The sequence below is a fragment of the Rossellomorea sp. ABR4_004 genome, assembly GCF_056159585.1.
The window spans coordinates 2,129,435-2,244,777 of sequence record NZ_JBSWVM010000001.1 but is presented as its reverse complement, the minus strand read 5'-3'; the positions used below and the strand labels follow the sequence as shown (position 1 = coordinate 2,244,777).

The 115,343-nt window shown below is 43.4% G+C and carries 118 protein-coding genes and 1 riboswitch (1 of these 119 cut by a window edge); of the genes, 89 read left to right on the top strand and 29 right to left on the bottom strand.

Annotated elements, in window-relative coordinates; translation table 11 throughout:
- A protein-coding gene (locus ACXAF2_RS11320; RefSeq protein WP_475138763.1) for a DNA alkylation repair protein crosses the window boundary here: on the top strand, positions 1–118 show its 3' portion. Its footprint begins 581 nt before the window's first position; the window shows 118 of its 699 coding nt (coding positions 582–699); the start codon falls outside the window, past its left edge; it ends in the stop codon at positions 116–118.
- A 122-nt stretch (positions 119–240) separates the two neighbouring features.
- The gene (locus ACXAF2_RS11315) at positions 241–1,419 is read left to right on the top strand and encodes a MalY/PatB family protein (protein WP_475138762.1); all 1,179 of its coding nucleotides are present in this window, start codon (positions 241–243) and stop codon (positions 1,417–1,419) included.
- Between the two features lie 45 nt (positions 1,420–1,464).
- Here the strand turns inward: ACXAF2_RS11315 and ACXAF2_RS11310 are convergent, their stop codons facing one another.
- On the bottom strand, positions 1,465–3,108 hold the full coding sequence (locus tag ACXAF2_RS11310) for an L-lactate permease (protein WP_475138760.1): 1,644 nt from the start codon (positions 3,106–3,108) through the stop codon (positions 1,465–1,467).
- A gap of 352 nt (positions 3,109–3,460) precedes the next feature.
- Between ACXAF2_RS11310 and ACXAF2_RS11305 the strand changes: the two genes are divergently transcribed.
- The 5 genes from ACXAF2_RS11305 to ACXAF2_RS11285 all read left to right on the top strand — a co-directional run bounded on the left by ACXAF2_RS11305 (position 3,461) and on the right by ACXAF2_RS11285 (position 10,486).
- Positions 3,461–4,651 (top strand): glycine C-acetyltransferase, encoded by a 1,191-nt coding sequence (locus ACXAF2_RS11305; protein ID WP_475138759.1) that lies wholly within the window; start codon positions 3,461–3,463, stop codon positions 4,649–4,651.
- A 106-nt stretch (positions 4,652–4,757) separates the two neighbouring features.
- Positions 4,758–5,699, top strand: coding sequence for an L-threonine 3-dehydrogenase (locus ACXAF2_RS11300; RefSeq protein ID WP_475138758.1), 942 nt, complete (start codon positions 4,758–4,760; stop codon positions 5,697–5,699).
- A gap of 437 nt (positions 5,700–6,136) precedes the next feature.
- Positions 6,137–7,687 carry a hypothetical protein gene (locus tag ACXAF2_RS11295; RefSeq protein WP_475138756.1) on the top strand — a complete coding sequence of 517 codons (1,551 nt, stop codon included), beginning with the start codon at positions 6,137–6,139 and terminating at the stop codon, positions 7,685–7,687.
- Between the two features lie 35 nt (positions 7,688–7,722).
- The gene (locus ACXAF2_RS11290) at positions 7,723–8,985 is read left to right on the top strand and encodes an ATP-binding protein (RefSeq protein ID WP_475138754.1); all 1,263 of its coding nucleotides are present in this window, start codon (positions 7,723–7,725) and stop codon (positions 8,983–8,985) included.
- Between the two features lie 163 nt (positions 8,986–9,148).
- On the top strand, positions 9,149–10,486 hold the full coding sequence (locus ACXAF2_RS11285; RefSeq protein ID WP_475138753.1) for a cytochrome P450: 1,338 nt from the start codon (positions 9,149–9,151) through the stop codon (positions 10,484–10,486).
- A 320-nt stretch (positions 10,487–10,806) separates the two neighbouring features.
- On the opposite strand, the gene ACXAF2_RS11280 is transcribed toward ACXAF2_RS11285, so the two are convergent.
- Positions 10,807–12,168 carry a YjiH family protein gene (locus ACXAF2_RS11280; protein ID WP_475138751.1) on the bottom strand — a complete coding sequence of 454 codons (1,362 nt, stop codon included), beginning with the start codon at positions 12,166–12,168 and terminating at the stop codon, positions 10,807–10,809.
- 409 nt (positions 12,169–12,577) lie between these two features.
- Here ACXAF2_RS11280 and sda point away from each other — a divergent pair, with 409 nt between their 5' ends.
- Positions 12,578–12,709, top strand: coding sequence for a sporulation histidine kinase inhibitor Sda (gene sda, locus ACXAF2_RS11275; RefSeq protein WP_149154865.1), 132 nt, complete (start codon positions 12,578–12,580; stop codon positions 12,707–12,709).
- 142 nt (positions 12,710–12,851) lie between these two features.
- Here the strand turns inward: sda and ACXAF2_RS11270 are convergent, their stop codons facing one another.
- Both ACXAF2_RS11270 and ACXAF2_RS11265 read right to left on the bottom strand, forming a co-directional pair.
- Positions 12,852–14,165, bottom strand: a complete 1,314-nt coding sequence (locus ACXAF2_RS11270) for a short-chain fatty acid transporter (protein WP_475138750.1) — start codon at positions 14,163–14,165, stop codon at positions 12,852–12,854.
- Between the two features lie 134 nt (positions 14,166–14,299).
- Positions 14,300–15,817 carry a BCCT family transporter gene (locus ACXAF2_RS11265; protein ID WP_475138748.1) on the bottom strand — a complete coding sequence of 506 codons (1,518 nt, stop codon included), beginning with the start codon at positions 15,815–15,817 and terminating at the stop codon, positions 14,300–14,302.
- 160 nt (positions 15,818–15,977) lie between these two features.
- On the opposite strand from ACXAF2_RS11265, the gene ACXAF2_RS11260 reads away from it, so the two are divergent.
- Positions 15,978–16,850: a Cof-type HAD-IIB family hydrolase gene (locus ACXAF2_RS11260; protein ID WP_475138746.1), complete on the top strand. Its 873-nt coding sequence runs from the start codon at positions 15,978–15,980 to the stop codon at positions 16,848–16,850.
- A gap of 55 nt (positions 16,851–16,905) precedes the next feature.
- Positions 16,906–18,003: a PQQ-dependent sugar dehydrogenase gene (locus tag ACXAF2_RS11255; protein ID WP_475138745.1), complete on the top strand. Its 1,098-nt coding sequence runs from the start codon at positions 16,906–16,908 to the stop codon at positions 18,001–18,003.
- Between the two features lie 76 nt (positions 18,004–18,079).
- Here ACXAF2_RS11255 and ACXAF2_RS11250 read toward each other — a convergent pair whose 3' ends face one another.
- Positions 18,080–18,178 carry a putative holin-like toxin gene (locus ACXAF2_RS11250; protein ID WP_220154059.1) on the bottom strand — a complete coding sequence of 33 codons (99 nt, stop codon included), beginning with the start codon at positions 18,176–18,178 and terminating at the stop codon, positions 18,080–18,082.
- 113 nt (positions 18,179–18,291) lie between these two features.
- Positions 18,292–19,248, bottom strand: coding sequence for a nucleoside hydrolase (locus ACXAF2_RS11245; RefSeq protein ID WP_475138743.1), 957 nt, complete (start codon positions 19,246–19,248; stop codon positions 18,292–18,294).
- A gap of 293 nt (positions 19,249–19,541) precedes the next feature.
- On the opposite strand from ACXAF2_RS11245, the gene ACXAF2_RS11240 reads away from it, so the two are divergent.
- Positions 19,542–19,886, top strand: coding sequence for a hypothetical protein (locus tag ACXAF2_RS11240; RefSeq protein ID WP_475138742.1), 345 nt, complete (start codon positions 19,542–19,544; stop codon positions 19,884–19,886).
- Between the two features lie 65 nt (positions 19,887–19,951).
- On the opposite strand, the gene ACXAF2_RS11235 is transcribed toward ACXAF2_RS11240, so the two are convergent.
- The 8 genes from ACXAF2_RS11235 to ACXAF2_RS11200 all read right to left on the bottom strand — a co-directional run bounded on the left by ACXAF2_RS11235 (position 19,952) and on the right by ACXAF2_RS11200 (position 26,721).
- Complete coding sequence (locus tag ACXAF2_RS11235) at positions 19,952–20,746, bottom strand: SDR family NAD(P)-dependent oxidoreductase (RefSeq protein ID WP_475138740.1); 795 nt, start codon at positions 20,744–20,746, stop codon at positions 19,952–19,954.
- 276 nt (positions 20,747–21,022) lie between these two features.
- Entirely contained in the window at positions 21,023–21,670 is a 648-nt protein-coding gene (locus tag ACXAF2_RS11230) for a TetR/AcrR family transcriptional regulator (RefSeq protein WP_475138739.1), read from the bottom strand.
- Between the two features lie 34 nt (positions 21,671–21,704).
- On the bottom strand, positions 21,705–22,721 hold the full coding sequence (locus tag ACXAF2_RS11225) for an ABC transporter permease (protein WP_475138737.1): 1,017 nt from the start codon (positions 22,719–22,721) through the stop codon (positions 21,705–21,707).
- Positions 22,711–23,439 carry an ABC transporter ATP-binding protein gene (locus ACXAF2_RS11220; protein ID WP_475138735.1) on the bottom strand — a complete coding sequence of 243 codons (729 nt, stop codon included), beginning with the start codon at positions 23,437–23,439 and terminating at the stop codon, positions 22,711–22,713. Before ACXAF2_RS11220 ends, ACXAF2_RS11225 begins: the two co-directional genes overlap by 11 nt.
- Positions 23,440–24,162: 723 nt before the next feature.
- Positions 24,163–24,846 carry a bacillithiol biosynthesis deacetylase BshB2 gene (bshB2, locus tag ACXAF2_RS11215; RefSeq protein ID WP_427599896.1) on the bottom strand — a complete coding sequence of 228 codons (684 nt, stop codon included), beginning with the start codon at positions 24,844–24,846 and terminating at the stop codon, positions 24,163–24,165.
- Positions 24,847–24,879: 33 nt separating this feature from the next.
- A complete protein-coding gene (locus tag ACXAF2_RS11210; protein WP_148970650.1) occupies positions 24,880–25,227 on the bottom strand; it encodes a YojF family protein in 348 nt (115 codons plus the stop codon).
- Between the two features lie 178 nt (positions 25,228–25,405).
- Complete coding sequence (gene pdxK / locus ACXAF2_RS11205; protein ID WP_475138733.1) at positions 25,406–26,215, bottom strand: pyridoxine/pyridoxal/pyridoxamine kinase; 810 nt, start codon at positions 26,213–26,215, stop codon at positions 25,406–25,408.
- A gap of 155 nt (positions 26,216–26,370) precedes the next feature.
- Positions 26,371–26,721, bottom strand: a complete 351-nt coding sequence (locus ACXAF2_RS11200; protein WP_475138731.1) for a YflT domain-containing protein — start codon at positions 26,719–26,721, stop codon at positions 26,371–26,373.
- 146 nt (positions 26,722–26,867) lie between these two features.
- Between ACXAF2_RS11200 and ACXAF2_RS11195 the strand changes: the two genes are divergently transcribed.
- The 4 genes from ACXAF2_RS11195 (at position 26,868) to ACXAF2_RS11180 (ending at position 29,392) form a co-directional block, all read left to right on the top strand.
- On the top strand, positions 26,868–27,635 hold the full coding sequence (locus ACXAF2_RS11195; protein ID WP_475138730.1) for a DUF4230 domain-containing protein: 768 nt from the start codon (positions 26,868–26,870) through the stop codon (positions 27,633–27,635).
- 15 nt (positions 27,636–27,650) lie between these two features.
- The gene (locus ACXAF2_RS11190) at positions 27,651–28,322 is read left to right on the top strand and encodes a uracil-DNA glycosylase (RefSeq protein WP_475138728.1); all 672 of its coding nucleotides are present in this window, start codon (positions 27,651–27,653) and stop codon (positions 28,320–28,322) included.
- A 371-nt stretch (positions 28,323–28,693) separates the two neighbouring features.
- A complete protein-coding gene (locus ACXAF2_RS11185) occupies positions 28,694–28,987 on the top strand; it encodes a YwdI family protein (RefSeq protein WP_475138726.1) in 294 nt (97 codons plus the stop codon).
- 33 nt (positions 28,988–29,020) lie between these two features.
- Positions 29,021–29,392 (top strand): DUF423 domain-containing protein, encoded by a 372-nt coding sequence (locus ACXAF2_RS11180; protein WP_113969283.1) that lies wholly within the window; start codon positions 29,021–29,023, stop codon positions 29,390–29,392.
- A gap of 50 nt (positions 29,393–29,442) precedes the next feature.
- Here ACXAF2_RS11180 and gerQ read toward each other — a convergent pair whose 3' ends face one another.
- Positions 29,443–29,874: a spore coat protein GerQ gene (gene gerQ / locus ACXAF2_RS11175; protein ID WP_475139179.1), complete on the bottom strand. Its 432-nt coding sequence runs from the start codon at positions 29,872–29,874 to the stop codon at positions 29,443–29,445.
- A 903-nt stretch (positions 29,875–30,777) separates the two neighbouring features.
- Positions 30,778–31,524 carry a hydrogen peroxide-dependent heme synthase gene (gene hemQ, locus ACXAF2_RS11170; protein ID WP_148970657.1) on the bottom strand — a complete coding sequence of 249 codons (747 nt, stop codon included), beginning with the start codon at positions 31,522–31,524 and terminating at the stop codon, positions 30,778–30,780.
- 308 nt (positions 31,525–31,832) lie between these two features.
- Between hemQ and pta the strand changes: the two genes are divergently transcribed.
- Entirely contained in the window at positions 31,833–32,804 is a 972-nt protein-coding gene (gene pta / locus ACXAF2_RS11165; protein ID WP_475138724.1) for a phosphate acetyltransferase, read from the top strand.
- A 291-nt stretch (positions 32,805–33,095) separates the two neighbouring features.
- Complete coding sequence (lipL, locus tag ACXAF2_RS11160) at positions 33,096–33,938, top strand: octanoyl-[GcvH]:protein N-octanoyltransferase (RefSeq protein WP_475138722.1); 843 nt, start codon at positions 33,096–33,098, stop codon at positions 33,936–33,938.
- Between the two features lie 226 nt (positions 33,939–34,164).
- On the opposite strand, the gene ACXAF2_RS11155 is transcribed toward lipL, so the two are convergent.
- A complete protein-coding gene (locus tag ACXAF2_RS11155) occupies positions 34,165–34,977 on the bottom strand; it encodes an RsfA family transcriptional regulator (RefSeq protein ID WP_475139178.1) in 813 nt (270 codons plus the stop codon).
- Positions 34,978–35,223: 246 nt separating this feature from the next.
- Between ACXAF2_RS11155 and ACXAF2_RS11150 the strand changes: the two genes are divergently transcribed.
- From ACXAF2_RS11150 to ACXAF2_RS11140, 3 genes are all read left to right on the top strand, one after another.
- Positions 35,224–35,448 (top strand): YuzB family protein, encoded by a 225-nt coding sequence (locus tag ACXAF2_RS11150; protein ID WP_034765044.1) that lies wholly within the window; start codon positions 35,224–35,226, stop codon positions 35,446–35,448.
- A 283-nt stretch (positions 35,449–35,731) separates the two neighbouring features.
- A complete protein-coding gene (locus ACXAF2_RS11145) occupies positions 35,732–37,033 on the top strand; it encodes an HD domain-containing protein (RefSeq protein ID WP_475138720.1) in 1,302 nt (433 codons plus the stop codon).
- A gap of 58 nt (positions 37,034–37,091) precedes the next feature.
- Positions 37,092–37,601, top strand: a complete 510-nt coding sequence (locus tag ACXAF2_RS11140; RefSeq protein ID WP_475138719.1) for a YwgA family protein — start codon at positions 37,092–37,094, stop codon at positions 37,599–37,601.
- Positions 37,602–37,696: 95 nt separating this feature from the next.
- Here the strand turns inward: ACXAF2_RS11140 and ACXAF2_RS11135 are convergent, their stop codons facing one another.
- From ACXAF2_RS11135 to ACXAF2_RS11125, 3 genes are all read right to left on the bottom strand, one after another.
- Positions 37,697–37,885 carry a DUF4083 domain-containing protein gene (locus ACXAF2_RS11135; protein ID WP_475138717.1) on the bottom strand — a complete coding sequence of 63 codons (189 nt, stop codon included), beginning with the start codon at positions 37,883–37,885 and terminating at the stop codon, positions 37,697–37,699.
- 49 nt (positions 37,886–37,934) lie between these two features.
- Positions 37,935–38,147: a hypothetical protein gene (locus ACXAF2_RS11130; protein WP_475138716.1), complete on the bottom strand. Its 213-nt coding sequence runs from the start codon at positions 38,145–38,147 to the stop codon at positions 37,935–37,937.
- A gap of 73 nt (positions 38,148–38,220) precedes the next feature.
- Complete coding sequence (locus ACXAF2_RS11125; protein WP_475138714.1) at positions 38,221–38,406, bottom strand: 2-hydroxymuconate tautomerase; 186 nt, start codon at positions 38,404–38,406, stop codon at positions 38,221–38,223.
- Positions 38,407–38,696: 290 nt separating this feature from the next.
- Here ACXAF2_RS11125 and ACXAF2_RS11120 point away from each other — a divergent pair, with 290 nt between their 5' ends.
- Together ACXAF2_RS11120 and ACXAF2_RS11115 are read left to right on the top strand one after the other, a co-directional pair.
- Complete coding sequence (locus ACXAF2_RS11120; RefSeq protein ID WP_113969431.1) at positions 38,697–39,302, top strand: site-2 protease family protein; 606 nt, start codon at positions 38,697–38,699, stop codon at positions 39,300–39,302.
- Positions 39,303–39,331: 29 nt separating this feature from the next.
- The gene (locus ACXAF2_RS11115; protein ID WP_475138713.1) at positions 39,332–39,835 is read left to right on the top strand and encodes a YwhD family protein; all 504 of its coding nucleotides are present in this window, start codon (positions 39,332–39,334) and stop codon (positions 39,833–39,835) included.
- A gap of 396 nt (positions 39,836–40,231) precedes the next feature.
- On the opposite strand, the gene ACXAF2_RS11110 is transcribed toward ACXAF2_RS11115, so the two are convergent.
- Positions 40,232–42,301, bottom strand: coding sequence for a transglycosylase domain-containing protein (locus ACXAF2_RS11110; RefSeq protein WP_475138712.1), 2,070 nt, complete (start codon positions 42,299–42,301; stop codon positions 40,232–40,234).
- Positions 42,302–42,719: 418 nt separating this feature from the next.
- Here ACXAF2_RS11110 and speE point away from each other — a divergent pair, with 418 nt between their 5' ends.
- From speE to ACXAF2_RS11085, 5 genes are all read left to right on the top strand, one after another.
- On the top strand, positions 42,720–43,550 hold the full coding sequence (gene speE, locus ACXAF2_RS11105) for a spermidine synthase (protein ID WP_148996313.1): 831 nt from the start codon (positions 42,720–42,722) through the stop codon (positions 43,548–43,550).
- Between the two features lie 124 nt (positions 43,551–43,674).
- Positions 43,675–44,547 carry an agmatinase gene (gene speB, locus ACXAF2_RS11100; RefSeq protein WP_044340586.1) on the top strand — a complete coding sequence of 291 codons (873 nt, stop codon included), beginning with the start codon at positions 43,675–43,677 and terminating at the stop codon, positions 44,545–44,547.
- A gap of 210 nt (positions 44,548–44,757) precedes the next feature.
- On the top strand, positions 44,758–45,195 hold the full coding sequence (locus ACXAF2_RS11095) for a YwiB family protein (protein ID WP_282138385.1): 438 nt from the start codon (positions 44,758–44,760) through the stop codon (positions 45,193–45,195).
- Between the two features lie 4 nt (positions 45,196–45,199).
- A complete protein-coding gene (gene argS, locus ACXAF2_RS11090) occupies positions 45,200–46,870 on the top strand; it encodes an arginine--tRNA ligase (protein ID WP_475138710.1) in 1,671 nt (556 codons plus the stop codon).
- A 103-nt stretch (positions 46,871–46,973) separates the two neighbouring features.
- Positions 46,974–47,153 (top strand): XapX domain-containing protein, encoded by a 180-nt coding sequence (locus tag ACXAF2_RS11085; RefSeq protein WP_475138709.1) that lies wholly within the window; start codon positions 46,974–46,976, stop codon positions 47,151–47,153.
- A 115-nt stretch (positions 47,154–47,268) separates the two neighbouring features.
- Here the strand turns inward: ACXAF2_RS11085 and uvsE are convergent, their stop codons facing one another.
- Positions 47,269–48,222: a UV DNA damage repair endonuclease UvsE gene (gene uvsE / locus ACXAF2_RS11080; protein ID WP_475138708.1), complete on the bottom strand. Its 954-nt coding sequence runs from the start codon at positions 48,220–48,222 to the stop codon at positions 47,269–47,271.
- 11 nt (positions 48,223–48,233) lie between these two features.
- Positions 48,234–49,439: a cardiolipin synthase gene (gene cls, locus ACXAF2_RS11075; protein WP_475138706.1), complete on the bottom strand. Its 1,206-nt coding sequence runs from the start codon at positions 49,437–49,439 to the stop codon at positions 48,234–48,236.
- A 305-nt stretch (positions 49,440–49,744) separates the two neighbouring features.
- On the opposite strand from cls, the gene ACXAF2_RS11070 reads away from it, so the two are divergent.
- From ACXAF2_RS11070 to ACXAF2_RS11025, 10 genes are all read left to right on the top strand, one after another.
- Complete coding sequence (locus tag ACXAF2_RS11070; RefSeq protein ID WP_475138705.1) at positions 49,745–51,862, top strand: 4Fe-4S dicluster domain-containing protein; 2,118 nt, start codon at positions 49,745–49,747, stop codon at positions 51,860–51,862.
- Between the two features lie 344 nt (positions 51,863–52,206).
- Positions 52,207–53,394 carry an acetyl-CoA C-acetyltransferase gene (locus ACXAF2_RS11065; protein ID WP_475138704.1) on the top strand — a complete coding sequence of 396 codons (1,188 nt, stop codon included), beginning with the start codon at positions 52,207–52,209 and terminating at the stop codon, positions 53,392–53,394.
- Positions 53,395–53,584: 190 nt separating this feature from the next.
- Positions 53,585–54,436: a 3-hydroxybutyryl-CoA dehydrogenase gene (locus tag ACXAF2_RS11060; RefSeq protein ID WP_475138702.1), complete on the top strand. Its 852-nt coding sequence runs from the start codon at positions 53,585–53,587 to the stop codon at positions 54,434–54,436.
- Between the two features lie 29 nt (positions 54,437–54,465).
- Positions 54,466–55,602 (top strand): acyl-CoA dehydrogenase, encoded by a 1,137-nt coding sequence (locus ACXAF2_RS11055; protein WP_475138701.1) that lies wholly within the window; start codon positions 54,466–54,468, stop codon positions 55,600–55,602.
- A gap of 176 nt (positions 55,603–55,778) precedes the next feature.
- Positions 55,779–56,918 carry an acyl-CoA dehydrogenase gene (locus ACXAF2_RS11050; RefSeq protein WP_475138700.1) on the top strand — a complete coding sequence of 380 codons (1,140 nt, stop codon included), beginning with the start codon at positions 55,779–55,781 and terminating at the stop codon, positions 56,916–56,918.
- A gap of 258 nt (positions 56,919–57,176) precedes the next feature.
- Positions 57,177–57,830 (top strand): TetR/AcrR family transcriptional regulator, encoded by a 654-nt coding sequence (locus tag ACXAF2_RS11045; RefSeq protein WP_475138698.1) that lies wholly within the window; start codon positions 57,177–57,179, stop codon positions 57,828–57,830.
- Positions 57,827–61,093 carry a fused isobutyryl-CoA mutase/GTPase IcmF gene (gene icmF, locus ACXAF2_RS11040; RefSeq protein WP_475138697.1) on the top strand — a complete coding sequence of 1,089 codons (3,267 nt, stop codon included), beginning with the start codon at positions 57,827–57,829 and terminating at the stop codon, positions 61,091–61,093. The genes ACXAF2_RS11045 and icmF overlap by 4 nt, the downstream gene beginning before the upstream one ends.
- Positions 61,094–61,359: 266 nt before the next feature.
- On the top strand, positions 61,360–61,542 hold the full coding sequence (locus ACXAF2_RS11035; protein WP_475138696.1) for a hypothetical protein: 183 nt from the start codon (positions 61,360–61,362) through the stop codon (positions 61,540–61,542).
- Positions 61,543–61,702: 160 nt separating this feature from the next.
- Complete coding sequence (gene rpoE / locus ACXAF2_RS11030; RefSeq protein WP_475138694.1) at positions 61,703–62,269, top strand: DNA-directed RNA polymerase subunit delta; 567 nt, start codon at positions 61,703–61,705, stop codon at positions 62,267–62,269.
- A gap of 490 nt (positions 62,270–62,759) precedes the next feature.
- Positions 62,760–64,364, top strand: a complete 1,605-nt coding sequence (locus tag ACXAF2_RS11025) for a CTP synthase (RefSeq protein ID WP_475138693.1) — start codon at positions 62,760–62,762, stop codon at positions 64,362–64,364.
- 329 nt (positions 64,365–64,693) lie between these two features.
- On the opposite strand, the gene ACXAF2_RS11020 is transcribed toward ACXAF2_RS11025, so the two are convergent.
- On the bottom strand, positions 64,694–65,218 hold the full coding sequence (locus ACXAF2_RS11020; RefSeq protein ID WP_475138692.1) for a DUF2529 domain-containing protein: 525 nt from the start codon (positions 65,216–65,218) through the stop codon (positions 64,694–64,696).
- Positions 65,219–65,422: 204 nt separating this feature from the next.
- Between ACXAF2_RS11020 and ACXAF2_RS11015 the strand changes: the two genes are divergently transcribed.
- The 35 genes from ACXAF2_RS11015 (at position 65,423) to spoIID (ending at position 98,010) form a co-directional block, all read left to right on the top strand.
- Positions 65,423–65,785: a response regulator gene (locus tag ACXAF2_RS11015; RefSeq protein ID WP_148971206.1), complete on the top strand. Its 363-nt coding sequence runs from the start codon at positions 65,423–65,425 to the stop codon at positions 65,783–65,785.
- 180 nt (positions 65,786–65,965) lie between these two features.
- Positions 65,966–66,826 carry a class II fructose-bisphosphate aldolase gene (locus ACXAF2_RS11010; RefSeq protein ID WP_475138690.1) on the top strand — a complete coding sequence of 287 codons (861 nt, stop codon included), beginning with the start codon at positions 65,966–65,968 and terminating at the stop codon, positions 66,824–66,826.
- Between the two features lie 175 nt (positions 66,827–67,001).
- Complete coding sequence (fsa, locus tag ACXAF2_RS11005; protein ID WP_475138689.1) at positions 67,002–67,643, top strand: fructose-6-phosphate aldolase; 642 nt, start codon at positions 67,002–67,004, stop codon at positions 67,641–67,643.
- A gap of 193 nt (positions 67,644–67,836) precedes the next feature.
- Complete coding sequence (locus ACXAF2_RS11000; RefSeq protein WP_427599863.1) at positions 67,837–69,120, top strand: UDP-N-acetylglucosamine 1-carboxyvinyltransferase; 1,284 nt, start codon at positions 67,837–67,839, stop codon at positions 69,118–69,120.
- Positions 69,121–69,650: 530 nt separating this feature from the next.
- Complete coding sequence (gene glpX, locus ACXAF2_RS10995; RefSeq protein WP_034765120.1) at positions 69,651–70,613, top strand: class II fructose-bisphosphatase; 963 nt, start codon at positions 69,651–69,653, stop codon at positions 70,611–70,613.
- Between the two features lie 541 nt (positions 70,614–71,154).
- Positions 71,155–72,417 (top strand): transcription termination factor Rho, encoded by a 1,263-nt coding sequence (gene rho / locus ACXAF2_RS10990; protein ID WP_475138686.1) that lies wholly within the window; start codon positions 71,155–71,157, stop codon positions 72,415–72,417.
- 221 nt (positions 72,418–72,638) lie between these two features.
- Entirely contained in the window at positions 72,639–72,851 is a 213-nt protein-coding gene (gene rpmE / locus ACXAF2_RS10985; RefSeq protein ID WP_034765123.1) for a 50S ribosomal protein L31, read from the top strand.
- Between the two features lie 312 nt (positions 72,852–73,163).
- Entirely contained in the window at positions 73,164–73,775 is a 612-nt protein-coding gene (locus ACXAF2_RS10980; protein ID WP_475138684.1) for a thymidine kinase, read from the top strand.
- 126 nt (positions 73,776–73,901) lie between these two features.
- A complete protein-coding gene (locus ACXAF2_RS10975; RefSeq protein ID WP_475138682.1) occupies positions 73,902–74,354 on the top strand; it encodes a hypothetical protein in 453 nt (150 codons plus the stop codon).
- Positions 74,355–74,505: 151 nt separating this feature from the next.
- A complete protein-coding gene (gene prfA / locus ACXAF2_RS10970; protein ID WP_148996332.1) occupies positions 74,506–75,576 on the top strand; it encodes a peptide chain release factor 1 in 1,071 nt (356 codons plus the stop codon).
- Positions 75,576–76,448 (top strand): peptide chain release factor N(5)-glutamine methyltransferase, encoded by an 873-nt coding sequence (gene prmC, locus ACXAF2_RS10965; protein WP_475138681.1) that lies wholly within the window; start codon positions 75,576–75,578, stop codon positions 76,446–76,448. Before prfA ends, prmC begins: the two co-directional genes overlap by 1 nt.
- 440 nt (positions 76,449–76,888) lie before the next feature.
- Positions 76,889–77,758: a stage II sporulation protein R gene (gene spoIIR / locus ACXAF2_RS10960; RefSeq protein WP_475138680.1), complete on the top strand. Its 870-nt coding sequence runs from the start codon at positions 76,889–76,891 to the stop codon at positions 77,756–77,758.
- A 151-nt stretch (positions 77,759–77,909) separates the two neighbouring features.
- A complete protein-coding gene (locus ACXAF2_RS10955) occupies positions 77,910–78,350 on the top strand; it encodes a GNAT family N-acetyltransferase (protein ID WP_187443715.1) in 441 nt (146 codons plus the stop codon).
- 352 nt (positions 78,351–78,702) lie between these two features.
- Entirely contained in the window at positions 78,703–79,743 is a 1,041-nt protein-coding gene (locus ACXAF2_RS10950; protein WP_475138678.1) for an L-threonylcarbamoyladenylate synthase, read from the top strand.
- A 146-nt stretch (positions 79,744–79,889) separates the two neighbouring features.
- Positions 79,890–80,444 (top strand): manganese efflux pump MntP, encoded by a 555-nt coding sequence (locus tag ACXAF2_RS10945; protein ID WP_475138677.1) that lies wholly within the window; start codon positions 79,890–79,892, stop codon positions 80,442–80,444.
- Positions 80,445–80,583: 139 nt separating this feature from the next.
- On the top strand, positions 80,584–81,021 hold the full coding sequence (locus ACXAF2_RS10940; protein ID WP_475138675.1) for a low molecular weight protein arginine phosphatase: 438 nt from the start codon (positions 80,584–80,586) through the stop codon (positions 81,019–81,021).
- A gap of 18 nt (positions 81,022–81,039) precedes the next feature.
- Positions 81,040–82,329, top strand: a complete 1,290-nt coding sequence (locus tag ACXAF2_RS10935) for a methyl-accepting chemotaxis protein (protein WP_475138674.1) — start codon at positions 81,040–81,042, stop codon at positions 82,327–82,329.
- A gap of 153 nt (positions 82,330–82,482) precedes the next feature.
- Entirely contained in the window at positions 82,483–82,926 is a 444-nt protein-coding gene (gene rpiB / locus ACXAF2_RS10930; protein ID WP_475138672.1) for a ribose 5-phosphate isomerase B, read from the top strand.
- Between the two features lie 12 nt (positions 82,927–82,938).
- Positions 82,939–83,481 carry a TIGR01440 family protein gene (locus ACXAF2_RS10925; protein WP_475138671.1) on the top strand — a complete coding sequence of 181 codons (543 nt, stop codon included), beginning with the start codon at positions 82,939–82,941 and terminating at the stop codon, positions 83,479–83,481.
- A 409-nt stretch (positions 83,482–83,890) separates the two neighbouring features.
- Positions 83,891–85,132, top strand: a complete 1,242-nt coding sequence (locus tag ACXAF2_RS10920; protein ID WP_475138669.1) for a serine hydroxymethyltransferase — start codon at positions 83,891–83,893, stop codon at positions 85,130–85,132.
- A 372-nt stretch (positions 85,133–85,504) separates the two neighbouring features.
- Positions 85,505–86,134: a uracil phosphoribosyltransferase gene (gene upp / locus ACXAF2_RS10915; protein ID WP_034765147.1), complete on the top strand. Its 630-nt coding sequence runs from the start codon at positions 85,505–85,507 to the stop codon at positions 86,132–86,134.
- 548 nt (positions 86,135–86,682) lie between these two features.
- The gene (locus tag ACXAF2_RS10910; protein WP_113969237.1) at positions 86,683–86,904 is read left to right on the top strand and encodes an AtpZ/AtpI family protein; all 222 of its coding nucleotides are present in this window, start codon (positions 86,683–86,685) and stop codon (positions 86,902–86,904) included.
- A 3-nt stretch (positions 86,905–86,907) separates the two neighbouring features.
- On the top strand, positions 86,908–87,282 hold the full coding sequence (locus ACXAF2_RS10905) for an ATP synthase subunit I (RefSeq protein ID WP_475138668.1): 375 nt from the start codon (positions 86,908–86,910) through the stop codon (positions 87,280–87,282).
- A 22-nt stretch (positions 87,283–87,304) separates the two neighbouring features.
- Positions 87,305–88,018: a F0F1 ATP synthase subunit A gene (atpB, locus tag ACXAF2_RS10900; protein WP_475138666.1), complete on the top strand. Its 714-nt coding sequence runs from the start codon at positions 87,305–87,307 to the stop codon at positions 88,016–88,018.
- 72 nt (positions 88,019–88,090) lie between these two features.
- On the top strand, positions 88,091–88,303 hold the full coding sequence (gene atpE / locus ACXAF2_RS10895) for a F0F1 ATP synthase subunit C (RefSeq protein WP_044339990.1): 213 nt from the start codon (positions 88,091–88,093) through the stop codon (positions 88,301–88,303).
- A gap of 164 nt (positions 88,304–88,467) precedes the next feature.
- Positions 88,468–88,986: a F0F1 ATP synthase subunit B gene (locus tag ACXAF2_RS10890; RefSeq protein WP_475138664.1), complete on the top strand. Its 519-nt coding sequence runs from the start codon at positions 88,468–88,470 to the stop codon at positions 88,984–88,986.
- Entirely contained in the window at positions 88,983–89,519 is a 537-nt protein-coding gene (locus tag ACXAF2_RS10885; protein ID WP_475138663.1) for a F0F1 ATP synthase subunit delta, read from the top strand. The genes ACXAF2_RS10890 and ACXAF2_RS10885 overlap by 4 nt, the downstream gene beginning before the upstream one ends.
- A 27-nt stretch (positions 89,520–89,546) precedes the next feature.
- Positions 89,547–91,055, top strand: a complete 1,509-nt coding sequence (gene atpA / locus ACXAF2_RS10880) for a F0F1 ATP synthase subunit alpha (RefSeq protein ID WP_475138661.1) — start codon at positions 89,547–89,549, stop codon at positions 91,053–91,055.
- A 105-nt stretch (positions 91,056–91,160) separates the two neighbouring features.
- Positions 91,161–92,021, top strand: a complete 861-nt coding sequence (locus tag ACXAF2_RS10875) for a F0F1 ATP synthase subunit gamma (protein ID WP_148971185.1) — start codon at positions 91,161–91,163, stop codon at positions 92,019–92,021.
- A gap of 72 nt (positions 92,022–92,093) precedes the next feature.
- Positions 92,094–93,497: a F0F1 ATP synthase subunit beta gene (gene atpD, locus ACXAF2_RS10870; protein ID WP_113969230.1), complete on the top strand. Its 1,404-nt coding sequence runs from the start codon at positions 92,094–92,096 to the stop codon at positions 93,495–93,497.
- Positions 93,498–93,519: 22 nt separating this feature from the next.
- Entirely contained in the window at positions 93,520–93,924 is a 405-nt protein-coding gene (locus ACXAF2_RS10865; protein ID WP_044339984.1) for a F0F1 ATP synthase subunit epsilon, read from the top strand.
- A gap of 244 nt (positions 93,925–94,168) precedes the next feature.
- Positions 94,169–94,405, top strand: coding sequence for a DUF1146 family protein (locus tag ACXAF2_RS10860; RefSeq protein WP_475138659.1), 237 nt, complete (start codon positions 94,169–94,171; stop codon positions 94,403–94,405).
- A 222-nt stretch (positions 94,406–94,627) separates the two neighbouring features.
- Positions 94,628–95,377 (top strand): YwmB family TATA-box binding protein, encoded by a 750-nt coding sequence (locus ACXAF2_RS10855; RefSeq protein WP_475138657.1) that lies wholly within the window; start codon positions 94,628–94,630, stop codon positions 95,375–95,377.
- A 32-nt stretch (positions 95,378–95,409) separates the two neighbouring features.
- Positions 95,410–96,714 carry a UDP-N-acetylglucosamine 1-carboxyvinyltransferase gene (gene murA / locus ACXAF2_RS10850; RefSeq protein WP_475138655.1) on the top strand — a complete coding sequence of 435 codons (1,305 nt, stop codon included), beginning with the start codon at positions 95,410–95,412 and terminating at the stop codon, positions 96,712–96,714.
- A gap of 282 nt (positions 96,715–96,996) precedes the next feature.
- Positions 96,997–98,010: a stage II sporulation protein D gene (gene spoIID / locus ACXAF2_RS10845; protein WP_475138653.1), complete on the top strand. Its 1,014-nt coding sequence runs from the start codon at positions 96,997–96,999 to the stop codon at positions 98,008–98,010.
- 38 nt (positions 98,011–98,048) lie between these two features.
- Here spoIID and ACXAF2_RS10840 read toward each other — a convergent pair whose 3' ends face one another.
- Positions 98,049–98,486, bottom strand: coding sequence for a VanZ family protein (locus ACXAF2_RS10840; RefSeq protein WP_475138651.1), 438 nt, complete (start codon positions 98,484–98,486; stop codon positions 98,049–98,051).
- A 431-nt stretch (positions 98,487–98,917) separates the two neighbouring features.
- On the opposite strand from ACXAF2_RS10840, the gene ACXAF2_RS10835 reads away from it, so the two are divergent.
- From ACXAF2_RS10835 to ACXAF2_RS10775, 13 genes are all read left to right on the top strand, one after another.
- Positions 98,918–99,847 (top strand): peptidoglycan DD-metalloendopeptidase family protein, encoded by a 930-nt coding sequence (locus ACXAF2_RS10835; protein ID WP_475138649.1) that lies wholly within the window; start codon positions 98,918–98,920, stop codon positions 99,845–99,847.
- A 331-nt stretch (positions 99,848–100,178) separates the two neighbouring features.
- Positions 100,179–100,400: a hypothetical protein gene (locus ACXAF2_RS10830; protein WP_475138647.1), complete on the top strand. Its 222-nt coding sequence runs from the start codon at positions 100,179–100,181 to the stop codon at positions 100,398–100,400.
- 24 nt (positions 100,401–100,424) lie between these two features.
- Positions 100,425–100,727 carry a DUF4212 domain-containing protein gene (locus ACXAF2_RS10825; protein ID WP_475138645.1) on the top strand — a complete coding sequence of 101 codons (303 nt, stop codon included), beginning with the start codon at positions 100,425–100,427 and terminating at the stop codon, positions 100,725–100,727.
- 43 nt (positions 100,728–100,770) lie between these two features.
- Positions 100,771–102,438: a sodium:solute symporter family protein gene (locus ACXAF2_RS10820; RefSeq protein WP_475138643.1), complete on the top strand. Its 1,668-nt coding sequence runs from the start codon at positions 100,771–100,773 to the stop codon at positions 102,436–102,438.
- Positions 102,419–104,314: a DUF294 nucleotidyltransferase-like domain-containing protein gene (locus tag ACXAF2_RS10815; protein WP_475138641.1), complete on the top strand. Its 1,896-nt coding sequence runs from the start codon at positions 102,419–102,421 to the stop codon at positions 104,312–104,314. Before ACXAF2_RS10820 ends, ACXAF2_RS10815 begins: the two co-directional genes overlap by 20 nt.
- Positions 104,315–104,327: 13 nt before the next feature.
- Positions 104,328–104,981, top strand: coding sequence for a 3'-5' exonuclease (locus ACXAF2_RS10810; RefSeq protein ID WP_475139176.1), 654 nt, complete (start codon positions 104,328–104,330; stop codon positions 104,979–104,981).
- Between the two features lie 388 nt (positions 104,982–105,369).
- The gene (spoIIID, locus tag ACXAF2_RS10805) at positions 105,370–105,630 is read left to right on the top strand and encodes a sporulation transcriptional regulator SpoIIID (protein WP_032086905.1); all 261 of its coding nucleotides are present in this window, start codon (positions 105,370–105,372) and stop codon (positions 105,628–105,630) included.
- Between the two features lie 517 nt (positions 105,631–106,147).
- On the top strand, positions 106,148–107,158 hold the full coding sequence (gene mreB, locus ACXAF2_RS10800) for a rod shape-determining protein MreB (protein WP_475138639.1): 1,011 nt from the start codon (positions 106,148–106,150) through the stop codon (positions 107,156–107,158).
- A gap of 66 nt (positions 107,159–107,224) precedes the next feature.
- Positions 107,225–108,064: a flagellar hook-basal body protein gene (locus ACXAF2_RS10795; RefSeq protein WP_475138638.1), complete on the top strand. Its 840-nt coding sequence runs from the start codon at positions 107,225–107,227 to the stop codon at positions 108,062–108,064.
- Between the two features lie 60 nt (positions 108,065–108,124).
- On the top strand, positions 108,125–108,967 hold the full coding sequence (locus tag ACXAF2_RS10790; RefSeq protein ID WP_475138636.1) for a flagellar hook-basal body protein: 843 nt from the start codon (positions 108,125–108,127) through the stop codon (positions 108,965–108,967).
- 15 nt (positions 108,968–108,982) lie between these two features.
- Positions 108,983–109,261: a DNA-directed RNA polymerase subunit beta gene (locus ACXAF2_RS10785; RefSeq protein WP_475138635.1), complete on the top strand. Its 279-nt coding sequence runs from the start codon at positions 108,983–108,985 to the stop codon at positions 109,259–109,261.
- A 318-nt stretch (positions 109,262–109,579) separates the two neighbouring features.
- Complete coding sequence (gene fabZ, locus ACXAF2_RS10780; RefSeq protein ID WP_034765205.1) at positions 109,580–110,011, top strand: 3-hydroxyacyl-ACP dehydratase FabZ; 432 nt, start codon at positions 109,580–109,582, stop codon at positions 110,009–110,011.
- Positions 110,012–110,213: 202 nt separating this feature from the next.
- Entirely contained in the window at positions 110,214–110,510 is a 297-nt protein-coding gene (locus ACXAF2_RS10775; protein WP_475138633.1) for a hypothetical protein, read from the top strand.
- Positions 110,511–110,672: 162 nt separating this feature from the next.
- On the opposite strand, the gene ACXAF2_RS10770 is transcribed toward ACXAF2_RS10775, so the two are convergent.
- Both ACXAF2_RS10770 and ACXAF2_RS10765 read right to left on the bottom strand, forming a co-directional pair.
- Positions 110,673–111,281 carry a class D sortase gene (locus tag ACXAF2_RS10770; protein WP_475138632.1) on the bottom strand — a complete coding sequence of 203 codons (609 nt, stop codon included), beginning with the start codon at positions 111,279–111,281 and terminating at the stop codon, positions 110,673–110,675.
- A complete protein-coding gene (locus ACXAF2_RS10765; RefSeq protein WP_475138630.1) occupies positions 111,274–111,600 on the bottom strand; it encodes a helix-turn-helix domain-containing protein in 327 nt (108 codons plus the stop codon). Before ACXAF2_RS10765 ends, ACXAF2_RS10770 begins: the two co-directional genes overlap by 8 nt.
- Before the next feature lie 229 nt (positions 111,601–111,829).
- On the opposite strand from ACXAF2_RS10765, the gene ACXAF2_RS10760 reads away from it, so the two are divergent.
- Both ACXAF2_RS10760 and ACXAF2_RS10755 read left to right on the top strand, forming a co-directional pair.
- Positions 111,830–112,528: an LPXTG cell wall anchor domain-containing protein gene (locus ACXAF2_RS10760; RefSeq protein WP_475138629.1), complete on the top strand. Its 699-nt coding sequence runs from the start codon at positions 111,830–111,832 to the stop codon at positions 112,526–112,528.
- Positions 112,529–112,931: 403 nt separating this feature from the next.
- Positions 112,932–113,100: riboswitch (cyclic di-GMP riboswitch) on the top strand.
- 33 nt (positions 113,101–113,133) lie between these two features.
- A complete protein-coding gene (locus ACXAF2_RS10755) occupies positions 113,134–113,271 on the top strand; it encodes an anti-repressor SinI family protein (protein ID WP_262372011.1) in 138 nt (45 codons plus the stop codon).
- Between the two features lie 34 nt (positions 113,272–113,305).
- Here ACXAF2_RS10755 and ACXAF2_RS10750 read toward each other — a convergent pair whose 3' ends face one another.
- Together ACXAF2_RS10750 and ACXAF2_RS10745 are read right to left on the bottom strand one after the other, a co-directional pair.
- Complete coding sequence (locus ACXAF2_RS10750; protein WP_475138627.1) at positions 113,306–113,626, bottom strand: helix-turn-helix domain-containing protein; 321 nt, start codon at positions 113,624–113,626, stop codon at positions 113,306–113,308.
- 96 nt (positions 113,627–113,722) lie between these two features.
- Complete coding sequence (locus tag ACXAF2_RS10745) at positions 113,723–114,163, bottom strand: YwpF-like family protein (protein ID WP_475138626.1); 441 nt, start codon at positions 114,161–114,163, stop codon at positions 113,723–113,725.
- Between the two features lie 268 nt (positions 114,164–114,431).
- Between ACXAF2_RS10745 and ACXAF2_RS10740 the strand changes: the two genes are divergently transcribed.
- Together ACXAF2_RS10740 and ACXAF2_RS10735 are read left to right on the top strand one after the other, a co-directional pair.
- A complete protein-coding gene (locus ACXAF2_RS10740; protein WP_475138624.1) occupies positions 114,432–114,809 on the top strand; it encodes a single-stranded DNA-binding protein in 378 nt (125 codons plus the stop codon).
- 25 nt (positions 114,810–114,834) lie between these two features.
- Positions 114,835–115,008: a hypothetical protein gene (locus tag ACXAF2_RS10735; RefSeq protein WP_187443452.1), complete on the top strand. Its 174-nt coding sequence runs from the start codon at positions 114,835–114,837 to the stop codon at positions 115,006–115,008.
- The last annotated feature ends 335 nt before the right edge of the window (positions 115,009–115,343 follow it).

Genomic DNA, 115,343 nt, shown 5'->3' with positions numbered 1-115,343 from the left:
GGACCCGGAAGCGGTACAGCAATTCATCGAATCAGAAAAGCTGGCACCGTTAAGTAAGCGGGAAGGAATGAAACACATCCATAGAAGGGCTAAGGCAGGGAAAAACGTTGAAAAGTAGTGAGTGTATGAAGCAGCTGGCTAAATGAAGTCAGGGGGATTCCTATTTTACAATTAGGTATTCACCCCGACCTCAATCTAGTATAAAGTAAGGACAGATATATGTGAGAGGGGTAGTAGGATATGAATTGGAATGATTGCATCGAGAGAACAAACACTCACTCTGTGAAATGGTCGTTTCCTGCCGAGGATGTAATACCTATGTGCATTGCAGATATGGACTTTCAAGTGTCTCCTGCCATTGTCGAAGCCATGAATCGCAAGGCACAGCATGGCATATACGGTTATACGACATTTAGTGATCGATACTTTGAGTCTGTCATTTCATGGTGGAAGAGGCGCTTCCAGATGGAAATAGAGAAAGAATGGATCAGCTTTAGCCCTGGAATCATTCCGGGTATCAATGTATTATTGTCTGTATTAACGGAGCCTGGAGACGGTGTAATCATTCAAGATCCCGTTTATTATCCTTTTTACAGTACGATTGAGAATCATGGCTGCTCGGTTATGAAAAATACGTTGCTTTATGAGGATGGAGTATACTCGATTGATTTTGACGACTTAGAAGAAAAGGCGCGTCATCCCAGAACGAAACTTCTTATTCTCTGCAGTCCTCATAATCCTGTTGGACGGGTATGGACGCGTGAGGAATTAATGAAAATTGGTTCGATCGCTAAGCGGCATGACCTCTGGATCATTTCAGATGAAATGCATGGAGACCTGGTATATAAAGGCTATGAACACGTTCCACTGTTTAAAGGGGATGAAAGCTTAGTAGAGCGCAGTATTCTATGTGCGGCTCCAAGTAAAACCTTTAATATCGCGGGGCTTCAAACCTCCATCCTGCTCATACCGAACAAAGACCTGAGAGATAAGTATAATGAAAAGCTTACAGGCTATGGACTGATGAGGCCGAATGTGTTTGGGATTGAAGGAACGATTGCGGCTTATGAGGAAGGCGAACCATGGCTTAATGAGCTATTAATGGTGCTTGAAGAGAATAAACAGTATGTACTGAATTATCTAGAGCAACACCTTCCAGAGCTGAAAGGCATTACCCCACAGGCTACACACCTCATATGGATGGATTGCACGGAATTAGGCATGACGGGTGAAGAGTTGTGTGCGTTTTTCTTAGAAAAGGCCAGAGTGAAATTTGATGAAGGCTTTAAATTTGGTCAGAGCGGGCGCACCTTTGTCAGAATGAATATCGCCTGTCCGAGAGAGCGAATCGACTTGGCATTAAGAAGGATCCACGAGGCGATTCTGGAGTACAGGGTCAACCGTAACGTCACGAAATAGAGCAGAGGATGAACACATAACATGACATGTGTTCATCCTTTTTCTTTAAAAGAAATAAAGAACGAGGGCTCCGATACTTCCTGATAACAGAACATATAGTAACATCGGGACCACGGTTATCCGGATGATCTGACCTTCTTCTCCGCTAAGCTGAACAACAGATGCAGCAGCTACTACATTCAGGACGCATACCATGTTACCAGCGTTGGCTCCAAGCACCTGTAAGGATAAAACAGTTTGCTGGTCTGCCCCGATTTGATCGGCGACACTAAATTGAAAGAGAGAAAACATCATGTTACTAAACGTGGCGCTCCCGGAGATAAAGGATCCAAGTGCTCCGATGAGGGGAGCGACAAAGGGCCATCCTTCACCCGCTAACCCTGACACTAAAGTGGCAAGTTCCATTGGCATACTCACTAAATCACTTTTGTTCACACCTGAATTAATGAAAATCCGTACCATGGGAACGGCGGCCATTAATGAAATGATACTTCCTTTAATCGTAAATAGAGATTGTCGTAAAGTCTCTTCGATTTGATGCCTGTTCATTTTATGAATAAGGAATGTCAGTGCCATGACCAATACAAAGATAGTACCCGGAAGGTAAAGAGGCTCAAACTGAGTGGAAATGCCTGTTCCTAAAATATTGCTCCATCCTACTTTCACGCTTCTAAGCCACCCCTTAATAGGCAGAAGATCCAATCTCGTTAAAACCAACAGGACAGCGACAAGCAAGTAAGGAAGCCAAGCTAACCAAATTGGCATTTTCCTATCAGGGACGAATTCGGTCTTAGGTTCATCCTGTGTTTCAAAGTCCCAAGTCTCATCAGGTAATAAGAAACCTTTCTTCGCTGCAGGGATGACAATCATCAACCCGACTAATCCACCAATGATTGAAGGAAACTCCGGACCTAAGAAGGTGGCTACAAGTAATGCAGGTATTGTAAACGATAGACCTGCAAAGAGAGAGAACTTCCATAGAACCAGCCCTTCTTTCCAAGAACGATTTTGACCGAAAAAACGGGTCAGCATCACAACAAGCAAGAGAGGAATCATGCTGCCGATGAATATGTCGATACTCACAGCCCGACTGGCAACGCCGCTTAAATAATCGATCATTGGTTGAGCCCCTATCGCTTGTTCCACCTGACCTGCAAGAGTTCCTTCCTGTCTCAATCCTTGATCTATTCCTACCATAACAGGAGTACCGACCGCACCGAATGATACGGCACTGCTATCCGCAATAAGAGCGAGAGAAACGGCTGCGAGGGGCGGAAACCCTAACGCGACAAGTAATGGTGCTGCCAGGGCAGCAGGCGTCCCGAAACCGGCTGCACCTTCAATAAAAGAGCCGAATAACCAAGCGATTATGATGATCTGTACACGACGGTCCGGGGAAATCATAGAAAATCCATTGCGGATCGTTTCCATGGCACCGCTGTTCTGCAAGGTATTTAAAAGCAGGATCGCTCCAAAAACAATCCAAAGTATCGTGAAAGCAATGATCATTCCCTCAACCGTGGCAGCACCGATCTGTATAAAAGGGATCTTCCAGAATACAAGACTTAAAATGACTGTCATTAAGAAGCTGATAGGCATCGCAACAGAAGCGGGTAACCGCATAATAACAAGAAAAATAAGAACGGCTAATACGGGAGTCAATGAGGTTAAGAGTTCAATAACAGACATTTCCATCACCTGCTTATTGTTTATATGTTTATTTTATAATAAGTTTGTGAAATATTTCACATTATTTGTGGATAGTTTATGACAAACTAAGATTGAACAGAAGCGATGACTTTTTATTCATCCTTTCCACTGGTTTTTAATCGGTCTGGAAAAAAGTATGAAGTATTTTTAGTATAAGGGGAACACTAAATGATAGGATGAATTCGAAGATAATTTTTGTCCATCACAAAAAAACATGTTAAACTAAGAATCAGAATAATCATTAGCAATTATAAAGAGTCAACTGATAAATGGTGTGTTTTTGGAGTGGACATTTGTTTTTAAAACGTTTACATAACAGGAGGATACGTATATGACTAGTAAAACATTAGATCATTTTTTACAGGAAAATCTTGAAGACCTTAAATCACGCGGTTTATATAATGAGATCGATCCATTACAAGGTGCGAACGGACCGGTGATTACGATCAATGATAAGAAGCTTGTGAACCTTTCTTCTAACAATTATCTTGGACTCGCAACGGATGAACGCCTGAAAAAAGTAGCGATCGAAGCAGTGAAAGAATATGGTGTAGGGGCTGGAGCCGTTCGTACAATCAATGGTACCCTTGATCTTCACGTGAAGCTTGAAGAGAAGCTTGCGAAGTTTAAAGGTACAGAAGCTGCCATTGCTTATCAGTCAGGATTCAACTGTAATATGGCTGCGATTTCCGCGGTTATGGACAAGAACGACGCCATCCTTTCTGATGAATTGAACCATGCATCAATTATTGATGGCTGTCGTCTTTCGAAAGCAAAGATTATCCGTTTTGGTCACTCAGATATGGAAGATCTTCGCGCGAAAGCAAAAGAAGCAAAGGAATCGGGTCAATACAACAAAATCATGATCATCACCGACGGCGTATTTTCAATGGATGGGGATGTATGTAAACTTCCTGAAATCGTTGAAATTGCTGAGGAATTTGATATCATGACGTATGTAGATGACGCCCACGGTTCCGGGGTCCTAGGAAAAGGTGCAGGAACGGTTAAACACTTTGGCCTGTCAGACAAAGTGGACTTCCAAATGGGTACGCTATCGAAAGCAATCGGTGTAGTTGGTGGATACGTAGCAGGAACTCAGAACCTGATCGACTGGTTAAAGGTCCGCTCACGTCCATTCCTATTCTCTACATCCTTGACTCCTGCGGATGTAACGGCTTGTACAGAAGCACTTGATCTGATCATGAACTCTACAGAGCTTCAAGATAATATGTGGGAAAACAGTCGTTATCTGAAAGAAGAGCTGTCGAAGCTTGGCTTTGACATCGGAAACAGTGAGACGCCTATCACTCCGGTTATCATCGGTGAAGAGCAAGCGACCCAGGACTTCAGTAAACGCCTATATGAAGAGGGTGTATATGCCAAATCCATCGTGTTCCCAACCGTACCAAGAGGAACAGGCCGAGTGAGAAACATGCCTTCAGCAGCGCATACGAAAGACATGCTGGATCAAGCGATTAAAGCATATGAAAAAGTCGGTAAAGAAATGGGAATTATCTAATCCCCCTTTATAAATAACGTGATAGGGTCTGGCTATAAAAGTCAGCCCTATCTGTATGAATAATGAAATCATTCTATCACCATAGGAAAATGCAGGAGGAAAGACGATGAAAAAGATTTTAGTAACGGGTGCCTTGGGGCAAATCGGTTCTGAGCTCACCAATAAACTTCGTACTGTGTACGGTTCTGATAACGTCATTGCGACAGATATCCGGGAAACAGACAGCCCGGTCGTAACGGATGGCCCTTTTGAGCAATTAGACGTGACCGATGCCGCAAAAATGTTTGACATTGCCAAGACGAATAAGGTGGATACCATTATCCACCTCGCAGCTCTATTATCTGCAACGGCGGAAGCAAAACCGCTTCTTGCCTGGAATTTAAACATGGGTGGATTGGTAAATGCCCTGGAAGCAGCAAGAGAATTGGATTGTCAGTTCTTCACACCAAGTTCAATTGGAGCGTTCGGTCCATCAACGCCAAAGGATTCAACTCCACAAGATACCATCATGCGCCCTACTACCATGTACGGAGTCAATAAAGTGTCGGGAGAACTTCTGTCTGATTATTACTTCACTAAATTTGGAGTGGATACAAGAGGACTTCGATTCCCAGGTCTGATTTCCTATGAAACCCTGCCAGGTGGCGGGACGACTGATTATGCAGTTGAAATATATTATGAAGCTATCAAGAATAACCAGTATACTTCATACATCGGTGAAGGAACCTATATGGATATGATGTATATGCCGGATGCACTTAATGCGATCATCGATCTTATGGAAGCGGACGGCTCAAAGCTTGAGCACCGTAATTCCTTCAATGTATCTGCCATGAGCGTAGCACCTGAGGATATTGCAAAAGCAATCCGCGTACACCAACCGGACTTTAACCTGGATTATAGCGTAGACCCAGTTCGCCAAACCATTGCCGAAAGCTGGCCGAACGCCATCGATTCCAGCGCAGCCATGAACGAATGGGGCTTCAAAGCAGAATACGACCTGGCCAAAATGACAGCTGATATGCTAGAAAAATTAAAAACGAAGTAAGCAGAAAGATCCCTGAGAAGCGATAGTTTCTTAGGGGTCTTTTTTATTCCTTAATCTATTTTATTTGGGTTTTTTTCGCAAAGTTTGAGGTTATCTTAGATAAGAAAGTAGTAGTTGATTTCCGCTACAGGATGCTCGCTTTCCGCTCCAATCAACTTTCTCAGTATGAGTTTTTTAATGAAATCACTAATTTTTTGAAAATAATATTATTAAAAAGAGCAGTGGTCCATTTCATATTAAACAACAATCTTTGCGAAAAGAGCCATTTCAAACGACAAAATATGACAATAATGGATAGCAAATTGGAAGGGAAATGTTATACTGAAACAGAATGAATAAATGAAACCAAGCTCCTTTTTGTGGAAAAAAATGGTGATAACCTATATAAATTATGCTAAAATTCAGAAGTCTAAGGATTTTACATAAGGGGGATTCAGATGAGAGAAAAATTGAAAGTATTTGGGATACCTATAGGAATCATGCTTCTATTCATCGCTGCCTTGTTCTTTCACCAGCTGTTGTTAGTGAAAGAATTACCTCAGCCAAACTGGAGCCGTTCACTCCCATTAGACTACACGTCAAACGAGAGACCACAGGTGTTTCAAAACAATGGGGAACTATACATATCAAGTAAAGGGAAAATCCATGCCTTTACAATCAATGATGAAATGAAAGTAGCAGATGAAAGAGTCATTGATACCACTATAACCAGAGGCTATCCATTTTGGACCGATGGCAATGAATTCATCTACTATAAAGATGGAAATCTAGTTTCTACCCAGGACAAGAAGGATCAAATCCTTTCCAAAGAGATCACGGGTCTCGGAGCAAGCGCAAACAACATCTATTATTGGAGTAACGAACAACTCCATGAATATAATGTGAAAGAAGGATCTTCCAGGGAAGTATATACTTTCCCGTCTGAAATTTCCGAGATTCACGCAGGAGACAACGGAAGTGCCATCATTCAGGTTAAACAAGATGATACTCATGATTTCGTCTACTATATGAATGAAAGCAGTGAAGTAAGTGAGAAGCCTTTTTTACTAGTAAATACAGCCCCGAATAAAAAGGTGGAAGGTTTAACGTTTAAAGTAACAGACGGGCAACTCATCTTACTATACAATGAGAAATCACGCACACAAGGCACACTTTCCTACAGTACATACAAGGTGCAGGTTCCATTACAGGAATTGGGCTCATCGATTTTAACGGGGAGCAAGATTGAATTCGTAAATAAAGGGACCGGCGAAAAGCTGGAGAGTGCCGGTGGGGTACAGTTTGTAAACGTTGATGGGAAAGAATCCGTGGTGTTCACCTCAGAAGGACAGCGTATTGGTGATAACAGTGCGATGAGCCTGTATGCAGCTCCTTTTCAAGATCAGGAGGTTCTGGAGGGTTCTCCTCTTAGTACGACCAAGCATGTCACATATTCACCCGTGCAATTAACAGACGAAGCACTGGTTTGGTTTAATTATGATGGTGGTACATATGAACTATACGGGGCATCTCAGAACGATCAAGTCGTTTCAGAAAGTACAAACTGGTCGAAAAGATCAGTGAAAGAGGCACTTAACAACGGCGTTCTCATGATGTTCAGCAGTTTGGTGACGGTGTTGACATCCTTTTACTGGGTGCTTCCATCACTCTTTCTATTAATCTTACTGTATATATTCAGACCAAACGCGTTTGAAAAAGACGGGATCAGCTGGGCTGAATATGCATCGATCATCATTTTTATGCTGATGCCGATCAGCTACACAAGCAATGCAATGAACGCATATTTTTACCAAGTGGCACCGGAGTATTTGGTGTTTACTGGAAGCGGCTACGTACTATTATTGTTGATTAGTGTGATCACCTGGGTGATTTGGAAAATAGGGCGGGACCCTGATTGGGGCTCATTTGCAGGTGCCTTTTACTTCATGGGAATCTATATTTTGTTCTATATTACTTCAATCGGTCCATATATATTTAACTTATTTTAAGAATAAAAGTATGAGTGGGACGGGTGACTTGGATGATGGAGAAAATGAATCATATGATTAAACATACCTTTTATAACAAAATAATGATCCTCATGGCTCTATTTGTCTTACAGTTCATCTTTTTACTCTTGATTGCCAGGCCATGGAACGTAATCGCTGCCCTTTTGGTTACCATTGCAGGGGTAACGGTCCTGGTACGCTTATTCATTAAAGGGAAAATCTTTCTGGCAGAGCATCGAAAATTGCTGGAAGAAGAAAATCAGCTGTCCACCCTTCTCCATTCCCTGCCTGATTTTGTGTGCTTTAAGGACGGGCAGGGCCGCTGGTTAAAGGTCAATCAATTTGGCAGAAAACTGTATAACCTTGAACGAATTGATTATGTAGGGAAGACGGACAGGGAATTAGGGGAGCTGGTTCCCTTTTTTAAAGACGCCTTCGACTATTGTGTGGACTCGGATGAACAATCTTGGAAAGCAGAAAAGGTAACGAGATGTGAAGAAGGATTCTACCTTCCGAACGGTGAATACAAGACCTTTGATGTCATAAAAGTCCCGTTATTTCATTCGAATCATACAAGAAAGGGACTAGTCATCATCGGCAGGGATATTTCTCAGCAGAAAATAGCTGAAGAAATGCTATTAAGAAAAGAGAAATTATCTGTGGTCGGGGAGCTTGCGGCAGGAATCGCCCATGAGATCCGGAATCCATTGACGAGCATCAAAGGCTTCATACAGCTGCTGGAGGAGAATGAGCATGTATCCGACCATTATCTTACCGTCATGTCTACAGAGATGGATCGAATCAATCAAATCGTCGGGGAATTACTCATTTTATCAAAGCCACAAATGAGGGAATACCAGCTCTTTGATATGAGCGAGGTGCTTCATTATGTGGTCAAGGTGATGGGACATGAAGCGATCCTCAAAGGGATTACCTTAAATGTTCAAGTGCCATCATCCCCTATTCAAGTATTGGGAGATAAAAATCAATGCGTACAGGTCTTTATTAATATTATAAAAAACGCGATCGAATCGATGGACGAAGGAGAAATCCGCGTCGACTGGAATGTTCTGAGTGATACGATCGTGGTTACCATCCAGGATCATGGGGTGGGGATTCCCCCGGATCGTTTAAAGAGACTCGGTGAGCCATTCTTTACCCTGAAAGAAAAGGGGATGGGACTCGGATTAACCATCAGTCAGAAGATCATTGAGGACCATAAAGGGTCTATTCACATTGAATCAGAAGTAAACATGGGAACAAAAGTTGAAGTTACCCTACCGGTAAAACATAAGTGAAGTTCAGGGCTGCCTCATTGCGATGCAGCCTTTACCTGTGTATAAGGCAGAATACTTGGAACGGTTATTAAAAAGGGTTAATGAACATGAAAGTACAAGAATAAGATGAAAGGAGCGTAAATACAGACTTCCCTTCATAGAAGCCGTAAAGGAGATGTAAGTCATGTCAAAACCAACCGTCCTCCATTCCTTTCATCCATTAGGCCAGTTAGAGCAATTCCGCAATGATCCACTCCTGTTTTTAGAAAAGATGGCAGGGAAAGACGAAGAGAAAGTTCAATTTCGTTTTGCCAATCGAACCATTCATTTACTCATGAGCCCTGCATTGGTGAAAGAAGTACTTGTCACTCAGTCAGCTTCCTTTCATAAATCAAAGCAATTCAGAGAACTATCCCTGTTGATTGGAGATGGACTTGTGACGAGCGAGTCGCCGCTACATACTAAACAGAGAAAAACAATTCAACCTTATTTCACACCACGTCATATTCATCAGTATATGAGTGAAATGATTGAGTCTGCTTCCTCTATAATGGAGGACTGGGAGTTAAACTATTCCCGGGACATCTCCAAGGATATGATGGAGGTTACCCTGGGGGTCATTACGAAAACCATGTTTAATATGGATGTTAGAGAAGGTCATCAGAAAGTTGGTGTTCACCTTGAAACCATTATGGAGACCGCTACAAAACGGATCCGATCATTTCTTAAGCCTCCACTATCTTGGCCGACTGCTGAGGTGAAGCAATATAAGGCCTCCATTAAAGAATTAAAGGGGGTCGTGGAGGAGATCATCCATCAAAAAGAGTATCATCAGGATGAGAAAGAGGATTTGCTTCATGCCTTACTTCATGCCCGGGATGAGGAAGGCAATAGTATGTCCAGAAGCCAGCTGATGGACGAGGTGATGACCATCTTAGTAGCTGGCCATGAAACGACAGCGAATCTCCTTTCCTGGTTCTTCTATGCACTCGATTGCGATAAGGAAGTAAAAAGAAAAGTTTATGAAGAAGTCGATAGAGTAGTAGGGACGAAAGAATTATGTAGTGGGGATCTTTCACACCTCCATTATACGCGGCAAGCTCTTCAAGAAACGCTTCGCTTGTATCCACCCATTTGGATGTTTGGGAGAATCGCAGTAAAAGACGTTATGATTGGGGATCACCTTATTAAAGAAGGTGAGAATATCCTTGTGTCACCTTATCTGATGCATCGGAATGAAAAGTATTTCCCTGATCCTTTAACATTTGACCCTGAGAGGTTTCCAGAGGCCCATACGAAAAAGATTGAGCCCTATGCCTACTTTCCATTTGGAGGAGGACCAAGAGTCTGTATAGGCAATCATTTTGCCTTACAAGAAGCATTGATCATTGCTGCTTTATACATGCAGCGCTTCACGTTCGAGATGCCGGGTAGTCAGAAGGTGGAATGTCACCCTTTAATTACGTTAAGACCCAAAGGCGGATTAAAGATGAAGATTAGAAAAAGGGATGAAGGCTTGTAAGTAAAGCCTGTTTTGTAAAAAGGTTGATGTTTAATAAAGGTTTAATAACACAATAAAGGGTATGTTGGTAGTTTGATTATTATCCAATCATCCATATAAGCAGTATGTAGGTAAAAGCACAGAGTGGATTGTAGCGGAAGGTAATTGACTCCAGCGGGAAATAGAGGAAAGGTCGAGACCCCACAGGGCAAAGCCCGAGGAGGCTCGACTTCCTCCCCGCGGAAAGCAATTGCCTGGAGCGGTAAGGAACGGTCAACGTTTTGTTCACTGTTCAAAGAAATAAAAAACCCAGGTTCGAATTCGAACCTGGGTTTCTTTTATCAAAAAATCATATGAGCAATTGCAACAATCACAAGTAAAGTCAAGAATGTACGCTGTAAGAAGATGATCACTAAGTCTTTGAAATCAACCGGGATCTTAGAACCTAGTAACAGTCCACCGACTTCAGACATGTAGATCAATTGTGTTACAGATAAACAAGCAATCACAAAGCGTGTCAGCTCACTTTCAATTCCAGATCCAAAGATGGCTGGAAGGAACATATCGGCAAAACCGACAAGGATCGAACGTGACGCTTCTGTTGCCTCTGGGATTTGAAGAAGTTCCAGTAAAGGAATTAGCGGCATACCGATATATTCGAAGAACTTTGTATTCTCGGCTACGATCAGCGCTGTTGTACCGATCGCCATAACGATGGGTGCAACCCCCATCCACATATCCAACACATTTTTCATTCCATCAGCGAAAAATTTAGAAGTACTATTGTTATTCTTCGCTTGAACAAGAGCTTGCTCATACCCATAACCTACGCGGCTATAGCCTTCTGGAATGACTTCCATCGTGTTCTTGCCTTCTTGATCATTATAGTAAGTGTCAGGCTTACGGGATAATGGCGGGATTCGTGGAAGCACGATCGCTGCGATAATTCCTGAAATAGCTACTGTTATATAGAAAGGAATGAAGTATTTTCCGAGACCAACCTCAGAAATGACGACCAAACTGAAGGTAATGGATACAACAGAGAATGTCGTACCGATGATCGCTGCTTCCTTCTTTGTATAGTATCCTTCTTCATATTGTTTACTTGTCAGCAGCACCCCGATCGTTCCGTCTCCTAACCAGGAAGCTAAACAATCGATGGAAGAACGCCCGGGTAAACCGAATACGGGACGCATCACTTTCGTTAAGAGAGCACCGAATAATTCAAGTAGACCGAAATTTAATAATAAAGGTAGAAAAAGTCCGGCAAATAAAAATACAGAGAATAGAATGGCGAGAAGTCCATCCGGATTTAATAAAAGTCCACCCGTTGCGTCTGACCAGACCCATTCAGGACCTAATTTAAATAGAGTCATGATAGCAAACACTGCACCCAAAACTCTGACAAAAACCCAAACAGGTCTCACATCGAACAGGCTTGTGAAAAACGGGGATTTTTCAATAAAAGCCGGTCTTATGAACTTAGTGATAAAAGTCCCTAATACGGTAAGGATGATTAACCCTGTCATGATTGCAGGTACATAGCTTCCAATCCAGTCCTGTAGTAGTCCTGAAAGAATGGCGATTGGTATCGTGATCCCGTCTTCCTGTGGAATCGGAACCATAAAAAGAAAAATTCCCAATAGGGAAGGAATGATAAATCGTAAATGGCTTGTTAATGTAAAGCGATGTTGTCGATTCATAAATTCACCTCAGATGTAGTAGTAACGGAAAATGAAACATTATTCATTCTAATGCATACATATAAATTTGTCCATAAGAAGTTCCCACAAGGGAGATTATGCATTACCTAGCTGTTTTTCCCAAACGGTGTGAAAGTGAAACATAAAATGTTGAATGATCATTCTAGTAAATGTATGTATACAAAAAGAAAGCGCTATCTTTCAATACCTCTCTATTTTACTAAAATTTTTAAAAATTTCAATTATAAGCTGAAAAACATTTTGATTTCTTACATTTCAAGTGAAAAAGTCTGACGTTCAGGGGGGATTATTACCTAAAAAATGTATTAATTATTTTGATAATAGGGTTTAAGTAGTATGAAAGAGGGTATAAAGAATTCATACCTTGGTGAGTCAGGAGTTGTAATCGATGACATCTTTAACGATACTTACGGAAGAGCAATTGGCTAATGTCTATCAATTAGCACAGGAAGAAGGATTGGAAGAAGAATTTATTGAGATGTTAGAAGGGGAGCTTGAAAGAAGGGAAGTCGCTCGATAGGCCAAAATAGAAAACAATGAAACGCCATACATAACGGCTGATCTCCTCCCGGGAGGTCAGCCTATTTTTATGGTCATAAGACAAAAGTGCCTTAGAGATTCTAAAGGAAAAGTCGAAATACTCTAAGGCACTTTTAGTTTTTTTATAAGAATAGTAATCCGAGGGAAATAACGACTCCACTAATGACAAGGATAATGACGCAGTATCCCATAATATCCTTCGCCTTTAATCCTGCAATCGCTAAAGCAGGCAATGCCCAGAACGGCTGGATCAGATTTGTCCAGGCGTCTCCCCAAGCAACAGCCATAGCGGTCTTAGCTACAGAAGCATCCAATGTTTGAGCGGCATCAAGCATGATAGGAGCTTGGACGGCCCATTGTCCTCCCCCGGAAGGAACAAAGAAGTTCACAATCCCGGCGCTGAGGAAGGCGAAGAAGTAAAAGGTCACGTCATTTGAAATCGATACAAAAGCCTCAGACATGACGACAGCAAGACCAGATGCCGTCATCATTCCCATGATTCCTGCGTAGAAAGGGAATTGAATGACAATCCCGCTCGCTCCCTTGATCGCTTCCTGAACAGCCGTAAGAAAGCGCTTTGGCGTCCCGTGAAAGAGAATGCCCAGGAATAAGAATAAAAAGTTGACGATATCTAAATTGAGGGCGAAACCGTTTTGAACAAAATATGAAAATAGGAACGCAATCCCGAGAACGGCAACAATAATGGATAAAATCATGCTGTTTTCGAGACGCTCAGCAGGTGTTAATGCCTCTTTTTCAAGAGTGGCGGCAGTTTCATTAAAGATTTCAGGATCTACGGTTACAGTTTCTTCTTTTGACGGCATCAGCATCCTGTTAATGACCGGAAGAACAATAAATAGAGCCAACACAATAAGGACATTGAAGGTAGCGAAGATCGTCTCGCTTGTCGGGATGACACCGATCATGTCCTGGAACGGGTGATCGGCTGTTGCAATGGATAATGGAATGGAACCCGAGAACCCTGCATGCCAGACGATAAATCCGGAATAAGCACTGGCGATCAGCAACCGGTAATCGACACCTTTCACCCTTTTTGCCAATTCTTTCGCAAATAATGCCCCGATTACAAGCCCGAATCCCCAGTTGATCCAGCTGGCAATCATCGAAACGACAGTAACAATGACAATTGCGGAACCAGGCGACTTCGCAAATGAGGCGAGGAAACCAAGGAACCGTTTAAACAGTGGGCTGCTTGCCAGTACATACCCCGTAACAAGAACCAGGACCATTTGCATGGAAAAGGCAAGGAGGCTCCAGAATCCGTTACCCCAATATTGAACCATCTCGAGGCTTGAACTATCAGTGAAGATAAGACCAAATCCAAATACGGCCAGTGTTAAAATGACAACGAATAAAAATGGATCAGGCAGATAGCGTTGCATGATTTTGTTCGATAATGATATAAGTGCTTTCATCTTTTCATCCCCCTTAATTAATACACCCCCTTTCTATTCTTCTATAATGATATGTGAAAACCCTTTCATTTGGATAAAAAGATGTTCCAAACTAAAAACGCCTGACTCATTTATAAGAGATCAGGCGCTTTGGTTTATTTCCTTACAGTTCGGGAAGTTCCCTTCTTTTCTTTACGTAGAAGTCTAAATAACGTCACACACATCAAGACTAGGATGACAGTGAAGGGCAATGCGGAGACAAGGGAGGCCGTCTGTAAGCCCTCCAGTCCACTGGACACCAGCAAAACGGCGGCAATGGCAGCAATGAGTACTCCCCAGACGATTTTCACTATCATCGGAGGATTCAAGCTTCCCTCGGTTGTCATACTGCTTAATATATAGGTCGCTGAATCAGCAGATGTAATTAAAAAGGTGAAGATCAATAAGATGGAGATGACTGAAAGGACCATGGAAAATGGAAGTTCTCCATAGGTCGAAAATAATGCACTTGTGACATCCTTGTTGACCCCTTCAGCAATGGAAGTACCATTAAATAAATCGAGGTGAAGAGCTGTACCACCAAAGACAGCAATCCACATTAGGGCAATCAGTGGAGGAACCACCAGGACCCCTATGATAAATTCCCTTATCGTTCTCCCTCTTGATACCCTGGCGATAAAAGCACCTACGAATGGAGACCAGGCGATGGCCCATGCCCAATAGAAAATCGTCCAATCCTGTACCCATGTCCCTCCTTGATATGGAGTCAGACGTAAGCTGTAGCGGATGAAATTAGAAATATAGTCACCGATTCCAAGGGTGAACGTGTTTAATATAAAGACTGTCGGCCCGACGATGAATACAAATAGCATCAAAAATAGAGCCAAGGATAAATTCACATTACTGAGCCATTTAATCCCTTTATCGAGGCCAGTTGTGGAAGATGCTAAATAAAGGATAAGCAGAATGAACACAATCAAGAGTTGTGAAAGTGTGTTGTTACCCACTCCGAATACGGAACTTAATCCTCCGTTTATTTGGAGAATCCCTAACCCCAGTGAAGTCGCTACACCCATGACGGTTGCGATGACAGCCAGGATATCAATCGTATTCTTCACCCCTTTCGTCCTTTTACCTTGGCCGATCATAGGAGTCAGGGAAGTGGAAACCAGACCATTCTCCCCTTTTCTAAATTGAAAGTAGGCAATGATCAATCCGACAATCGTAAAGACAGACCATTGACTGACACCCCAGTGGAAAAAGGAATAACCCATTGCAAGGCGGGCAGCTTCCTCCGTTTGCGGCTCTACACCTGGAATGGGGGTTTCAAAGAAATGACTCATCGGTTCAGCAATCCCCCAGAACACAAGACCGATTCCAAACCCGGCTGAGAATAACATGCCGATCCAGGTGAAGAAAGGATACTGCGGTCGTTCATCGTCCTTTCCCAACCGAATCTTCCCGTATTTACTTACCATAAGAAATAAGAGAAATAATACAAAGAAAAACACTGCAGCGAGATAAAACCATCCAAACGAATAGGTCGTGAACCCAAATGCTGCATTCGCTCCGTTAGCAAAAAGTTTCGGAAAAGCAGCCCCAAACACAACCAAAATGGACACAATAATAGCTGAAATCCAAAACACTTTGTTCAAATATGTACGATTACCCATGAATACCCCTCCTGACATAGTAGACGAACGTCTTCTATATTTTCATACCCTAAATCTATAGGGTTATTCATGAGCAGGAGGTGGTTCAGTACAACTAGGGAAATGTTTCATGATACAATGGGTGAAATTATGAACATTAACAACAGGAAGGTGTCTACTTATGATTACATGTATCGCAACGGATATGGATGGAACGCTTTTGAATGAAAAACAGGAAATCAGCGAAGCCAACAAACAAGCTATCCTGGATGCACAACAGCAAGGAATAGAAGTTATTGTTGCAACAGGGAGATCATATGAAGAAGCCCGCTATGTCATACAGGAGGCCGGTATCTCATGTGATATCGTTTGTGCCAATGGAGCAGAGGTTCGAAATAAAAAGGGTGAAATGGTCTATCAGGCAGGCATTGAATCCTCACAAGCGAAAAAAATTGCCGCTGTCTTAAACGAAACCGGTATTTACTTTGAAATTTACACCGATCAGGGAACATACACTGAAAATTATGAGATGGGCGTCGAGTTGATCGTCGATATTTTCACGACAGCCAACCCTGAAGTGTCAGAAGAACAGGTGAGAAAAGCAGCCAAAGAACGATTTGATAAAGGTCATATCAAATTAGTAAAAGATTACGGGGTACTGTTCGAGGATGCTTCCCAGCTGGTTTACAAATTCCTTGTTTTCTCTTTTGATGAAAAGCAATTAACAGAAGCGAATGAAAAATTAAGTAAAATATCAGGCATTGCCATTAGCTCGTCGGGTAAAGAAAACATTGAAGTGAATAGCCTTGAAGCACAAAAAGGAGTGGCTCTGCAGAAGCTACTGAACGACAAAGGTCTTTCAGCGGAGAATGCCATGGCATTGGGTGATAACCTTAATGACCTATCCATGATGAAAGCTGTGGGAAGACCCGTTGCCATGGGAAATGCCCTGGATCAGATAAAAGAATTCTGTCCGTTCATCACGGCAACAAACCGTGAAGACGGTGTGGCAAAAGCGATTCAGGAAGCTCTTCAACAGACAGCAAACTCATGAGAACGTCTTCTGTTGTCCATACTGGTTAAAAAAGTAAATAAGGGAGCTTGAAAAAATGAGAAACCGAAATAGAAGCAGTTGGTTCTTATTCGTCATTGGTCTTAGCTTACTACTTAGTGCCTGCTCAATGGGACAGCCAGATGAACAACAGGAAGAAAGTGAATCCGTCAGTAAACCGAGTGTCGAAAGCAGCGTGATCGCACAAAATCTCTCCATTCCCTGGTCAATTCAAAAGCTTGATGATGTATTCTACATCACCCAAAGGACAGGGGATATCATTGAAATTAAGGATGGCAGGAAATCCGTTGTGAAAACCAATCTGGCTATGCCATTATCCAAACGGCCAGAAGCGGGATTACTGGGATTTGTGCTTCATCCTGATTTTAAAACCAATCAGCAGGCGTATGCCTACTACACGTATGATGACTCAGGGGACCCGTATAACCGTGTCGTAGTATTGAAACGAACGGAAAATCAATGGAGCGAGGAGAAAGTATTGCTGGACCGAATCCCAAGCGGTCAATACCACCACGGCGGAAGACTTGAAATCGGTCCGGATAACAAACTTTACATCACGGCAGGGGATGCCACTCAACAGGATAAGGCTCAGGACCTCTCCTTTCTTGGAGGGAAAATTCTTCGGATGAACTTGGATGGCGGAATACCAAAAGACAACCCATTTAAGGATTCTTACGTTTACAGTTACGGTCATCGTAATCCTCAGGGACTTGCATGGAACAAAGCTGGAGAGCTATATGAAACAGAGCACGGACCGAACGGATATGATGAAGTGAATCGTATTGAAGCCGGCAGCAATTATGGATGGCCAACGATAACCGGGGATGAAAAAGAAGAGTCTTTGGTCTCTCCTCTCGCTCACTCCGGGGAACCTTCATGGGCCCCGTCAGGAGCGGATTTTTGGAATGAAGATTTAGTGTTTGCTTCTCTCGCAGGTCAAAGTGTGAAGCGATTCGACCCTGAAACCGGCAAAGTATCGGACTTGCTGACAGGATTTGGTCGTATTCGGGACGTGCTTGTGGAAGGTGACACCCTTTACTTTGTATCGAATAATACGGATGGACGCGGGATCCCCAGGGAGAATGATGATAAATTGTATCAGGTGGATCTGAATTCATTGACGATTGAAGAATAAGATTGGGATACCTTCCTTAGCTCTGAACTGGGGGAGGTATTTGGTTGCAAAAAAAATAACACGCTAAAGAGCGTGTTTATGAATTCTTATTCTCATCATTGTCTTTATATTTCAGAATAGCGATCACAAACATCCCAAAGCTGAGCATCAGAGATAATACTTCAAATGTATTCATGGATACATCGCCTCCTTACTCTAATGCTTCCCTGATCCAGGATTGTCCTATACGCTCTAAAAAATAAAAAAACATGAAACCAATGGAGTAGTCGGTTTCATGTTTTTTGTTTTTCATCTTGTTAAAATATCCAACACATTTGTCAGAAATACATCCTCATCGATGGCAACAGCAATCCGTGAACAGCCCGTCCCCAAGCAGTCTGTACTTCCCGACCTGAAATCAGCGATGCTTAATCCGTTGGCATAACTTTCTTCATGCTGAATTCGGACCTTCCTTTTCTCATAGGTGAACAGCCCATCGATGGCTGAGGCAGCCATGACGGCAGAGAGGTCATGTTGTGGAGTACCGGGGATGCCCGGCTCCAGTTGCTGATACGCTTCGTAATAAAAGTCCAGGATGGGTTTGATGATCTGATCCAATGGGGTCTTGGCCCTGGAATGGATGACATTCACTTGAGCAGGTGTTATAAGGGCCAACCTTGTGACATTCAGCGGGATCACTGTCAGGTTCGGAGCGTATCTGCACACAATGTCCGCTGCCACTGCATCCCCATAAAAGTTTGCCTCTGCTACTTCTGTTACATTGCCCGGAACAAGAAATGCCCCTCCCATGATATAGGTTTCCTTCACCAGGGACATGACGTCTGGGCTCAAGAGCCAGGCGATGGCAAGGGACGTACACCTCCCCACACCAACAATCGTGAGTTCCCCGGGATTCTTCTTGATCAGTTGAAACAGCTTGCTGAAATTGGTTCTGTTCCCGTATCGTTCTTCGGGGATCGGCGGTGAGAGGGGACCAAGCCCTTCCACCCCGTGAATATCCGGGAAATACTCGGGTTCCTCCCCGTTAAGTGGTCGAGTGCTCCCGGCAATGACCGGTATTCCTTTTTGGCCAGCTAATGTTAGTAGATAGGTTGCATTCCGATAGCTTTTGTTCCGGTCTGTATTGCCGAATCCACTGACAATACCCACGACTTCGATGTTCGGGTCTTTCAAAGCATAGATTAGCGCAATCGCATCATCTATACCAGTATCTGAAAATAGAATGATTTTTTTAATAGAAAACACCTCCTACTATCATATATGTAGGAGGTGGGAAGATTGCTTGTTGTAATCACTAGATTCATTGATTTATTTGCTGGAGTCTGGTAAAAAGAACAATACTTAGCGATAGAAAAGTGAAAAGTGATCCAATGCTGATGGTTCTTCAAAATACGATCTATTAAACCGCATATCACAGAATGAATGACCGTACTAATATAACCACTTATTAGCTCAATTTGTGATTTTAAAAGGGTATTAAGGGTATTTTATATAATATAGAATACAATGGTTCTCTCTATGAAAGGGGAAGTGATGACGTGAGTGGTAAATGGATGGTCGCATTTCTTCTGGTGGCTGGATTACTGAATGGATGTGCAGCAGACGATCAAAAGAACGATCAAGATTCTACTGAAGTAAATTCGGATGTACCTGCTGGAGAAACCGAGCAGCCAGCAAACAAGATAGATGTTCTCGCCAACGATGAAAAGATTATAGAGATGTTAAAGAAGACCGGAGTCATTTCAGAGGACGCCTCACATGAAGAGATTGAAAAAGCCCTTCAAAAATATCTCCAAGATAAAAACAGTGACCAGCTGAACAATGAAAAAGAAAAGAAAAAATATATTGAGGAGATCAAAAAGAAAATTCAAGAAGGCAGCTAGAAACTTAGAATGGGTTAACCGGGGCAAGGGTGAAAATCCTTGCCCGTTCTTTGTTCAACCATGGATCAGCGCATGACGCTTCCCCCTGAAATCTTGACCGATTCCCCGACAATGTTTTCGGCAGCATCACTTAATAAATAGACAATGGTGTTCGCGACCTCAATAGGGGAGGTCAACCTTCCTGAAGGAATGCTATCCTTTGCGATCTCCAATTGCTCCTCATACCTTCTGCCTTCACGTTCGCCTTTTGATTTTATTGCGCTTCTTCCCATATCGGTATCTACATAACCCGGGCAAATGGCATTCACCCGTATGTTATTTTCAATTGCTTCATGGGCAAAGGCTTGTGTAAATCCGGTCACTGCAAACTTAGAAGCACTATACGCGCTATTCCCGTGTGTCCCTCTCAAGCCTGACAGGGAAGAGATATTGACGATGGAACCCCTATTCTGATCCTTCATTTGGTTATAGACGGCCTGTGAGAGCTGAACCAGTGAGAAGTAGTTTACCTCCATGATATTTCTCAGGTCTTCCTCGGATAGAACCTCGACCATATCACCGCCGCCTATACCGGCTGAGTTCACGAGACCTGTGATGGGGCCATGCTGGTTTCTTGCCGCCGATAGAAGCTTTTCACGATCAACAGTGTTGGTAAGGTCGGCTCTATATAGGAAGACCTTGTCTGAGTCCCGGCATTCATTTTTCAGTTGCTTCAGCTTTTCTTCATTTCTTCCAGTAATCGTCACCTTTGCGCCTGCCTGAACGGCCACTTTCGCCGTTTCAAATCCGATGCCCCCAGTCGCGCCTGTGATGAGGATATGCTGGTCTTTTAATGTGCTTTCATGGAAAAGGAAACTCATTTTTTTTACCTCCTTGTGTTGTATAGTAGGATTTACCCGTTTGGGGGAAGAGGAAAACAGGTGAAGGTGTGGTGGACTGTCGGTTTTGAAAATAAATGGTGGAGAATTGAAAATAAAAGTGGATATTTGAAAATAAGTAGGGTGAAATTGAAAATAAAACCTTCACTAGAGGAGCATGACGGATCAAAATCTGCTTCCAGCATCCATTTTCAGTCCCAATGGTCACTTTACAGCCGAAAAAAGAACCCCAAATCCCTCATTTGGAGTTCTACATGTTTATCCCTTACCAATCCCATTCACAATCATCTTCACCGTCATATCAATCTCCTTCTCATCATCCCAATCGGCTTCAGGAAGGAAAAGGTACCGGACAAGCAGCAATCCGAAGATACTCGTTGCCGAAAATCGCACGACAGTGTATGAAGGCAGGTCGATGATCTGCCCCTTTTCTTTATAATGATCGACTAGCCTCACGAATTTCTCGACCACTTTTTCAGCGATATGCTCTTTGAATTGTTCCTTCAGCTCAGGATGAAATGGGATTTCCTGTATCAAAATCTTAAATGCCGTCATGTTCTCTTTCAAAAATTCCTGCCGATTCAAAATCATCGCTTTCAGGAAATCTTCATACCGATCATACTTCGCATCGAGCACTTTATTGAGATCCCGGATCACAAATGGAGCGATCAGCTTGGCCATCGTAGGAGATACAATCGAAAGAAGCAGGTCCTTCTTCGTTTTGTAATGCCGGAAGATGGTTCCTTCTGCGACCCCTGCTTTCTTTGCAATTTGACTGGTAGAGGTGGAAGCGTAGCCTTTTTCTGCAAACATTTCAATGGCTGCCTCCACGATTTTTTGTTGCTTATCAGTCAGTGTTTCTTCCTGATCAAATAGCTGTTTAAATATATTCTTTTCCTCAGTCATGCTTTAAACCCCTAACTTGTCGTTCATTACTTACCTATATTTTACGGTATTTTCTGAGGGCTGCAACATTGAGAACGATAAAGAGTAGAGAAAATCCAATCAATACCGATAAGTTAAAGAGCAAATCCTCAAAAGCAAATCCCCGAATCATCACATCTCTTAAAGCATCTGCAGCATAATAGAGAGGAGTGATTGGACCGATCCAGCTCAGCCATTCAGAAATCGTATCTAAATTGAATAATCCTGAAAAGAATATCTGCGGTACGACCACAATCGGAATGAACTGCATCATCTGTAATTCATTCTTGGCAAAAGCCGATAGCAATATTCCAAGCGTCAAGGCCGTGAATGATAATGAAACAATGATGATCAAAACATTGAAAAAGCTTCCTTCCATCATCATATCCAAAACATAGATGGCATACCAGGAAATCAAGGATGCTTGAAGGAGAGTGACGATACCGAAACCAAGGACATAGCTGACAACCATTTCCCAAATCTTGATCGGGGAAGCAAGCAACCTCTCAAGTGTACCTGTCGTTCTCTCTCTCAGGAAAGATACCCCGCTGATCAAAAAGACAAAGAAGAAGACGAAAAAGCCCAGAAGTACTGGTCCAAAGGAGTCAAACATCTCCATGTCCCCGCTTCCGTACACGTACTCAATCTGATCTGATAGTTTTTGAGAGCCGGAGGGGAACAACGTTTGAATTTTTTTCATCACAGCCCCGTTGACAGTGGGGTCACTTCCTTCAATGACAATCGAAGGGGAAGTAGGATCTTCGAATGAAATATAGCCATCCAGTTCACCATTTTTAATGTCTTTCAAGGCCTTATCGGGACTCGCATAAGATTGAAAATCCTTCGTATCGAATGTCCCTTCCAGTTGCTGTGGAAGATCGACAATCGCCACCTTTGCGTCGTAATCATCCGAGTTAAATACGAGAGACAGCATACTGAGTATCAATAAGGGAGCTAAAAACATCAAAGCCAATGTTCGTTTATCCCTGAGGAGCTGTTGAAGAATCCGAATGACAAAACCTCTAATCCGCAATGGAAACACCTCCATTTTTCAAAAATACCTCTTCAATCGAAGTCACCCCATACGTTTCTTTAATGGCATCAGGCGTATCGCTTGAAATGATTTCTCCATGCTGCAGGAGGCCAAGACGGTCACATCTTTCTGCTTCATCCATCACATGGGTTGTAATGATAAGGGTTCTGCCTTCTTCCTTAAGACGATGAAAGCTATCCCATATTTCCTTTCTTAAAACGGGATCAATCCCAACAGTCGGTTCATCTAAAAATAAGACTTCAGGGTCATGCAGAAGGGCAATGGCAAGGGAAAGCCTCCTTTTCATTCCTCCTGAGTATTGATGAACAGGCTTATTGAGGTGATCAAGTAAATCTACGGTCGTCATTACTTTTTCAATTTGTTCGTTTCGTTTCGGTTTCTTTAATCCATAGAGAGAAGCCATGAAAGATAAATTTTCCTTCGCTGTCAGCTCATCATATAGGGCGTCTGATTGAGCCATATATCCGATGGTTGGGTACAGATCTTTTGCTTTCAGCTTGTTCCCTTTGAAGGTGACACTCCCTGTCGATGGGGTTTCGAGCCCGATCATAAGCTTGATCAATGTCGTTTTGCCAGAGCCAGAGGGGCCTAATAATCCATAGATATCGCCTTTTGGGATGTTGAGAGAAACGTTTTTCAACACTTCCTGAGGGCCGAATGACTTGGACAGCCCGTTCAATTGGATGATGGAATTCATTGAATCACACCTTTCTGAAGATAATGAGTGATTACTCACTCTTAGTATAAAGTATGCTGAGTGAACTGTAAAGTGAGTAATCACTCATTAATTATCTATATTTATTCTATTCACAAAACGATCCCTTAGAAGAGCACGATGAAAAAGGCTCTATTCACAAAGATTGTTGTTTTCTAGCATAGAATCTGCAAGGGCTCTGTCAACCAGGTTTATGCTGGATGGTGAGGAAACTGCTCCGCTTGCAGCTAGCGTTCGGCCGAGCCTCCTCAGCTTCGCTTCAAGGGTCTCGGCACGCCCGTACTTCCGCAGGAGTCTGCGCAGTTCCCCCTCACCATCTTAAACAGTATTTTCATGACAGAGCTTCAAGGTGTGTAAGAAAAAAAGTAACTAGAAAAAAATAATTCTTCTTCCTTAAAAGGAAAATCAATCTCTACTTACCTTAAATGAGATTGTTTGCAAAAATTCTTTTTTTTATTGTTTTTCGTTAAGGATACATGCTTAAAAAGTTGATTGGAGCGGAAGGATGCTCGACTCCTGCGGGAATAGCTGGACAGGTGAGACCCCGGAGGCGCAGCTGAGGAGGCTCACCGCCAGCCCCGCGGAAAGCGAGCATCCTGGAGCGGAAATCAACTATTACTTTCTCCTCTACAATAGCAACAAACTATACGAAAAGAGCACGATAAAAAAAGAGCCTGAGCAAAGCCCAAACTCTTTTCACAATCATTATTCTACTGTGTCATTTTCCCATTGATAGCTCCAGAATCGCTCAACAGTCACCCACTTTAATGCTTCTGGGTCATTTTGCTGAATGCCTTTTTCTAAATCCTTGAGCATCCATGCTGTTTGGGAGATATGTGCCTTCATGGCATCGATTTTTTGATCTTTAACTGGTGTGATATCAACGAGGATATCCGGCTGTCCCAACGCTTCCTCACAATTCTTGGAGAAGGCAAGGCAGTGGAGCTTCGGTCTTGATGCTTTAGGAAGGCGTCGAACGGCACGTACGACGGCTCTTGCTGTTGCTTCGTGATCCGGGTGAACAGAGTAGTCCGGATAGAAGGTGATGATGAGTGAGGGGTTCAATTCTTCAATTAACTCAGTCACCATGTTGGACAGCTTTTCATCATTTTCAAATTCAAGGGTTTTATCCCGGTATCCCATCATGCGTAAATCCTGTATTCCCATCACATCGGCCGCTTTTTGCAGTTCTTTTTTACGAATCAGTGGAAGCGACTCTCTTGTTGCGAAGGGTGGGTTCCCTAAGTTTCTTCCCATTTCCCCTAATGTGAGGCAGGCATAGGTAACAGGCGTTCCATTATTCACGTGGGTGGAAATGGTTCCTGACACACCGAATGCTTCATCATCGGGGTGGGGAAAGATGACAAGTACTTGTCTTTCTTTTTCCATTTTGACCTCTCCTTTTATATAGATTCAAGTGGTTTAGTTGAAAGGTGTAGGGCTGATTTCAAGGGCTACGGCCAGTTTCCCGTCCCCGCCGTGACCTGCAAGTAACAAGCGTCCTTGTTCATCGAATTCATAATGAGTCAGTCCTTCAGCATAAATCCAGCCGATTTCAATTTTCAATCCGACACGGTAAGGTCCGTCCCCGATGATTTTCCCGTGCTCATAGTTGACTTTCGCGTTGCGGATATAGGCTCCTGCAGAAAAGAAGCCCTCATTGAAGTGGGATGCATAGGCTCCGTTGGTGGTTTCTAAATGTATATAAACGTCCTGACGGGCAAGCTGGGTAATGATCCCTTGCACATCAGCAATCTTGATCGGTTCCATTCTTTTTCCTCCTTAAATACAGAAAAGACTCTTAACCATTATGTACTATCTTACTAAAATTCATGAATGAATGCGAAAAGTATGATTGGGGGAGGGACGTGCTTTTTGGAAGGTCCGTCCCTCAAAAAAAAAGTGCCAGGCACGAGATCATTCTTTCGTGCCTGGCACCAGCCGGTAATTATTTTTCAAATCGATTGTAAGCCCCATGCATGACAGGACCAACGTATTCGTTCAGTTTGAATCCGTGTTTGATGGCTGCCGTTACGAAGGTTTTCGCGTTTTGTACAGCTTCTTTCACGTCTTGTCCATTTGCAAGGTTTGATGTGATGGCTGCTGCGAATGTACAACCGGCACCGTGGTTATAAGTCGTTGCTACTTTCTCTTCTTCAAGTAGGGTGAATTCGTTTCCGTCATAGAATAGATCAAGAGCTTTGTCATGTTGCAATTGCTTTCCGCCCTTGATGACAACATTCTTCGCTCCAAGGTCGTGGATTTTTTTTGCGGCTTCCTTCATTTCATCAATGGTTTTGATTGGACCTGACCCGGCAAGCTGACCTGCTTCGAACAGGTTAGGAGTCACTACTGTAGCGCGCTTAAGCAAATGCTCTCTCATGGCATCCGTTGTTTCAGGGTTTAATACTTCATCTTCGCCCTTACATACCATGACAGGATCGATGACGACTTTATCCAAACCGAATGCATCGATTTTTTCCGCTGCAAGCTCAATGATCTCGACTGTACCGAGCATGCCTGTTTTCATTGCATCGATCCCGACAGAAAGAACCGTTTCCAGTTGTGCTTCCAATGTATCAATGGATAATGGATGAACCTGGTGGTGCCAAAGGTTATTCGGATCCATCGTCACAACCGTTGTAAGAGCCGTCATGCCATACACGCCATGCTCCTGGAATGTTTTAAGATCTGCTTGGATTCCGGCTCCACCGCTTGTATCGGAACCGGCGATCGTCAGGGTTTTTTTCAATGTCATAGTTGCATTCCTCCTAAGAAAGTAACTCATGTAAAAGTCTGACTAAAGAATATAATAACGGACGGGTAAATACAAATTCTTTTGGCTGTTTACAAAAAAAGACGCCGGGAATGATTTCCTCGACGTCTTTTTTGGATTGGATGGATCATTAGAACTTAGAATGGTTTCGCATCATTATTAGTTGCTTCTTTGGAAGCGACGATGACAAGCTTTCCTTTATCGAGTTCCTCTTCATAAACATCTGCTTCTGCCTGGTTCATCCCCACTGACTTCATTTTCGAACGTAATTCATCTCCGCGGCTGTTGAATAAATTACTCATGGACTCAATGATTCCTTGTTCTTTTATACCCGTGGATTCCGTATGGGTAGCTTCTGTGATATGTTCAGAACGATGTTTGTCATGGGCGAACACATAGATTTCATCTTTTGAGAATCCTTCACTTGTAAACATTTCAATTTCTCTTTTCGCTTCTACCACATTTTCAGCTGTTTGAACTTTATACATAATCATTACCTCCACTTTTCATTTAATGTCTTGTTCCTTCTTTTCCCGGTTGTGCAGAAATAAAACTTTCCATAATATAGAAATGATTTTGAGAGAATAATTGTTTCCAAGATTCTACATTATTTCCTATAATAGAAGAGAGGAAGGTGAAGAATTTGACAAAACAATACAAGAAAATACAAGAAATTGAAGCGCTTTTAGCAGATTTGAAAGCAAGTGAAAGAGAAACCGGTGCCTCTTTGGCGTTTGAGAATAGAAGCAGTAGACGTTTTCCGGCTTGGAAATTAACAACATCCATTCTGTCCTTTTGGAAAAATAGAGTGTTGTTGATTCTCCTTCTTTTCATCCTATTAATAGGAGGAGTATCCATAGGGGTCTATTCGTGGTTATCCGGATCTACCTTTACAGAAGAGAAGGGGGCGTTTGTCGAACGGATTCAAGAGATGAGTTCCTTGGCGACGGCTCAAGGGTTTATAAAGGCCGTGATTGAGCAGGAGGATAATCAATTATTCGGGAAAGACATCAATACGGATATACCGGGGACAAAGCGGAAGCTCTTGATGGTAGTTCCTGGAACTGTCCTGGCAGGAGTTGATTTACAGGGAATCAATGAAGACGATATAGTAGTTGATGAAGAGAAGAAAGAAATACAATTAATCCTGCCTCGTGCAGAGATTCTTCAAGCCCCTTCCATTGATACTGAGAACATTAAGACCTTCTCCGTAGAAGGGATTTTCAGAAATGATGTGGACTGGAACGAGGGATTTGCCCTTGCGGAAGTGGCAAAGGACCAAATCAGCCAGGAAGCGGTTGAGCAAGGGTTGCTTCAAGCCGCTGAAAAAAATGCAGAGAAATCTTTGAAGGGTTTCTTTGAACAATTGGGCTACGACATTACGATTCGATTTCAAGACTAGAAAGGATGTCTAACAGTGACGCAGATTTTTCAAAACGATTGGGCAGACATTCTGGAAGGTGAACTTCAGAGGGAGTACTATCAGACCTTGAGGGAATGGCTGAAAGGGGAATATGAAACGAAAATAACGTACCCTTCCATGCATGATATTTTCAATGCTTTTCATTATACAGCTTACGAAGATGTGAAGGTTGTATTACTTGGACAAGATCCATATCATGGACCGAATCAGGCAGAAGGCTTAAGCTTTTCGGTCAAAAAAGGAGTCAAGATTCCGCCGTCGTTACGAAATATGTACAAAGAGCTCCATGATGATATCGGATGTCCGATCCCTCCTCATGGCTCCCTGGTAAAATGGGCAGAGCAAGGTGTCCTGCTGTTAAATACCGTCTTAACCGTACAAGATGGGAAAGCGCACTCCCACCGGGGAAAAGGGTGGGAACAATTCACGGACCATGTCATCTCGACCCTGAATGAGCGAGAGAAGCCGATGGTGTTTCTTTTATGGGGGAAACCCGCTCAGGCGAAGCAGGCACTCATCGATTCTTCCAAGCACTATATTGTGACGGCCCCTCATCCGAGTCCATTATCTGCACACAGGGGATTCTTTGGAAGTAAACCATATACTAAAACAAACGAATTTCTGCGGGAACAAGGCATAAAAGAGATTGACTGGTGTCTCGTATAACCGGATGTTTCACGTGAAACAATGGATGGCCCCTCGTTTATGGAGGGGTTTATTTTGTAGAAGGGGGCTGCCAAATGAAAAATGAGAAGCGTATCAACTGCTTTCAATGCCACTATTTTTATACAACCTGGGAGCAGGCTCATCCCCGGGGCTGTAAAGGCTACGGGTTCAAATCAAGAGCCATGCCTTCACTGGTGGTTTTCCAATCCTCAGGGAGCCCGTGTATGAAATTCAAGCCTAAACAGAAATGACCCGAGAAGATATTTGCGAAATCCTTCATTTAGAATTAGGATAGTGATGTAGGTAAAACAGAGGAAGTACATATTGTATGTAATCACGTACGGGAAGACTTGTGGAAGGAGTCATCAATTGTGAATATCCCACATCAATCATTAATAAAGAAAATGGAACATGAGCTCGGAAAAGCAAAATCAGCCGAGAAGTCACAGCAAATCCGTGAGCATGTGTATTCAATAAAGGCTCTATGTGAAGTTTTGTTGGAGGAAAACCACGGGGCATCTACTGTAGCCCATTCGTTTCAACCTCAACAAACAATGCCATATTTACAGGAATCACAACCGAGTCAGAAGCCTGTCACCATCCAGAAAGAAGAGCCTCTGGAAACGGATGACGGAGCGAATGGAAATTCATTATTCGACTTTTAATTACTAAATGAACGAAATAACAGGAGGTCCATCATGAAAACATTTATCATTATTGGAGCGATCAACGCCTTTTTATCAGTCGCTTTAGGAGCTTTCGGTGCCCACGCATTGGAAGGGAAAATCTCACAGAAGTATATTGATATTTGGAATACCGGAGTTCTCTATCAGATGTTTCACGCCATCGGAATCATCATTGTCGGGGTACTGATGGGGAATGTGACACCAACATCATTACTGTCCTGGTCCGGCTGGCTGATGCTGATTGGAACGATTTTATTCTCAGGAAGCCTTTATGTACTGAGCCTATCCGGAATCAAGGTGCTTGGAGCAATCACACCTCTGGGCGGCGTCAGTTTCTTGGCAGCTTGGGTGCTTTTGATTGTCTTTGCAGCGAAAACGTTATAAAAAAAGTAAGATACCCTGACAGGAAAGTATTCTCCTGTCAGGGTATTTTTTTATCGCTGGGAATAACTTTGCATAGAGCCTCCAGCTCCAAACGGATATTCATATTCAATTTCTTCATCAAATGTAATGTAGTCTAAGTAAATCATTGGGATGAGGTACCTGGTCCCCGTTTGTGGATCACTCAGGATAAGGTGATCCCGGCCCGCGGCTTCTATGATTCCTTTGAAAATCTTCGCATTCCATTCTGTATTGTTTTCAAACGTAGTGTAAACAGTCGCTACTTTTCCTTTGTTCAAGCGAAGGATATTCTCGATATACGATTCTTCAATCGGCAGCATCCCCTGAATATTTTGAGTAGGGGCTGGAGCATTCGTCGGTGAAGGTACTTGGAAACCTCCACCACCTTGCTGTTGGGGATAATATTGTTGACCCTGAACCTGACCTCCTCCGTAATACTGACCATATGGATTATACCCTTGCATATACGGGTTTGATTGTTGATTAGCCAAACCGAATACCTCCTTTTAATAAAGTTAAATTACTTTCTGACAATCTCCTTGAGCAGGCTGATTAAGTTTCAGAACAGCCATCTCACTTTAAAAGATGCTATGTCTCACTATTTCATGTCTATGTAGGGGGAGAATAATATATTCGTTTGATTTTTGAAAGAGGAAGACAAACTTTTTTTAATAAAAGTTCCTTTCGTAAACTTTGTGTCTTTGCATAACTTCCCAAAAATGAATTTCTGTTTTAGATGAGGGGTAGTGTGAAAATAGGGACCGTTACTTTCCGCTCCAGGCACTTGCTTTCCGCGGGGAGGAAGTCGAGCCTCCTCGACGTTCCGTCTGTGGGGTCTCGACCTTTCCTCTATTTCCCGCAGGAGTCAAGTGCCTTCCGCTCCAATCCACTCTGTGCTGCTCCTAATGACAGATGGCCAAAACAAAAAAAGCTCCTATTTTAGAAATATTGAGCGTTTGTTCCCCCAATAACTATCTACAAAGGAGTAATAGAAAGTTTTATGTTAACTCATAAATCGAAGTATCCTTAAACTATCTTTCAAATGAACCAAACAATGATACCACCGTAAATGACCTCATTTAAAGAGAGCAGTAGTCCGTTTTCCATATTAAGCTCTGTCATGAATTTTTTTATGGATGGTGAGGGGAACTGCGTAGACTCCTGCGGAAGTACGGACGTGCCGAGACCCCGGAAGCGAAGCTGAGGAGGCTCGGCCGAACGTCCTCGGAAAGCGAAGCAGTTCCCCACACTATCCAGCACACGCTTGTTGACAGAGCTCCAGGCAGATCTTATGTTACAAAACAACCATCTGAAAAGAGCCTAAAAAAAAACGACAAGCCACGAGGGCTTGTCGTTTATCATTGTATTTAGTTCACGTGAAGGAATTTCGCAATGGCTTCTTCTTTTAACAGATTACCTACATAGAAAGTACCGAATTCACCGTAGCGTGCACTTACTTCATCAAAACGCATTTCGTATACAAGCTTTTTGAATTGAAGGACGTCGTCAGCAAATAGGGTCACACCCCACTCGTAATCATCAAAACCAACAGAGCCCGTGATGATCTGTTTGACTTTTCCTGCATATTGGCGGCCGATCATTCCATGACTTCTCATCATGTCGCGACGCTCTTCCATCGGCAGCATGTACCAGTTATCATTACCCTGGCGACGCTTGTCCATCGGATAGAAGCAGATATGATTCGCTTTCGGAAGGATCGGGTAGATGCGCTCCTGTACATATGGATTATCATAAGGATCGCCTTCTGAAGGCATGTAGTTGCCAAGTTCCACTACAGAAACATAAGAGTATGTCGGAATCGTGAATTCAGCGATCTTCAGCTTGTTGAATTCATTTTCCAGCTCATTTAATTCTTCCATCGTAGGACGAAGGATCATCAGCATGAAGTCTGCTTTTTGACCAACGATCGTGTAAAGAGCGTGACTGCCTTCCTTCGCATCCTGCGTGCTGTTTAACTTATCTAAGAAACGGTGGAATTCAGAAATCGCCGAGGATCTTTCTTCACTCGGAAGCATCTTCCAAGACGTCCAATCCATCGCGCGAAAATCATGCAGGGAATACCAACCATCTAACGTTTGTGCCGGTTCTGCCAATGTAATCACTCCTTAAAGTACTTTTTCCAACTTTACTATATCATAGTTTGGCCCTGGAGTAAGAATACAAAACCCAATGTCGTTAAAATGGCACAAATAGTGGATAGGCAAGGGATATGTGGAACACACTATCTTAGTAGATTATGACATAGGCTTAGGGGTGTAGAGAAAAGGGTAAAAGGAAATAGAAATTATTAGAAAACAAAGACTTTTTCAGTGAAACCGATAACATTTCCCCTTTTCCTTGAATTCCTATATGAGAAGAGTATTCTAAGATTGGATATGTATAAATCAAGGAGGTTCCTCTATTGAGCAACTTATTTACAACATTAACAGATAAAGTAAAAGGCAAAGAGTTAAAAATCGTTTTCCCTGAAGGTACAGACGAACGTATTCTAACAGCAGCCTCCCGTTTAGCCGGCGACGGTATCTTGACGCCGATTGTAGTCGGAAACGTGGATGAAGTCAATTCAAAAGCAGACCAGCTTGGTGTGAAGCTTGAGGGTTGTGACGTTGTAGACCCGGCATCATTCTCTGGAATGGACGAGCTTGTGGCGGCATTCGTCGAGCGCCGTAAAGGAAAAGCCTCAGAAGAAGATGCGAAGAGAATCCTATTAGACGGAAACTATTTCGGAACGATGCTTGTTTACACGGGCAAAGCTCACGGTCTTGTAAGTGGAGCAGCTCACTCGACAGCTGATACGGTTCGCCCGGCTCTTCAAATCATCAAGACAAAAGAAGGCGTCCGCAAAACGTCAGGTGTCTTCATCATGGTACGTGAAGAAGAGAAGTATGTATTCGCTGACTGTGCGATCAACATCTCACCTGACAGCCAGGATCTTGCTGAAATCGCAATCGAAAGTGCGAAAACAGCTGAAATGTTTGACATCGACCCACGTGTGGCAATGCTAAGCTTCTCTACAAAAGGTTCGGCCAAATCACCGGAAACGGAAAAAGTGGTTGAAGCCGTTTCCGTCGCAAAAGAAAAAGCACCGGAACTGACAATTGATGGTGAATTCCAATTCGACGCAGCATTCGTTCCATCTGTTGCAGAGAAAAAAGCACCGGGTGCCGACATCCAAGGTAATGGGAACGTATTCGTATTCCCGAGCCTTGAAGCAGGAAACATCGGATACAAAATCGCTCAACGCCTAGGAAACTTCGAAGCAGTAGGCCCGATCCTTCAAGGATTGAATGCACCTGTGAACGATCTTTCACGTGGCTGTAACGAAGAAGACGTGTATAAGCTTGCGCTGATTACGGCTGCTCAGGCACTGTAATTTAATAAATGCTGTGAAAGAAGCCGGATCCTTTAGGGGGTTCGGTTTTTTCGTTTGTGTGTGCTGGATTGGTGGCTGGCACGAGGGTAGACTTATCGTTTGCCTGTTAAAGATCACTCTTTTTTTAACAGGCAAATAAACCTGGATATTCACCTGTCAAAATAACCGTAGTTTTTAACAGGCAATCAATCTCAAACGAAATGCGAACCCCATGGATTGTCCAACCCTTTTTTAGCAACCCCAATTATATGATATAATGAGCTCGCATGTTGTGAGTGAAGGAGAAGCGTTATGGATAAGGAAAAAGCATATGCACTGCTTCGTCAAGCCAGATGGAGAGTGATTGATCAATCGAGCTTGGGACCGATGTTCGGGGCCCTGCAGTCGTTTGCCATGGACGATACGTTGTGCACGGCGATTGGAGCAGCACAGTCAGACCCGACGGCACGCTCATGGGTGCACCATCAAACGGTCGTTCTGGGCATTCAGGATACAAAGCTGCCGTTTCTTTCAGATGCCTTGAAGGTATTGGAAGAAGAAGGCTATCAATATATTGTAAGAAACTCCGGAGGCCTTGCCGTTGTATTGGATGAAGGAGTATTGAATCTATCCTTGGTTTTCCCCGATTCTGAGAAAGGGATCGATATTAACCGTGGCTACGATGCCATGTGGTTGCTAGTGGAGGATATGTTCAAGGACTTTGATGTGAAGATCGAGGCGAAGGAGATCACGCAGTCCTACTGTCCTGGAAGTTATGATTTGAGCATACATGATCAGAAATTTGCGGGTATTTCTCAGCGCAGAATTCGAAATGGGGTAGCTGTTCAGGTGTACCTCTGTGTCAATGGAAGTGGTGCTGAACGAGCGAGTCTGATTCAGCGGTTTTATGAGACCGGATTGAAGAATGGAACGACAAAGTTTACGTTTCCTGTAATTGATCCTGAAGTGATGGCTTCTTTATCGGAGCTGCTTGGAGTCGAGTTATCGATTCAAGACGTGATGCTCAGGTTCCTGAAGTCGTTAAAAGGATTCAGCGGTGAGTTTTACAGTAGTGCCCTTCAAGGGGAAGAGTATGGAATGTATGAAATGTATTATCAGAGAGTCGTTGATCGGAATGAGAAGTTTTTAGGATAGAAAGTTAAGCTGGACTTCGATTGGTTTGGGGTCTGGCTTTTTTTGTTGTGTGAGAATTGGTTAATGATGGTAAAATACGCATAAAATAAAAAAACGACGCAATAACCTCTGATTTTGACGCATAAATCAAAAAAACGACGCGAAAAAATCTAAATCGACGCAATTACGGCTCCTCGCTACTACTAAAAACCAGCACACCCACAGGCGCACTGGTTGGGAACTAGCATTATTCAGCTACTTTTTCTAAGTTTCCGTTCCGATCCATTTTGAAACGTGGCGCTTTGGCATCGTCTTCATCGAATAGGACAAGCTTTCTGGCGCGGTTCATGATTTGCATAAGTGTTTCGTAGTCTTCCTGCATAGTGACGGAATTGTTTTCAAGAGCTTTGACTTTCTTTTCAAGCTCGCTGTTTTCTTTTCTGATTTCAGCGATTTCCTGCTTTAATCTCTGATTCTCTATTTTTACATAGTCGGAATTCATGTTGGTTTGAGCAAGGTTTTGCAGGAAAGCAATGACTTTCTCGAGTGTCACTTCACCTTTTAATCCTGAAGGCTTTAACACATGGTTAGCGGCAGGCGCCTGCTGTGTGACGTAGACTTGTTCCTCGCTTGCTTCCATTTCGAATTTCGGGGCTTCTTCGGATTCTTTCCCCAGCTGTTCCGTTTCTGGCACATAGTTTTCGTACTCAGCAAATTCCATTTCTTCTTCGGCTTCAGACATTGATAGAGACATAGCATCTAAATCTTCGAATGAAGGCGTTGGTGGCTGATACAATAGCTTTTTCTTGCCGCCCTGGTCTTTTCCGAGGATGCGGTGGCGCTGTTTGCGTTGTTTTTTTGCTAGTTGAAGAGCTTTCTCGTATTGGTGACGTACGACTGCGTTCCATCGGAATCCACATGCCGCAGATGTGCGGTTCAGTTTGTCCCCGACTTCTTCAAAGGCATTTAATTGTGTGCTGCCTTCCCGTACATGACGTAGGACCGTTTCTGCTAATAATAGATCATTCTCTTCCGTCCAGGCATCCTGTCTCGTTTTCATCATCATTTCATCTCAACTCCCATAGTTTTCTTAAATGATTCGTTGGTTAAAGGATGGACAGTTTTATAGGTTTTTATACGAATATGTTAAATTTATTTTTTGTCTGCTAGTTTCGTTGTATAAGTGGGGATTCCCACAAGCTGGAAACGATGTTCTCTTGCAAAACATTGCAGAAAACTGTATTCTATAAATCGATGTTTACGACGAATAAAAATCATTTAAATAGATAGAAAGGGTTGTTGACAAATGGCAAACGAATTTCGTGTTTGCGATGATTGTCAGGCCGTTAACCTAAAGACCTTGATTCCCAAATTAAAAGAAATCGACCCGGATGCACCGATCGATATTGCGTGTCAATCCTATTGTGGTCCAGGACGCAAGAAGACATTCGCTTTCGTGAATAATCGTCCTGTAGCGGCGTTGACTGAAGAAGAACTCATGGAAAAAGTAATCAAGAAAATAAAGAAATAAAGGAAAACTTCCAGTGAGGAAGTTTTTTCTTTTCTGTTGAATAAAAAAATATAGGTTTGGCTCTTCTTGGAAAAGGAAACTAGTTAGAGGGTAGAGAATAAGTAGGGAAAGCATAGATTTTTGTCAAGCGCGCTTAAAAGCTGAAATTTTTTTGAAGGAAACGGAACGCTTGGCGTGGATCATTCAGAAGCCAAATACCTATTTTTTTCGACAAAATTCGAGATGAATACCAGTACGAAAGTAGCTATAATATAAATATGCTAGTTTAGGAAGAGGGTAGAAGATGGAGTATGCCAAGCAGAAATTACATGAAGAAAAAGTATTTAAAGACCCTGTTCATCGGTATGTTCATGTAAGGGATCGCGTGATTTGGGATTTGATTGGAACGAAAGAGTTTCAACGACTTCGCAGGATCAGGCAGCTGGGAACCACTTACCTGACCTTTCATGGTGCAGAGCATAGCCGGTTCAATCATTCTCTTGGTGTGTATGAAATCATCCGCCGAATCGTGGACGATGTCTTCGCAGGCAGACCGGAGTGGAATCAGGATGAGCGATTATTGTCCCTTTGCGCTGCGTTATTGCACGATCTTGGGCATGGACCGTTTTCCCACTCCTTTGAAAAAGTGTTTCACCTGGATCATGAGCACTTCACCCAAGCCATCATTTTAGGGGATACAGAGGTGAATGAGGTACTAACGAAAGTGGGACCCGATTTCCCGAAGCATGTAGCGGAAGTGATTGCGAAGACGTATAAGAACAAGCTGGTTGTCAGCCTGATTTCAAGTCAGATCGATGCGGACCGAATGGATTATTTGCAGCGTGATGCTTATTTTACAGGAGTAAGCTACGGTCATTTCGATATGGAGCGAATTCTTCGTGTGATGAGACCACGTGAGGACCAAGTGGTGATCAAACAAAGCGGTATGCATGCAGTGGAAGATTATATTATGAGCCGCTATCAGATGTATTGGCAGGTATATTTTCATCCGGTCACACGGAGTGCTGAAGTGATTTTAACGAAAATCCTACATAGGGCGAAGGAGCTTCATGAAGACTATTATTCCTTTAAGCAAAGCCCGATCCATTTTTACTCCCTGTTCGAAGAAGAGGTTTCACTCCAGGATTATTTAAAGCTAGATGAAGCGGTCATTATGTATTATTTCCAAATTTGGCAGGAAGAAGAGGATCCAATTTTACGGGATTTATGTGAGCGGTTCATGAACCGTAATTTATTTAAGTACGTGGAATTTGATCCGGCGAAGGAATATAAGAAGCACAGTGAGCTTGAAGTTCTGTTTAAAAAAGCGGGGATCGACCCTGATTATTATTTAGTGGTGGACTCATCTTCAGACCTTCCATACGATTTCTACAGACCTGGTGAGGAAGAAGAACGGCTTCCGATTCATCTGTTAATGAGAAATGATGAGCTGCGCGAGTTATCGAGGCAGTCGGATATCGTCGATTCTATTTCCGGAAAACGCCGAACCGATCATAAATTATATTATCCAGTGGATTTACTATATGACGAATCAACGAAGAAAAATATTAAGAGACAAATACGTACGATTCTAGAATTAACATAAACGACACGACACAATGAGGATCTACAAATGCAATACTAGGAGTAGGAGATGACGTACATTGTTGAAAGATCATGCAAAACTAATGAGTGCCTTCTTAGCCTCGGGTGAAGTGGTGGGAAGGAAAAAGCTTCAGAAGATGATCTTCATCGCGAAGAAGCTTGAATTCCCGTTTCAGGAAAAATTTCAGTTCCATTTTTATGGACCTTACTCGGAAGAGCTTACCCTCAGGGTGGAAGAGCTCTGCAATATGGGATTCATCTCCGAGGTGAAGGAGAAAAAGGGTGGATATTATCAATACCGGTACACCGTCACCAAAGAAGGGGAAGACTTCTTGCAGATATATGAGAAAGAGATGCCCTGTTTAGAAGATTGCCTGACGGATATGAACGTTCAATCAGCACGCTTTCTTGAACTTGTTTCGACAGTCTTATATTTTGATAACCTTCCAAAAGATGAAGTAGTGGAGAAAGTATTCACACTAAAGAGCAAGCAGAAATATACAGAAGAAGAAATCGACGAAGCCTTCGCATACATCGAAGGATTAAAAATGAAAAAAATCGTCCAGTAAAGGGCGTTTCATATGAAAGGGGGATCACTCGAAAAGGGTGATCCCTTTTTAAATGAAAAAAATCGTCACTCATGAGCGTAACGATTTTCCTCACTTTATTTAGGTGTTTGATCCATTTTTTCTATAATCTGATCAAGCTTTTCTTCAATTTGTTTATCATATTTCCGTTGCTGGATCCTTCGATTTCGAAACCCTTTTGCCACCATGAAAGCGACCACCACAATGGCAGCAAGGAAAGCCATCATGAACAATTGGAAGAGTACATCACCGGTATTTATGTCCATTTTACTTCCTCCTTTCCATTTGGTATATCGTATTCATCAAAGTGAGAATTTACCCCTTTTTTACGTTTAAGTAGGCTTCATAGCCGAATGTGATGATCAGTCCGGTAAAGAAGAGGAAAGATGAGGAAAAGAGGTCCCTGCCTATGATCAATGAAGACATATAGTTAACAAACAGTAACCCCATATATGTATAGAATCCCAGTACGGCACTTTTGTTCCAGTTGGTCTTTTCTTTAGAGGACATGCGTTTAAAAAATTTCATAGGGTAGCTCCTTCGTATGGAATACGATTGGAGCCTGCAATCGGTCTGATGGCAGGCTTATTGTCCTTCATTCTTATTGATCACTCAGTCTCTTACCGCCAACTGCATAGTGAACTTTCGTCATTTCTTCAATGAAGACAACGATTTTTTCTTCAGGTGCTCCGGTTGTTTCGCTTACGGCTTCGGTAACTTTTTCGACGAGGGCGCGTTTCTGTTCTTCTGAACGGCCTTCGAGCATTTTTACGGTGATATAAGGCATTATGATTCGCTCCTTGCATTTGGATTTGGTACAATCTGTGGTAGGCATGTTCGTTTTAGCCCACCTTTTTAATGTAAAGGGTAGGGGTTGTGAGAGCAAGTTTCTTATGGTGGGAAATTGGAATTGTTCTTTAGAGTGGTCATGAAGGCAGGATTTTTTCTGTATACTATGGAATAAGAAAGTAAAACATTTTTAAAGGAGTACATACTTTGGATACATTTAGCTCTCTTTTTGAGTCCATTTCCGTCTTTCGGTTGGAAGAGCTTCCTTTTGTGGTGATTGCCCTGGTCATGGCCTTTACGGTTCATGAGTTTGCCCATGCATTTGTGGCGTACAAATTTGGCGACACGACAGCGAAGGATCAGGGAAGGCTCACGTTAAACCCGATTCAACATCTGGATCCCCTGGGAACCATTTTAATTTTAATTGCGGGGTTTGGCTGGGCGCGTCCTGTGCCGGTCATGAGATCCCGATTTAAAAATCCCCGTTTGGCAGGGGTACTCGTTTCAGTGGCAGGCCCGCTGAGTAATTTCTTACTTGCATTCATTGCATTCGGATTTTTTTATTTTTTTGTGGGAGTGACTGGTGGAGTCGGGGTTCCTCCCTTTGTCATCGATCTCCTGCAGATGATTGTGTATCTGAATGTGTTGTTATTTGTATTTAATCTGCTGCCGTTCCCTCCCCTGGATGGGTACCGGATCATAGAGGATTTATCACCGAATCATATCAGGGCAAAAATGACTCAGTATGAGCAGTATGGAGTCGTATTATTTTTGATCATCGTGATTACACCACTGGATGAGTATACGATTTGGCCATTGTTACAAGGCGGGATGACAGCAACCAACCAGGCTTTCAGTGCCATTTTTACAACTGTTTTTTCAGTCTTTAGCTAGTAATGTCAACTTTGAAGGAGTGAAGATACATGGAGAAGAAAAAGAACATAGGGTTCAATATCATTAAAAGTGATCCTACTGACGGCCACGGTGGCTATGGTGTAGGCTCATTGAGTCTTGATAATGTTTCCCCAGTGATGATTGATGTCGAAGAAGGGGAAGCGACGATTGAAATCGGAGCGATGCATGCCAGGAGCCCGATTGAAAAAGGGATTAAATTCACGAATAATCGGGAAGATTCAGCAGGCGGTAAGCCTTACTGGTTAATCTGGATAACCATCGACCGTATGGAAAATGGACCGTACTACGCAGGTGTGACGGCTTGTGAAATGGTCGTGAACCGTGAGAAGCGCAGAGGATACAAGTCCATGCCGGAGCACGTGAATAATATGGATAAATCGATCAAGCGTAAAATCGTCCTTGATCAACTGGATGACAAGTCAAAAGGGATTCTCATGGACTTTCTGAAGAAACATGATGAGGGTATGTGGGAACGCTCAAAAGACGAATTAAAGGAAGCGTTAAAAGTTTAAAAAAAATAGAAAAAACTCCTTTTGTGAACAAACTATGACATTTTTTTGAATATGTCGTTCACATCTTGCCCTTATGCTTGAAAAAAAGTACACTTAAATCACAGTTTGCACATAAACTAGGACATGAAAAACCACGGGTTCGCACAAACCCGTGGTTTTTCGTTTTTCTTATAGAGATTTAGCGTGATTTGAGGGTGTGAATTGGACTTGTTGTGCCAAAATGGACGTCTTATGCTTGTCGGGCCATGGCGAGCCCCTTCCGCTTTTCGATATGTCCAGCTCCAGGGGCTTGGGGCTCGAGGTCATAAGCCAAGTCACCCAAAAAGGCAAAGGGCGCCTTTCCGGGTGACTCGTCTTATGCTTGTCGCCCCAGGGCGAGCCCCTTCCGCTTTTCGGTTAAAAAATCCAATCCTTCACTTTTTCATACCAAGGCTTTTCTTCTTTTTTCGCTGGTGCCTTTTCTTTTGGTGCTTCATCATTTTCACCCAGGTGTTCATGGCAGTATTCTGTAGGTTCGGTTCCTTTTACAAAGTACGTGAAACGCTGCACGGGACAGTCCTCTGTGGCCAGTTTCCCGTTATGAGGATTCACGGCTACGCCGACGACGCCCTTCGTCGGTTTGAAGTTTTTGACGGGTTCATCCTTCAGGGCTTCCTCCATGAAATTCACCCAGAGTTTCTTGGCTAAATATTTATCATCGACGAGGGAGATTTCTTTTTCTTTGTCATATCCGGTCCATACCCCTGCTGTGAGCTGAGGTGAGTAGCCGATCATCCAGTTATCTGTATTGGTGGTACCTGATTTTCCGGCATAGGGACGGGTGGCGTCTTTCCGGATCTGTATCCCCGTTACCGTTGAGTAATCATTGAGCTTTGGATCAAATATTCCACTCAGCATATGTGTCATGACATACGCCTGATCAGGGTCCAAAACTTGTTCTTTTTCAGTTGTATTTTCGTAAATGACGTTACCGGACCAGTCTTCCACACGTGTAATGAATACCGGTTTTACCTTATACCCTCCGTTTGCGAAGATATTGTAGGCGTTGACCATATCGATGACTCGTGCCCCTGATGTCCCGAGTGCAGAGGAAGGATACTTTTTTACCTTTGTCGTTAATCCGAATGTATCCCGTGCTGTATTCGTTAAGGTATCCTGACCAATGAAAAGGTGGGTTTTCACTGCGTACACATTATCGGAAAGAGCAATGGCCTGAGCAAGGGTGATATCATCCCCTGCATATTTATTGTTGTAGTTGTGAGGTCTGTATGTCGCTTTGCCATCATCAAATGTGAATGAAGTTAACTCGCTTTTCATCGTCGTTGATGGGGTGAAACCTTGCTCCAGGGCAGAATAGTACAGGAGCGGTTTAATCGTTGATCCAGGTTGACGAATGGCCTGAACCGCACGATTAAACGGGCTTTCCTCATAGCTTCTTCCACCGACAAGCGCTGTTACATGACCATTCTTTGGGCTCATCGATACAAAGCCCAGCTGAATATCAGACTCAGCGGGGATTTGTTCCTTCACGACTTTTTCTGCGACTTTTTGATGGTCGGGATTGAGGGTTGTGTATACCTTTAGTCCGCCCATTTCCACGGTTCGCTCTTCGATGCCTAAGTCAGAGCGGAGAATGCTTTTCACAACGTCTTGAAAATAGGGAGCCGTTTCTGCCTTATAGTGTGCGTGCTCGCCTGTAATGGTAATGGGAGCGGACTTGGAAACGGCCTGTTGTTCTTTTGTAATGAAGCCGTCCTCGGTCATGGACTGAAGGATCAGCTCCTGGCGCTTCTTGGCATTCTCCATATTGGTGACGGGTGAATAGTACGTCGGTGCTTTCGGGATTCCCGCAAGCATAGCGGCTTCTGCAACGGTCAATTGGTTGGCATCCTTACCGAAATAGTATTGACTTGCAGCTTGGACCCCGTAGGCTCCGTGTCCATAATAGATGGTGTTTAAATAACCTTCCAGAATTTCTTTCTTCGAATAGTTCATTTCGATACGAATCGTATAGAGGGCTTCTGAGATCTTTCTTTTCCATGTCTTGTCATGGGATAAAAATAGATTACGAGCATATTGCTGGGAAATGGTACTGGCTCCTTGTACCTTTGCCATGGCTTTCAAGTCGGCAAGTGCTGCTCCCGCCATACGTTTGATATCGAAGCCATAGTGCTGATAGAAGCTTTTGTCTTCGATGGAGATGGTGGCTTCAATGAGCGCAGGAGAGATTTCTTTCAGGCGCACCCAATATCGTTTCTCTCCTGTATTCGTTTCCCCTATAACCGAACCGTCCTCCCCGTAGAGCAGAGTGGATTGAGGCACGGCAAGCGGAGGGGGCCCCTGGATTTTAGCGTATGTTAAAACTCCGATCAAACCGGCAAGAATCAGGACCGCACCCAATAAACCTGCAACGACTGCCACTCTGGCATACTTTTTTGTTCTCTCCATTCGTGCTATCAGTTCCATACCTCTCCCCACCTTCTCCTCCCGAGGTCCGCTGATTTTCAGGGACGGACCTTAGTATGTATTGGACAATAGTAAACATCCTATATTATGTTTAGCGTATAGTATCAGTATGAAAAGTTTTACGAGTTTTTAAACGTCAAAGATTTAGAAAAAAATTTCACTTGAAATTTTGCTAGATTCCACTATACTTTTTCTCATGTTTGTATTTATCATGATAGGGAAGGATAAAAATGACGTCTGTTGCGGACGTTTTTATAAATAGGAGTAAAGCCCGTCATTAAAGGCTTTCGCTTAATTAAGTGATCTATTTTGTCCTGAGATGAACGTGTGAAAACTCAAACTAGTGGTATATGATTTTTACAATGAAGAACGGAATTGGCGACAAAATCGATAAAAAAACAGAAGGGAAGTTGAAACAATGAGTGGACTTTGGTACACAGAAAAACAAACAGAAAACTTCGGAATCACGATGAAAATCAAGAAGACTTTACATACAGAGCAAACGGATTTTCAATATCTTGAAATGGCAGAGACAGAAGAGTGGGGGAACATGCTATTCCTTGATGGAATGGTGATGACAAGCCAAAAAGACGAATTCGTCTATCACGAAATGGTAGCTCACGTGCCTTTATTCACACACCCAAACCCTGAGAAAGTATTAGTTGTCGGTGGCGGAGACGGTGGCGTCATCCGTGAAGTGTTAAAGCACCCAAGCGTGAAGAAAGCGGTACTTGTTGAAATCGACGGAAAAGTGATCGAGTACTCTAAGAAGTATCTTCCGGAGATTGCTGGAGAACTGGAAAACGAGCGTGTTGACGTACAAGTGGACGATGGCTTCATGCACATCGCGAAAAGTGAAAATGAATATGACGTAATCATGGTTGACTCGACTGAGCCGGTCGGTCCAGCTGTAAACCTATTCACAAAAGGTTTCTATGCAGGAATTTCGAAAGCATTGAAAGAAGACGGAATCTTTGTCGCTCAATGTGATAACCCTTGGTTCAAAGCGGATCTTATTCGCCAGGTACAAAGCGATGTTAAGGAGATCTTCCCGATTACACGTCTGTACACAGCGAATATCCCGACATACCCAAGCGGATTATGGGCATTCACGATCGGTTCGAAAAAGCACGATCCAATCGAAGTGCCTGAAGACCGTTTCCATGATATCGAAACAAAGTATTACACACCAGAACTGCACAAAGCAGCATTCGCCCTTCCTAAATTCGTTAAAGACCTGACGAAATAAAGAAATTTGAGGGACGGACCTCAAAATTCAGTGAAAATAGTTTAAATTGAGTAGGGACGGACCTTCAGGAGGTGATGAAGCACCTCCTGAAGGTCCGTCCCTCTAAAAAGAGAGGTTGAAGAGTATGCGTTTTGATGAGGCTTATTCAGGTAATGTGTTTATTAAGAGTCATCCTTCTTATGAAGACAGCCAGGTAGTTCTTTACGGTATGCCGATGGATTGGACGGTAAGTTACCGTCCGGGATCCCGTTTTGGTCCGGCACGTATTCGTGAAGTTTCGATCGGTTTGGAAGAGTACAGTGCGTATCTCGACCGCGAGCTTGAAGAAGTGAAATTCTTTGATGCAGGGGATATTCCATTGCCATTCGGTAACCCGCAGCGAAGCATCGATATGATTGAAGACTATATCGACGGTCTTCTTGGAGACGGAAAAATCCCATTCGGTATGGGTGGGGAGCATTTGGTATCATGGCCGGTCATGAAAGCAGTCGCTAAGAAATACCCGGACCTTGCGATCATTCATATGGACGCTCACACAGATCTTCGTGAAGAGTATGAAGGAGAGCCATTATCCCACTCCACTCCGATCCGCAAGATCGCTGAGCATATCGGACCGAAGAATGTCTATTCATTCGGAATCCGTTCCGGGATGAAAGAGGAATTCCAATGGGCGAAAGAAAACGGTATGCATATCTCGAAATTTGAGGTACTTGAGCCGTTGAAGGAAATTCTTCCACAGCTTGCAGGACGTCCTGTGTACGTGACAATTGATATCGATGTATTAGACCCTGCCCACGCTCCTGGTACAGGAACCGTGGATTGCGGTGGGATCACGTCTAAAGAATTACTGGCATCGATCCATGCCATCGCTCACTCTGACGTTAATGTAGTAGGAGCAGACCTTGTAGAAGTTGCCCCGATCTATGATCCATCAGAGCAAACAGCCAATACAGCAAGTAAGCTGATTCGCGAAATGCTCCTTGGTTGGGTAAAATAAACTCCCAAAAGCCTCTTCTGATTGTCGGAAGGGGCTTTTCTTTTACCATAAATCCGCTTACATCCACTCCCGAAATTGAAAACTCATCGTGTTCCATTGCATTTTCCCACAATACTTCTTATACTTAATTAGTTAGAAGGAAGGGACGTCTAAAAGAGGGACGGACCTATCACTTGATCGGACCCTAAAATAGAAAAGGATGTGAGTGGTTTGACGGCAAAAACAGATTACACCCCTGTCAAAGTTCACTTGAAAACCAAAATCACAATAGGAGAGGAAAGTGACTCTTTTGAACTGGTATCATTTGGTCGATACTATGAAAAAGGAGATGCCGTTTTCCTGAAGTACGATGAGGTGCAAGAGGAAGGAACCACCCATACGATTGTTAAAGTCTCGGATCAGCAGGCTCTTATTCTCAGAAGCGGTGCAGTGAAAATGAGAATGGCCTTTAACGAACGGGAGGAACAAAATGGTTCTTACGAAAGCCAGATGGGTACACTCTTACTTACAACCAAAACAAAGAAACTTTCACATACACAAAGTGACTCCAAGCTGGAAGGGGATTTCAACCTTTCTTACGAGTTAAAGATGCAAGATAGTCCAGTAGGGGATTATGTTATGTCCATTCACTATAAGGAGGAAGCATAGACGCATGAATATTGTCGAAAAAGTACAAGAAAACCTGAAATCCGAAATAAAGGCAGCAGTCCTGAAAGCGGGAATCGCAACAGAGGATCAAATTCCTGATGTCATATTAGAAATCCCGAAAGAAAAATCCCACGGTGACTACTCTACCAATATGGCGATGCAGCTTGCACGCGTAGCGAAAAAAGCGCCTCGCATGATTGCGGAGGACATTATGGCGAACTTCGACCAGTCCAAGGCATCCATTGAAAAAATGGAGATTGCAGGGCCTGGATTCATTAACTTCTACATGAACAATGAATACCTGACCGATTTGATTCCATTGATTCTTGATCAAGACCAGGAATATGGTCAATCAAACGCTGGGAATGGTGAGAGAGTGAACGTGGAGTTTGTATCTGCCAACCCGACAGGTGACCTGCACCTTGGACATGCCCGTGGAGCGGCTGTAGGTGATTCCCTATGTAACGTTCTTGAAAAGGCAGGCTATAAAGTAACACGTGAATACTACATCAATGATGCAGGAAACCAAATCCATAACCTGGCGATTTCAGTCGAGGCCCGTTATTTCCAAGCTCTTGGAGAAGACAAAGCGATGCCTGAAGATGGATATCACGGGGCGGACATCATCGGAATCGGGAAAAAACTAGCGGAAGAATTCGGTTCGAAATATGCGGAAGTAAGCGACGAAGAGCGCTACAAGTTCTTCCGTGAGTACGGATTGAAGATCGAAATGGCCAAGCTTCAAAAGGACCTGGAAATGTTCCGTGTGCCATTCAACGTGTGGTACTCTGAAACTTCACTCTACGAAAACGGTAAAATTGATGCTGCGTTAAAAACATTAAAAAACAATGGTCACGTTTATGAAGAAGACGGCGCGACCTGGTTCCGTTCGACTGAACTTGGGGATGACAAAGACCGTGTTCTCATCAAGAATGATGGGACGTACACGTACTTGACCCCGGATATTTCCTATCACCAGGATAAATTCGAACGCGGACACGATGTACTGATCAATATTTGGGGTGCTGACCATCACGGTTACATCCCTCGTATGAAAGCGGCGATTGAAGCACTTGGTTTTGACCGTGAGAAATTAGAAGTAGAAGTGATTCAACTTGTTCACCTTTATAAAAATGGTGAGAAGATGAAGATGAGTAAGCGTACGGGTAAAGCAGTCACTTTACGTGAGCTTGTAGAAGAGGTCGGCCTGGATGCAGTCCGTTATTTCTTTGCCATGAGAAGTGCCGATACGCATATGGACTTTGATTTGGACTTAGCGGTATCCCAATCAAATGAAAACCCTGTATACTATGCTCAATATGCCCACGCTCGTATTTGCAGCATTCTTCGTCAAGCAGAGGAGCAGGGACTCGCTTCAGATGACAAGATCGACTTAAAGCTGATCGGTACGGAAAAAGAAGTGGATTTACTGAAAAAATTAGGTGAATTCCCACAAATGGTTGCCGATGCTGCGGAGAAACGTACACCTCACCGTGTGGCAAACTACATTAACGACCTGGCATCAGCTTTCCACAGCTTCTACAATGCCAATAAGGTTCTTGATGAAGAAAACCGTGAACTTACAACGGCTCGTCTGGCTCTTGTAAAAGTGGTTCGTGTCACACTACAAAACGCTCTTGCATTAATCGGAGTTGCCGCTCCGGAAAAAATGTAATGACGATAGTTGAAAAAGGTCCGTCCCTCGGGGTGGACCTTTTTCTTATATTTCTCCAGCTTTAACGTATAATAAAAGTAGACATATCGTTCAGGAGGATGTTATGAAAACAGTTATTTTAGCCATTGTGACCGGTTTCCTGGTTGGATTTATTTTTGCACTATTCAAGCTTCCGATTCCTGCACCGCCTGCCTTGGCCGGAATTGCAGGAATCGTAGGCATTTACCTTGGATTTAAAGCCTTCACAGCCATTCAGCCTTGGATTGAAACGGTCTTTAAATGAAATCTATATAGGAAAACCGATTCCATTGCCGGTAGCTGCTAACGATCTTGAAAGTTACCGGTTCTTGGAATAGACAAAACAAAAAAGACGAACAACAGCGTGTTCATCTTTTCTTCTACCATTCCAACGCCCCGCCGCTAATCCGCTTCACTCCCCGAATCGTCGAGAGATCCTCGATCAGCTTCAACATGGCCAGATCTTTGTGCTTTGCTTCAATCATAAAATCAACGTCCTGATCGAACGCTTTGAGAGTTTTGAAAAATCCTTCTACAAAGCCTGCATCCACCAAATCAGCGTGAGAGCGGAATGCTTTTTCCGATTTCGGCGAAGAAATATGTATTTTAGGAACGAGATCTCTCTTATCCCAAGTGGCAAAAATCGCTTCAAGATAATCTTCCAAAGGCTTCTCACTAGGGTTGGCCTCGTGATGATGGATATCAAGGACCATGGGGATGTTTTCTTTTTGACAAACACCTAATGTTTCTTCTACGGTATAGGTTTTGTCGTCGTTCTCCAGGGTCATGATCTCTTTTACATCAGTCGGGAGGCTTTTCAAATTCTCATGAAAGCGTACAAGCGTTTCTTCCTTATCACCATAGCTTCCACCGATATGAATGTTAATGACAGAGTTATCCTCAATCCCCATATATTCAAGCATGCGATAATGATAAATCATATCCTTTACGGCGTTGTCAGTGACATGCTGCTTGGGACTGGTGAATAAAGTGAACTGATTGGGGTGAAAACTTGCTCTGATCCCAAACTTCTTGATTAGATCCCCAAGCTCTTTCCATTCCTCTTTAAATGGGGAATAAAAGTCCCATTCTACTTCCGGATGAGTAGCTAACGGAACAAGTGAGCTTGATAGTCGGTAAAGTTCAATTTCGTGAGCTGCACACAGATACAGGATGCGTTTCGTATGTTCAAGGTTTAATCTTGTTACTTCCTTCAAACGATCCATTCGTTCCTCTTGTGGAAGGTCGGAATATCGTTTGAAGGTCATGGTTTTGGCTGGGCTTGCGTCCCATAAGGAGAGGGAATTGGCAACAAACCCCAGTCTGACTTTCATGTGATACCCTCCTAAAGCAAGATTGAAATGGATGAAGCGACACGCTCTTTAATACGGGTGAGCAAGGAGACATTTGCAAGATCGCTTTCGCTCAGCATGTCTGATGCTTCCATATCTTTTGCCATTTCTTTTTTCAATGTGTGAATAAACTCTTTGTCGAATATAAGGTTATTAATTTCAAGATTGATAAAAAAGCTTCTTTTATCAAAATTGGCCGTTCCTAAATCACAGAAATGATCGTCTACGATCAATACCTTCGCATGGTAAAATCCGTTCATGAATTGATACACCTTTGCCCCTTTAGCCAGTAAGGTTCTAAAATAAGGGAATGCGGCTTCCTTCACTAACATATGATCGGCATTATTTGGAATGATGATCCTTACAATGACGCCCCGCTCCAATGCATCACATAATGCCTCCATCAAAATCGGGGTGGGGATGAAATAAGGAGTCCCAATGATGACTTCCTCCTTGGCTTCATCGATGAACTTCTTGAAGAAATCCTCGATATTCACCCCTTCTGTCGGGAAGATCTGATGTGGGATGCTTCCTTTTTCAGCTGGAGGAAAGTATTTCGTTTCGTCTTTCAGATCATTGTTCGTCCCTCTGAACCAATCGATGCAAAATTCTGTTTGTAAGTCGTGAACCCCTTCACCCTCCAAACGGAGATGGTAATCCCTCCAAGGGGACAGCTCGGGTATGTCATTTTCATCAATGTATTCTTTTCCGACATTATAACCGCCCAAATATCCAAACTTGCCGTCGATTACCGTGATCTTACGGTGATTCCGCTGTTGGGAAGAGAAGAATAGGAAGGGGAGACGCACTTTTTGACAGAAGGCCACTTCCACACCGGCGTCACGGAGCATTCTCACTTTTGATTTTGGGACGTTATGACTGCCGATTTGATCCATTAACAGGCGGACCTCTACGCCTTCTTTTGCTTTATCCTTCAGTAAATCCATAAACCGTAAAGCAAAATGGTCATCTTGGACGATATAGAATAAAACATGAATGGAAGATTTGGCTTCCTTCATTTCTCTAAACATTCGATCAAACAGCTCCGGACCTCTGGAGAATAATTCAATATCGCTGTTTCGTTTTTCATAATCTCTTCTTGTCCGTGTCCGGATGAAACGACTTCTCCCCAGCTTAAAGTCGATCATTAACCAGCCTATGACAACAACTATTATTAACAGTAGGATGAACCACCACATATAATCACTCTCTCATCTGCATTAGCATTAGTATGTCCTTAAATCTTACCTACTTTGCACTCTTTCTTCTTTTACCTTTAATGATTCATATTGAAACCTATGGGGGGTACAAAAAGTCCTGGTCATTTCCGCGGAATGAATGACTATTCATGTAAAGGTTTTCATTTTTCTTGGGAAAAACCATTGACTGAATGCTCATTCATAATATAATGGATATATGAACTATTCAGAATATTAATTTGGTTTGTAAAAGTCCGAACAAAGGGGAAGTTCGAGTCGAACCAAATAAGGGGGAGTGTTTTTCAATGAATGGGTTACTCATTCTCAATTGGGTTGCATTTATTCTTGTGACCATTTACGCACTTAGTCTGTTTGTGTATGTAGTAAAGACGAGAATTGAATATATTAAGCTCGGAAAGAAAGTGGAGTTCGACCAGCGATTCAAGGAACGATTCCAGAAGATCGTGGTCAACGTCTTCGGCCAGAAGAAGCTCTTGAAAGATAAGAAGAGTGGAGCGATCCACGTCATGTTCTTCTACGGCTTCATATTAGTACAATTCGGAGCCATCGATTTCATCTGGAAAGGACTGGCGCCAGGGAGTCACTTACCACTTGGACCATTATATCCCGGCTTCACGTTCTTCCAGGAGATTGTCACACTCATGATCCTGGTAGCGGTTGTTTGGGCCTTCCATCGCCGCTATGTGGAAAAACTGGTTCGTCTAAAAAGAGGGTTTAAATCAGGATTGGTTCTCCTATTCATCGGGGGATTAATGCTATCGGTTCTGGTAGGGAACGGAATGGGCCTTATCTGGCACGGTGAAGAGCTTGCCTGGACAGAGCCTGTAGCGTCACTCATTGCAGGAGCACTTGGAGCCATTGGAGAAACGGCTTCCATCGTCATCTTCTATGTGGCATGGTGGATCCATTTATTATTCTTACTGGCATTCCTTGTATACGTTCCACAATCGAAGCACGCTCATTTAATCGCAGGTCCTGCGAATGTCTACTTCAATCGATTAGACAACCCTGGAAAGCTTAAGCCCATCGACTTTGAAGATGAGTCAGCCGAAAGCTTCGGGGTGGGGAAAATTGAAGAGTTCACGCAACATCAAATGATCGATTTCTACGCGTGCGTGGAATGTGGTCGTTGTACGAATATGTGTCCTGCTACAGGAACGGGGAAAATGCTTTCCCCAATGGATTTAATCGTCAAACTGCGTGATAATCTGACGAATCACGGAGCGGTCGTTACGCAGAAAAAACCTTGGGTGCCGACTTTTGCTTTCAATGGTACGAAAGGGAATCAGCTCGCCATGGCGAGTGCCACTCAAGCAGCAGAAGAAGCAGCTGCTGGTGCTGCGTACAGTCCTTCCTTGATCGGAGACGTCATCACAGAAGAAGAAATCTGGGCATGTACGACGTGCCGTAACTGTGAAGACCAATGTCCGGTCATGAACGAGCACGTAGATAAAATCATCGACCTTCGCCGTTACCTGGTCCTGACAGAAGGAAAGATGGACGCAGATGCACAGCGTGCGATGCAAAATATCGAACGCCAAGGGAATCCTTGGGGTCTGAACCGTAAAGAACGTGAAAACTGGCGTGAAGCGAGAGAAGACGTTCATATTCCTACGGTGAAAGAAATGAAAAAAGCGGGAGAAGACTTCGAATACTTATTCTGGGTTGGATCCATGGGTTCATTCGATAACCGCAGCCAAAAAATCGCGTTATCCTTTGCGAAGCTGCTGAATGAAGCAGGCGTGAAATTCGCGATACTAGGAAACAAAGAGAAAAATTCCGGCGATACACCACGTCGACTTGGTAATGAATTCCTATTCCAGGAGCTTGCAGGTCAAAACATCGCCGAATTCGAAAAAAATGAAATCAAGAAAATTATTACGATCGATCCGCATGCGTATAACATTTTCAAAAATGAGTATCCGGACTTCGGATTGGAAGCGGAAGTGTATCACCATACAGAGCTTCTATATGACCTGGTAAAAGAAGGGCGCCTGAAGCCGAAATACGAAGTGAATGAAACCATCACCTTCCACGATTCCTGTTACCTGGGACGTTACAATGAAGTATACGATCCACCACGGGAAATCCTTAAATCAATCTCAGGCGTGAAATTGGTTGAAATGGAACGTAACCGTGAAAAAGGCATGTGCTGTGGAGCTGGTGGAGGACTCATGTGGATGGAAGAAGACGCAGGTCACCGCGTGAACGTTTCCCGTACAGAGCAGGCACTTGAGGTCAGCCCATCGGTCATCAGTTCCGGTTGTCCATACTGCTTAACAATGCTTTCGGATGGAACGAAAGCGAAGGAAGTAGAAGAAACCGTCTCTACTCAGGATGTGGCAGAAATCCTTGAAAAAGCGGTATGCGGCGATCAAAAAGATCAACCGGCTGCTTCGTAAAAAGAATATTATCCTTTGGATAATGAAGGGTCCGCTTCTCAGTAGATGAATAATCAGGAGTGAAACAAAATAGCATCTACCTGCGTTTCACTCCTATTATTTTTCTACAATAATAAATTTAATAGAAAAATAAAAACTTTCTAAAAAATCATTACGTTCTAACCGAATATGAAGTACAATAAAGGTATATAAGGGACAGTTTGTGTCCCTTCTCTTATGGGGACTGGTTGAGCGAGCGTTCAGTCGAATTAAAGTAAGTCCTATTTTTTTTAAGAATAGTTGAAAGCGTATACAATTTGTTTTTGTCGAATCAAATCATTCAGATATAAAGGAGAGCGATTGAGATGGGAAAAACGGTTATTTTAGATGGAGCAAGAACGCCATTCGGTAAATTTGGTGGAAGCTTAAGCAGTTTCACAGCTTCAGAGCTGGGCGGTTTTGCCGTGAAGGAAGCCCTGAAACGATCTGGGATAAATGGTGAAGAAGTAGAGGAAGTGATCCTCGGATCTGTATTACAAGGGGGGCAGGGACAGATCCCTTCCCGTCAAGCATCACGTCATGCCGGATTACCTTGGAACGTTAAAACGGAAACCATCAACAAAGTGTGTGCTTCAGGAATGCGAAGTGTGACAATGGGTGACCAAATCATCCGTGCAGGTGACGGCGAAGTCATCGTGGCGGGCGGAATGGAATCCATGTCCAATGCACCGTACATCCTTCCGAAAGCTCGCTGGGGCTTCAAGATGGGGGATTCCCAAGTGAAGGACTTAATGGTTCATGACGGATTGACGTGCAGCTTCAACAATGTCCACATGGGAACGTACGGAAATGAAACTGCGAAAGAGTTTGAGTTATCAAGAGAAGAGCAGGACAGTTGGGCACTTAGAAGCCATGAACGCGCTCTGAAAGCGACAGATGCAGGCATTCTTGGGGAAGAAATCGTCGCCGTGGAAGTACCACAGCGTAGAGGGGAACCAGTAGTAGTCAGTAAAGATGAAGCCCCACGTAAAGAAACGTCCATCGAAGCCCTGGCCAAATTAGGTCCAGTCTTCGGATCAGAAGGAACCATCACAGCAGGGAACGCACCGGGGGTCAACGACGGGGCGGCAGCCATGGTACTCATGAGTGAAGAAAGAGCCACAAAAGAAGGGAAGCAACCATTAGCTACCATACTTGGACACACGGCGATTGCCGTTGAAGCAAAGGACTTCCCGCAAACACCGGGACTCGTCATTAATGAGCTGCTGAAGAAAACAGGCAAATCACTCGAAGAAATTGACCTGTTCGAAATTAACGAAGCATTTGCAGCGGTTGCCCTGACAAGCGGGAAAATCGCCGGGTTAGATCCGGAAAAAGTCAATGTGAACGGTGGAGCCGTCGCCCTTGGTCATCCGATCGGAGCAAGCGGAGCCCGTATCATCCTGACGCTGGCATACGAACTGAAACGTCGCGGAGGCGGTGTAGGAATTGCATCGATCTGCAGCGGAGGCGGTCAAGGGGATGCGATTATGATTGAGGTGGCGAAGCAGTAGAATGGTAGGGGAAAGTTGTACCATGTACAAAGTTTTCTGCAGGGATATCAGTGGGTTAAAGGAGTTCAGCAGCTGAATTTCAAATGATAATCAGCTGCTGAATTCGCGGCATATTTCAGCAGCTGAACAAAACAAATCCACTTCAAACGAAACCAACTAGATAACTAGCTTTAACAAAGGGGAGAACAAAATGAACATCAAAAAAGTAATGGTCATCGGGGCAGGACAAATGGGATCAGGAATCGCTCAAGTGTGTGCCCAGGCGGGATTCGACGTTTACCTGAACGATTTGCAAGCTGAATTTGTACAAAAGGGAATCGGTGTGATCACCAAGAATCTCACGCGCTCCGTAGAAAAAGGAAGAATGTCAGAAGAAGAAAAAGCAGCTACAGTGAACCGTTTGACGGCTTCAACGGATATTCATGACGCGAAGCAAGTAGACCTTGTCATCGAGGCAGCCGTTGAAAACATGGAAATCAAAACGAAAATCTTTGCTCAACTGGATGAAATAACTCCGGAGCACACGATCCTTGCTTCGAACACTTCTTCACTACCGATTACAGAAATCGCTGCAGCGACGAAGCGTCCCCAGCAAGTAATCGGAATGCACTTTATGAACCCGGTACCGGTCATGAAGTTGGTTGAAATCATCCGTGGCCTTGCGACGACGGATGAAGTGTATCAAGTGATTGAAGACATGACAAAAGCCCTTAACAAAGTACCCGTTGAAGTAGAGGACTTTCCAGGCTTCGTCTCAAATCGTATCCTTATGCCGATGATCAACGAAGCAATCTACACGCTATATGAAGGAGTCGCGAGTAAAGAGGCGATTGATGAAGTGATGAAGCTCGGTATGAATCATCCAATGGGTCCTCTTACTCTGGCAGATTTCATCGGACTTGATACATGCCTATACATCATGGAAACACTGCACGAAGGCTTCGGTGATGACAAATATCGCCCATGCCCGCTACTTAGAAAATATGTGAAAGCCGGCTGGTTAGGTAGAAAAACAGGCCGTGGCTTCTATTCATACGAGTAACAACGACGAACATCAGGGAGGAACCATTCATGGAGTTACGATTTACTGAAGAGCAACAGATGATGAGAAAAATGGTACGGGGTTTTGCCGAAACGGAAATCCAGCCGTTTATCGAGAAGATGGAAGAAGGGCAATTCCCGAGAGAGATATTGAATAAAATGGCGGAACTTGGGTTGATGGGCATCACGATTCCTGAGAAATATGGCGGCTCTGAAATGGATTTCACATCCTACATCATTGCCATACATGAGCTGTCCAAAGTAAGCGCAACCATCGGGGTGATCCTGTCTGTGCATACTTCAGTGGGAACAAATCCGATTCTTTATTTCGGAAACGAAGATCAAAAACAAAAGTACCTTCCCAAGCTTGCGACCGGAGAATATTTGGGAGCTTTCTGCCTGACGGAACCGAGTGCGGGATCGGATGCGAAAAGCTTGAAAACGAAAGCCGAAAGACGTGACGATCACTATGTATTAAATGGCTCAAAAGTATTTATTACAAATGGTGGAGAAGCGGATACGTATATTGTCTTTGCCGCAACGGACCCGTCAAAAGAGAGCCGGGGAGTATCGGCCTTCATCGTAGAGAAAGATACACCGGGCCTTGTGATTGGAAAAGACGAACATAAAATGGGTCTCCACGGTTCGAGAACGGTTCAGTTGACGTTTGAAGATATGAAAGTGCCGGCTGAAAACCTTCTGGGTCAAGAAGGGGAAGGTTTCAAAATAGCCATGGCGAATCTGGATGTCGGCAGGATCGGGATTGCAGCGCAGGCATTGGGAATCGCTGAAGCGGCTTTCGACTATTCCACCGCTTATGCCAAAGAGCGTGTACAATTCGGTAAGCCGATCGCAGCCCAACAGGGGATTGGATTCAAGCTTGCAGATATGGCGACGGCCGTTGAAGGATCGAAGCTTCTTGTGTACCGTGCGGCAAATCTTCGTTCAAATAACATTTCCTGTGGAAAAGAAGCAAGCATGGCAAAGCTATTTGCTTCTAAAACAGCAGTGGAAGTCTCAACAGAAGCCATTCAGGTTTACGGAGGATATGGTTATACGAAGGAATATCCGGTTGAGCGACTGTTCCGTGATGCGAAGGTGACGGAGATTTATGAAGGTACGAGTGAGATTCAGAGAATGGTGATTGGGAAGAATTTATTGGTTTAGTTGGATGTGAGGGCTTGGATTCTTGGAGAGGTGTATTCGTGCACACGTTCTGAAGCGTGTCAGGCACCTGAGATCGATTGCGGTGTTTCGTGGCGTAAAGGGGTTTTGTTGCTTTGCTTGCCTCGTAAGGGTGCCAGACCCGGTATGAAGTAGATCATATATTTGGAGGAATTGAGATGAATTTTAAATTATCAGAAGAGCATGAAATGATACGTAAGATGGTGCGTGATTTTGCGAGGAATGAGGTGGCGCCGACTGCTGCCGAGCGTGATGAGGAAGAGCGCTTTGACATGGACTTGTTTAAGAAGATGGCGGAGCTTGGATTGACGGGGATTCCTTGGCCGGAGGAGTACGGTGGAATCGGGAGTGACTATCTCGCATACTGCATCGCCGTTGAAGAGCTTTCAAGAGTGTGCGCATCTACGGGGGTAACCCTTTCAGCCCATACATCGTTAGCGGGATGGCCGGTATATAAATTCGGTACAGAAGAGCAAAAGCAGAAATACCTTCGTCCAATGGCACAAGGTGAAAAAATCGGGGCTTACGGATTGACTGAGCCAGGTTCAGGATCCGATGCCGGCGGTATGAAAACGACGGCCCGTTTAGAAGGAGACCATTACGTATTGAATGGCTCTAAAATCTTCATCACTAACGGTGGAATCGCTGATACGTATATCGTATTTGCTTTGACAGATCCTTCCCAGCGCCAACGCGGAACCAGTGCGTTCATCGTAGAGGCAGGCTTCGAAGGGTTCTCTGTAGGAAAGAAAGAGAAGAAGCTCGGGATTCGTTCATCGCCAACGACTGAAATCGTATTTGAAGATTGTAAGGTACCAAAAGAGAACATGCTTGGGAACGAAGGTGATGGATTCAAGATTGCCATGATGACCCTTGATGGGGGACGAAACGGAATTGCTGCTCAAGCCGTCGGTATTGCCCAAGGAGCCCTTGATGCGTCTGTTGAGTATGCAAAAGAACGTGAGCAATTCGGTAAGCCGATTGCAGCAAACCAGGGAATTTCATTCAAGATTGCCGATATGGCTACGTCCATCGAAGCTTCCCGTCTATTAACCTATCAAGCTGCCTGGTTAGAGTCAGAAGGTCTTCCGTATGGTAAAGAATCGGCGATGTCGAAGCTGATGGCCGGAGATACAGCGATGAAAGTAACAACGGAAGCGGTTCAGATCTTTGGTGGATATGGCTATACGAAGGATTATCCTGTGGAGCGTTATATGCGTGATGCGAAGATTACCCAGATTTATGAGGGGACGCAGGAGATTCAGAGATTGGTTATTTCGCGAATGGTGACGAAGTAGGAATCTGGGTGTAATGGGATTTTTGAAGAGGATCTCTTGGTCGTCCTGAAGCGTGTCAGGCACCCGATAGATTTTGGGATGCTTCGTGGCGTAAAGGGGTTCTTATCAGCGCTTGCTTCTTAAGGGTGCCAGACCCGGTATGAACTGGATATATAGTTAGAGAGAGATAGATGACCTTCTGCTTTGTTGGGGGATGAGGCAGATTGGTCTTGGAATGGGGTCAATGGGAGAAATGGATAGTAAAGGCGGTCGGTTGTTTTGAATAAGAAGAGGGAAGTTCATGCTTCTGTTAAGGATGAGCGTTTAGTAGAAAAGCGGCGTGATCAGATGATTCGTGGGGCCGTCTCTCTATTTAAACAAAAGGGGTTTCATCGCACCACGACTAGAGAGATCGCAAAGGCCGCCGGATTCAGTATCGGAACGCTATATGAATATATTCGAACAAAGGAAGATGTCTTGTATTTAGTGTGTGACAGCATTTATGAGCAGGTCCGGCTGGAGCTTGAGGAGCTGGATGTGGGAAAAGGGACACTGGAGAGCTTAAGGCTTGGCATCGCTCATTATTTTAAAGTGATGGATCGTATGCAGGATGAAGTCCTCGTCATGTATCAGGAGGCGAAATCCCTATCGAAGGACGCCCTTCCATATGTATTGCGTAAAGAACTTGAAATGGTGGGGATGGTGGAAAGTCTCATCATTGGCTGTGTCGAGAGTGGAAAGCTTGAGCTTGATGAAGATCAGATCCATATGCTTGCTCAAAATGTATTCGTCCAGGGACAGATGTGGGGATTCCGTCGTTGGGCACTTCAGAAGCGGTTTACACTCGATGAATATATCAATCTTCAAATCGAACTCACTTTTGCAGGCGTCATAGGGTTTGAAAAACAAGGGAGAACAGGGGGAGTAATATGAGTACGGTTGACATTTATAGACCAAAGCACCATGTTCGTTTTGTCACGGCTTCAAGTCTGTTTGACGGACATGATGCGTCGATCAACATAATGCGTCGGATTATCCAGGCAAGTGGGGCAGAGGTTATCCATCTGGGTCATAACCGCTCCGTTGAGGAAGTCGTCAATGCCGCGATTCAAGAGGATGTCCAGGGAATCGCGATTTCGTCCTATCAGGGCGGACACGTTGAATACTTCAAATATATGTACGACCTTTTGAAAGAAAGAGGAGCGTCTCATATCCGCATTTATGGCGGTGGTGGGGGCGTGATCATCCCACGTGAAATCAAAGAGCTTCACGAATATGGGATTGCCCGCATCTTCTCACCTGAAGACGGTCGCAAGCATGGTCTTCAAGGAATGATCAACAACATGATTGAAGAGTGTGATTTCCCGACGATCAAAGGAAGCGTGAATCAAGAGGTAGAAAAGCTTTCTACAGGAAATGTGAACACGGTTTCGAAGCTGATTTCACTTGCCGAGTACCAAGTCGGAGCGAATGAAGAAGTGGCGGCGACGGCCCAAACCGTTTTCTCTGAAATAAAGAACTTAGCGAAAAAAGTTCCTGTTCTGGGGATCACAGGAACAGGTGGAGCAGGGAAGAGTTCCCTGACGGATGAGCTGATCCGTCGTTTCATCAACGAGCTTCCTGAAAAGAAAATCGCGATACTCTCCATCGATCCTACGAAACAGAAAACAGGAGGAGCCCTTCTTGGGGACCGCATTCGTATGAACGCCATCTTCAATCCTCGCGTCTATATGCGAAGTCTTGCTACCCGTGGGTCGAAAACAGAGCTTTCACTGGCCATCAAGGATGCCATCAACGTGGTCAAGGCGGCAGGCTATGATCTGATCGTCGTTGAAACGAGCGGGATCGGTCAAGGGGATGCGGAAATCGCTGAAATCTGTGATATGTCCATGTATGTCATGACAAGTGAGTTCGGTGCTCCTTCACAGCTTGAGAAAATCGATATGATCGATTTTGCCGACCTCATCGTCATCAATAAATTTGAGCGCAAAGGATCAGAGGATGCAAGACGCCAGGTCCAAAAGCAGTATCAGCGCAGTCACTTGCTTTTTGATAAAGATTTAGATGACATGCCGGTATATGGAACGATCGCCAGCCAGTTCAACGATCCCGGTACAAACGCATTGTTTGCAGCGATCGTCGAAACCGTGAATAAGAAAATGGAACTGGATTGGAAAACGGGCTTCTCCAAAGATGTAGATGTGGAAAAGCAAAACGTCATCATTCCAAACAATCGCCGTTACTATCTGCGTGAGATTGCGGAAACGGTCCGGAACTATCATAAAAAAGCCGAAGAGCAGGTGAGCCTTGCCCGCAGATTGTTCCAATTGGAAGGGGCAATCGAAGCGGTCAACGAAAAAGAAACAAATGATGGGGTCATTACATCTCTTCAGACGTTGAAAGAGGAAGTCGAAAACAAATTAACAGCTGAGTCGAAACAGATTTTACAAAAATGGGATGGGTTAAAAGAAACCTACAGCAAAGATCAATTCATCACAAAAATCCGTGATAAAGAAATCGTCACTGAATTAAAGACAAAGAGCTTATCAGGACTTGATATCCCGAAAGTGGCCCTTCCTAAATACAAAGACTACGGCCAGATTCTGGATTGGGTATACAAAGAGAACGTTCCAGGATCGTTCCCATACACAGCAGGAGTGTTTCCTTTTAAACGAAAAGGGGAAGATCCGAAGCGCCAGTTTGCAGGGGAAGGCACACCTGAACGGACGAATCGCCGTTTCCATTATCTATCGAAGGATGATGATGCGAAACGCCTGAGTACAGCGTTTGATTCTGTAACGTTATATGGTGAAGATCCGGATCACCGTCCGGACATTTACGGAAAAGTAGGGGAGAGCGGCGTAAGCATTTGTACTCTAGAGGATATGAAAAAGCTATATGCAGGCTTTGATTTATGTGCCCCTTCCACGTCCGTTTCCATGACGATCAATGGTCCCGCACCGATCATCCTGGCTATGTACATGAATACGGCCATCGATCAGCAGATCCGTATGAAAGAAGAAGAGCTTGGCCGTGTGCTGACGGTGGAAGAATATGTGGAAGTGAAGGAACAAACGCTGCAGGTCGTTCGTGGAACCGTGCAGGCTGATATTTTAAAAGAAGATCAAGGACAAAACACGTGTATCTTCTCGACTGAATTTGCCCTTCGCATGATGGGTGACATCCAGCAGTACTTCATCGATCACAAAGTAAGAAACTATTACTCTGTATCGATTTCCGGCTATCATATCGCTGAAGCTGGAGCCAACCCGATTTCACAGCTTGCCTTCACCTTGGCGAACGGGTTCACTTATGTTGAATACTATTTAAGTCGCGGAATGGACATCAATGCGTTTGCGCCAAACTTATCGTTCTTCTTCTCGAACGGTCTGGATCCGGAGTATACAGTGATCGGACGCGTGGCCCGTCGCATTTGGTCAACGGTGATGCGTGATAAATATGGCGCCAATGAAAGAAGTCAAAAGCTGAAGTACCATATTCAAACATCCGGGCGTTCTCTTCATGCCCAGGAGATAGACTTTAATGATATCCGTACGACGCTTCAAGCCTTGATGGCCCTGCAGGATAACTGTAACTCCCTGCATACCAATGCCTATGATGAAGCCATCACGACACCTACAGAGGAATCGGTCCGCCGTGCCATGGCGATTCAGATGATCATCACGAAAGAACACGGATTATCCAAAAATGAAAATCCGCTTCAAGGATCGTTCATCGCAGAAGAGCTGACCGATCTGGTGGAGGAAATGGTTCTGACAGAATTTGATCGCCTGAATGATCGAGGCGGCGTACTTGGATCGATGGAAACTCAGTATCAACGAGGCAAAATCCAAGAGGAATCCATGTACTACGAAATGAAAAAACATTCCGGGGAGCTTCCGATCGTGGGAGTGAACACGTACTTGAATCCAACTCCACCTTCAGAGGAACAAATGGACAGCATGGAACTTGCACGTGCAACAAAGGAAGAAAAAGAAACACAAATTCATAATCTGCGTGACTTCCAATTACAGCACAAAGATCAATCCGAAGAAGCACTGACTCGCTTAAAACAAGCAGCAGTGAACGGAGGAAACATCTTTGAAGAACTCATGGAAACAGTAAAAGTAGCCAGTCTCGGCCAAATCACACGATCCTTATATGAAGTTGGCGGACAGTACCGTCGTAATATGTAGCAACAAAGAAGAAAATGAGACTACTGTGGTGATGCAGTGGTCTCTTTTTCTGGATACCTCTTCTGCAGGAGAATCATTAAACATTTCAAATGCTTAAGGTCAAATAACGAATTATGTTTAAAAAGTCCATAAACAGTCTATCCTTTAAACAAAATCAACCAATTTTTAACACGATCTTAATAGTAGTCGGGTATCATTTCCTATATAATGAGAATTGTCAGATTAGTGAGAGGATAAGAACGATACATACGTTTGGATGTGAGACTGTGAAGACCATTTTTCGTTATATACTATTAGCCATCATCATATTTGCTGCAATCCTTCTATATCAATTGCAATTAGGAGCGATTCCTTTTCTTCTACTTTCTTTCTATCTTTTCTATGAGGCGTTCCGTGTGATTCGAAACGGTGAAAAAGAAGAGAAATGGGAAAGCGGCAGACCTTCCTGACACCAGTTGTGAAAAAAATGCAAGAAAAACCAGATAGGTATAGCATAAAGTCATTTCTATTGTTTATAATGATGAATATGGTTAGAATTGATAATGGAGAATTTTTGCCCTTTTTTACTCTACTTAGTAGAGTGTGAAATAGAGAAAGGAAGTGCGTTAATTGAGTCTTAAGCAGTTATCCAAAGAAGAATTACGTCAAACATCATTTATTGAGTTGGCTCATGAGATTTTGACAGAGAAAAAGAAAGCGATGCCTTTCGAAGACTTAGTCAAAGAAATTAAAGATTTGCTTGAAATCTCTGAAAAAGAGGTTCGCAGCCGCTTACTTCAATTCTACACGGACCTTAATGTCGAGGGACGTTTTATTGCCATGGGCGATAACAGTTGGGGATTAAGAGAATGGTATCCGGTGGATCAAATCGAGGAAGAAACGGTTCCAACGATGAAGTCCAGCAAAAAGAAAAAAGCGAAGAAGAAAGACGATGACGATTTAGATCTTGACGATTTCGATGATCTGGACGATGAAGATCTTGATTATGATGATCTTGATGACACGGACGATGACGATGATCTGACAGATGACGATGATGTAGATGCCGTTGACGACGATGCAGATGAAGATCTGGACATCGATGAAGACGATGAAGAGCTGGAAATCGATGAATTCGATGATGTTGATGAAGACGACGACGAAGAAGATCTTGATGAGGAAAAGGATGATAAATAGTCCTCACCTACAATAAGCATCAGACCAACCTATCAAAAAGAGCTGTTTGTCTTTTTGATAGGTTTTTTTGTCTCGAACCTTGTCCACCAAGTGATGCCATTGATTGAAAATTCCCTCATCATTCTATGCTTGACTTCTTTCTTTGAGGAAGGTAGTATTTTATTTGGGCTCCTTAAAAAAGGACGAATTATGTATACAATGCTCCCCTTACATGTTTTGTAAGTGGGGCTTTTTTTATTTTATAAGAAGAAAGCTTTGACGTAACAGGGTATTTTCTATTCCTTTATGTGTGGCGGATCGATTCTTTAAGACCCCTTACATTTTTATGTATATTGATCATAAGAGGCTGTCTTAAAGCTTGAGTATGCAGATGAATTTATATTAAGAGAATGGACTTGTCCTTCTTTGAACAAGATAAATTCATGACATACCTACAATGGACACCCTCTACTTTTTTTGAACCAAACTTACTTTGAAGGGGGACTTATACATGACTAAGTATATTTTCGTAACAGGCGGCGTAGTGTCGTCACTAGGGAAAGGGATCACAGCAGCGTCCCTTGGAAGACTATTGAAAAACCGTGGAGTGAGTGTCACGATCCAGAAGTTCGATCCATACATCAACGTGGATCCGGGAACGATGAGTCCCTATCAGCACGGTGAAGTATTCGTAACAGATGATGGTGCGGAAACGGATCTTGATTTAGGCCACTATGAGCGTTTCGTTGACATTAACCTGACGAAGTACAGCTCTGTGACAACGGGTAAAATCTATTCAACTGTATTGAAGAAAGAGCGTCGCGGTGATTATCTTGGTGGTACTGTACAAGTTATCCCACACATCACCAACGAAATCAAAGAACGCGTATACCGCGCTGGACGCGAAACCAATTCAGATGTCGTCATCACGGAAATCGGTGGAACTGTAGGGGATATCGAATCTCTTCCTTTCCTTGAAGCCATTCGCCAGATCAAGAGCGATGTTGGCCGTGACAATGTGATGTACATCCATTGTACTCTTGTACCTTACATCAAAGCAGCGGGTGAAATGAAAACAAAACCGACTCAGCATAGTGTAAAAGAGCTTCGCAGTCTTGGTATCCAGCCAAATGTCATCGTCGTACGTACAGAAATGCCAATGACTCAAGACATGAAAGATAAAATCGCGTTATTCTGTGATATCGATAAAAATGCTGTAATCGAAGCGATGGATGCAGACACCCTATACTCTGTACCACTTGCTCTTCAGGATCAAAAGCTTGATGAAATCACATGCCAGCACTTGAAACTGAACTGCCACGAAGCCGACATGACCGAGTGGAATGAACTCGTTGATCGCGTGAAAAACCTGTCTCGTAAAACAAGAATCGCCCTGGTTGGGAAATATGTTGAGCTTCAGGATGCGTATATCTCAGTAGTGGAAGCCCTTCGCCATGCCGGTTATCATTTCGATAGCGACATCGAGGTAAGATGGTTGAACTCTGAGCTGATCGACAACGCAAACGTAGCAGAAAAGCTGGCAGATGTAGATGGAATCCTTGTACCAGGCGGTTTCGGTGACCGTGGGGTAGAGGGGAAAATCGCTGCCACTCAATATGCCCGTGAAAATAAGGTGCCTTTCCTTGGAATCTGCCTTGGAATGCAGCTGGCATCTGTTGAATATGCACGTAATGTTCTTGGTTTGGAAGGAGCTCACTCAGCTGAGTTGAATCCTGAGACGCCATACCCTGTCATCGACCTTTTACCGGAACAAAAGGACATCGAAGATCTTGGTGGAACACTGCGCCTCGGACTATACCCATGTAAGCTGACAAAAGGTTCAAAAGCCTATACGGCCTATGATGGAGAAGTGGTTTACGAGCGTCACCGCCACCGCTTCGAATTCAACAATCACTACCGTGAGCAAATGGAAAAAGCCGGCTTCATCTTCTCAGGCACAAGCCCTGATGGCCGTCTAGTGGAAATCATCGAGCTAAGCGACCACCCATGGTTCGTCGCATCTCAATTCCACCCTGAATTCACATCACGCCCGACACGTCCGCAGCCTCTATTCAGAGACTTCGTGGAAGCGTCACTTGCATATGGTGAAAAATAAGAGTTGATTATGGAACTGCTCTCCCTGGTTTGGGAGGGTGGTTTTTTTGTATTATTGGGTGGGTGTGGGATTTGTCGAAGGTTGCTTTTGCAGGAAGAATGCATTTATCAGGGCTGATCGGTGTCTTGAAAGGATGTGGATGACGATTTTAAGGGGAATCGGAATTTATTGACCTTCACTATCGTTTTATCAACCGTTCTTTCATTCTATCAACCTTATTTTCAAGATATCGATCGTTCTTCAATGAACGAACAAATTTTGCGGAGCGCTTCTCTCAGAAAATATCCATCCAAAAAAAAACCGTCCCCAACCAGGAACGGGCCTATCTATTACTCCTCATACTCCTCCAACATCTCACGGATCACGAACCCAAGGGCAAAATAAAGATAAAGGGCCGCCATGCTGGAAGGAAAGCTCACTCGCTCACCGATTTCATCGCCTGGAAGCATGCCCTTGATCACTTTTGTATCCAGGTGAACACCGGCTAAATCCACCAGATTCTCTTCACCCTCCACCAATCCAGAAACTGCAACGAATGGCACACCTTCATCAGCCAGTTTCTTCCCTAACTTCACGGCATCCACATCAGTTGAAAAACGGCTGACGACTAATACTCGATCAGCTTCCGTCAACTCAGTGGAACCATCGAAACTTTTAGCGGAAGGAAGAGGTTCAGCACCAAATAAGGCCTCGGCTGTGACAGCTTCCATTTCCCCGTAGCCCTTAATATAGATATTTCCTTGTCCGATGGCGGCTTGGGCCAGCAGGCGGGCACCATCTTCAATTTCGAATTCCTGCTTATCATACATGCGTTTGAATAGTCCGGTTAACTGTGTCGTGAACATTTTTATCATGGAATAAACTCTCCTTACCTATTTAGCTTCGACATTTGTCATCATAACGCTTATTATAAAGGGGAAAAAGGTCTTAAGTAAAATCTTGATAAGAAGCAGGATTTTTTACAGTAAAAAGAGAATTAGTAATAAATATACAATTATTAGTCGGTTATTTAGCTCAGTAATACATAATTTACTTTAATACGAAGGGGATTGGGATGGATGAACGAGAAAATTCTTATTGTAGACGATCAATTTGGTATTAGGATTCTATTAAATGAAGTGTTACAAAAGGAAGGCTACCAAACATTTCAGGCAGCGAACGGAATCCAGGCGCTTGAAATTGTAGATCAGCATTCCCCTGATTTGGTTTTGCTGGACATGAAGATTCCGGGTATGGATGGGATCGAAATCTTGAAGAGAATGAAGCAGAAGGATGCAGATATCCGCGTCATTATTATGACTGCGTACGGGGAACTGGACATGATTCAGGAAGCAAAGGATCTGGGAGCGCTTACTCACTTTGCGAAACCGTTTGATATCGACGACATCAGGCAGGCTGTGAAACAATATATTCCAGCTTGATCGTATTATTTGAATAGTAAAAATAGTAGTATTTTTATCAATTCGCCTCTGCAGTTGGTAAAATCAATTCTGTTTTGGTATGATACAAGTGAAATTGTAAACAATGTCACATGGTGCTATGAATATCACCGCCATTTCTACTAGAATGGTTCACTGACTGAATAAAAGGAGGAAATTACTATGCCTTTAGTTTCAATGAAAGACATGCTAATTCAAGCAAAAGAAAATAGCTATGCAGTAGGTCAATTCAACCTGAATAACCTTGAGTTCACTCAAGCGATTCTACAAGCTGCTGAAGAAGAAAAATCACCTGTCATCCTTGGTGTTTCTGAAGGGGCAGCACGTTACATGAGCGGTTTCAAAACTGTTGTGAAAATGGTCGAAGGTCTTATGGAAGACTTGAACATCACAGTACCTGTTGCGATTCACTTAGACCATGGTTCAAGCTATGACAAATGTAAAGAAGCCATCGATGCAGGTTTCACTTCTGTCATGATCGACGCTTCTCATGGTCCTTTCGAGGAAAACATTGAAATCACTTCTAAAGTGGTTGAATATGCGCACTCTAAAGGTGTTTCTGTTGAAGCTGAGCTTGGAACTGTTGGTGGACAAGAAGATGACGTAGTAGCAGATGGCGTTATCTATGCAGATCCTAAAGAGTGTCAAGAATTAGTAGACCGTACTGGTATCGATACACTTGCTCCTGCACTTGGTTCTGTTCACGGTCCTTACAAAGGTGAACCGAATCTTGGATTTAAAGAAATGGAAGAAATCGGTGCAGCGACTGGAGTACCACTAGTACTTCACGGTGGTACTGGAATTCCGACAAAAGACATCCAAAAAGCGATTTCTTACGGAACAGCAAAAATCAACGTAAATACTGAAAACCAAATTGCTTCTGCCAAAGCAGTACGTGAAGTACTTGCAGCTGACTCTGAAGTATATGATCCACGTAAATACATGGGTCCTGCCCGTGAAGCGATCAAAGCGACAGTTGCTGGCAAAATGCGCGAATTTGGTTCTTCTAACCAAGCTGAATAATAGGTAATGTTTGGAAAGTTCTTGCTGATAGATTACAGGCTTTCCGAATGTGGTAGAAATAGAATGAAGCTGTAGGATGGGACTGGCACCAGGAAAGGGTTGATACCTTTTTGGGTCAGTCCCTTCCGTTCATTAAAAGATGATTGAAAATTTTGTCGAAAATGGGGTATAGTTAATGAAATTTTTCATAGACACAGCAAACATGAGTGAAATTCAAGAAGCATTTGAATGGGGTATCATTTCAGGAGTGACAACGAATCCGTCGCTTGTAGCAAAAGAAAAAAATGTGACATTCGAAGATCGATTAAAGGAAATCACGGACTTAGTCCCTGGTTCCGTAAGCGCTGAAGTCATCGCGTTAGATGCTGAAGGCATGATCAAAGAAGGCAGGGAGCTTGCGAAGATCGCGCCAAATATTACTGTGAAGCTTCCAATGACACCAGATGGTCTGACGGCTGCATCTACTTTTGCTAAAGAAGGGATCAAGACAAATGTCACGCTGATTTTCAGTGCGAACCAGGCGCTTTTAGCGGCTCGTGCCGGAGCGACATACGTGTCACCTTTTTTAGGGAGGTTAGATGATATCGGTCATGATGGACTGGAGCTGGTCTCCCAGATTGCTGAAATCTTTGCGATTCACGGTCTGGAAACAGAAATCATTGCGGCATCGACCCGCCATCCACAGCATATTACGGAAGCTGCTTTAAGAGGGGCTCATATTGCGACAGTGCCTTTGAAAGTGTTGAAGCAATTGTTCCAGCATCCCCTTACGGATAAAGGAATCGATGCATTCCTGAATGATTGGAACAACCGCTAGACGTAAGGCAATTGGTCTAAGCCAAAAAAAAATTCGTTTATCCTATACATGTTTTGACGAATTATGTATACACTAGTAGACAATACTTCTTAGAGCGTCTTCTTTTGGAAAAATAATCCTTTTTGTTTTTGGTGTGTGGAGTCTGACAGCCATTGGGGCTTCCTCATCAAGGAACAGTGGAAGGGAGTTTAATATGGAAAAGCTAAAAATTGCAGGAGGCTATCCCCTTGAAGGAACCATTAAAGTCAGTGGGGCCAAAAATAGCGCGGTAGCCTTGATCCCGGCAACCATTCTTGCGGATTCACCAGTCACAATCGAAGGGTTACCTGACATCTCTGATGTGCGGACACTGAAAGATCTATTAGAGGAGATCGGTGGTTCCGTCAATTTGGAAGATGGGGATATGAGTGTAGATCCAAGTCAAATGGTGTCCATGCCTTTACCAAGCGGGAAGGTAAAAAAGCTTCGTGCCTCTTATTATTTAATGGGAGCGATGCTTGGACGATTCAAAAAAGCGGTCATCGGATTACCGGGTGGATGCCATCTTGGTCCACGTCCGATTGACCAGCATATTAAAGGCTTCGAGGCTCTCGGAGCAGAAGTGACGAATGAACAAGGTGCGATTTATCTTCGTGCCGATGAATTAAGGGGTGCCCGTATTTACCTGGACGTCGTCAGTGTAGGAGCAACGATCAACATCATGCTTGCCGCTGTACGTGCAAAAGGCAGAACGATCATTGAAAATGCGGCAAAAGAACCTGAGATCATTGACGTAGCTACATTACTAAGTAATATGGGTGCGAAGATCAAAGGGGCAGGGACCGATGTGATCCGTATTGATGGTGTAGACGAGCTTCACGGCTGCCGTCACACGATCATTCCTGACCGCATTGAAGCAGGAACGTTCATGATTCTTGCAGCAGCAGTCGGTAAAGGCGTACTCGTTGACAACGTTATCCCATTACATATGGAATCGGTCATCGCCAAGCTGCGTGAAATGGGCGTACCCGTTGAAACAAACGACGACCAGATCTACATCGGAAGAGCGGACAAGCTCAAATCCGTTGATGTGAAAACATTGGTGTATCCAGGATTCCCGACAGATCTGCAGCAGCCGTTCACCACGTTATTGAACAGGGCGGAAGGTTCTGCTGTCGTAACGGATACCATCTATTCAGCCCGCTTCAAGCATATCGATGAACTGAGAAGAATGAATGCGACGATCAAGGTGGAAGGTCGCTCGGCCATCGTCAATGGACCTGTACAATTACAAGGTGCCAAAGTGAAAGCAAGTGACCTCCGCGCAGGAGCGGCTCTTGTCATCGCCGGCTTAATGGCAGAAGGAATCACAGAAGTAACCGGACTCGAGCATATCGATCGCGGATACAGCGACCTCGTTGCCAAACTCGAAGGCCTCGGAGCCACAATCTGGCGTGAAAAAATGTCTGCGGAAGAATTGGAGCAGATGAAGTCGTAGATTCAGTAAAACTTTATAGCTTTCGAGAAGTTGTTACTCTTATGTTTTGAGATAAAGCATTAAATATCTAAGTTGATTGGAGCGGAAGGTGCTCGACTCCTGCGGGAATAGCGGGAAGGCACGAAAAGCGTAGGCGGCTCGCACAGCCCCGACAAGCATAAGCTAAATGGGCCGGGAAGGCGTCCTTTGCCTTCTTGGACCATTTAGCTTATGACCTCGAGGGGCTAGCCGCCGGAGCTAGACAGTTGAGACCCCACAGGGCAAAGCCCGAGGAGGCTCAACTCACGCCCCGCGGAAAGCGAGCACCTGGAGCGGAAATCAACCACTACTCGCTATTGGTGAAGAGCCACTTACTTTTCTGGAAATATTTACTGTATTACCAGAAATTTTCGGCTGAAATGAACCATTGTGTCCTACTTTTTTCGAAAAAAAGTCTCTCCACCCTCTTTAATGTGTTACAATAAATCTGTTAATATGTTATACAATTAAAGAATATTGTAAAACAAAAGGGAATACGGGAGGCTATATACATGGAAAGAAGTTTATCAATGGAGCTTGTTCGAGTAACAGAAGGGGCTGCCCTTGCATCAGCCCGCTGGATGGGTCGCGGTAAGAAGGATGAAGCAGATGATGCTGCAACCTCTGCCATGCGCGATGTATTCGATACGGTACCGATGAAGGGAACAGTTGTTATCGGTGAAGGTGAAATGGATGAAGCTCCAATGCTATATATCGGTGAGAAACTAGGGACAGGCTATGGTCCACGTGTAGATGTGGCCGTCGATCCGTTGGAAGGAACGAATATCGTTGCTTCCGGAGGCTGGAATGCACTGGCAGTACTCGCGGTGGCAGACCACGGAAACCTACTGAACGCACCGGATATGTATATGGATAAAATCGCAGTTGGACCGGAAGCGGTTGGGGAAATTGATATCAACGCTTCTGTTATCGATAATCTGAAAGCCGTTGCAAAAGCAAAGAACAAGGACATCGAAGACGTAGTTGCTACCGTCTTAAATCGTCCTCGTCATGAGCATATCATCCAGCAGCTGAGAGAAGCGGGAGCCCGTATCAAACTGATCAATGATGGTGACGTAGCAGGAGCTATGAACACAGCATTCGATCATACGGGTGTCGATATATTATTCGGATCCGGTGGGGCTCCAGAAGGAGTACTTGCTGCCGTTGCGCTGAAATGCTTAGGTGGAGAAATTCAAGGTAAGCTTTTACCACAGAACGATGCCGAACTGCAGCGCTGTATCAGCATGGGGCTGGATGTGGACAAGATCCTTCGAATGGAAGACCTCGTATGCGGTGACGATGCGATCTTTGCGGCAACAGGTGTGACGGACGGCGAACTGTTAAGAGGGGTTCAGCTTAAAGGGACATACGGATTGACTCATTCAGTCGTAATGCGTGCGAAGTCTGGAACTGTCCGCTTCATAGACGGCCGCCACAGTCTTCAGAAAAAGCCAAACCTGGTCATGAGATAATAGATAGATAAAAGAAACATTGAGAGAGAAACCAACTCTTCTTAATAAGAGATGAGGGATGGGCAGAGTGTCTTACCATTTCTGCCCATGATCACTCTTATCACTCACTTTTTTTCTTCATAGGTGAAAAAATGCTGCCTATCTACATATTTACCTTCCTTTTTTTACCCAGTCATTGATTCTTGATTAAAAGTATGGTTACAATAGATAAGGTTTTTATCTTCAGCATTTTTTCTATTAGTTTATGCTTCAACATATTTCTTCATTTTTAGAAAAATCTACCCATATTTGGCTCTTTTCTAAAAGATAGATCTTTATTTGTGAAAGAGATCAAAGATAAGTTGATTGTAGCGGAAGGTGCTCGACTCCTGCGGGAATAGCGGGAAAGTTGAGACCCCGCAGGGCAAGGCCCGAGGAGGCTCAACTCACGCCCCGCGGAAAGCGAGCATCCTGTAGCGGAAATCAACCTCTACTCACTTGTGAAAAATAACAACAAAGTTTTATTTTAAGGTAGGACAAATTAATAAAGCGTGGTGTCATGATGGAAGAGTTAACAATTTCTAGCTTAGAAAATATGAAGCTTAAAGAGCTTTATGAGCTAGCCAAACAATACAAAGTTTCTTATTATAGTAAATTAACAAAAAAAGAATTGATTTTCGCCATCCTTAAAGTTCGAGCAGAACAAGAAGGCTTCTTCTTTATGGAAGGGGTTCTTGAAATCATCCAATCAGAGGGATTCGGTTTCTTACGACCGATCAACTTTTCTCCAAGCTCTGAGGATATATATATTTCTGCGTCACAAATCCGCCGTTTCGATCTTCGTAACGGGGATAAGGTATCGGGTAAGGTGCGCCCTCCAAAGGAAAACGAGCGTTATTTCGGACTGCTTCATGTTGAAATGGTCAATGGAGAAGAGCCTGAATCTGCGAAAGAACGTGTCCATTTCCCAGGTCTCACGCCATTATATCCTGACCGTCAAATGAAACTTGAAACAACACCAAACAAAATCTCCACGCGTATCATGGATCTTATAGCGCCTGTCGGTTTTGGACAACGTGGTCTAGTCGTTGCGCCACCTAAAGCAGGTAAGACGATGCTGATCAAAGAAATCGCGAACTCGATCACGACGAATCATCCTGAAGCGGAATTAATCATTCTTCTGATCGATGAGCGTCCAGAGGAAGTAACCGATATCGAACGTTCAGTTGAAGCAGAAGTCGTAAGTTCAACATTCGATGAAGTACCGGAAAACCACATTAAAGTGGCTGAACTCGTTCTTGAGCGCGCCATGCGTTTAGTGGAGCACAAGCGTGACGTCATTATCCTGATGGATAGTATCACTCGTTTGGCACGTGCTTATAACCTTGTCATCCCGCCAAGTGGACGAACACTTTCCGGAGGTATCGATCCTGCTGCGTTCCACCGCCCGAAACGATTCTTTGGTGCGGCACGTAACATTGAAGAAGGTGGAAGCTTAACGGTTCTCGCAACGGCGTTAGTGGACACAGGATCCCGTATGGACGATGTGATTTATGAAGAGTTCAAAGGAACAGGGAACTTAGAACTTCATCTTGATCGTTCTCTTGCTGAAAGACGTATCTTCCCGGCCATCGACATCCGTCGTTCCGGAACTCGTCGCGAAGAACTTCTCATTAAACCGGATCATCTTGAAAAGCTGTGGGCGATTCGTAAAGCGATGTCCGATCAGCCTGATTTCGCTGAAAAGCTTATGCGCAAGCTGAAGCAATCGAAGACGAATGAAGAGTTTTTTAATGTGTTGACAGAAGAGTCGAAGAAGCGTTAATCTAGTAATCGAATGATTTTTTGAGGAGAATGCTGTCTGTAACTTCCAATTTTTCAGGTTGCAAATATCACTTGTCCTTGTTATAATAGTGTCAATGTGTTTTAAAAAATGGATGTGGTAAGGGGCTGGCTATAACTCTCATGCTTATGCTCATATCACATATATCTTCGTAATAAATTACTCTGTCTCAGATGATTCAGGGCGGAAGGAGATGAAAGAAAATGAAATCAGGAATTCATCCTAAGTACAACACGATCAAAGTTAGCTGTGCTTGCGGTAACGAATTTGAAACTGGTTCTGTAGCGGAAGAAATGCGCGTTGAGGTATGTTCTGAATGCCATCCATTCTACACAGGACGTCAGAAATTCGCTGACGCTGGTGGACGTGTTGACCGTTTCAACAAAAAATACGGTCTTAAAAATCAACAACAATAATGAAGAGCTGGGAGGTCATATCGAATTTCTTTGTGCGTAAGGCATAAAAAGACGAGATTGACCCTTCTCTTCTATTAGAAAAACAGGCAAGGATCTTCATGCTTGCCTGTTTTTTATTCTCTTTAAAGCAAATGGTTGAAGAAATAGAGGCAGTTCCAATTGAGCTGTGCCTCTTTTTTTCTGCCAAATTACTGAATTGTGAGCATTTTTTCCGTACATAAAGGAATGCTTTATACTAAAGAGTAGTCCGTTTTTACTAACAGTCAGACTGTTTTATTATAGAATATTGCATAAGGAAGGAGAGGCGCTTTCGTGTATGTCATGAAACAAACGGGTTGGGTAGAAGTCATTTGCGGCAGCATGTTCTCAGGGAAATCCGAGGAACTGATCCGCCGGGTAAGACGCACTCAATTTGCTAAACAAAAAATTGCTGTGTATAAGCCAAAACTAGATAATCGCTATAGCGATGAGTCGGTTGTATCTCATAATGGTACCTCTGTCATTGCCAAAGCAGTCGAGGGATCAAATGTGATCCTCGATGACCTGAATCCAGAGGTGGATGTCGTTGCTATTGATGAGGTTCAATTTTTTGACGAAGGCATTGTAGAGGTCGTCCAAAAATTAGCAAACAGTGGATATCGTGTCATCATAGCAGGACTTGATCAGGATTTCCGCGGAGAACCATTCGGTCCAATGCCGGACTTAATGTCCGTTGCCGAACAAGTGACAAAACTTCAAGCCGTTTGTGCAGTATGCGGCTCTCCCGCAAGTCGAACACAACGATTAATCAACGGCGAACCAGCTTGCTACGATGATCCCGTCATCCTAGTAGGTGCGTCTGAAGCATATGAGCCAAGATGCCGTCATCACCATGAAGTTCCGACTGGAATGAGTGTTACACCTGATATGGTGAAGGAAGTATAAATGAAAAGTCCCATGTTTGGGGCTTTTTTTTATTTCTGGTTATTTTCCGAGCCATATTACCGCCTTGAGTTTTGTATGAATAAGCACTTTCCTGTGGGAAATCCTATAAGCAGGAGGTGTGAAAGTATGAAAAAGTTAGTATTAGTTTTATCCTTTACCGTATTCTTCATTTTAATCACCGCGTGTGGAGTAAATCAGGAATCGGAATTCGGTATGCACGAGGATCAAAATGGAACACGGTTCATTGATAATCGAAAAGATGATATGAATGATCGTCAAGATAGAAGCGTCCGAAATACGACAAATGAAAACCCGAACTTCCCTAACCTGACGAACTCACCAGGCACAACATCGACAACGACGGGTGTGTATGAAGATAAAGCGCGTGAGGTTGTGAAGGAGTATTCCAACTTCGAACCAGATGAAGTGTGGATCAATGGGGAACAAATGTGGGTCACTGCCCATACCCAAAATGAAATGAGTATGGCTGAGACGAATAAAGAAGAAGCGATGTTAAAAGAGAGACTGGAAAAAGCCATTCCAAAGTACGATATAAATGTGAAAATCACCGAAAGATAAAAAAGTGCAAGCAGGTCAGGATGCTGATCTGCTTGCCTTCTACATAAGATCCACCCGTTTAAGCCTTCTGCCCATTCCTGATCTTCCTTGTGTTTACATACACCATATAATATAATTAGACTGTTATGGACTAAAATTGAGGTGAATAGCTGTGTTCGATCGTTTACAAGCAGTGGAAGATCGCTATGATAAGTTAAATGAACTATTGAGTGATCCAGAAATTGTGAATGACCCAAAGAAGCTAAGAGATTATTCGAAAGAGCAATCAGACATCCAAGCAACGGTAGAAGCATATCGAGAATATAAAGAACTTACTGGGCAGTATAAAGACGCTAAGGCGATGCTGGATGATAAGCTTGATGCTGATATGCGTGAAATGGTGAAAGAAGAAGTTTCCGAGCTTGAAGAACAAATTGAAGCATTGGAAGCCCGTCTGAAAATATTATTGATCCCGAAAGACCCGAACGATGATAAGAACGTAATCATGGAGGTTCGTGGTGCTGCAGGTGGAGATGAAGCAGCCTTGTTTGCCGGTGACTTATACCGTATGTACAGCCGCTATGCAGAATCACAAGGGTGGAAGACCGAAGTGATGGAAGCGAACTCGACTGGCGTTGGTGGATATAAAGAAATCATCTTTATGATCAACGGAAATGGTGCATTCTCCAAAATGAAATACGAAAACGGGGCACACCGTGTGCAACGTGTACCTGAAACAGAATCCGGCGGACGTATACATACATCGACCGCAACGGTTGCCTGCCTGCCGGAAGCGGAAGAAGTCGAAGTGGATATTCACGACAAAGATATCCGTGTCGATACCTTCGCATCCAGTGGCCCGGGAGGACAGAGTGTTAATACAACCATGTCTGCTGTCCGTTTGACTCACATGCCTACAGGTGTAGTCGTGTCATGTCAGGATGAAAAGTCACAAATCAAGAACAAAGAGAAAGCAATGAAAGTATTGCGTGCCCGCGTTTACGATAAATTCCAACGCGAAGTTCAAGCTGAATACGATGCAAACCGTAAATCAGCCGTTGGTACAGGTGACCGTTCCGAACGTATCCGTACGTACAATTTCCCACAAAACCGCGTAACGGATCATCGTATCGGATTGACGATTCAAAAACTTGATCAAATTCTTGAAGGAAAGATGGATGAAGTCATCGATGCGTTAATCATCGAGGATCAATCCAAACTTCTTGAGAGACTGGAAGAATAATGACGTCTGTTACCATATTTGAAGCCCTAAAATGGGCTTCTTCTTTTTTAGTCGAAAATGGCCGTGATGAAAATGTGGGAGAAATCTATTTGCGGCATATAATAGGGATGTCCCGTTCAGAGCTGTTGGCTGAACAGCGGAGGTCCGTCCCGGGGGAAAAGTGGGAAGAGTTCCAGGATGGTATTCGACGGCATGTTGGTGGAGTACCAATTCAGCATATTATTGGGGTTGAGGAGTTTTATGGTCGGGAGTTCGTGGTGAATGAGCATGTGCTGATTCCGAGACCTGAAACGGAAGAACTGATTTATTATAGCTTGCAGAAAATGAAAGATCTGTTTAGTGATTCGGACACTTCTTTGCAGGCTGCTGATGTTGGAACGGGTAGTGGGGCGATTGCAATTACGTTGAAGCTTGAGGCGGATCGTTTCCCTCTTGATATGATGGCTGTGGATATTTCTCGTGAAGCGTTGGCGGTTGCCTGTGAAAACAGTGAGAGACTCGGAGCTGAGGTTCGCTTTTATGAAGGGGACTTACTGCAGCCTTTAATGGAAGAATGCGCCAAGCTCGATATCCTTCTATCGAATCCACCATATATTCCCCTGACAGATCGTGAAACGCTATCCGATGTAGTCATTGAGCATGAGCCTGAACTCGCTTTGTTTGGTGGGGAAGATGGTTATGATCTATACAAGAGATTTATGGATGAACTGCCCTTGGTGATGAAAGAAAAATGTCTCATCGGCTTCGAAGTCGGAGTCGGACAGGGCAAGACGGTAGCTGACTTGCTTCGGAATACATTCCCTGATGCAGAAGTGGAAGTCGTACATGATATCAATGGGAAAGATCGAATGGTGTTTTGTGTAAGAAAATAAGGATGTTGACCCTCGATTCGTGTGATCGGGGGTGTTTTTTTATGAGAATTGATCTGTTTTGAGTGGAATGTGAGATTTTTGCAGGAAGGATTTAAAAAAGTTGTTTCGCTATTAATATTTATAAAAGAGATATTCTCAGAAAGTTGATTCTCGCTGCAGGTGCTCGACTCCTGCGGGAATAGCGGGAAAGTTGAGACCCCACAGGGTGAAGCCCGAGGAGGCTCAACTCACGCCCCGCGGAAAGCGAGCACCTGGAGCGGAAATCAACTAGCACTCGCTTTTTCAAAAGCAACAAAGTTAACGAATATAGCCTTTATTTACAGCTCCTAGTGTTTTTTTGAAAAAACAGATTCAGCAGATTTTTAAAACGAAAAAATGTTATTTTACTAGTTTAAGATTTCCCCCTTTTGACCAGACTGTTTTACTGAGGGGGAGAGGAAATGAAAACAAAACATACGGTGTTATTGTATATCTTGATTCTATCATTAGGAACGATTCTAAGTTTATATATACCGAAGCAGGAAATGGCGGCTCAGGAGACGATGGTGATTCCGGAAGAAGCGATTCGACTGCGGATCCTGGCAAATAGTGATTTGGAGCAGGACCAAAATGTGAAAAGACTCGTTCGTGATGAAGTAAATAAAGAGATTACGAATTGGGTGGCGACTCTTACATCACAGGATGAAGCGAAATCAGTGATTCAAGCAGGCTTGCCGCAGCTTCAGAAGATTGCAGAAGAAGTGGTCGCTGAACAGGGATTGGATCAATCGGTGAAAATTGATTTCGGAAAAGTTGAGTTTCCTACTAAATTATATGGTCAGTATTTGTACCCGGCAGGAGAGTATGAAGCGGTGTTGATCACACTCGGTGCAGGAGAAGGGGCGAACTGGTGGTGCGTTCTTTATCCTCCTCTATGCTTCCTTGATTTCTCGACTGGAAATGCAGTAAGAAGTCCTGGGTTTGAAACGAAAGTGGAAGCGAGCGGGAATGAGGTTACTGAAGTGGATCCGGAAGATGAAGTGGTTGCAGAGATGGATTCGAATACTGAAGAAGTAGAAACGCAATCTCCTGAAATCGTCATGGAAGATGTTATTGCTTATAAAGAGGTTGAGATGGAAACAGTAAAAGCGGCAGCAGCGGAAGAGACAGTAGTGGTTGAAGAGACTAAGAAAGAGGAACTTCCCGTAAAAGAAGAGATTGAAACGGAGGCGGCACAAGAAGAGCCAGTCTTCGTCGAAGAAGGAGAAGAGGAAGAAGTAGAGGTTCGGTTTTTCGTAGTCGATTTTTTCAAAGGATTATTCAATAAGTAAAATGTAAAGCTTCATCCACCTGAGATGGAGCTTTTTTTATATTCGAGGGAAATCTATCGTTCTAGTATTTTTTCGCATCAATTTGTTCTATTCTCTTTTTCCCCTCATACATTAACATTAGGGGATGATAGAAAAGGGAGGATGAAATGTGATGTTAAAAGTGATTCGCCAAGCAACACAGGAAGATATCCATGAAGTTGTAGCCTTCTTAATGAAAGCAGGATTAAGCACAGAAGGCATTAAAAATAGTATTGATTGCTTTTTAGTAGTAGAAGACTCGGACAACCAGTTAATCGGGACTCTCGGTATTGAGGTTCAAGAGAAGATCGGGCTTCTTCGCTCCCTCGTTGTGACTTCATCATTTGAAAGTGAAGAATTGTTTGCTCTTTTCCAAGAAATATTAAAATTGGCGCAAGAAAAAGAACTTACGCGTCTTTACTTGATCTCCAATCGAAAAGCCTCGCTGAACTTCTTTGACCTGCTGGGTTTTCAACAGGAAAAGGAGCCTTTTGTGGATGAGTTGCAGAAGTTTGTTCACGCGCAAAAGTTATCCACAGTGGATAACTGTATTACGATGAGGCTGGACCTTTAGGTTGATAGGAGGGATTTCGACAAATTCCAACTAGAATAAATTATTTTGCCATAGCACTCTGCTAGTAGACTGAATCATTTTTATTGAGAAATGATTCAGTTTTTTTATGTTGGAAATTCGACAAAATGTGTGAAGTCCCGATCACTAACGTAAATATCTCTTTTTTCAGAATTATTCACACCATCCACAGGTTTATCCACAGTCTGGAGAGTAATATTCACGTTTTGTGGACAATACTTGAGAATTTGTGGGGTTTCTTTTATACTTTCAAAAGAGTAAAGTAGTTGAACGCTTGTTAATTCTGTATCTATACACAGAAATGAGTGTTGATAATAGAAGGTGGATGACGGAAATGATGAAACATTGGATTGTGGAAAGAGATGTGGATAACAATGAAAGTTATCCACAAATTGTGGATGCAGCGAAGATTCTTCAACAGAATGAAGTGGTGGCATTCCCGACAGAGACGGTTTATGGTCTGGGTGCCAATGCGAAATCGGATACGGCTGTGGGGAAAATCTTCAAAGCGAAGGGAAGACCATCTGATAATCCACTGATTGTCCACATATCAAATATAGATCAGCTGGATGAACTGGTGGAGGAGGTTTCTGATGAAGCAGCGAACCTCATCGATGCTTTCTGGCCGGGTCCATTAACGATTATTTTTGAAATTAAGGAAAACGTACTTTCTGAAAAAGTAACAGCTGGATTACCTAGCGTAGGGATCCGGATGCCTGATCACCCAGTAGCCCTTGCAATCATTGAAGCGTCAGGGCTCCCGATTGCGGCCCCAAGTGCCAACCGCTCGGGAAAACCAAGTCCGACAACGGCTCAGCATGTCATCGAAGATTTGGATGGCCGGATCGCGGGAGTGGTCGACGGAGGTGAAACGGGTATCGGTGTGGAATCGACGGTAGTGGATTGCACCGGACCAATCCCGATGGTTTTACGTCCTGGAGGAGTCTCGGTCGAACAGCTGGAAGAAGTACTCGGTAGAGTCTTTGTGGATCCTTCTTTAAAAGAAGGAAAGGGGGCTCCGAAATCACCAGGTATGAAATATACGCACTACGCACCTGATGCTCCTGTGTATTTAGTGGACGGTACGAGGGCAGATCTTCAGAAATTAGTGGATAACAAAAAAGCAGAAGGTCTCAAAGTTGGAGTGTTAACAACGGAAGAATTCATGGATGACTTCTGTGCAGACGTCATTCTCTCGGTTGGACGAAGAGAGGACCTGACAACAGTCGCACGAAATCTCTACGATACGCTGCGAGCTTTTAATAAAAGGGACGTGGATATCATTTTCTCCGAAATATTTCCCGAAGAAGGCGTCGGACTGGCGATTATGAACCGGCTTCAAAAAGCTGCGGGGTATCGGGTGATTAAAGGATAATCGTTACCCCTACGGTTTGAGAGAACTGTAGGGGTTTTTTGTGGGAGTAAATAATACCCAATCTACAAACCCATTTACCATTCTATTTCCCTTTGGACGTGCATAAATTTGTTCTGTAGGCATGTCCGGAGGGGGAAAAAACAAAAATGACAACGATTATTGGAGAACTGATTACCTTGATGTTAATGGCATTTGCTCTTGGGATGGATGCCTTTTCGATCGGGATCGGGATGGGTATGTTTCAGTTGAGATTAAAGCAGATTTTCTATATAGGATTGGTTGTAGGGATCTTTCATGTCTGGATGCCCCTCTTCGGGATGATGACGGGGAAGTTTTTATCAGAAACGTTCGGTGCCTTTGCGGGGTATGCCGGCGGGCTCCTTTTGATTGTATTGGGAATACAAATGTTCATGTCCAGCTTCAAAGAAGAGGAGACGACGCTCATTTCCCCGGTAGGATTTGGTTTAGTCCTCTTTGCTTTGAGCGTAAGCCTGGATAGCTTTTCCGTTGGCTTGACCCTGGGGATATTCGGAGCCAGGACAGCGGTTGCTCTCTTCTGTTTTGGAATAGCGGCGACGGTATTGACCTGGGCTGGTTTATTCATAGGCCGTAAATTTCAAGGGGTGCTCGGGACGTATAGCGAAGCCCTTGGGGGAAGTATTTTGTTTGCATTTGGGATTAAGCTGCTGCTGCCGTTGTGAAATAAGGTGGTTGCCAGGAGATCGCGATTTAATTGAGGAAGGTCCGTCCCTTTTGGGTGGGCTTTTTTCATTTTCTAAGTGAATGAGCTAGGTGAGGTTTGGAAAATATTTTATAATAGGTTGTAAGGAGGATGACGTGATGAATATTTTATTTGTTTGTACGGGAAATACGTGCCGAAGTCCTATGGCAGAGGCTGTTTTGAAGCATAAGGGTGCTGAGAGGTTTGATGTGAAATCTGCTGGCGTTTTTGCCATGGACGGAAGTGATGCTTCATTTCAGACTAAAGAAGTGCTGAAAGAGAACGATATAATACATAGACACCAATCGAGTTCGCTCTCAAAAGAGAATCTGGATTGGGCTTCCTATATTTTCACGATGACTTCGAATCATAAGCGGGCAATTGTGGATCAGTATCCACATGTGGCGGACAAAATTTTCACATTGAAAGAGTTTGTCCATGAAGATCCTGCAGATTTGGATGTATCGGATCCTTACGGGGGAAGTGTGGACATCTATAGACATACATACAGAGAGCTGGATTCATTGATTGAGGAGTTAATTAAAAAGCTGGGTTGAGACAGGGAGAGAGAAAGAATGGGGAAAGAGAGAAGCTACAAAACGGGTCTTAGAAAGAAATTGGTCTTCTTTATCACGCTTCTTGCGATGGTGACGTATTCCACAAGTGCACTTTTTATTTATTTTATCAAACCTACTTTTGCACCTGAAATGAACGAACTTTTATTTACGAGCATGACGCTTGGGATGGGAGTGTTCTGGTCAGGTGTGCTTGCCTTTTTTGCAGCTGGATTCATCGTCAAACCACTTCAGCGTTTGGAACAGGCTGCGTTAAAAGCAGCTGAAGGGGACATTGCCGTAGAAGTGGAGGTACCGAAGTCGGATGATGAAATCCGGTCACTGGCACTGGCCTTCAATCGCATGCTGCATAATTTGCGCGACATGGTGTCGAGTATCGACGAAAATTTCACCAAAACCAATTCCAATGTCATTGAGCTGTCGAAAGCATCGGAATCAGCTTCCATTCAAGCGGATTCCATTTCCAAAACGATCAGCGAAATTTCAGCAGGTGCCGAAAGCTCGGCGATGGCGATTCAAACGACGGCTGAATCTGTTGAGGACGTGATCCGGATCGCACAGGAAGTACAGAATCACTCCAAATCATCAGAACAAATGTCCAAGCATATGGTGACGGAGCTTCAAGGAAGCAAGGAAGTCATTCATTCCCTGGTAGAAGGCATAAGCCGACTTGCAAGAGGAAATGAAGATTCTTTAGATGCTGTTCGCCGATTGGAAGACAATGCGAAAAAAGTGGAACAGATCATTCAATTGGTCGGTGATATCGCGAACCAGACCAATCTTCTCGCTTTAAATGCTTCCATTGAAGCAGCACGTGCAGGCGAGCACGGTAAGGGATTTGCAGTTGTCGCCGAGGAAGTCCGCAAACTGGCAGATGAAAGCGGCAAAGCAGTTCAAGGAATTTCGGATCTTATCAAGAACATTCAAATCGAGGTTGGAAATGTGGTTGGCCAGATTACGACTCAAGTTGACTCTGCAAATTCCGAAGTAATAAAAGGAACACAGACCAATGAGATGATCGAAACGATGACGAAAACGATTCATGAAGTAGCGGATGCCGTTCAAAATATATCCGTTCTTGTCGATCAGCAAATGAACAGCATTCAATTGACTTCCCAGCAATCACAGGAAGTTGCGGCCATCGCAGAAGAAACCTCCGCAGGGGCAGTGGAAGTGTCAGCCTCCACTAAAGAACAAGCGGCTGTGATGGGGGATGTAGAGAAGCTGGCATTGAATCTAAGAGAGCAGGCAGAATCACTTAAAGGTACGATTACGCGTTTTCATCTATAAAAAAGGCGGGCATGAGGGACGGACCTCATGTCCGTTTTTTTGTAGTTGTCTGGCTTTCGACTCATTCTCTCAAAAACAATCCGAAAAACTTTATATAATCATGAGTGTGTGGCAAAATAAACGTATCAAAGGCTATAGGGAGTGGGATTAATTATGAAGATTGCAATTGCATCCGATCACGGCGGGCTAAATATCCGGGAAGAAATCAAATCACTACTGGAAGATCTGGGCCTCGAATATGAGGATTTCGGTTGTGAGTGTGAAACATCCGTTGACTATCCGGACTATGCGGTGCCTGTTGCGGAAAAGGTAGCCAGCGGTGAATTCGATCGTGGTATCCTGATTTGTGGAACGGGCATCGGGATGAGCATCTCAGCTAATAAGGTCAAGGGAATCCGTTGCGCCCTTGTACATGATGTGTTCAGTGCGAAAGCAACGCGTGAGCACAATGACAGTAATATGTTAGCAATGGGTGAGCGTGTGATTGGACCCGGACTAGCGCGTGAAATCGCCCAAACGTGGCTGGTGACAGAGTTTGAAGGCGGCCGCCATGCCAACCGTGTGGGGAAAATCACGGCATACGAAGACAAACAATAAGGAGTGGATTTCATGGAAATCGCTCAAATGAAGCAAGATCTTCAAACGATCCTGCAAGATTTCAGCAAACAGGTTCCAATGAAAAAAGGACAAGTGTTTGTTGTAGGCTGTTCAACATCAGAAGTGATGGGGGAGCGGATCGGAACATCGGGAACGATTGAAGTAGCGGAAATGATTTTTGATGAGTTAAAAGGATGGGCTGATTCCATAGGTGTTTCGCTTGCATTTCAATGCTGCGAGCACTTAAATCGTGCCATTGTTTTGGAAAGAGATGTTGCAGAAAGAAAAGGCCTGGATGAGGTCACGGTCATTCCTGTGCGAAAAGCAGGAGGGGCGATGGCGACCCAAGCGTACCATTCCTTTGAAGATCCCGTTATGGTCGAGCATATTAAAGGCGACGCCGGCATCGACATCGGAGATACTTTCATCGGCATGCACCTGAAACACGTAGCCGTCCCAATCCGGGTATCAAAAAAAAGCCTCGGCGAAGCCCACGTCACACTGGCCAAGACCAGACCAAAACTCATCGGGGGAATCCGAGCCGTGTACGAATAATATTCTCTACTAAAAGGTCCGTACCTCTGATGTGAGGGACGGACCTTTATTTCGGTGGTATCTTAGATCAAGGTGTAAATCCCGAACTATAAAGGGAGACATGGAGAATATGATTATGTTAAAGGTGATGGTAGGTAATGTAGAGAACCTAATAATATAACGGCACATGTTCCTCTTATTTCGACAAGGATAGTCACAATGCTACTTATGGGAGTGTGTAAGAGAGCAGAGAGGATGTTTGTGAACAATATCACACGAGGTCCGTCCCTCTCGATACGCTCTAAACACGAACATTACGTTTTGACTAGAGGTTTTTATTTCGCGTTTTGCTGAATCGTGTTAGAATGAGAGTGAATGAATCAATGAGGCACCTAGAGCAGTTGGGCCTATGAATTAAAGGGGGATATGTATGAGTAAGATTGCCAAGCAAGATCCGGAAATTTATGCAGCGATTCAAGATGAATTAGAGCGTCAACGAACAAAAATCGAGTTAATTGCATCTGAGAACTTTGTCAGTGAAGCGGTTATGGAAGCACAAGGCTCCGTTCTGACAAACAAGTATGCAGAAGGGTACCCAGGTCGTCGCTATTATGGTGGCTGTGAGCATGTGGACGTAGCTGAGAATTTGGCTCGCGATCGTGCGAAGGAACTATTTGGAGCAGAACATGTAAATGTTCAGCCTCACTCAGGAGCACAAGCCAATATGGCAGTCTACTTCACGATCCTCGAACAAGGAGATACGGTTCTTGGAATGAACTTATCTCATGGTGGACATCTGACTCACGGAAGTGCCGTCAATTTCAGTGGAATTCAATATAACTTCGTAGAGTATGGTGTGGACGAAGAAAAGCACCTGATCAATTATGAAGATGTTAGACAAAAAGCGTTAGAGCATAAGCCGAAGCTGATCGTAGCGGGAGCAAGTGCCTATCCAAGAGCGATCGATTTCGCTAAATTCCGCGAAATCGCAGACGAAGTGGGAGCATACCTAATGGTGGATATGGCTCACATCGCTGGTCTTGTAGCAGCCGGTCTTCATCAGAACCCGGTTCCTTATGCAGACTTCGTGACAACAACGACTCACAAAACATTACGCGGACCTCGTGGCGGTATGATCCTATGCAGAGAAGAGTTTGCAAAGAAAATAGACAAGTCTATTTTCCCTGGAATTCAAGGTGGCCCGCTTATGCACGTGATCTCAGCTAAAGCTGTTGCTTTCGGTGAAGCGCTGCAGGATTCTTTCAAAGACTATGCGCAGAACATCATCGACAATGCGAACCGTTTAGGTGAAGGTCTTGTAAAAGAAGGAATCAATCTTGTATCCGGTGGTTCAGACAACCATCTATTATTGATCGACCTGCGTTCACTAGGACTGACTGGGAAAATCGCTGAAAAAGTCCTTGATGAAATCGGGATTACCGTTAATAAAAACACGATTCCATTCGATCCTGAAAGCCCGTTCGTAACAAGCGGTGTCCGTATCGGAACGGCAGCTGTTACATCCAGAGGCTTTGGACTAAAGGACATGGACGAAATTGCTTCCATCATGGCGCTGACTCTTAAGAACCATGAAGACGAAGCGAAACTGGAAGAAGCACGCAAACGTGTCATTGACTTAACAAGCAAATTTGAATTATATCCGGAAAGATAATAGATGACCTCTCCACCAAAGAAGGACCTTCCTGGTGGAGAGGTTTTTTTGATGGGGAATTAGTAGAGAAGTAGGTTTTCAAACATATAGTTGCCGATTGTTATGCGATTTTGAGTGGAATACGGCCGTTATGGGCGAAAATCCGGCCGATTCAGACATTAATCCAGCCGATTAACATAATTAACTAAATCTCACGAGAAATACTCCAGCCTACACGTCTTTGTCCCACACCCCTCATCTCAATTCTAACGATTCCATTACACTTCCCATCTCATGTTGCTCTTAAATTGTCTTTTATGTACAATAGTCTGAGGTGTAAAGGAAGTAGACAAACTATTTTTACATAAAATCGAATTTAAAGGAGAGAGTCGAATGGGCAAAGTATATGTATTTGATCATCCGTTAATCCAACACAAATTAACGTTTATTCGTGATAAAGAAACAGGTACGAAGGAATTTCGTGAGCTTGTTGATGAGGTAGCGACACTGATGGCGTTTGAAATTACACGTGATTTACCATTAGAGGATATAGATGTGGAAACGCCAGTAAGCAACGCAAAGGCCAAGACTCTTGCAGGTAAAAAGTTAGGGATTGTTCCTATTCTGCGAGCTGGGTTGGGAATGGTTGATGGGATTCTTAAACTGATCCCGGCTGCAAAAGTAGGACATGTTGGTTTATATCGTGACCCGGAGACTCTTAAACCGATTGAATATTACGTAAAGCTTCCAAGTGATGTGGAAGAGCGTGACTTCATCCTGGTTGATCCAATGCTTGCCACAGGAGGATCTGCCGTTGAAGCCATCAACTCATTAAAGAAGCGTGGCGCCGTAAGCATCAAGTTCATGTGTCTCGTTGCTTGTCCTGAAGGGGTAGACGCAATCAAGGAAGCACATCCTGACGTTGACATCTTCATTGCGGCTCTTGATGAGAAGCTGAATGAAAAAGGATACATCGTTCCTGGTTTAGGGGATGCTGGAGATCGTTTATACGGTACGAAATAATTTGAAATAAACAGGAAAGCCGGATTATCTATATTTGATAACCCGGCTTTTCTATTTATATAACGCCTAATTCCTATTGTAATTTAGTTGGAAGTATTTACATTAAATTCAAGGGTTACTCATAAAAAGAATTTTCTATATAATGGAGGGGTATGTGAAGATAGAATTCTATGTATACGTGAGACAAGTCGGCTCCGCTTTTCGATTGTCCAGCTCCGGGGGCTTGGGGCTCGAGGTTATAAGATAAATTAACCAAAAAGGCAAAGGGTGCTTTTCCGGTCAATTCGTCTTATGCTTGTCGCCTCTGACCAACCCGCCTCTGCTTTTATGTAAATGTGTTTAAAATGTGAACAATTTGGAAACGCGTGGATAGGTTGTGAACTTTTTAACTTGAACTCATTGACATAGATAATACCCTATTGTATGCTTACAAAGGGTATCAAATGATAAGGTTTTCACAAGGGTTGAACCCTTATGGAAACGGTTTTTCATCATTTGTACAGTGTGAACGATTTTCCACTAAATCACATGTGTGGAGATGAGAAAAAATGCGTCAAAATGATCGACGCCCGTATCAATCGATGGTCTTGTATTCTGCTATTCTTTCCCAGCTTGTTGGTTCTATCTTAATAGGGATCTTCGGCGGGAGATGGTTAGATGGAATATGGAGCACCACACCACTTTTCTTAATTATTGGACTACTCCTTGGGCTCGCAACAGGAATCTACACCATGCTCCGTACAGTCCAACATTTCAATTCGGGAGATTAATGTATGCCAGAACTTCAGCAAGTGTTTAACAGGCATCGTAAGTACATATTTTTCCTCCTTTCCCTTTACGTCCTCGGTTGGGGTTTCACTTCCTATCAGTCTATTTTCCTTGGGCTTATTTTGGGGACAGGCATCAGTCTGTTTAGTCACTGGCTGATCATGAGGAGAACCGTGCGATTCGGTGATGCAGTAGAATCTGGTCAAAAGGTTCGGTCTTTAGGAACCTTCTCAAGGATGGCAGGTGCGGCCTTTGCAGTCATTATTGCAACGGAATACCCTGAGCACTTTCATCTCCTGAGCGTCATTATGGGATTAATGACAATTTACCTTGTCATTATGATAGATTATTTTATTCAGCAGCTTTTAGCTCATAAATAGCGGGGAAGAGAGGTGAATTTCATTGCATCATGAAAATCCTACAGCCGAGTTTCTAGGGTTAACTTTTAACCTGGCGAACGTTCTGATGATCACAGTGGCGAGTGCCGTTGTTTTCTTAATTGCCGTTCTGTCAACTCGTAGACTGGCCATGAAACCGACCGGAGTGCAAAACTTTATGGAGTGGGTCATGGACTTTGTCAAAAATATCGTGAAAAGTAATATGGATTGGAAAACAGGTGGTCGTTTCCATCTCCTTGGACTTACTTTGCTCATGTACATTTTCGTTTCAAACATGTTAGGACTTCCGTTCTCGGTAGTCATTGACCACGAATTATGGTGGAAGTCACCAACAGCGGATCCAGTTATTACTATGACCCTGGCGGTTATGGTCGTTGTGTTAACGCACTATTATGCAATCAAGATGAAAGGCTTCGGTGAATACGGTAAAGACTTCTTCAGACCTATGTCGTTCTTATTCCCGCTGAAGATCATTGAAGAATTTGCCAACACACTAACGCTTGGTCTTCGTCTTTACGGTAACATTTACGCTGGGGAAATCCTGCTTACACTACTGGTAGGAAGCCTCGCTCATATGGGAGCAGCCGGATTACTGGGTGCCATTATCCCAACGATTGTATGGCAAGCTTTCTCAATCTTTGTCGGCGCAATCCAATCATTTATTTTCGTTATGTTAACGATGGTTTATATGGCTCACAAAGTCAGCCACGACCATTAATATATACCCTGTTCAAAATTGAACAAAACTACTCAAAACATTTTTTTATACATTTAAAGGAGGAAATTCAGAATGGGTCTTTTAGCAGCAGCAATTGCAATCGGTTTAGCAGCACTAGGTGCAGGTATTGGTAACGGTCTTATTGTTTCACGTACGGTAGAGGGTATGGCTCGTCAACCGGAAGCTCGTGGAATGCTTCAAACTACAATGTTCATCGGGGTTGCGTTAGTAGAGGCGATTCCTATCATCGCAGTAGTTATCGCATTCATCGTAATGGGTCAATAATAGCAGTTTAAAGTTCAAGATGGCGAAGATCATTCGATAAGAACCTTCGCCATTCCTTTATGTTTAGTACTTATGAACAATTGACTATGAATGATACGGCATTTGCCGATATTGTACAGCTTTTCTTTATGGAAGGCATTGACTCTTGAAGGGAGTGAAACCGCGTGCTTACAAACGCATTTGTCCTTGGAGCTGGTGGCGGCTTTACAGGTGGAGATATCGTATTCCAGCTTGTTATGTTCCTTATCCTTCTTGCGTTACTGAAGAAGTTTGCTTGGGGTCCTTTGATGGGCATCATGCAAGAGCGTGAGAATCACATTGCAGGCGAAATAGAAGCGGCTGAACAAAGCCGTCTAGAAGCAAATAAGAGCTTAGAAGAACAGCGTCAACTTTTAAAAGAGGCTCGTCAAGAAGCGCAAGCGATGATCGAGAACTCTAAGAAGCAGGGCGATGAGCAACGTGAACAAATCATCATTGCCGCTCGTCAGGAATCTGAGCGCTTGAAAGAATCTGCGAAACGTGAAATCGAGACGCAGAAAGAACAAGCGATGGCAGCATTACGCGAGCAGGTTGCTTCACTATCTGTTCTGATTGCATCGAAAGTGATTGAAAAAGAACTTTCTGTTCAAGATCAACAGAAGCTGATCAACGATTATATTAAAGAGGCAGGAGAAGAGCGATGAGCTACTCTACAGTCGCAAAACGCTATGCGTTAGCTCTTTTCGATATTGCCAAAGAACAAAATCAATTAGAAGCGATTGAACAAGAGCTTCGTGCAGTGAAATCCGTTTTTATCCAAAATAAAGAATTAAGCATTCTTTTGGAAAATCCGAAGTTTTCGACGGATAAGAAGAAAGACATGTTGAAAGAAGCGTTCTCAAGCGTTTCAGTACCAGTATTGAATACACTTCTTCTTATGACTGATCGTCATCGTGAAGATCAGGTAGTGGGAGTTGTCAATGCATTCATCGAGCTTTCTAATGACGCTAGAGGAATCGCAGAAGCAAAGGTGTACTCCGTACGTGCTTTAACAGAAGATGAGAAGACAGCAATCTCAGCTTCTTTTGCTAAGAAAATTGGGAAACAATCATTAAGAATTGAGAATGTGATAGACGAGAACATACTTGGCGGACTTAAGGTCCGTATCGGCAACCGTATTTATGACGGAACTCTTGCCGGTAAGTTGGGTCGTCTTGAGCGTGAACTTGTTCGTTAACTTTCGTATAAATGAGGGGTGAAATTCATGAGCATCAAGGCGGAAGAAATCAGCGCGCTGATAAAAAAGCAAATTGAAAACTATCAGTCTGAGATGAAAGTAAGCGATGTAGGTACAGTTATCCAAATCGGTGACGGTATCGCTCGTGCTCATGGCCTCGACAATGTCATGGCTGGAGAGCTTGTTGAATTTTCTAACGGTGTCATGGGTATGGCGCAGAACTTAGAGGAAAACAACGTAGGTATCATCATTCTCGGACCATTTACTGACATTCGTGAAGGCGATGAGGTTCGTCGTACTGGACGTATCATGGAAGTTCCAGTAGGACAAGAATTAGTAGGTCGTGTTGTAAACTCACTTGGACAACCAGTTGATGGATTAGGTCCAATTGCGACAACGAAAACACGTCCAATCGAAGGTGGAGCACCTGGTGTTATGGATCGTAAATCTGTACACGAGCCACTTCAAACGGGTATCAAAGCGATCGACGCTCTAGTTCCAATCGGTCGTGGTCAACGTGAGTTAATCATCGGAGACCGTCAAACAGGTAAAACATCTGTTGCGATCGATTCGATCCTAAACCAAAAAGGTCAAGACATGATCTGTATCTATGTTGCGATCGGACAAAAAGAATCAACTGTACGTAATGCAGTTGAAACGCTTCGTAAGCACGGTGCCCTTGATTACACAATCGTTGTAACGGCATCAGCTGCTTCACCAGCTCCAATGCTATTCTTAGCACCATACGCTGGTATCACAATGGGTGAAGAATTCATGCATAGCGGCAAGCACGTTCTTGTTGTATATGATGATCTTTCTAAGCAAGCATCTGCTTACCGTGAGCTTTCATTATTATTACGTCGTCCTCCAGGCCGTGAAGCATTCCCTGGTGACGTATTCTACTTGCACTCTCGTTTACTCGAACGTGCTGCGAAATTAAGTGATGCAAAAGGTGGAGGTTCCATCACAGCATTACCATTCGTTGAAACACAAGCAGGAGATATCTCCGCTTACATTCCAACAAACGTTATCTCCATCACTGACGGACAGATTTTCTTACAATCTGACCTATTCTTCTCCGGTGTTCGTCCGGCGATCAATGCAGGTCTTTCCGTATCACGTGTTGGTGGATCCGCACAAATCAAAGCGATGAAGAAGGTTTCCGGTACACTGCGTCTTGACTTAGCGGCATACCGTGAACTTGAAGCATTTGCTCAGTTCGGATCAGATCTTGATAAAGCGACACAGGCGAAACTGAATCGTGGAGCCCGTACTGTTGAAGTACTGAAGCAGGATCTTAACAAACCACTACATGTTGAAAAACAAGTTATGATCTTCTATTCATTAACAAAAGGTCATTTAGATGATATTCCAGTAACAGATATTCGTCGTTTCGAAGGTGAATTCCTAAGCTGGTTAGATCACAACCATACAGAACTGTTAGACCATATCCGCACAACAAAAGGTCTTCCTGAAGACGATGCAATGGTTGCAGCGATCAACGAATTCAAGAAGACATTTGTAAAGTCTGAGTAATTTAATAGGACGTCGGTGTTCATTCTGATGACACCGGCTGATTATTCTATTATTTAGTTGGTTCTAGTGAATATGACTAACATTTTAAAAGGGTGGTGAGAACCAGTGGCATCGTTACGCGACATAAAAACTCGTATTACATCTACGAAGAAAACCAGTCAAATTACGAAAGCAATGGAAATGGTCTCTGCCTCTAAATTGAACCGTGCTGAATCGAATGCGAAAGCCTTCGTCCCATACATGGAGAAAATTCAGGAAGTCGTTGCTTCCATTTCCCTTGGTAGCACAGATGTAACGCATCCGATGCTAGTCTCCCGCCCCGTAAAAAAAACCGGCTACTTGGTCATTACATCTGACCGCGGTTTGGCGGGGGCTTATAACTCGAGCGTCATTCGTGCTGTAAGTAATGCGATTAAAGAGCGTCACAGCTCACAAGATGAATACGCCATTATTGCGTTAGGTCGTATTGGAAGGGACTTCTTCCAAAAACGAGGCGATAATGTAGTGGAAGGTATTGTAGGGCTACCAGATCAACCAAACTTTGCAGACATTAAAGACATTGCCAACAAGGCAGTCAGCATGTTCTCTGATGGTGCTTATGATGAGCTTTACATGTACTACAACCACTATGTCAGTGCCATTCAACAAGATGTTACCGAGAAGAAGGTTCTTCCTTTAACGGAGCTTGATTCTTCTTCATCGAACTTAACTTCTTATGAGTTTGAGCCTAATGCTGAAGAAATTTTGGAAGTGTTGCTTCCTCAATATGCTGAAAGCTTGATTTACGGAGCGTTGCTTGATGGTAAAGCCAGTGAGCACGCGGCACGTATGACAGCAATGAGAAGCGCAACAGACAATGCGAAAGAAATCATTAACAGCCTTACACTTTCTTATAACCGTGCGCGTCAAGCAGCGATTACCCAAGAAATCACGGAAATCGTCGGCGGGGCAGCAGCACTCGAATAGAAATGACATTCCGGCTTGAGTGCCGGATTACAACATAGTTTAGTCGTCAAAAGCTAGTTAGGAGGGAAAGAGATGAACAAAGGACACGTTCTTCAAGTAATGGGTCCAGTTGTCGATGTCAAGTTCGCTAATGGCCAACTTCCTGATATCTACAACTCATTAAAGGTCCAAATTGCAGATAGAGCTGAACTTACATTAGAGGTTGCCCTTCACCTAGGTGATGATTCTGTACGTACAATCGCGATGGCTTCCACAGATGGATTACAACGTGGAGCTGACGTGCTTGATACAGGAGCACCAATCTCTGTACCAGTAGGGGATATCACATTAGGTCGTGTATTCAACGTTCTAGGTGAATCAATCGATTTAGACGAGCCTCTTGCAGCAGGTATCCGTCGTGATCCAATTCATAGACAAGCACCTACATTTGATCAGCTTTCTACAGAAGTTGAGATTCTGGAAACAGGTATTAAAGTAGTAGACTTACTTGCTCCTTACATCAAGGGTGGTAAGATCGGTCTATTCGGTGGTGCCGGTGTTGGTAAAACCGTATTAATCCAGGAGCTTATCAACAACATCGCTCAAGAGCACGGCGGTATCTCTGTATTCGCCGGTGTAGGAGAGCGTACTCGTGAAGGTAATGACCTTTACCACGAGATGAGCGACTCTGGCGTTATCAAGAAAACAGCGATGGTATTCGGACAAATGAATGAGCCGCCAGGTGCGCGTATGCGTGTTGCCTTGACGGGTCTTACAATGGCTGAATACTTCCGTGATGAGCAAGGTCAAGACGTACTTCTGTTCATCGATAACATCTTCCGTTTCACGCAAGCAGGTTCAGAGGTTTCTGCCCTACTAGGCCGTATGCCATCTGCCGTTGGTTACCAGCCGACACTTGCTACTGAAATGGGTCAATTGCAAGAGCGTATCACGTCAACGAACGTAGGTTCTGTAACATCGATCCAAGCGATCTATGTACCTGCCGATGACTACACGGATCCGGCTCCTGCTACAACTTTCGCTCACTTGGATGCAACAACGAACCTTGAGCGTAAGCTTTCTGAGATGGGTATCTATCCTGCGGTAGATCCATTAGCATCGACTTCACGTGCTCTTTCTCCGGAAATCGTAGGAGAAGAACACTACAGCATCGCTCGTAATGTTCAACAAACATTACAGCGTTATAAAGAACTTCAAGATATCATTGCGATCCTTGGTATGGATGAGCTTTCTGATGATGATAAGCTGACGGTACACCGCGCTCGTCGTGTACAATTCTTCTTATCTCAAAACTTCCACGTTGCAGAACAGTTCACTGGACAAAAAGGTTCTTATGTTGAAGTGAAAGACACTGTTAAAGGATTCAAAGATATCCTTGACGGTAAATACGATCACATTCCTGAAGATGCGTTCCGTCTAGTAGGTCCGATTGAGGATGTATTAGCAGCAGCTAAAGAAATGGGCGTAGAGGTATAATTAGGGACCAGGAGGGAAGAAAATGAAGACATTAAAAGTCAATATTGTCACTCCCGATGGCCCAGTGTACGATTCAGAAGTGGAAATGGTGAGCACGAAAGCTCAAAGCGGTGAGCTTGGAATCTTACCTGGACACATTCCGATGGTTGCTCCACTACAAATCGGTGCGGTTCGCCTGAAAAAAGGTGGCAACACTGAGCTTGTAGCTGTCAGTGGCGGATTCTTAGAAGTACGTCCTGAACAAGTGACAATTCTAGCACAGTCTGCTGAAACAGCAGAAGCTATCGATGTACAACGCGCGAAAGAAGCAAAAGGCCGCGCAGAAGACCGCATGCAGGCACAACGCGACGACGTAGACTTCCGTCGTGCCGAACTCGCTCTAAAGCGTGCCATGAACAGAATCAACGTTTCCGAACGCAACTTCTAATAAAAACACCAAAACCACCCTTTCCTTGTGGAAGGGTGGTTTTTTTGAATAGAGGGACGGACCTCTGTTGGAAGGTTTAAAAACAGGTACCAAATCTACTTTGTCTTATTGTAAGTCCTATAAGGACCTGGATAAATTTCCACTGCCCAACTCACCTAAAAATTTTGTGAATTCCATATGTCGTTACAGAATTATGTGGTAAAATGGACTTTGTGCGTCGAATTGATCATTGGGAGTGAGAAGAGTGATAGAAAGCTTTGGCCAGCAGGCCCTTATCAGCATGCTCGTGCATTTATTTGTATTCGGGATCACATTTTGGTCTTTGCAATCCATCCAGTTAGACAAGCTCCTCAAAAAAAATCGAGTCGCTCAAGGGAGACTATTGTATATCCTACTAACGATCGCGATCGGGTCTGCCGTCAGCCGATTTTTATTGGATTACTACTTGTGGTCTCAAAGCTTGACTGTTTTCTTTGAATAAGTAGAGCTTCTGACAAAAAATAGGTCTTCCTGCATGTTTTCAACAGGGCCTGTTTTAAGTAAGATTAATTTTGTGCTCGTTCCTTTGTGAAAAAGTTTCAAAGTGAAACGCTTTCATGTAACAGCCTGCCGACAACTCAATATTTGTAAAAAGATGACGACAATTTTCAAGTATGTTCTTCTCCTATTCGGACAGACTTTTAGGTAAGGGGAGGAATGGAAAATGACTCGGTATCTTTACATTATTTTAATCTTTTTTGTTGGATTAGGTTTTCTTCCTGTTATTAATGGGAACAACACTATCGAAGCCAATCATTTATTAGACATTGAAAAGCTTGACCAAGCCATTGTTCATTCTCAAGGTCAGATAACTGAATGGTCTCTATATGCAAGAGAAAACAAAAAAAGCTTCACGAATAAAGGGTTTGCCAAATATAGTACTACTATGCAAGAAAGATTTTCTGATTTTGAGTGGGTGACGAAGAAATCAGCTGAAGAGGTAATGGTTGTGGGACAACGTCAGACGCCTCACGGGGAAGAAACCATTAAGTTGCAGCATACCCTCACAAACAAGCAGTCCGTTTCGTATAGTATGTATGAAATGCGCGGAGATCAGAAAGCGTTGGGAGAAAAGACGAAGCAGTATATCAAAACTGAATTTATCCCAAATATGGAAATCATTTTTACTACTAAACCTATGATTTTCTCTTGTATAAAAGGCGAATTCAATGATAAGCTTGAGAAAGTTTTGTCGAATCAGGCTGTCGAACTAATGTCGAAATTAGACGCTAAAGAACTGGAATCACTTAAAGAAGAAGACTTTTATTCCATTTCAGCTTACTCGGAACAAATGTCACGGACTATACCAACAAAAAATGATGATATGAATATACAACTAGGTCTACGGAAAAGCGGAATGGGCGCTAAGACAACCTTTGTGATTGGCACACCCATCCTAATTATTGAATATTAATATAGAGAAATTGGACGCGGAGGGGAATACTCTTGGAAAAAATTATCGTCCGCGGCGGTCAGCGTTTAAGCGGTACAGTGCAAGTTGAAGGAGCAAAGAATGCCGTTTTACCAGTCATCGCTGCTACATTATTAGCAAGTGAAGGAAAAAGTGTCATTAAAAATGTACCACCACTCTCCGATGTATATACGATTAATGAAGTATTACGTCATTTAAATACAGATGTAGAGTTTAACCATGGTGAAGTCATCGTGAATGCATCAAGAGAGTTGTTTGTGGAAGCACCGTTCGAATATGTTCGAAAAATGCGTGCATCCGTTCTTGTTATGGGATCATTACTTGGACGTACAGGTAAAGCACGCGTTGCACTTCCTGGTGGATGTGCGATTGGATCAAGACCGATTGACCAACACTTAAAAGGCTTCGAAGCAATGGGAGCAAAAGTGAAGGTAGGAAATGGTTTCATCGAAGCTGAAGTAGACGGAAGACTGAAAGGTGCCAAGGTTTATCTGGACTTCCCAAGCGTTGGGGCGACAGAAAACATTATGATGGCTGCAGTCCTTGCAGAAGGAACAACAGTCCTTGAAAACGTCGCAAAAGAGCCTGAAATTGTCGACTTAGCCAACTTCCTGAACAAAATGGGAGGAAGCGTAGTAGGTGCAGGTACTGGAACGATCCGTATCGAAGGTGTAGACCGCCTATACGGTGTCGAGCACAGCATCATTCCAGACCGTATCGAAGCGGGAACTTTCATGGTGGCTGCTGCCATCACTCAAGGTGATGTCCTTGTAAAAGGTGCCATTCCAGAACATTTATCATCATTGGTTGCCAAGATGGAAGAAATGGGCGTTACGATCATCGATGAAGAAGAAGGTCTTCGTGTCATCGGACCGGAGAAATTAAAATCTGTCGATATCAAAACAATGCCTCATCCTGGTTTCCCAACAGATATGCAATCTCAAATGATGGCATTACTTCTAGCAGCTGACGGCACAAGCGTCATCACTGAAACAGTATTCGAAAATCGTTTCATGCATGCTGAAGAATTCCGTCGTATGGGAGCAGACATTAAGATTGAAGGCCGCTCAGTAATCATGAACGGACCTACGCCTCTTCAAGGAGCAGAAGTGGCTGCAACGGACCTACGTGCAGCAGCAGCTCTTTCGATTGCAGGTCTGGTAGCAGATGGTTACACTCGAGTGACAGAACTGAAGCATTTAGATCGTGGATATGTGAACTTCCATCAGAAGCTTGCAGGCCTTGGTGCCGACATCGAGCGTGTGAAAGAATTGGAAGAAACACCTGTTTCTGAGCAAGACATGATTAAAGATGCGTAAGCATTAGATTGAAAGGTGAGCTTTTCTTTTATAGAAGAGCTTGCCTTTTTTGTTTGGATTGAGAGTCGGGCTGAGTGTGGAGCTAGCTGTAACTCAGGTAATTTTGGTGAAATGAGTAAAGCAACTGGGTTCTTTCCAAGTTCTCCAATCGAAAACATCTTCCACCGTCAAAATCACTCTTAAAAGATTCATAATTGCTTGTCCACTACCATACATATGAAAGAGAGTGGAGAAGTGTGCTAGGACATTCTCCTATTTAATCTTTCATTGGAGGCCGCGAACATGAAGCATTTGAAACCAGTACTGATCATCTTCTCAATCTTTATCAGCATCATTTTTATTGTACCTACTCTTCTCGTGCTCCCATTTTCATCAGAAAAGGAAACGGCAAACTTAGACGAAAAGCTAAAGAACCCGCCATCCATCGAAGAGTTGGCGAACTCGGTGGAGGTAGCGGTCTATCGCTCCAACCAGGATTTGATCGAGAAACTTCCTTTGGAGCAGTATGTAGTAGGGGTAGTAGCTGGTGAAATGCCTGCAGATTTTGAAAAGGAAGCGTTAAAAGCTCAAGCACTTGCAGCACGGACGTATATTGTGAATCAGCTCCTACTTGAGGACTCCACTGTTCCGAAGGGCGCCGATGTGACAGATACGGTCTCTCATCAGGTATTTAAGAACCAGAAGGAGCTTGCTGGCCTCTGGGGTGCCGACTATGACTGGAAGGTCAAGAAAATATCCGAAGCGGTACTTGAAACGATGGGGCAGGTGCTGACCTATGATGGTAAGCCCATTACGGCAGCCTTTTTCTCAACGAGTAATGGATACACAGAAAACTCAGAGGCTTATTGGCCGAATGAATATCCATATTTAAGAAGTGTCGAAAGCCCTTGGGACTCGGCGTCACCAAGATTCGAAGATCAAAAGGTTATCCCGATCAAAGAGTTTGAGAAGAAACTGGGCGTAACCCTGCCAAAGGATGGCTCGGTAGGGACGATCACATCAAGAACAGAAGGCAAAAGGGTAGCGAGTGTTGAAATAAACGGCAAAGGATTCTCCGGCCGTGATATAAGAGAAAAGTTAGAACTGAGATCCTCAGACTTCACCTGGTACCTGAAGGATGATCATATCGTCATCGCCACAAAAGGATACGGTCACGGAGTCGGTATGAGCCAATACGGAGCAAACGGAATGGCGAAGGAAGGCAAGGATTATCAAGACATCGTCACACATTACTATAAAGACGTCAAAATTACAGAGTCCGATAAACTGCTGCAGAAAGTAACAGCACAAAGATAATAAAAAGGATTGAGTCTATAAGGTCAAGGTGACCAGACTCAATCCTTTTTTAAATAGGCTTCAAACTTCTTCATCTTTCTCGTTAAAGCATGATGGGGCTTTTTAAAATATGTCCGGTTCACAATCCAAAAAAGGACAGTGACCCCGATCAAATCCTTGGCAGCGTCAATCATCGTTGCCGACCGATACGGAACAAAGGATTGATGAATTTCATCCACAAACCCATAAAAGACCGCAATTAACGCAACGGTAAAATTCATAGTGAATCGAAGCTTTCCATGTGCCAACAGAGCGACCACAAATAATCCATATAAAATACCGAATTCGATTAAATGAAGAGATTCTTTAATAAAACGATCCAACTGATTATCAGGAAAACGAATGACGGCATCATCCGGATTACTCGACAAAATCCAAATAAGAATCATATAGAGAAAAGGCGCAGCTGTCAGCGCATACGTAAGTAACTTCTTCATAGGCAGCTCGTCCTTTCTGTTTTGTTATATTGTATCATGAAGGGCTGTAATTTCTTTAGCATCAATCAATCATTTGATCAGATCTTTAGATTATATTTTAATGGCTGTGTAATAAAAATGAATCTCAGAAAGTTGATTGTAGCGAAAGGCGCTCGACTCCTGCGGGAATAGCGGGACAGGTGAGACCCCGCAGGCGAAGCCGAGGAGGCTCACCGCCCGCCCCGCGGAAAGCAAGCGTCCTGTAGCGGAAATCAACTACTACAGTCTCTGTTAAAATACGAAAAATGCATAATAAAAAGAAAAATTTCATCTTATTTTTAAAATCATACATATTTTCCATCCCTTTGTCGAAAAATAAGAATTAAAAATTTTTTTGCGAATGTGTATATATTTTCTGAATTCTGTTCAGAATGATTGCTGAGGTGATGAAAATGAGAGAGGAAGAAAAGAAACAACCTTCTCAAAACTTTTTGAAAAGACGTTGGGCATACCCAGCAATCTATTTAGCAAGTGCAGCAATCATTATCACGGGGATTCTGTGGTACCAGGCAGGAAATGATGTAAACGAGAAAGCCAAGGATTACAGCTATGATGGAGTTCCTACTGACAATGAGTTCAACCAGCCTGCAGAAGAAGTCAATCGTTCATTGGAAAACTTTGTAATGCCTGTTGCGAGCCCTGAGGACACAGTCATCGAAAAACAATTCTACGATACTGAAGCATCAGCGGAAGAACAGGAAGCTGCCCTAGTCGTTTATGGTAACATGTATTATCCGAACCAAGGAGTCGACATCTCTAAGGATGGACAAGAATTCGATGTTCTGGCTGCCATGAGCGGTACAGTCACAAAGGTTCAAGAAGATTCCTTACTCGGAAACACGATTGAAATCGAGCACAGCAAAGGTATCGTGACTCGTTATCAATCAGTGAAAGACTTTGAAGTCGCGGTTGGAGATGTAGTAGATCAAGGACAAGCTATCGCTAAAGCAGGTAAGAGCTTATTCAATGAAGAAGCTGGCGTTCACGTACACTTTGAAATTCGTAAAGCAAATGTAGCAGTGAATCCACTGGAGTACTTCAATAAGTCCCTTGCAACACTTCAAGAAGCGCAATTAGAAGATAAGAAGGTTTCAGGTGAACAGCCGGATGCTGAAGCTGCACAGGAAAACGCAACTGAAGATCAAGCTAGCGAAGACAAAGCCACTGAAGACAAGGCAACAGAAGATAAAGCAACTGAAGAGAACGGTGCTGACGATGCAGCTGAAGAAAAACCGGAAGCTGAGCAAAAGCCTAAACAAGAAAATGCTGATCAAAAAGACGACGCAGCCGATAATGGCTCTGACGTAAAAGACGAAGAATAATCATATAGATGAAGGAAGACTGACCGGAGATTTCCGGTCAGTTTTTTTGTTTTCAGGATATATTCCATTCGTAGCCTCATCCATATAAAAAATTTCCTCGGAAATTCGACAAAGGGAATATTTTACTGAAAAAGGATTTCCACGCCATTCCAATCTAGTAATGCAATCACATTTTTCAATATCTTTATTGTAGTAAAATGATTCATTTATAAAGAGAAAGATCAAGTGCAGATTTGTCGTTTTTTCTTTATTGACCAGGCTTTTTTCAAAAAAGATAATGAGGGCATGAATAAAATTTCAGAAAATTTAATCTTTATTAATAGGAGGTCGTGTGATTAAGGAGACGCTTACAAAATCAGGAGGTGAAACGTTGCTTTACTTCATCGTGATTGTACTCATAACAGGGGGAAGCATTTTTCTTGCACTGAGAAAGAAACGGGCTTTCTTCTTAACCATTCCATTCTTGTCTTTATTCATTTACTTTATTTTTCAAATCGCCATGGTCCCGGTACCGTTCTTTGAGACCGTGAAATTTATTTTCAGTTTAAAATAATGAGCTTGAAAAGGGGTTACATAAATGAAGAAGATCGATAGAGCAAAAGCGGATCAGTATTTTAAAGAAAAAAACCGTTATATGGCACTGTATTTAGTGATTTGGCTCGTCTCTTCCTTTGGGGTCGTACTGTTTGCTGAAAGCCTGTCAACTTTCACCCTCAATGGCTTTCCGTTTCACTACTTTATGGGTGCCCAGGGGTCGATTGTCATTTTCATCATCTTACTGTACGTAAATGCAAAGGTGAGCGATGGAATCGATAAAAAGTATGGAATAGATGAAAGTAAAAATGAACAGATCAGTTACGGGAAAACACTCGATCATTAAACGGCTTCAACCAAATATAGAGCATAGCAGGGGGAAACGATAAATGGATACTCAGTTTTTAGTATCAACGTCGATTATTCTGTTGACGTTTGCGTTATATATCGGAATTGCTGTTTATAACAAGGCGAAAGCGACATCGGACTTCTATGTAGCAGGCCGGGGCGTGCCGCCGATCTTCAATGGGATGGCCATCGGTGCCGATTGGATGAGTGCGGCTTCATTCATTGGACTGGCTGGTACCGTCATGATCCTCGGGTATGATGGACTTGCCTACATCATGGGGTGGACGGGAGGATATTTGCTGTTAACCTTCTTACTTGCCCCGCAGCTCAGGAAATATGGGCGCTATACGGTACCGGAATTCATCGGGGATCGTTACAACAGCCACACGGCCCGCGTCATTGCCGCGATCTGTACGATCATTATCAGTTTCACGTATAGCATCGGTCAGCTATCTGGTTCAGGAGTCGTAATCGGGCGTTTATTCGAAATCGATGCCAAAGTCGGTACGATGATCGGGGTTGTCCTCATCGCCTTCTACGCAGCCTTCGGGGGGATGAAGGGGATCACGTGGACGCAGGTAGCTCAGTATGTTGTTCTTATTATTGCTTATTTAATTCCTGTTATTTTCATGTCCCTGCAAATTACGGGGAACCCCGCACCCTGGATTTCCTATGGGGAACTTGTAGGAAAGATCGGGGAGCTCGATCGTGAGCTTGGGGTCTCGGAATACTTCGCTCCTTTTACAAACGGTACGAAGTGGCAGTTCATGGCTCTCATGTTTACGTTGATGGCAGGGACCGCGGGTCTTCCACACGTCATCGTTCGATTCTATACGGTTTCTACGATGAAGGCGGCTCGCTGGTCAGGAGCATGGGCCCTTCTTTTCATCGGACTTCTCTATTTATCTGCACCTGCCTATGCAGCGTTCTCCCGCTTTATTTTAATGACAAAGGTAGCGGGAAGCCAAATCAGTGACTTGCCTTCATGGACGAAATCCTGGGTGGATACAGGGAAATTACAAGTCGCAGACGCAAATGGAGATGGAATCCTCCAGTGGAAGGAAATCATCATCTCCAATGATATCGTGGTCATGGCCACACCGGAAATTGCGAATTTGGGCGTATTCGTTATTGGTCTCGTTGCGGCTGGTGCCATGGCAGCGGCGTTATCGACAGCAGGCGGACTGATGATCGCAATATCGTCTTCCTTTGCTCATGATATTTACTACCGTGTATTCAAACCGAACGCAACCGAGAAGAATCGTCTGGCAGTTGCCCGTTGGTCGATCGTTATCGCGACTGTTCTTGCCGGGATCGTGGCACTCAATCCTCCAGGCGTTATCACTCAGATCGTCGCCTGGGCCTTCGCACTGGCGTCCGGAACGTTCTTCCCGGCTCTCTTATTAGGAGTATGGTGGAAACGCTCCAATGCCCAAGGGGTAATCGCAGGGATGCTCGTAGGGTTAGGGGTAACCCTTACGTATATCTTCCTGGCAAGATCGGGAGTTACCCTATTTGGCATCATTGATACGGGGGCAGGAGTGTTTGGTGCAACGGCAGCCACTATTGCCAACATCGTCGTGTCACTAATGACGAAGGCACCTTCTCAAAAGATTCAAGAAGAAGTAATGGATCTCCGTTACCCGGAACAAATGACCTTCAAAGACGGAGACGTTTGGGTGAACGACGATGTCGACTTCAAAGCCTGACGGATCATTTCAAGAAGCTGTACTCCTTCATCCCTTCTTCAAGGGGATGGAGCGGAGTACGGCTCTTTCCCTTTTTACAGAGTGTGAGCGGCTTGAGGTGGGAAAGCACTCTACCATTCTTAAAAGCTTTGAACATCGCACGGGACTCTATCTTGTTGTGAAGGGAGAAGTAGAAGTTGTTGTGACAAAGGAAAAGGAAGAGATTCTCGAGATCATTTCGAAGGACGGGATTGTTGGTTTATCGAGTTTGTACTCTGTACTGAAAACAGATGTGGAGGATACTGTGTATTCCTCGGTTGAGGTCAAGGCGAAGGAGGACTGCCTGCTCTGTCTCGTTCCATATACTAGTTTGCAAAACTATTGGAATGAACCTTATTTAAAAAATTTTTTATTGGAGGAAACTTCGAAACGACTTCAGGATGTTTATTATTCTTTGTCTCAGCAAGTGGGGTTGGCGCACGGGCTTGAAGAGCGGACGACGATTCTGAAGCGGGTGAGTGATGTCATGACGAATTCAGTCGTAACGGTCAGGAGTGACGATTCCCTGGAGGATGCAGCTAGAGCCATGGGTGAAAGTCGGGTCAGCTCGGTCATCATTCTGGAAAACAATCGCATCGCAGGAATCCTGACAGAAAGAGACCTCGTCACCAGATGCCTTGCAAGGTCCGTCCCTCTCACCAAACCAGTAAACATGGCCATGACCCCCAATCCAATCGTCATCACCCGTGACGCCTACCTGTATGAAGCCCTCGCAGTCATGATCGACCACTCAATTAAACACCTGCCCGTTGTCGGGGGCAAGGAGAGGGACGGACCTATCGTCGGCATTATCACCCTCCACGATGTAATGAAAGCGAACCAGATAGGAGCCCTGACGAGTGCAAGGAAATTGGAGAACAAGGATTTTCCCCTGGAAAAGGTTAAACCTATGGCAGAGTCGATGCTTACGAGCCTTTGGAAAGCACATGCTCCTGTGTTTCACATACTCGATTTCATGTCGGGGCTATTCGATCGTATATATCAGCGTATCTTAAGGCAGGTGGAGGAAGAATTGCATCAGGAAGGACGGGAAATCCCTTGTTCGTATGCTTTTTATGTCATGGGCTCAGCAGGAAGGAAAGAGCAGTTTATGCTGACCGACCAAGATCATTTCCTGGTTTATGAAAAACATAGTGAAGAAGCGGTGGATTATTTCTATGATTTTGCTGAAAGAGTCGTCGTGGCATTGGAAAAGGCAGGACTAAGTCTTTGTGACGGAGGAATGATGGCGAATCAGAGAGCGTGGACAGGGAGTGTGGGTTCCTGGCAGGAAAGATTGAGGGAATGGTCTGTCCATTCGTCAGAGGAAACCTTATTGAAGGTACAAAACTTCTTATCTTACCGTTTTTTATTTGGGGATGAAGCACTTCATTCAACATTCGAAGACGCGATAAAAGAGCAGCTGCGCAGTGCGAAAATATTATTGGTCCGTCTGGCTCAAGTCGAAAAATCCCACCAGGTTCCTGTCCTGCACTCTTCTATCCGATCAATATTAGGAATGGACCGAAAAACAGTGTCCATTAAGAAAGACATTCTGTTTCCTTTTCATCATGCACTGCAGATCTTGAACGCTGCTCATGGGAACACCTCGGGATCGACAAGAGAGAAGCTGGAATTTTTGAAAGGAAAACGGTCAATTTCGTCGGAGTATGCAGAAGAATTATCCGAAGCATTCGAGGAGTTCATGAAGCTCTATATAGAGTTAAAACGGAAGGGTCAGGGAGATAGGATACACCTCTCATCACTCTCTACCCGCAAAAAAGAAAATCTATACAAGAGTGTGAAAATGATTCGTGAATTTCAACATATGATGCTGTCTCATTACTCTTTAACATAGAAGGGATGGGAAGATCTTCATTTTTTCAAAGAAAAAGATTGAATGTCCGCTGCACTATGATTCAGTCCCCTTAAACAGTAAAATCGAAGACCTGACGTTTGTTGTCTTTGATACGGAAACGACAGGATTCCGCGTTGGAGCGGAGGACCGGCTGCTTGAAATCGGAGCGGTTAAAGTGGAAGGGTATGAGGTAAAGGAAAACATCACATTTCAGACATTTTCCAATCCTCATCGACTCATTTCTCAGGAAATAATCCAGCTGACGGGGATTCAGTCAAAAGATGTCGAACAAGCGCCGGAAGCAAAGGATGCCATCCATGACTTCTTCGCTTTTTTAGAAGAGAATACCGTTAATAGTCTGGTTGGCCACTATGTAAGCTTTGATGAACTCGTGCTGAAGAGTGAACTGAAGCGGGCCGGGCTTCATCTACAGATGGCACCGAGCCTGGATACGCTTAATCTAATCGGATATCTTTCGCCCTCTTACGATATGAGAGATCTTGAGCGATATGCCCAATTATTCGGGACCAGGTTGTACCCGAGGCATCGGGCGTTGAACGATGCCCTTATGACGGCTTATTTGTTTGTAGAACTATTGGAGCTGTTAAGGGATCGAAAGGTGGAAACCTGGGGGGAACTGGTTAGGGTCAGCCGGGGCAATGGGTGAAGGGTGGCATATAGGGGATACAATCCCGTGGACGATTTCCCTCGGAAAACCATGTGAAGGTCCGTCTCCAAGAGTGATTTTTCAGAAAATTAACTTCAAACCTTGTCCTTATTGTGTTTTTTGTGCATATATGTGGGCACAAGCTAATAAAATGATACAAACCTATCAAAATAGAGAGTGTTTGAGGTGAGGAATCGTCATTATATCATTGATCATTAGCTGAATATTTGTTTATATGTTGTAACATCAGAAAGCTGCTGTGGTTTAAATAAGGCTTTCTGCCGCTTGCGCATGGGTCTATGTGTGCATGTGGTCTATACTATTTCATTGATGCGAAAGCGAGTCTCATTTCACACTTCTCACATCCAATTTAGGGAGGTCGAGTGGTGTGCACGATTACATCAAAGAGAGAACAATCAAGATTGGTAAGTATATCGTGGAGACGAAAAAAACTGTTCGTGTAATTGCGAAGGAGTTTGGCGTGTCCAAAAGTACTGTCCATAAAGATCTAACAGAACGACTGCCAGAAATTAATCCAGAACTCGCAAATGAAGTCAAAACAATACTTGATTATCATAAATCTATCCGGCATCTACGAGGTGGAGAAGCGACGAAGCAAAAATACAAAAAAGAAGAGCTCCACAGCTAACCAAAATACGCCAAGCCCCAGAAAGATGGGTCATGCTTGGTGTGTTTTTGTTTTGGGTGGAATGTGAAGCGGTTTTGCCTGTTGAATTTCCTTCATTTTTTAACAGTTAAATATTGATTGGAATTTACCTGTTAAATATCTATTTAAATTCAACAGTCTAATAATGACAGTATTTTAACAGGTTAAAGAAAATATTCTGTACCAGGTACAATTCTGCTCCAATGTACCAGGTACAAACAATCACGATCGTACCAGGTACAAAACCACCCCATCCCACCCAACTTCACTAAAGCTTAACACTTCTGTAACATCCCCCTCCAATATCCCTATACTTTTCCAATTAAATAACAAACTCAATACATTTTTTTGACAAAAAATATCTACCTTCGACATATTTATGGTAAAATAATTAATTAGGTGAAAGTTTTGACTTAACGTTTTTACGTAATGACATTAAGATGAAACCATAGATGAAATATGATGATGAATTTGTAAAAGAAGAAGGGAGAAACACAAGATGTTCGCGAAAGATATTGGGATTGACCTTGGTACGGCTAATGTTTTAATTCATGTAAAAGGAAAAGGGATTGTCTTGAATGAGCCGTCGGTTGTGGCTTTGGACAAAAATACAGGTAGGGTATTAGCGGTAGGAGAGGAAGCGCGTCGCATGGTTGGGCGTACTCCTGGAAACATTGTGGCCACTCGTCCGTTAAAAGACGGGGTCATTGCTGACTTTGATGTGACCGAAGCAATGCTGAAGCATTTTATTAATAAATTGAATGTAAAAGGGTTTCTCTCTAAGCCAAGAATCTTGATATGCTGCCCAACGAACATCACAAGTGTCGAGCAAAAGGCGATCAGAGAAGCGGCTGAAAAGAGCGGTGGGAAGAAGATTTACCTAGAAGAAGAGCCTAAAGTCGCTGCGATCGGAGCGGGGATGGATATTTTCAACCCAACAGGAAACATGGTCGTGGACATCGGTGGAGGAACGACGGATGTGGCGGTTCTTTCCATGGGCGACATCGTGACAAGTCAGTCCATCAAGATGGCAGGAGATAAGTTCGATCATGAGATCCTGAACTATATTAAAAAAGAGTACAAGCTTCTGATCGGGGAGCGTACAGCGGAAGATATTAAGGTGAACATCGGGACTGTCTTCTCAGAAACTTTAGATGAAGATCGAAAAGAAATGAGTATCCGTGGCCGTGACATGGTTTCAGGTCTGCCACGCACGATTACCGTGACATCAACGGAAATCGAAGGGGCCCTTCGTGAATCAGTGGCCGTGATCGTACAGGCTGCTAAGAATGTTCTTGAAAAGACTCCACCGGAATTATCAGCGGATATCATTGACCGCGGTGTTATTTTAACAGGAGGGGGAGCGCTTCTTCACGGAATGGATACCCTTCTTGCAGAAGAACTGAAAGTACCGGTTCTTATTGCTGAAAACCCGATGGATTGCGTAGCGATTGGAACTGGGTTAATGCTTGAGAATATCGATAAAATTTCCAGAAGACGAATTGGATAAAACTTCTTCTATAAAATACTGCACCATTCATCCGATATAAAAACGGCAAAGGTATGAGGTGAAAATATGTTTCGCGGATTTTATACAGTAGCATCAGGAATGCTTTCGCAGCAACGCAAGACTGAAATGTTAACGAATAATATGTCGAATGCGAATACACCGGGTTATAAAGCCGATCAGGCGTCAATGAGGGCATTTCCGGAAATGCTCATGGAGCGGATGGATTCCACGTCGATTCCGACAGAGAACAAATTATCCCTTCCTTTCAACCAGAAAGTGGGAGCACTCAATACAGGCGTGTATATGCAGGAAACGATTCCTTCATTCCTACAGGGTGATCTTCAGGAGACTGGAAGAAGTCTGGACATTGCCCTCCTGGATGTGTCGATGCCTGCCAATGAAGAAACGGGATCAATGGGATCGGTGTTTCTGGCGGTTGAAGGTGCGGATGGAAATCCCCGCTATACACGAAACGGGAACCTGACTGTGAACGGAAACGGATTTCTCACGACGAACAGTGGTTTTTATATGTTGGATGAAGATGGAGAGCGTATTCAATTAGACAGTGATCAGTTCACAGTTGGGGAAAAGGGTCAGATTCTAGTCGATGATAACGTCGTGGCTACTTTGGGCGTAGGCTATTCGGAAAATCCGAATCGACTTGTGAAACAGGGAGATGGGCTATTTGCAACAGAAGGAAATGTGCCTCTTCCTGATGCCTATGAAGAAGCCGATGTTTCTTTTACCACCAAGCAGGGATTCCTTGAAAGGTCGAATGTCGATGCATCCCGAACCATGACGGATATGTTATCAGCGTACAGAGCCTTTGAAGCGAATCAGAAGGTCCTCCAGGCGTATGATCGAAGTATGGAAAAAGCAGCCAACGAAATCGGCCGTGTCAACTGATAGTTAAAGATTGTAAATGAATTTTGTCATGCAATACCTTATAATAGGGGGGAACACGTCATGAATCGAACGATGATTACAGCAACCAACACATTAGGTCAATTGCAGAAACAGATGGACATGATTGGTCATAACCTGTCGAACGCAGATACAAATGGATACAAGCGCCGGGAAGCGACATTCTCAGAGTTACTTGTACAACAGGTGAACAATCAGCGTGTGGAAGAGTTTGAAACAGGCAGACTTACCCCTCTTGGAGTAAGGGAGGGCAGTGGCGCAAAGCTTTCACAATCTCAACTGATCCTGAACCAGGGATCTTTGAAATCAACGGGTCGAACGCTTGATTTTGCTTTAACCAGTCGGGGGCAGTTCTTTAAAGTCCTTGCTCAAGATGACAATTCAAGTGCCGTTCGCTATACGAGAGACGGTGCATTCTTTGTCAGTCCAACCGGGAATGGGGAAGCGATGCTCGTGAACGGAAGCGGATTGCCGGTCCTGGATGAGAACGATAACTATATAACCTTTTCAGAAGATGCGTCTTCTTTCCAGTTAGGGGATAATGGAATCCTGACGGTTACTGGTGCAGGCGGTGTAGAAGAGCAATTCAACCTGGGGATTGTCACGGTTGAAAAGTCTCAATTTCTACAGCAGTTTGGCGGTAATCTGTTAGGTTTTGCAGAGAACCTGGACGAACTCGGGGTTACGGAAGATGAAGTCGTAACGAATGTCGTTGGAGGAGCACGCTCTGATATTTCAATGGTTCAGAATTCATTAGAGGCCTCGAATGTTGATATCAGCAAAGAAATGACGGACATGCTGAATGTCCAACGATCATATCAATTTCAAGCCCGTTCGATCTCCCTTGCAGATCAAATGATGGGCCTTGTAAATGGGATACGCTAAAAGGAGTTAAATGCTATGAGTGAAAAAGAGCTACTACAAGAAGAAAAAACGACAAGAGAGTCAATAAAAGCAGAAAAAAAAGCCAAGCAAAAGGACGAAACCAAGCCTGCGCGCTGGGTACGTGTCCGCATGCTGCCAATCTGGCTCAGAATCCTTCTGTTCATCCTCCTTCTTGCAGGAAGTCTCGTAATAGGTGCCGTCATCGGCTTCGCAGGCATCGGAGACGGCAAAGCAGCCGACGTCTTCAAAGCAGAAACCTGGCAGCATATCATTGATATCGTGATGAAGAAATAACTTCTTGAGAGAAATTCTTGAGGGACGGACCTCGAAATAGTTAGCTTTTGGCAATGAATCCTGGTATATCGGGGTTTCGTTGCGGACGGAGCTTTGTATTCGAGGTCCGTCCCTCTTTTCAATTCGTCGACAAAGTAGAGGGACGGACCTCGATTTTGAGCTCATATTGAACAAAGAACATTGATATATCGGGATTTAGCTTTCAAAGGAAGTCTGTTTTCGAGGTCCATCCCTCTCCAGGTGTCCTCTCTTGTTGCTATTACACGCCCGGTTTCTGTACAATAAGGTGTACATACATATTGGTAGGAGGAATTTTGAATGCTTGATATTAATGAGATTAAAGAGATTATTCCCCATCGTTATCCATTCTTGCTGGTGGATCGTATCCTTGAGGTGGAAGAAGGCAAGAAAGCGGTTGGGATTAAGAATGTGACGGCGAATGAGGAGTTTTTCAATGGGCATTTCCCTGATTATCCTGTAATGCCTGGTGTGTTGATTGTAGAAGCCCTTGCTCAGGTCGGTGCTGTTGCCATGCTGAAAGTGGAAGATAACAGAGGTCGTTTAGCTTTCTTCACTGGTATTGATAAGTGTCGTTTCAAGCGTCAGGTAAAGCCGGGAGACCAGTTGAGACTTGAAGTCGAAATGATCCGCTTTAAAGGACCGATCGGTAAAGGAAAAGGCGTGGCGACGGTTGATGGTGAGGTAGCCTGCGAATTAGAAATGATGTTCGCTTTAGGAGATAAACAATAAAAAATGTACAAACTGGGCTTGTTGTGATTCGATCACTTCAGGCCCAGTTTTTTTGATTCAACCCTTCGCATGCTCAAAATCAAATTCACTAAAAAATTTTCACTCAAAATGCAAGTAAATTTATTTTCAGGGAATGCTAACGAAAGACCAAAGTAACGGTCTTACATTAACTAACATACACGTTAGAAAGGAGTAATACATCATGAGCAAAAAATTATTATCAATTCTTGGTGGATCAGCACTTGCTGCCATGCTTCTTGTAGGATGTAACGCAGACCAGGAGCCACCTCCGGAAGACGAGGCACCAATGGAAGAAGAAGTGCCGGAAGATGATGGCATGAACGAAGATAACGGGGACATGGGTGAAGAAAATCTCCCTGAGACAGAGGACAAAAATGAGCCGGGCGACAAAGATGCAGCGAAGGATAATAACACACCTGAAGAAGACGCTGTAGAAGATGATAAGGATATGCAGGATCAGGATAATAAGGACGAGTAATCATTTCAAAAAACAGAGGCAGCTTAGTGTTGTCTCTGTTTTTATTATAAATCACATTCCCCAAAAGTAGAGACGATGCAAGTTGTAATTCCAGATGGGTATTTTTATTGAGATATTAGAAGATAAAAATGGAATATGATCTTGACACCAAAGGTTAACTTTTTAGTCAATTCTTATAGCCTCAATAATATACCGTTCGGACGAATCACCAATAAGTGTAAATGGATAGCAAGTAGAAAGAGTAAGGATTTCCTCAGGACGAGTTGTCCGAATAACCGACGTGTCACTTTCATCTACAATATAAGTTTTAAAAATTTCATAGGAGAAAGTTCCGGTGGGCATAATGATGGAAAGGATATCTCCATGCTGGAGTTCACCAATGTTTCTAAATACTGTATCCCTGTGACCGGCCAAGAAAATTTGATCCTTCTGTTCCGGTAGTGATGTTGATGAATAATGTCCTACCCCTTTCTTTAGTTCCTCCCCATCTGTTCCTTCAACGATTGCTACATCCCTTTCCAGTCTTGGAATATGTAAAACCCCAATGACATCGCCTTTCTCAAAATGGTAATCGATTGAGATTGGAGAGGAGGTAATTGGTTCTGACCCCTTATATACTGAAGGATTTTCCATAATACTTGCTTTTGCTATTTCCAGAGCTTCATTTTCTGCTTCTTCGTTATGTTTCATCTGGAGGAATGAATATAGGATAAAAGATAGTCCACTTAATAAAATGAAAATCCCAAAAATCAGAAAAACCTTCCTACTCATGATGTTTCCTCCTTTTATACTGAAAAAAAGAAAGAAAATCGTGAAATTCCTCTTTTGTTAAGCCCTGGTGAATGGCTTTCTCTAGTGGTTCAACCCACTCCTCATCTAAAAAGACCTTATTCTTATCAGACGAAAGAATATTTTCTAAAGAAGTATCTAAAGTAAGAGCTATTTTTTTTAGAATTTTAATGGAAGGATTCTTTTGGATACCTCTTTCGATAGAACTTATATATGATTTAGAAACATTTGAATGGTGAGCAAGCTCGTTTATGGTTAAACCTTTTTGTTCACGAAGATCTTTAATCTTATCACCTACCATGTCGATAACTCCTTCACAATTCATTTTATTCATTATATAGAACAATTTATATTTTATAAAGTACGAAATAAAGTGAATTTTAAAGGAATAAAGAGGATAGTATCGATATCCACATTGTTTGACGGGTATTTCAATATTATTGAAGATTTTCTTTTCATCAGTGAGATCTTATAATTAGTTAAGGTGTTCTTAAAAAAGAACAAATCAAAGATTCTAGGAGATGAAATAAATGAATCAAAAGAGAATCGGCGTAATGTTATTAATCCTATTTTTTATCTCTGGAATAATGAATCATAAAACGTATGCAAATGAAGTAGATATCATATTAATACCTAACGAAAAGTTCTTATTTAATATTTCAAACATGAAGCCGGGTGATTGGGCTGAGAGGGAATTGAGGGTTAAAAATGGCGGGGAGAAAGATTTTAACTACTCCATTCGCGTTGACAATAAACAATCTGACAGGAAACTATTTAACGAATTGGATTTGAAGGTGTATGAAGGGGATAAGTCCATATTAATCTTTGATGATAAATTAAAGAATTTCAATGGGTTTAAACCAAAGCCATTAAAAAAAGGTGTAAATGACAGTTTATTTTTCAGGGTTGAAATGCCATATGAATTAGGGAATGAATTTCAGCAAACATCAGCATATTTTGAAATTGTGATTGTAGCATCTGAAACTACAACGAATACTCCTCCAGAGGATTCGAATGATCCGGTAAAGCAACCAGACAGTAATGTTAAACCGACCCCGGTAAACCCGGGAACAAATGAAACCCAATCACCTGTAGCATCACAAGGCCCCAAACTCCCTAACACTGCAACCAACCTTTACCTGCTATTAACGGTTGGTTTTATATTAACTACAGCGGGATTGACAATAATATATGTAAATAAACGTTTATCAAAGAAAAGAGAAATATAACCTGAATGAAGAGGTGACCTTATGTACAAAAAAATATGCAGACGATGTACAAGACCATCCTATAGTAGTACTGAAACGGGTGAATGGGTTTGTCCCACCTGTAAATTTGACTTAACCGATCAGCCATTCTATGATTCTAGTAATTACCAAAATATTAATAAGAAAGTCCTCCCTCTTAGAAGTAAGTTAGAGGCCTATAAAAATAGCATGAATTCGTAGTTTTTCGACAAAACTCATCATGCTCTTACACGATATATTAATCGAAACATAGTTATATTTTTGTAAATGTCAGATTATAGTTGAATGTGTAGGAAAAAAGTGTAAATTAAATTAACTGAATTGACAAAAAACAACAAACGCTCGGACAGTTTATTAGTATAATCGAATTAGTTCGAAGGGAAGAGTCAGATAAAGGCAAACTTATTGAAAAATAAGGACGCAAAGTCACAGATCTAAGGTGGGAAATTAGGCATATCTTCATAATCATCTTCATAAACATCTTGAATATAATGAACAGAAAATAGATGAAGAAGGTGTGGTTATTTGAGAACTATGATGGCTGGATTGCCTGGAATACATACATGTATTTTGGGAGGGTATTTATATTGACAAATCGTGAACTTGATCTTGAATGGATGGAACTAATTAAACAAGCCTTAGACGCCGGAATTTCTAAATCAGAAATCAGGGAATTTCTTCAAAACCAGTCCCAGGAAGTGAAAGCCGAGTACAAAGTGATTTAATATAAATAAAGTCTTGCGAATCCCTCGCAAGACTTTATTTATTACCTAATTTCCACTTATTAAACTCAATGAATTCCCTGAACTGCTCCTTGGTAATTCCAGAATCCATGGCTTCTTCTGCAATCTTAAGCCATTCATGATCGATATTTTGATCTTCCGGTTGATCGTGTAAAAGAGCATCCATCGGAATCCCTAAAGCAGCTGAAACTTTTTCAAGAAATTGAATGGAAGGGTTTTGTTGAAGGTTACGCTCTATTGAACTCAAATATGACTTTGCAACACCGGCTTTATCAGCAAGTTCTGTCATGGACATGCGTTTTTCTTGTCTGTATTTCTTTACTCTTTCTCCAATCACAGAGAACACCTACCTAAGAACTTCATATAAGAAGTCACAATATTAAGTTCAATTATATCATAATGAATCATACGGATATTACCTAATTTCACATAATTAAACGCTCGGTTTTGCCGTTGCTGGAATCCTTGGCTTCGATACCATTTTCTCACGGAATTCGCGGATTAATTCATCGCCCGAATACCCTTTTTGCACCAAGTCATCAAGGAGTAATTCTGCATATTCATTCCTCTGTTTTTTCAATTTCCCTTCAAACATAATACTGATATGCTCATCCATCTCTTTAATACACCGGATTGTAGTCATGAAAGCAGCCGGGTCATTGCTCTTATTGGAAATCACGACTTGTATTTCCAAATCTTCCTTGCGTTGCTGAGCCTCTTGAAAGAACTCGATATATTCATTCGACAAGTACGTTTCGACTAGCCACGTACTTTGCCCATCCTCTTTATTAATAATCAGACCGTCCACAATCTCAAAGTCACGCAGTTCATCGTTCTCCACTACTTGCAGTGAAATAACTTTAAAGGTTTTCATGAACGAACATCTCCCATTTAAAGGTTTTATAAAATTATATCATAGTAGGAATTGTTTTCCCTAACAAATTTCTTGATGAAAAAAAGGACGAAAGAAGCAATTTTGTGATTTTGACCCTGATATTAATCGAAAACCGGGAAATCTCCCTAGGGGAATTTCCGAAATTCAAGCCATTTTAGACTCGAATTTCGGAAATTCACGATTTTACAAGATGCGATAGAAGATTGTAAGATGAAAACACCTTAAGTGAAAGGAGGAAAGATTTCAATTGATCAACCAAGTGACCCTCGTTGGAAGGCTGACCAAGGATCCTGAAACAAGAAAAACATTGGAAGGGAAATCAGTACTAAACGCAACGATTGCCGTGAACAGGCACTATAAGAATCAACAAGGTCAAGTTGATACAGACTTCGTGCTCTGCACCATATGGAATAGGGCAGCAGACAACACGGAGAAATACTGCCGGAAAGGATCTGTCATTGGCGTGACTGGCCGAATCCAAACCCGTTATTTTGACAACGATCAAGGAAAACGTACGTATGTAACCGAAGTCGTCGCTGAAAATGTCCGATTTATGGACAACAGGAGGGAAACCGCAGAACCCCCCGAGCCAAGCAAGAAAGAGCCTATCGAATTACCGTTTTAATATTTTTTGAAAGGGAGATGGAGTTGTGGCGACACTGCAAGATCTGGAACAAAGAATTGACAGAATGGAGAAGTTAACAGAAGACCTCATCAAAAAAGTAGCAAGAGCGAACGTCGAAAATTTCTATTTATCTCAGCGGGTGACTGCCCTTGAGCAAGGGTACGAATACCCCAATCCAGTCTTGAAATCCTCGTCATAAGTAAAACAACCTCACCCAGAATTCTTTCCATACGAACAATCCAACCAACCTTATAAGCAGCTGTCTCAAAATCCAATGGTCACCGCAACATGCCCCTTCCATACCTCATTAGAAATATACATGTATAGCAGTGAGTCAAGTAAGCAGTCGTTCCCCTTATTGTCTTCTTATAGAGTCGGTTTCCTCATGGGAGACCGGCGTTTTTTTTGATTGATTGGCTCTTCGCCCGAGGTGAACGGAGAATCCAGTTGTTCACATTTTGTCAGTAGTTTTGTGGAAAGTGGGACAACAGAAGAAACATGCTAGTTAAACATAATTAATTATAAAATTATATT

Coding starts and splice junctions, on each gene's coding strand:
- ACXAF2_RS11220 (WP_475138735.1), bottom strand. CDS start 23,439: ATGAATTCCATCATCCAATTGAACGGGCTGTCCAAGTCATTCGGCCCT.
- ACXAF2_RS11295 (WP_475138756.1), top strand. CDS start 6,137: ATGAGAGAAAAATTGAAAGTATTTGGGATACCTATAGGAATCATGCTT.
- ACXAF2_RS10865 (WP_044339984.1), top strand. CDS start 93,520: ATGAAGACATTAAAAGTCAATATTGTCACTCCCGATGGCCCAGTGTAC.
- cls (WP_475138706.1), bottom strand. CDS start 49,439: ATGTGGTGGTTCATCCTACTGTTAATAATAGTTGTTGTCATAGGCTGG.
- ACXAF2_RS11050 (WP_475138700.1), top strand. CDS start 55,779: ATGAATTTTAAATTATCAGAAGAGCATGAAATGATACGTAAGATGGTG.
- ACXAF2_RS11180 (WP_113969283.1), top strand. CDS start 29,021: ATGAAAACATTTATCATTATTGGAGCGATCAACGCCTTTTTATCAGTC.
- ACXAF2_RS10790 (WP_475138636.1), top strand. CDS start 108,125: ATGAATCGAACGATGATTACAGCAACCAACACATTAGGTCAATTGCAG.
- ACXAF2_RS10975 (WP_475138682.1), top strand. CDS start 73,902: ATGAAAAAGTTAGTATTAGTTTTATCCTTTACCGTATTCTTCATTTTA.
- ACXAF2_RS10745 (WP_475138626.1), bottom strand. CDS start 114,163: ATGAAAACCTTTAAAGTTATTTCACTGCAAGTAGTGGAGAACGATGAA.
- ACXAF2_RS11070 (WP_475138705.1), top strand. CDS start 49,745: ATGAATGGGTTACTCATTCTCAATTGGGTTGCATTTATTCTTGTGACC.
- glpX (WP_034765120.1), top strand. CDS start 69,651: ATGGAAAGAAGTTTATCAATGGAGCTTGTTCGAGTAACAGAAGGGGCT.
- ACXAF2_RS10785 (WP_475138635.1), top strand. CDS start 108,983: ATGAGTGAAAAAGAGCTACTACAAGAAGAAAAAACGACAAGAGAGTCA.
- rpmE (WP_034765123.1), top strand. CDS start 72,639: ATGAAATCAGGAATTCATCCTAAGTACAACACGATCAAAGTTAGCTGT.
- ACXAF2_RS11315 (WP_475138762.1), top strand. CDS start 241: ATGAATTGGAATGATTGCATCGAGAGAACAAACACTCACTCTGTGAAA.
- ACXAF2_RS11290 (WP_475138754.1), top strand. CDS start 7,723: ATGGAGAAAATGAATCATATGATTAAACATACCTTTTATAACAAAATA.
- atpD (WP_113969230.1), top strand. CDS start 92,094: ATGAACAAAGGACACGTTCTTCAAGTAATGGGTCCAGTTGTCGATGTC.
- ACXAF2_RS11145 (WP_475138720.1), top strand. CDS start 35,732: ATGGAGTATGCCAAGCAGAAATTACATGAAGAAAAAGTATTTAAAGAC.
- ACXAF2_RS11020 (WP_475138692.1), bottom strand. CDS start 65,218: ATGATAAAAATGTTCACGACACAGTTAACCGGACTATTCAAACGCATG.
- atpE (WP_044339990.1), top strand. CDS start 88,091: ATGGGTCTTTTAGCAGCAGCAATTGCAATCGGTTTAGCAGCACTAGGT.
- rho (WP_475138686.1), top strand. CDS start 71,155: ATGGAAGAGTTAACAATTTCTAGCTTAGAAAATATGAAGCTTAAAGAG.
- ACXAF2_RS10820 (WP_475138643.1), top strand. CDS start 100,771: ATGGATACTCAGTTTTTAGTATCAACGTCGATTATTCTGTTGACGTTT.
- ACXAF2_RS10955 (WP_187443715.1), top strand. CDS start 77,910: ATGTTAAAAGTGATTCGCCAAGCAACACAGGAAGATATCCATGAAGTT.
- speE (WP_148996313.1), top strand. CDS start 42,720: ATGAGTGGACTTTGGTACACAGAAAAACAAACAGAAAACTTCGGAATC.
- lipL (WP_475138722.1), top strand. CDS start 33,096: ATGGATAAGGAAAAAGCATATGCACTGCTTCGTCAAGCCAGATGGAGA.
- ACXAF2_RS11285 (WP_475138753.1), top strand. CDS start 9,149: ATGTCAAAACCAACCGTCCTCCATTCCTTTCATCCATTAGGCCAGTTA.
- ACXAF2_RS11060 (WP_475138702.1), top strand. CDS start 53,585: ATGAACATCAAAAAAGTAATGGTCATCGGGGCAGGACAAATGGGATCA.
- ACXAF2_RS11110 (WP_475138712.1), bottom strand. CDS start 42,301: ATGGAACTGATAGCACGAATGGAGAGAACAAAAAAGTATGCCAGAGTG.
- pdxK (WP_475138733.1), bottom strand. CDS start 26,215: ATGACATTGAAAAAAACCCTGACGATCGCCGGTTCCGATACAAGCGGT.
- spoIIR (WP_475138680.1), top strand. CDS start 76,889: ATGAAAACAAAACATACGGTGTTATTGTATATCTTGATTCTATCATTA.
- ACXAF2_RS10825 (WP_475138645.1), top strand. CDS start 100,425: ATGAAGAAGATCGATAGAGCAAAAGCGGATCAGTATTTTAAAGAAAAA.
- ACXAF2_RS10855 (WP_475138657.1), top strand. CDS start 94,628: ATGACTCGGTATCTTTACATTATTTTAATCTTTTTTGTTGGATTAGGT.
- ACXAF2_RS11000 (WP_427599863.1), top strand. CDS start 67,837: ATGGAAAAGCTAAAAATTGCAGGAGGCTATCCCCTTGAAGGAACCATT.
- ACXAF2_RS10940 (WP_475138675.1), top strand. CDS start 80,584: ATGAATATTTTATTTGTTTGTACGGGAAATACGTGCCGAAGTCCTATG.
- ACXAF2_RS11260 (WP_475138746.1), top strand. CDS start 15,978: ATGATTACATGTATCGCAACGGATATGGATGGAACGCTTTTGAATGAA.
- ACXAF2_RS10795 (WP_475138638.1), top strand. CDS start 107,225: ATGTTTCGCGGATTTTATACAGTAGCATCAGGAATGCTTTCGCAGCAA.
- ACXAF2_RS11115 (WP_475138713.1), top strand. CDS start 39,332: ATGGAGAAGAAAAAGAACATAGGGTTCAATATCATTAAAAGTGATCCT.
- ACXAF2_RS11230 (WP_475138739.1), bottom strand. CDS start 21,670: ATGACTGAGGAAAAGAATATATTTAAACAGCTATTTGATCAGGAAGAA.
- sda (WP_149154865.1), top strand. CDS start 12,578: ATGACATCTTTAACGATACTTACGGAAGAGCAATTGGCTAATGTCTAT.
- ACXAF2_RS11130 (WP_475138716.1), bottom strand. CDS start 38,147: ATGAAATTTTTTAAACGCATGTCCTCTAAAGAAAAGACCAACTGGAAC.
- ACXAF2_RS10905 (WP_475138668.1), top strand. CDS start 86,908: ATGCCAGAACTTCAGCAAGTGTTTAACAGGCATCGTAAGTACATATTT.
- ACXAF2_RS11065 (WP_475138704.1), top strand. CDS start 52,207: ATGGGAAAAACGGTTATTTTAGATGGAGCAAGAACGCCATTCGGTAAA.
- gerQ (WP_475139179.1), bottom strand. CDS start 29,874: ATGCAAGGGTATAATCCATATGGTCAGTATTACGGAGGAGGTCAGGTT.
- fsa (WP_475138689.1), top strand. CDS start 67,002: ATGAAATTTTTCATAGACACAGCAAACATGAGTGAAATTCAAGAAGCA.
- ACXAF2_RS11255 (WP_475138745.1), top strand. CDS start 16,906: ATGAGAAACCGAAATAGAAGCAGTTGGTTCTTATTCGTCATTGGTCTT.
- ACXAF2_RS11125 (WP_475138714.1), bottom strand. CDS start 38,406: ATGCCTTATATCACCGTAAAAATGCTCGAAGGCCGTTCAGAAGAACAG.
- ACXAF2_RS11150 (WP_034765044.1), top strand. CDS start 35,224: ATGGCAAACGAATTTCGTGTTTGCGATGATTGTCAGGCCGTTAACCTA.
- speB (WP_044340586.1), top strand. CDS start 43,675: ATGCGTTTTGATGAGGCTTATTCAGGTAATGTGTTTATTAAGAGTCAT.
- ACXAF2_RS11235 (WP_475138740.1), bottom strand. CDS start 20,746: ATGAGTTTCCTTTTCCATGAAAGCACATTAAAAGACCAGCATATCCTC.
- ACXAF2_RS10770 (WP_475138632.1), bottom strand. CDS start 111,281: ATGAGTAGGAAGGTTTTTCTGATTTTTGGGATTTTCATTTTATTAAGT.
- ACXAF2_RS11200 (WP_475138731.1), bottom strand. CDS start 26,721: ATGTATAAAGTTCAAACAGCTGAAAATGTGGTAGAAGCGAAAAGAGAA.
- ACXAF2_RS10885 (WP_475138663.1), top strand. CDS start 88,983: ATGAGCTACTCTACAGTCGCAAAACGCTATGCGTTAGCTCTTTTCGAT.
- ACXAF2_RS11310 (WP_475138760.1), bottom strand. CDS start 3,108: ATGTCTGTTATTGAACTCTTAACCTCATTGACTCCCGTATTAGCCGTT.
- ACXAF2_RS10920 (WP_475138669.1), top strand. CDS start 83,891: ATGAGTAAGATTGCCAAGCAAGATCCGGAAATTTATGCAGCGATTCAA.
- ACXAF2_RS11155 (WP_475139178.1), bottom strand. CDS start 34,977: ATGAAAACGAGACAGGATGCCTGGACGGAAGAGAATGATCTATTATTA.
- ACXAF2_RS10945 (WP_475138677.1), top strand. CDS start 79,890: ATGACAACGATTATTGGAGAACTGATTACCTTGATGTTAATGGCATTT.
- uvsE (WP_475138708.1), bottom strand. CDS start 48,222: ATGAAAGTCAGACTGGGGTTTGTTGCCAATTCCCTCTCCTTATGGGAC.
- ACXAF2_RS11250 (WP_220154059.1), bottom strand. CDS start 18,178: ATGAATACATTTGAAGTATTATCTCTGATGCTCAGCTTTGGGATGTTT.
- ACXAF2_RS11305 (WP_475138759.1), top strand. CDS start 3,461: ATGACTAGTAAAACATTAGATCATTTTTTACAGGAAAATCTTGAAGAC.
- ACXAF2_RS10910 (WP_113969237.1), top strand. CDS start 86,683: ATGCGTCAAAATGATCGACGCCCGTATCAATCGATGGTCTTGTATTCT.
- prmC (WP_475138681.1), top strand. CDS start 75,576: ATGACGTCTGTTACCATATTTGAAGCCCTAAAATGGGCTTCTTCTTTT.
- ACXAF2_RS10815 (WP_475138641.1), top strand. CDS start 102,419: ATGTCGACTTCAAAGCCTGACGGATCATTTCAAGAAGCTGTACTCCTT.
- ACXAF2_RS11300 (WP_475138758.1), top strand. CDS start 4,758: ATGAAAAAGATTTTAGTAACGGGTGCCTTGGGGCAAATCGGTTCTGAG.
- bshB2 (WP_427599896.1), bottom strand. CDS start 24,846: ATGGAAAAAGAAAGACAAGTACTTGTCATCTTTCCCCACCCCGATGAT.
- ACXAF2_RS10925 (WP_475138671.1), top strand. CDS start 82,939: ATGGAAATCGCTCAAATGAAGCAAGATCTTCAAACGATCCTGCAAGAT.
- ACXAF2_RS11015 (WP_148971206.1), top strand. CDS start 65,423: ATGAACGAGAAAATTCTTATTGTAGACGATCAATTTGGTATTAGGATT.
- ACXAF2_RS11055 (WP_475138701.1), top strand. CDS start 54,466: ATGGAGTTACGATTTACTGAAGAGCAACAGATGATGAGAAAAATGGTA.
- spoIID (WP_475138653.1), top strand. CDS start 96,997: ATGAAGCATTTGAAACCAGTACTGATCATCTTCTCAATCTTTATCAGC.
- ACXAF2_RS10840 (WP_475138651.1), bottom strand. CDS start 98,486: ATGAAGAAGTTACTTACGTATGCGCTGACAGCTGCGCCTTTTCTCTAT.
- ACXAF2_RS11270 (WP_475138750.1), bottom strand. CDS start 14,165: ATGAAAGCACTTATATCATTATCGAACAAAATCATGCAACGCTATCTG.
- ACXAF2_RS11025 (WP_475138693.1), top strand. CDS start 62,760: ATGACTAAGTATATTTTCGTAACAGGCGGCGTAGTGTCGTCACTAGGG.
- ACXAF2_RS10765 (WP_475138630.1), bottom strand. CDS start 111,600: ATGGTAGGTGATAAGATTAAAGATCTTCGTGAACAAAAAGGTTTAACC.
- ACXAF2_RS10835 (WP_475138649.1), top strand. CDS start 98,918: ATGAGAGAGGAAGAAAAGAAACAACCTTCTCAAAACTTTTTGAAAAGA.
- ACXAF2_RS10935 (WP_475138674.1), top strand. CDS start 81,040: ATGGGGAAAGAGAGAAGCTACAAAACGGGTCTTAGAAAGAAATTGGTC.
- mreB (WP_475138639.1), top strand. CDS start 106,148: ATGTTCGCGAAAGATATTGGGATTGACCTTGGTACGGCTAATGTTTTA.
- argS (WP_475138710.1), top strand. CDS start 45,200: ATGAATATTGTCGAAAAAGTACAAGAAAACCTGAAATCCGAAATAAAG.
- ACXAF2_RS11135 (WP_475138717.1), bottom strand. CDS start 37,885: ATGGACATAAATACCGGTGATGTACTCTTCCAATTGTTCATGATGGCT.
- ACXAF2_RS11010 (WP_475138690.1), top strand. CDS start 65,966: ATGCCTTTAGTTTCAATGAAAGACATGCTAATTCAAGCAAAAGAAAAT.
- ACXAF2_RS11265 (WP_475138748.1), bottom strand. CDS start 15,817: ATGGGTAATCGTACATATTTGAACAAAGTGTTTTGGATTTCAGCTATT.
- icmF (WP_475138697.1), top strand. CDS start 57,827: ATGAGTACGGTTGACATTTATAGACCAAAGCACCATGTTCGTTTTGTC.
- atpA (WP_475138661.1), top strand. CDS start 89,547: ATGAGCATCAAGGCGGAAGAAATCAGCGCGCTGATAAAAAAGCAAATT.
- upp (WP_034765147.1), top strand. CDS start 85,505: ATGGGCAAAGTATATGTATTTGATCATCCGTTAATCCAACACAAATTA.
- ACXAF2_RS11085 (WP_475138709.1), top strand. CDS start 46,974: ATGAAAACAGTTATTTTAGCCATTGTGACCGGTTTCCTGGTTGGATTT.
- ACXAF2_RS11210 (WP_148970650.1), bottom strand. CDS start 25,227: ATGGAACCGATCAAGATTGCTGATGTGCAAGGGATCATTACCCAGCTT.
- ACXAF2_RS11280 (WP_475138751.1), bottom strand. CDS start 12,168: ATGAATCGACAACATCGCTTTACATTAACAAGCCATTTACGATTTATC.
- ACXAF2_RS10760 (WP_475138629.1), top strand. CDS start 111,830: ATGAATCAAAAGAGAATCGGCGTAATGTTATTAATCCTATTTTTTATC.
- rpiB (WP_475138672.1), top strand. CDS start 82,483: ATGAAGATTGCAATTGCATCCGATCACGGCGGGCTAAATATCCGGGAA.
- ACXAF2_RS11120 (WP_113969431.1), top strand. CDS start 38,697: ATGGCCTTTACGGTTCATGAGTTTGCCCATGCATTTGTGGCGTACAAA.
- ACXAF2_RS10775 (WP_475138633.1), top strand. CDS start 110,214: ATGAGCAAAAAATTATTATCAATTCTTGGTGGATCAGCACTTGCTGCC.
- fabZ (WP_034765205.1), top strand. CDS start 109,580: ATGCTTGATATTAATGAGATTAAAGAGATTATTCCCCATCGTTATCCA.
- ACXAF2_RS10950 (WP_475138678.1), top strand. CDS start 78,703: ATGATGAAACATTGGATTGTGGAAAGAGATGTGGATAACAATGAAAGT.